102 protein-coding genes (2 of these 102 running past the window's edge) are annotated in these 115,343 nt (G+C 60.1%); 46 read left to right on the top strand and 56 right to left on the bottom strand.

Annotated elements, in window-relative coordinates; genetic code table 11:
* Both fghA and BLV61_RS22145 read right to left on the bottom strand, forming a co-directional pair.
* Positions 1–140 carry the beginning of an S-formylglutathione hydrolase gene (gene fghA / locus BLV61_RS22150; RefSeq protein ID WP_167361846.1) on the bottom strand. 712 nt of this gene lie to the left of the window's left edge, so 140 of the gene's 852 nt are visible here — the first part of the coding sequence; it begins with the start codon at positions 138–140; the stop codon falls past the left edge of the window.
* A gap of 85 nt (positions 141–225) precedes the next feature.
* On the bottom strand, positions 226–1,338 hold the full coding sequence (locus BLV61_RS22145) for an S-(hydroxymethyl)glutathione dehydrogenase/class III alcohol dehydrogenase (RefSeq protein ID WP_015093777.1): 1,113 nt from the start codon (positions 1,336–1,338) through the stop codon (positions 226–228).
* 107 nt (positions 1,339–1,445) lie between these two features.
* Here BLV61_RS22145 and BLV61_RS22140 point away from each other — a divergent pair, with 107 nt between their 5' ends.
* On the top strand, positions 1,446–2,342 hold the full coding sequence (locus BLV61_RS22140) for a LysR family transcriptional regulator (protein WP_047526339.1): 897 nt from the start codon (positions 1,446–1,448) through the stop codon (positions 2,340–2,342).
* A 7-nt stretch (positions 2,343–2,349) separates the two neighbouring features.
* Here BLV61_RS22140 and ispD read toward each other — a convergent pair whose 3' ends face one another.
* The 23 genes from ispD to rpsB form a co-directional block, all read right to left on the bottom strand.
* Positions 2,350–3,057, bottom strand: coding sequence for a 2-C-methyl-D-erythritol 4-phosphate cytidylyltransferase (ispD, locus tag BLV61_RS22135; protein ID WP_090467452.1), 708 nt, complete (start codon positions 3,055–3,057; stop codon positions 2,350–2,352).
* Complete coding sequence (gene ftsB / locus BLV61_RS22130; RefSeq protein WP_047526337.1) at positions 3,054–3,332, bottom strand: cell division protein FtsB; 279 nt, start codon at positions 3,330–3,332, stop codon at positions 3,054–3,056. The genes ispD and ftsB overlap by 4 nt, the downstream gene beginning before the upstream one ends.
* 169 nt (positions 3,333–3,501) lie before the next feature.
* Entirely contained in the window at positions 3,502–4,791 is a 1,290-nt protein-coding gene (gene eno, locus BLV61_RS22125; protein ID WP_090316970.1) for a phosphopyruvate hydratase, read from the bottom strand.
* 156 nt (positions 4,792–4,947) lie between these two features.
* A complete protein-coding gene (kdsA, locus tag BLV61_RS22120) occupies positions 4,948–5,793 on the bottom strand; it encodes a 3-deoxy-8-phosphooctulonate synthase (protein ID WP_084322286.1) in 846 nt (281 codons plus the stop codon).
* 5 nt (positions 5,794–5,798) lie between these two features.
* A complete protein-coding gene (locus tag BLV61_RS22115; RefSeq protein ID WP_047526333.1) occupies positions 5,799–7,430 on the bottom strand; it encodes a CTP synthase in 1,632 nt (543 codons plus the stop codon).
* 274 nt (positions 7,431–7,704) lie between these two features.
* Positions 7,705–9,033: a tRNA lysidine(34) synthetase TilS gene (tilS, locus tag BLV61_RS22110; protein ID WP_090467450.1), complete on the bottom strand. Its 1,329-nt coding sequence runs from the start codon at positions 9,031–9,033 to the stop codon at positions 7,705–7,707.
* Positions 9,034–9,170: 137 nt separating this feature from the next.
* Positions 9,171–10,118 carry an acetyl-CoA carboxylase carboxyltransferase subunit alpha gene (locus tag BLV61_RS22105; RefSeq protein ID WP_047526331.1) on the bottom strand — a complete coding sequence of 316 codons (948 nt, stop codon included), beginning with the start codon at positions 10,116–10,118 and terminating at the stop codon, positions 9,171–9,173.
* 139 nt (positions 10,119–10,257) lie between these two features.
* Positions 10,258–13,779 carry a DNA polymerase III subunit alpha gene (dnaE, locus tag BLV61_RS22100; protein ID WP_047526330.1) on the bottom strand — a complete coding sequence of 1,174 codons (3,522 nt, stop codon included), beginning with the start codon at positions 13,777–13,779 and terminating at the stop codon, positions 10,258–10,260.
* Between the two features lie 84 nt (positions 13,780–13,863).
* Positions 13,864–14,490 carry a ribonuclease HII gene (gene rnhB, locus BLV61_RS22095; protein WP_060541039.1) on the bottom strand — a complete coding sequence of 209 codons (627 nt, stop codon included), beginning with the start codon at positions 14,488–14,490 and terminating at the stop codon, positions 13,864–13,866.
* A gap of 11 nt (positions 14,491–14,501) precedes the next feature.
* Positions 14,502–15,632 (bottom strand): lipid-A-disaccharide synthase, encoded by a 1,131-nt coding sequence (lpxB, locus tag BLV61_RS22090; protein WP_090467448.1) that lies wholly within the window; start codon positions 15,630–15,632, stop codon positions 14,502–14,504.
* Between the two features lie 2 nt (positions 15,633–15,634).
* Complete coding sequence (lpxA, locus tag BLV61_RS22085; protein WP_047526326.1) at positions 15,635–16,411, bottom strand: acyl-ACP--UDP-N-acetylglucosamine O-acyltransferase; 777 nt, start codon at positions 16,409–16,411, stop codon at positions 15,635–15,637.
* Positions 16,408–16,848 carry a 3-hydroxyacyl-ACP dehydratase FabZ gene (fabZ, locus tag BLV61_RS22080; protein ID WP_007940511.1) on the bottom strand — a complete coding sequence of 147 codons (441 nt, stop codon included), beginning with the start codon at positions 16,846–16,848 and terminating at the stop codon, positions 16,408–16,410. The genes lpxA and fabZ overlap by 4 nt, the downstream gene beginning before the upstream one ends.
* 108 nt (positions 16,849–16,956) lie before the next feature.
* A complete protein-coding gene (lpxD, locus tag BLV61_RS22075) occupies positions 16,957–18,012 on the bottom strand; it encodes a UDP-3-O-(3-hydroxymyristoyl)glucosamine N-acyltransferase (RefSeq protein WP_047526320.1) in 1,056 nt (351 codons plus the stop codon).
* Between the two features lie 3 nt (positions 18,013–18,015).
* On the bottom strand, positions 18,016–18,519 hold the full coding sequence (locus BLV61_RS22070; RefSeq protein WP_007990260.1) for an OmpH/Skp family outer membrane protein: 504 nt from the start codon (positions 18,517–18,519) through the stop codon (positions 18,016–18,018).
* A gap of 45 nt (positions 18,520–18,564) precedes the next feature.
* The gene (gene bamA / locus BLV61_RS22065; protein ID WP_047526317.1) at positions 18,565–20,943 is read right to left on the bottom strand and encodes an outer membrane protein assembly factor BamA; all 2,379 of its coding nucleotides are present in this window, start codon (positions 20,941–20,943) and stop codon (positions 18,565–18,567) included.
* A 72-nt stretch (positions 20,944–21,015) separates the two neighbouring features.
* Positions 21,016–22,368 (bottom strand): sigma E protease regulator RseP, encoded by a 1,353-nt coding sequence (gene rseP / locus BLV61_RS22060; protein ID WP_047526316.1) that lies wholly within the window; start codon positions 22,366–22,368, stop codon positions 21,016–21,018.
* A gap of 52 nt (positions 22,369–22,420) precedes the next feature.
* A complete protein-coding gene (ispC, locus tag BLV61_RS22055) occupies positions 22,421–23,611 on the bottom strand; it encodes a 1-deoxy-D-xylulose-5-phosphate reductoisomerase (RefSeq protein ID WP_090467446.1) in 1,191 nt (396 codons plus the stop codon).
* Positions 23,608–24,414 (bottom strand): phosphatidate cytidylyltransferase, encoded by an 807-nt coding sequence (locus BLV61_RS22050; protein WP_047526313.1) that lies wholly within the window; start codon positions 24,412–24,414, stop codon positions 23,608–23,610. The genes ispC and BLV61_RS22050 overlap by 4 nt, the downstream gene beginning before the upstream one ends.
* Complete coding sequence (uppS, locus tag BLV61_RS22045) at positions 24,414–25,169, bottom strand: polyprenyl diphosphate synthase (RefSeq protein WP_047526310.1); 756 nt, start codon at positions 25,167–25,169, stop codon at positions 24,414–24,416. Before uppS ends, BLV61_RS22050 begins: the two co-directional genes overlap by 1 nt.
* Before the next feature lie 13 nt (positions 25,170–25,182).
* Entirely contained in the window at positions 25,183–25,740 is a 558-nt protein-coding gene (gene frr, locus BLV61_RS22040; protein ID WP_008000041.1) for a ribosome recycling factor, read from the bottom strand.
* The gene (pyrH, locus tag BLV61_RS22035) at positions 25,737–26,480 is read right to left on the bottom strand and encodes a UMP kinase (RefSeq protein WP_003222124.1); all 744 of its coding nucleotides are present in this window, start codon (positions 26,478–26,480) and stop codon (positions 25,737–25,739) included. Before pyrH ends, frr begins: the two co-directional genes overlap by 4 nt.
* Before the next feature lie 210 nt (positions 26,481–26,690).
* A complete protein-coding gene (gene tsf, locus BLV61_RS22030) occupies positions 26,691–27,557 on the bottom strand; it encodes a translation elongation factor Ts (RefSeq protein WP_047526300.1) in 867 nt (288 codons plus the stop codon).
* Between the two features lie 191 nt (positions 27,558–27,748).
* Positions 27,749–28,486 (bottom strand): 30S ribosomal protein S2, encoded by a 738-nt coding sequence (gene rpsB / locus BLV61_RS22025; protein WP_047526298.1) that lies wholly within the window; start codon positions 28,484–28,486, stop codon positions 27,749–27,751.
* Positions 28,487–28,857: 371 nt separating this feature from the next.
* On the opposite strand from rpsB, the gene map reads away from it, so the two are divergent.
* The 3 genes from map to dapC all read left to right on the top strand — a co-directional run bounded on the left by map (position 28,858) and on the right by dapC (position 33,755).
* Positions 28,858–29,640 (top strand): type I methionyl aminopeptidase, encoded by a 783-nt coding sequence (gene map, locus BLV61_RS22020; RefSeq protein ID WP_090467444.1) that lies wholly within the window; start codon positions 28,858–28,860, stop codon positions 29,638–29,640.
* Between the two features lie 45 nt (positions 29,641–29,685).
* Positions 29,686–32,388, top strand: coding sequence for a [protein-PII] uridylyltransferase (locus tag BLV61_RS22015; protein ID WP_090467442.1), 2,703 nt, complete (start codon positions 29,686–29,688; stop codon positions 32,386–32,388).
* Between the two features lie 167 nt (positions 32,389–32,555).
* Positions 32,556–33,755, top strand: coding sequence for a succinyldiaminopimelate transaminase (gene dapC, locus BLV61_RS22010; protein ID WP_047526295.1), 1,200 nt, complete (start codon positions 32,556–32,558; stop codon positions 33,753–33,755).
* 39 nt (positions 33,756–33,794) lie between these two features.
* Here the strand turns inward: dapC and BLV61_RS22005 are convergent, their stop codons facing one another.
* The gene (locus tag BLV61_RS22005) at positions 33,795–35,426 is read right to left on the bottom strand and encodes a Na+/H+ antiporter (protein WP_047526293.1); all 1,632 of its coding nucleotides are present in this window, start codon (positions 35,424–35,426) and stop codon (positions 33,795–33,797) included.
* Positions 35,427–35,730: 304 nt separating this feature from the next.
* On the opposite strand from BLV61_RS22005, the gene BLV61_RS22000 reads away from it, so the two are divergent.
* The 4 genes from BLV61_RS22000 (at position 35,731) to BLV61_RS21985 (ending at position 38,929) form a co-directional block, all read left to right on the top strand.
* Complete coding sequence (locus tag BLV61_RS22000; RefSeq protein WP_008057297.1) at positions 35,731–36,093, top strand: ArsC family reductase; 363 nt, start codon at positions 35,731–35,733, stop codon at positions 36,091–36,093.
* A 32-nt stretch (positions 36,094–36,125) separates the two neighbouring features.
* A complete protein-coding gene (dapD, locus tag BLV61_RS21995; RefSeq protein ID WP_047526289.1) occupies positions 36,126–37,160 on the top strand; it encodes a 2,3,4,5-tetrahydropyridine-2,6-dicarboxylate N-succinyltransferase in 1,035 nt (344 codons plus the stop codon).
* A 162-nt stretch (positions 37,161–37,322) separates the two neighbouring features.
* Positions 37,323–38,528, top strand: a complete 1,206-nt coding sequence (locus BLV61_RS21990; RefSeq protein WP_090467440.1) for an aminotransferase class V-fold PLP-dependent enzyme — start codon at positions 37,323–37,325, stop codon at positions 38,526–38,528.
* Entirely contained in the window at positions 38,525–38,929 is a 405-nt protein-coding gene (locus BLV61_RS21985; protein WP_090467438.1) for a SufE family protein, read from the top strand. Before BLV61_RS21990 ends, BLV61_RS21985 begins: the two co-directional genes overlap by 4 nt.
* 100 nt (positions 38,930–39,029) lie before the next feature.
* Here the strand turns inward: BLV61_RS21985 and tcdA are convergent, their stop codons facing one another.
* Positions 39,030–39,842, bottom strand: a complete 813-nt coding sequence (gene tcdA, locus BLV61_RS21980; protein ID WP_161793914.1) for a tRNA cyclic N6-threonylcarbamoyladenosine(37) synthase TcdA — start codon at positions 39,840–39,842, stop codon at positions 39,030–39,032.
* Positions 39,843–40,066: 224 nt separating this feature from the next.
* Here tcdA and BLV61_RS21975 point away from each other — a divergent pair, with 224 nt between their 5' ends.
* The 4 genes from BLV61_RS21975 to BLV61_RS21960 all read left to right on the top strand — a co-directional run bounded on the left by BLV61_RS21975 (position 40,067) and on the right by BLV61_RS21960 (position 45,301).
* On the top strand, positions 40,067–42,658 hold the full coding sequence (locus BLV61_RS21975) for a glycosyltransferase (protein ID WP_047526282.1): 2,592 nt from the start codon (positions 40,067–40,069) through the stop codon (positions 42,656–42,658).
* Between the two features lie 223 nt (positions 42,659–42,881).
* Positions 42,882–44,033 (top strand): succinyl-diaminopimelate desuccinylase, encoded by a 1,152-nt coding sequence (dapE, locus tag BLV61_RS21970; protein WP_090467437.1) that lies wholly within the window; start codon positions 42,882–42,884, stop codon positions 44,031–44,033.
* Positions 44,033–44,842 carry a putative RNA methyltransferase gene (locus BLV61_RS21965; protein WP_090467435.1) on the top strand — a complete coding sequence of 270 codons (810 nt, stop codon included), beginning with the start codon at positions 44,033–44,035 and terminating at the stop codon, positions 44,840–44,842. The genes dapE and BLV61_RS21965 overlap by 1 nt, the downstream gene beginning before the upstream one ends.
* Before the next feature lie 81 nt (positions 44,843–44,923).
* Positions 44,924–45,301 carry a hypothetical protein gene (locus tag BLV61_RS21960; RefSeq protein WP_047526277.1) on the top strand — a complete coding sequence of 126 codons (378 nt, stop codon included), beginning with the start codon at positions 44,924–44,926 and terminating at the stop codon, positions 45,299–45,301.
* A 144-nt stretch (positions 45,302–45,445) separates the two neighbouring features.
* Here BLV61_RS21960 and BLV61_RS21955 read toward each other — a convergent pair whose 3' ends face one another.
* Positions 45,446–45,655 carry a cold shock domain-containing protein gene (locus tag BLV61_RS21955; protein ID WP_019647794.1) on the bottom strand — a complete coding sequence of 70 codons (210 nt, stop codon included), beginning with the start codon at positions 45,653–45,655 and terminating at the stop codon, positions 45,446–45,448.
* A gap of 234 nt (positions 45,656–45,889) precedes the next feature.
* Here BLV61_RS21955 and plsB point away from each other — a divergent pair, with 234 nt between their 5' ends.
* The 3 genes from plsB to BLV61_RS21940 all read left to right on the top strand — a co-directional run bounded on the left by plsB (position 45,890) and on the right by BLV61_RS21940 (position 49,722).
* Positions 45,890–48,382: a glycerol-3-phosphate 1-O-acyltransferase PlsB gene (gene plsB, locus BLV61_RS21950; RefSeq protein ID WP_090467433.1), complete on the top strand. Its 2,493-nt coding sequence runs from the start codon at positions 45,890–45,892 to the stop codon at positions 48,380–48,382.
* 226 nt (positions 48,383–48,608) lie between these two features.
* Positions 48,609–49,007 carry a YbaY family lipoprotein gene (locus tag BLV61_RS21945; RefSeq protein WP_047526273.1) on the top strand — a complete coding sequence of 133 codons (399 nt, stop codon included), beginning with the start codon at positions 48,609–48,611 and terminating at the stop codon, positions 49,005–49,007.
* Positions 49,008–49,032: 25 nt separating this feature from the next.
* Positions 49,033–49,722 carry a DUF4197 domain-containing protein gene (locus BLV61_RS21940; protein ID WP_047526271.1) on the top strand — a complete coding sequence of 230 codons (690 nt, stop codon included), beginning with the start codon at positions 49,033–49,035 and terminating at the stop codon, positions 49,720–49,722.
* Between the two features lie 681 nt (positions 49,723–50,403).
* Here BLV61_RS21940 and BLV61_RS21930 read toward each other — a convergent pair.
* Both BLV61_RS21930 and BLV61_RS21925 read right to left on the bottom strand, forming a co-directional pair.
* Positions 50,404–53,469, bottom strand: a complete 3,066-nt coding sequence (locus BLV61_RS21930; RefSeq protein WP_090467431.1) for an efflux RND transporter permease subunit — start codon at positions 53,467–53,469, stop codon at positions 50,404–50,406.
* Positions 53,470–53,475: 6 nt separating this feature from the next.
* Positions 53,476–54,576: an efflux RND transporter periplasmic adaptor subunit gene (locus BLV61_RS21925; RefSeq protein WP_090467429.1), complete on the bottom strand. Its 1,101-nt coding sequence runs from the start codon at positions 54,574–54,576 to the stop codon at positions 53,476–53,478.
* A 93-nt stretch (positions 54,577–54,669) separates the two neighbouring features.
* On the opposite strand from BLV61_RS21925, the gene BLV61_RS21920 reads away from it, so the two are divergent.
* Positions 54,670–55,314: a TetR/AcrR family transcriptional regulator gene (locus BLV61_RS21920; protein ID WP_047526266.1), complete on the top strand. Its 645-nt coding sequence runs from the start codon at positions 54,670–54,672 to the stop codon at positions 55,312–55,314.
* 106 nt (positions 55,315–55,420) lie between these two features.
* Here the strand turns inward: BLV61_RS21920 and BLV61_RS21915 are convergent, their stop codons facing one another.
* A complete protein-coding gene (locus tag BLV61_RS21915; RefSeq protein ID WP_090467427.1) occupies positions 55,421–56,203 on the bottom strand; it encodes a class I SAM-dependent methyltransferase in 783 nt (260 codons plus the stop codon).
* A gap of 93 nt (positions 56,204–56,296) precedes the next feature.
* On the opposite strand from BLV61_RS21915, the gene BLV61_RS21910 reads away from it, so the two are divergent.
* A complete protein-coding gene (locus tag BLV61_RS21910) occupies positions 56,297–56,917 on the top strand; it encodes an energy transducer TonB (RefSeq protein WP_090467425.1) in 621 nt (206 codons plus the stop codon).
* 20 nt (positions 56,918–56,937) lie between these two features.
* Here BLV61_RS21910 and BLV61_RS21905 read toward each other — a convergent pair whose 3' ends face one another.
* The 6 genes from BLV61_RS21905 to ppc all read right to left on the bottom strand — a co-directional run bounded on the left by BLV61_RS21905 (position 56,938) and on the right by ppc (position 63,524).
* Positions 56,938–57,759 carry an isocitrate lyase/PEP mutase family protein gene (locus tag BLV61_RS21905; protein ID WP_090467423.1) on the bottom strand — a complete coding sequence of 274 codons (822 nt, stop codon included), beginning with the start codon at positions 57,757–57,759 and terminating at the stop codon, positions 56,938–56,940.
* Between the two features lie 33 nt (positions 57,760–57,792).
* Positions 57,793–58,653: a DUF72 domain-containing protein gene (locus tag BLV61_RS21900; protein ID WP_090467421.1), complete on the bottom strand. Its 861-nt coding sequence runs from the start codon at positions 58,651–58,653 to the stop codon at positions 57,793–57,795.
* Positions 58,653–58,958, bottom strand: coding sequence for a hypothetical protein (locus BLV61_RS21895; protein ID WP_090467419.1), 306 nt, complete (start codon positions 58,956–58,958; stop codon positions 58,653–58,655). Before BLV61_RS21895 ends, BLV61_RS21900 begins: the two co-directional genes overlap by 1 nt.
* A 259-nt stretch (positions 58,959–59,217) precedes the next feature.
* Positions 59,218–59,892, bottom strand: coding sequence for a tRNA (adenosine(37)-N6)-threonylcarbamoyltransferase complex dimerization subunit type 1 TsaB (gene tsaB / locus BLV61_RS21890; RefSeq protein WP_047526255.1), 675 nt, complete (start codon positions 59,890–59,892; stop codon positions 59,218–59,220).
* A 94-nt stretch (positions 59,893–59,986) separates the two neighbouring features.
* Positions 59,987–60,637 (bottom strand): adenylate kinase, encoded by a 651-nt coding sequence (gene adk, locus BLV61_RS21885; protein WP_047526252.1) that lies wholly within the window; start codon positions 60,635–60,637, stop codon positions 59,987–59,989.
* A 256-nt stretch (positions 60,638–60,893) separates the two neighbouring features.
* Positions 60,894–63,524, bottom strand: a complete 2,631-nt coding sequence (gene ppc, locus BLV61_RS21880; RefSeq protein WP_090467417.1) for a phosphoenolpyruvate carboxylase — start codon at positions 63,522–63,524, stop codon at positions 60,894–60,896.
* Positions 63,525–63,726: 202 nt separating this feature from the next.
* On the opposite strand from ppc, the gene BLV61_RS21875 reads away from it, so the two are divergent.
* From BLV61_RS21875 to lptF, 3 genes are all read left to right on the top strand, one after another.
* On the top strand, positions 63,727–64,071 hold the full coding sequence (locus BLV61_RS21875) for a hypothetical protein (RefSeq protein ID WP_047526249.1): 345 nt from the start codon (positions 63,727–63,729) through the stop codon (positions 64,069–64,071).
* A 286-nt stretch (positions 64,072–64,357) separates the two neighbouring features.
* The gene (locus tag BLV61_RS21870) at positions 64,358–64,771 is read left to right on the top strand and encodes a DUF4398 domain-containing protein (protein ID WP_090467415.1); all 414 of its coding nucleotides are present in this window, start codon (positions 64,358–64,360) and stop codon (positions 64,769–64,771) included.
* Positions 64,772–64,831: 60 nt separating this feature from the next.
* On the top strand, positions 64,832–65,623 hold the full coding sequence (lptF, locus tag BLV61_RS21865) for a lipotoxin F family OmpA-related lipoprotein LptF (protein ID WP_090469948.1): 792 nt from the start codon (positions 64,832–64,834) through the stop codon (positions 65,621–65,623).
* A gap of 109 nt (positions 65,624–65,732) precedes the next feature.
* Here lptF and BLV61_RS21860 read toward each other — a convergent pair whose 3' ends face one another.
* The 7 genes from BLV61_RS21860 to prfB all read right to left on the bottom strand — a co-directional run bounded on the left by BLV61_RS21860 (position 65,733) and on the right by prfB (position 72,678).
* Positions 65,733–66,062, bottom strand: coding sequence for a PA3694 family proteiin (locus tag BLV61_RS21860; protein ID WP_047526246.1), 330 nt, complete (start codon positions 66,060–66,062; stop codon positions 65,733–65,735).
* Entirely contained in the window at positions 66,059–66,973 is a 915-nt protein-coding gene (locus BLV61_RS21855; protein ID WP_090467413.1) for an alpha/beta hydrolase, read from the bottom strand. Before BLV61_RS21855 ends, BLV61_RS21860 begins: the two co-directional genes overlap by 4 nt.
* Before the next feature lie 149 nt (positions 66,974–67,122).
* A complete protein-coding gene (locus tag BLV61_RS21850; protein ID WP_090467411.1) occupies positions 67,123–68,400 on the bottom strand; it encodes a flavohemoglobin expression-modulating QEGLA motif protein in 1,278 nt (425 codons plus the stop codon).
* Between the two features lie 34 nt (positions 68,401–68,434).
* Positions 68,435–68,989 carry a lipoprotein gene (locus BLV61_RS21845; RefSeq protein WP_047526240.1) on the bottom strand — a complete coding sequence of 185 codons (555 nt, stop codon included), beginning with the start codon at positions 68,987–68,989 and terminating at the stop codon, positions 68,435–68,437.
* Between the two features lie 162 nt (positions 68,990–69,151).
* Positions 69,152–69,868, bottom strand: coding sequence for a TetR/AcrR family transcriptional regulator (locus BLV61_RS21840; protein WP_167361798.1), 717 nt, complete (start codon positions 69,866–69,868; stop codon positions 69,152–69,154).
* A gap of 99 nt (positions 69,869–69,967) precedes the next feature.
* Positions 69,968–71,470, bottom strand: a complete 1,503-nt coding sequence (gene lysS, locus BLV61_RS21835) for a lysine--tRNA ligase (RefSeq protein WP_047526236.1) — start codon at positions 71,468–71,470, stop codon at positions 69,968–69,970.
* Between the two features lie 112 nt (positions 71,471–71,582).
* A protein-coding gene (prfB, locus tag BLV61_RS21830; RefSeq protein ID WP_103403637.1) for a peptide chain release factor 2 occupies positions 71,583–72,678 on the bottom strand; the annotation gives its coding sequence in 2 pieces (ribosomal slippage) (positions 71,583–72,605 and positions 72,607–72,678; 1,095 coding nt in all).
* A gap of 393 nt (positions 72,679–73,071) precedes the next feature.
* Between prfB and BLV61_RS21825 the strand changes: the two genes are divergently transcribed.
* Positions 73,072–73,428, top strand: coding sequence for a hypothetical protein (locus BLV61_RS21825; protein ID WP_090467409.1), 357 nt, complete (start codon positions 73,072–73,074; stop codon positions 73,426–73,428).
* A gap of 88 nt (positions 73,429–73,516) precedes the next feature.
* On the opposite strand, the gene BLV61_RS21820 is transcribed toward BLV61_RS21825, so the two are convergent.
* From BLV61_RS21820 to BLV61_RS21785, 8 genes are all read right to left on the bottom strand, one after another.
* Entirely contained in the window at positions 73,517–74,518 is a 1,002-nt protein-coding gene (locus BLV61_RS21820) for a response regulator (RefSeq protein ID WP_090467407.1), read from the bottom strand.
* 48 nt (positions 74,519–74,566) lie between these two features.
* Positions 74,567–75,577 carry a chemotaxis response regulator protein-glutamate methylesterase gene (gene cheB, locus BLV61_RS21815; protein ID WP_047526231.1) on the bottom strand — a complete coding sequence of 337 codons (1,011 nt, stop codon included), beginning with the start codon at positions 75,575–75,577 and terminating at the stop codon, positions 74,567–74,569.
* A complete protein-coding gene (locus tag BLV61_RS21810) occupies positions 75,574–77,862 on the bottom strand; it encodes a hybrid sensor histidine kinase/response regulator (protein WP_090467405.1) in 2,289 nt (762 codons plus the stop codon). Before BLV61_RS21810 ends, cheB begins: the two co-directional genes overlap by 4 nt.
* Positions 77,859–78,542 carry a chemotaxis protein CheW gene (locus BLV61_RS21805; RefSeq protein WP_047526227.1) on the bottom strand — a complete coding sequence of 228 codons (684 nt, stop codon included), beginning with the start codon at positions 78,540–78,542 and terminating at the stop codon, positions 77,859–77,861. The genes BLV61_RS21810 and BLV61_RS21805 overlap by 4 nt, the downstream gene beginning before the upstream one ends.
* Complete coding sequence (locus BLV61_RS21800) at positions 78,539–79,834, bottom strand: CheR family methyltransferase (protein WP_090467403.1); 1,296 nt, start codon at positions 79,832–79,834, stop codon at positions 78,539–78,541. Before BLV61_RS21800 ends, BLV61_RS21805 begins: the two co-directional genes overlap by 4 nt.
* Complete coding sequence (locus tag BLV61_RS21795) at positions 79,831–80,367, bottom strand: chemotaxis protein CheW (protein ID WP_090467401.1); 537 nt, start codon at positions 80,365–80,367, stop codon at positions 79,831–79,833. The genes BLV61_RS21800 and BLV61_RS21795 overlap by 4 nt, the downstream gene beginning before the upstream one ends.
* Positions 80,367–81,989: a methyl-accepting chemotaxis protein gene (locus BLV61_RS21790; RefSeq protein WP_090467399.1), complete on the bottom strand. Its 1,623-nt coding sequence runs from the start codon at positions 81,987–81,989 to the stop codon at positions 80,367–80,369. Before BLV61_RS21790 ends, BLV61_RS21795 begins: the two co-directional genes overlap by 1 nt.
* Positions 81,990–82,273: 284 nt before the next feature.
* On the bottom strand, positions 82,274–82,954 hold the full coding sequence (locus tag BLV61_RS21785; RefSeq protein WP_090467397.1) for a tellurite resistance TerB family protein: 681 nt from the start codon (positions 82,952–82,954) through the stop codon (positions 82,274–82,276).
* A gap of 195 nt (positions 82,955–83,149) precedes the next feature.
* On the opposite strand from BLV61_RS21785, the gene BLV61_RS21780 reads away from it, so the two are divergent.
* From BLV61_RS21780 to BLV61_RS21740, 9 genes are all read left to right on the top strand, one after another.
* Positions 83,150–84,064: a LysR family transcriptional regulator gene (locus BLV61_RS21780; protein WP_047526220.1), complete on the top strand. Its 915-nt coding sequence runs from the start codon at positions 83,150–83,152 to the stop codon at positions 84,062–84,064.
* Positions 84,065–84,163: 99 nt separating this feature from the next.
* Entirely contained in the window at positions 84,164–85,651 is a 1,488-nt protein-coding gene (locus BLV61_RS21775; protein WP_081997818.1) for a gamma-aminobutyraldehyde dehydrogenase, read from the top strand.
* A 144-nt stretch (positions 85,652–85,795) separates the two neighbouring features.
* On the top strand, positions 85,796–86,947 hold the full coding sequence (ydcS, locus tag BLV61_RS21770; RefSeq protein WP_047526217.1) for a putative ABC transporter substrate-binding protein YdcS: 1,152 nt from the start codon (positions 85,796–85,798) through the stop codon (positions 86,945–86,947).
* A gap of 232 nt (positions 86,948–87,179) precedes the next feature.
* Entirely contained in the window at positions 87,180–88,217 is a 1,038-nt protein-coding gene (locus BLV61_RS21765; protein WP_090467395.1) for an ABC transporter ATP-binding protein, read from the top strand.
* Position 88,218: 1 nt separating this feature from the next.
* Positions 88,219–89,166, top strand: coding sequence for an ABC transporter permease (locus BLV61_RS21760; protein ID WP_090467393.1), 948 nt, complete (start codon positions 88,219–88,221; stop codon positions 89,164–89,166).
* Positions 89,156–89,965: an ABC transporter permease gene (locus BLV61_RS21755; protein WP_090467391.1), complete on the top strand. Its 810-nt coding sequence runs from the start codon at positions 89,156–89,158 to the stop codon at positions 89,963–89,965. Before BLV61_RS21760 ends, BLV61_RS21755 begins: the two co-directional genes overlap by 11 nt.
* Before the next feature lie 174 nt (positions 89,966–90,139).
* The gene (locus tag BLV61_RS21750) at positions 90,140–91,564 is read left to right on the top strand and encodes a gamma-aminobutyraldehyde dehydrogenase (RefSeq protein WP_090467389.1); all 1,425 of its coding nucleotides are present in this window, start codon (positions 90,140–90,142) and stop codon (positions 91,562–91,564) included.
* 226 nt (positions 91,565–91,790) lie between these two features.
* Positions 91,791–93,275 (top strand): APC family permease, encoded by a 1,485-nt coding sequence (locus tag BLV61_RS21745; protein WP_047538304.1) that lies wholly within the window; start codon positions 91,791–91,793, stop codon positions 93,273–93,275.
* Positions 93,276–93,782: 507 nt separating this feature from the next.
* Entirely contained in the window at positions 93,783–94,292 is a 510-nt protein-coding gene (locus BLV61_RS21740) for a BRO-N domain-containing protein (protein ID WP_047538302.1), read from the top strand.
* A 56-nt stretch (positions 94,293–94,348) separates the two neighbouring features.
* Here BLV61_RS21740 and BLV61_RS21735 read toward each other — a convergent pair whose 3' ends face one another.
* Positions 94,349–94,534, bottom strand: coding sequence for a hypothetical protein (locus tag BLV61_RS21735; RefSeq protein ID WP_047538299.1), 186 nt, complete (start codon positions 94,532–94,534; stop codon positions 94,349–94,351).
* Between the two features lie 413 nt (positions 94,535–94,947).
* Between BLV61_RS21735 and BLV61_RS21730 the strand changes: the two genes are divergently transcribed.
* The 10 genes from BLV61_RS21730 (at position 94,948) to BLV61_RS21685 (ending at position 104,780) form a co-directional block, all read left to right on the top strand.
* A complete protein-coding gene (locus BLV61_RS21730) occupies positions 94,948–96,573 on the top strand; it encodes a glucan biosynthesis protein D (protein ID WP_047538296.1) in 1,626 nt (541 codons plus the stop codon).
* Between the two features lie 275 nt (positions 96,574–96,848).
* Positions 96,849–97,763, top strand: a complete 915-nt coding sequence (locus BLV61_RS21725; protein ID WP_090469946.1) for a glutamate/aspartate ABC transporter substrate-binding protein — start codon at positions 96,849–96,851, stop codon at positions 97,761–97,763.
* A 210-nt stretch (positions 97,764–97,973) separates the two neighbouring features.
* Positions 97,974–98,720, top strand: a complete 747-nt coding sequence (locus tag BLV61_RS21720; protein WP_090467387.1) for an amino acid ABC transporter permease — start codon at positions 97,974–97,976, stop codon at positions 98,718–98,720.
* Complete coding sequence (locus tag BLV61_RS21715; RefSeq protein ID WP_047538287.1) at positions 98,720–99,391, top strand: amino acid ABC transporter permease; 672 nt, start codon at positions 98,720–98,722, stop codon at positions 99,389–99,391. The genes BLV61_RS21720 and BLV61_RS21715 overlap by 1 nt, the downstream gene beginning before the upstream one ends.
* Positions 99,388–100,122 carry an amino acid ABC transporter ATP-binding protein gene (locus BLV61_RS21710; RefSeq protein WP_008032183.1) on the top strand — a complete coding sequence of 245 codons (735 nt, stop codon included), beginning with the start codon at positions 99,388–99,390 and terminating at the stop codon, positions 100,120–100,122. Before BLV61_RS21715 ends, BLV61_RS21710 begins: the two co-directional genes overlap by 4 nt.
* A gap of 158 nt (positions 100,123–100,280) precedes the next feature.
* Positions 100,281–102,182, top strand: coding sequence for a two-component sensor histidine kinase AauS (aauS, locus tag BLV61_RS21705; protein WP_090467384.1), 1,902 nt, complete (start codon positions 100,281–100,283; stop codon positions 102,180–102,182).
* Positions 102,179–103,507: a two-component response regulator AauR gene (gene aauR, locus BLV61_RS21700; protein WP_090467381.1), complete on the top strand. Its 1,329-nt coding sequence runs from the start codon at positions 102,179–102,181 to the stop codon at positions 103,505–103,507. Before aauS ends, aauR begins: the two co-directional genes overlap by 4 nt.
* 8 nt (positions 103,508–103,515) lie before the next feature.
* Positions 103,516–103,845 carry a GlpM family protein gene (locus BLV61_RS21695; RefSeq protein ID WP_208604229.1) on the top strand — a complete coding sequence of 110 codons (330 nt, stop codon included), beginning with the start codon at positions 103,516–103,518 and terminating at the stop codon, positions 103,843–103,845.
* A 151-nt stretch (positions 103,846–103,996) separates the two neighbouring features.
* Positions 103,997–104,371 (top strand): DMT family transporter, encoded by a 375-nt coding sequence (locus BLV61_RS21690; protein WP_047538275.1) that lies wholly within the window; start codon positions 103,997–103,999, stop codon positions 104,369–104,371.
* A 10-nt stretch (positions 104,372–104,381) separates the two neighbouring features.
* On the top strand, positions 104,382–104,780 hold the full coding sequence (locus BLV61_RS21685) for a DMT family transporter (protein WP_047538272.1): 399 nt from the start codon (positions 104,382–104,384) through the stop codon (positions 104,778–104,780).
* Positions 104,781–104,830: 50 nt separating this feature from the next.
* On the opposite strand, the gene BLV61_RS21680 is transcribed toward BLV61_RS21685, so the two are convergent.
* A complete protein-coding gene (locus BLV61_RS21680; RefSeq protein WP_090467377.1) occupies positions 104,831–105,592 on the bottom strand; it encodes a MipA/OmpV family protein in 762 nt (253 codons plus the stop codon).
* 219 nt (positions 105,593–105,811) lie between these two features.
* Between BLV61_RS21680 and BLV61_RS21675 the strand changes: the two genes are divergently transcribed.
* The 5 genes from BLV61_RS21675 (at position 105,812) to BLV61_RS21655 (ending at position 112,064) form a co-directional block, all read left to right on the top strand.
* Positions 105,812–106,522 carry an HAD-IB family phosphatase gene (locus BLV61_RS21675; protein ID WP_090467374.1) on the top strand — a complete coding sequence of 237 codons (711 nt, stop codon included), beginning with the start codon at positions 105,812–105,814 and terminating at the stop codon, positions 106,520–106,522.
* Positions 106,515–107,909, top strand: a complete 1,395-nt coding sequence (locus BLV61_RS21670) for an aspartate aminotransferase family protein (protein WP_047538263.1) — start codon at positions 106,515–106,517, stop codon at positions 107,907–107,909. Before BLV61_RS21675 ends, BLV61_RS21670 begins: the two co-directional genes overlap by 8 nt.
* On the top strand, positions 107,906–108,796 hold the full coding sequence (locus BLV61_RS21665; RefSeq protein ID WP_047538260.1) for an alpha/beta hydrolase: 891 nt from the start codon (positions 107,906–107,908) through the stop codon (positions 108,794–108,796). Before BLV61_RS21670 ends, BLV61_RS21665 begins: the two co-directional genes overlap by 4 nt.
* 114 nt (positions 108,797–108,910) lie before the next feature.
* On the top strand, positions 108,911–110,683 hold the full coding sequence (locus tag BLV61_RS21660) for a sensor histidine kinase (RefSeq protein WP_090467371.1): 1,773 nt from the start codon (positions 108,911–108,913) through the stop codon (positions 110,681–110,683).
* Complete coding sequence (locus BLV61_RS21655) at positions 110,673–112,064, top strand: sigma-54-dependent transcriptional regulator (protein WP_090467369.1); 1,392 nt, start codon at positions 110,673–110,675, stop codon at positions 112,062–112,064. Before BLV61_RS21660 ends, BLV61_RS21655 begins: the two co-directional genes overlap by 11 nt.
* Positions 112,065–112,330: 266 nt before the next feature.
* On the opposite strand, the gene BLV61_RS21650 is transcribed toward BLV61_RS21655, so the two are convergent.
* Together BLV61_RS21650 and BLV61_RS21645 are read right to left on the bottom strand one after the other, a co-directional pair.
* On the bottom strand, positions 112,331–112,996 hold the full coding sequence (locus BLV61_RS21650; RefSeq protein ID WP_090467367.1) for a DsbA family oxidoreductase: 666 nt from the start codon (positions 112,994–112,996) through the stop codon (positions 112,331–112,333).
* 123 nt (positions 112,997–113,119) lie between these two features.
* A complete protein-coding gene (locus BLV61_RS21645; protein WP_090467365.1) occupies positions 113,120–114,151 on the bottom strand; it encodes an alpha/beta fold hydrolase in 1,032 nt (343 codons plus the stop codon).
* Positions 114,152–114,359: 208 nt separating this feature from the next.
* Between BLV61_RS21645 and BLV61_RS21640 the strand changes: the two genes are divergently transcribed.
* On the top strand, positions 114,360–115,343 hold the 5' portion of the coding sequence (locus BLV61_RS21640) for a dermonecrotic toxin domain-containing protein (RefSeq protein ID WP_090467363.1). Its footprint extends 4,233 nt past the window's final position; only the first 984 of its 5,217 coding nucleotides appear in the window; it begins with the start codon at positions 114,360–114,362; its stop codon lies beyond the right edge, outside the window.

Here is a 115,343-nt window from a genome sequence, read left to right as displayed (position 1 = left end):
TTGCCGCCCAGCTCCGCTTGTGGCGGCAGGTATACGGCGAACACCATGTCGCAGCCGAGCACCTCGGAACGATGCCGGTAGCGTTTGTGCCAACCGCCGAAGCTTTTCTGGCAGGAAATATTTTCCAAACTCATGGGAATCCTCCCAGCAGCAAGCCGCAAGCTTGTAGCTGCAAGTCGAGGCGCGCTCTCTTGCAGCTTATGGCTTGCAGCTTGCTGCCGCTTCTTAGAAATGGATGACGGAGCGGATGCTTTTTCCTTCATGCATCAGATCGAACGCCTTGTTGATATCTTCCAGACCCATGGTGTGGGTGATGAACGTATCCAGCGGAATTTCGCCGGTTTCGGCCATTTCCACGTAGCTTGGCAACTCGGTACGGCCGCGCACGCCACCAAACGCCGAACCGCGCCAGACGCGACCGGTGACCAGTTGGAACGGACGGGTGGAAATTTCCTGACCGGCACCGGCGACGCCGATGATCACCGACTCGCCCCACCCCTTGTGGCAGCACTCCAGTGCGGCACGCATCAATTGGACATTGCCGATGCATTCAAAGGAGAAGTCGACGCCACCATCGGTCATGTCGACAATGACCTCCTGGATCGGACGGTCGAAGTCTTTCGGGTTCACGCAGTCGGTTGCACCCAGCTGTTTGGCGATCTCGAATTTGGCCGGGTTGATGTCGATGGCGATGATACGAGCCGCCTTGGCTTTGACTGCGCCGATGACAGCCGACAGGCCGATGCCGCCAAGGCCGAAAATGGCCACGGTATCACCGGGTTTCACCTTGGCAGTGTTGAGGACTGCGCCGATGCCGGTGGTGACACCGCAACCCAGCAGGCAGACTTTTTCCAGTGGTGCTTCTTTAGCAATTTTGGCGACGGAGATTTCCGGCAGCACGGTGTACTCGGAGAAGGTCGAAGTGCCCATGTAGTGGAAAATCGTTTCGCCCTTGTAGGAAAAACGCGAAGTGCCATCCGGCATCAGGCCTTTGCCTTGGGTCGCGCGAATCGCCTGGCAGAGATTGGTTTTGCCCGACAGACAGAATTTGCACTGACGGCATTCCGGGGTGTACAGCGGGATCACATGGTCACCGACGGCAACGGAGGTCACGCCTTCGCCGATCGCTTCGACAATCGCACCACCTTCATGACCGAGGATCGACGGAAAGATACCTTCCGGGTCGGCACCGGACAGGGTGTAGGCATCGGTATGGCAAACACCGGACGCCACCACACGCAGCAGCACTTCACCGGCCTTGGGCATGGCGACATCGACTTCAACGATCTCCAGAGGTTTCTTGGCCTCGAAGGCAACGGCAGCGCGCGACTTGATCATGGTGATTCTCCAGTGAATAAAAACGAGCCAGGGAGTGTATTACAGCGCCTTACGGTGAATAATCCAGACAAAAGCAAAACATTATTGTCATACAGGGATAATCAGGGATGTCCGACAATCGCTGGGAAGGCATCGACGAATTTGTCGCGGTCGCCGAATGCAGTCAGTTCACCGCTGCCGCCGAACGCCTGGGGGTTTCTTCCTCCCACATCAGTCGACAAATTGTACGCCTGGAAGAACGCCTGCAAACCCGATTGCTTTATCGCAGTACGCGCCGGGTCGCACTGACCGAAGCCGGGCAAACTTTTTTGCAGCATTGCCAGCGTTTACAGGACGGTCGTGAGGAGGCGTTGCGCGCGGTCGGCGACTTGACCAGCGAACCCAAGGGCATGTTGCGCATGACCTGCGCCGTCGCCTACGGCGAACGCTTTATCGTGCCGCTGGTGACGCGATTCATGGGGCTCTATCCGCAACTGCGGATCGACATCGAACTGAGCAACCGGCAACTCGATCTGGTGCATGAAGGCCTGGACCTGGCCATCCGCCTGGGTCGCCTGCAGGACTCGCGACTGGTCGCCACCCGCCTCGCGCCACGGCGCATGTTTCTTTGTGCGTCGCCTTCCTACCTGGAACGTTATGGCCGGCCCCACAGTTTGTCGGAGTTGAGCCGTCACAATTGCCTGATCGGCAGTTCCGATCTCTGGCAACTCGAACAGAACGGGCGGGAATTTTCCCAACGAGTCCAGGGAAACTGGCGTTGCAACAGTGGGCAAGCGGTGCTGGATGCGGCACTTCAGGGCGTAGGGTTATGCCAGCTGCCGGATTATTACGTGCTGGAACATCTGAAAAGCGGTGCACTGATTTCGCTATTGGAGGCGCATCAGCCGCCGAATACGGCCGTGTGGGCGCTTTATCCACAGCAACGGCATCTGTCGCCCAAGGTGCGCAAACTCGTCGATTATCTGAAGGAAGGATTGGCGGAAAGACCCGAATACCGGGGTTAGGGATCGTCTAGCCTCGGTTAGCCCAGCGCTGACGCAACCATTCCAGATCTTCGGGGCGCGTGACCTTGAGGTTATCGGCGCGCCCTTCGATCAGGCGCGGCGCCATCCCCGCCCACTCCATGGCCGAAGCTTCGTCGGTGATGACGGCGTCGGCCACCAGGCTGTCCGCCAGCGCGCGATGCAATGCGCCAAGACGGAACATTTGCGGCGTATAGGCTTGCCAGATCACGCTGCGATCCACGGTTTCAACCACACGACCCTGCTTGTCGACCCGCTTTAAGGTATCCCGTGCCGGCACCGCCAGCAGTCCACCCACCGGATCATCCGCCAGATCGCCCAGCAACTTGTCCAGATCATCGCGACTCAGATTGGGCCGTGCGGCATCGTGCACCAACACCCAATCCTCGTCATCCGCACCCAACGCATGCAAATGCAACAGCGCATTGAGTACCGATCCGGAACGTTCAGCACCGCCATCAACGCGTTGAATGCGCCGATCGGAAGCACACGCCAGGTTCGGCCAATAAGGATCGTCAACCGCAAGACTGACCACCAATCCCTTAAGAGATGGGTGATCAAGGAAACAGCCGAGGCTGTGTTCGAGAATAGTGCGCCCGCCCAATTGCAAGTATTGCTTGGGACGGTCCGCAGCCATACGGGCACCGACGCCCGCGGCAGGAATCACGGCCCAGAAGGCCGGTAGAGACAAATTCATTGTGCCAACTGGTAAAGGGTTTCACCGTCCTTGACCATGCCCAGCTCATGGCGAGCCCGCTCTTCAACGGTCTCCATGCCCTTTTTCAACTCGCTGACTTCAGCGTCCATCACCCGATTGCGCTCCAGCAAAGACTCGTTCTCAGCGTGCTGATCCGCGATCTGCTGAGTCAGTTCGGCCACTTGCGCCAGGCTGCCATTACCCACCCACAGGCGGTACTGCAGGCCAGCCAGCAGCAGGAGCAAGACGAGGAACAACCAATTGGGACTGCGCATCGAATATCAGGTATCCAGTGAAAAAAGACAGCCATACCAAAACATGAAGCTACTGATAGCACGAAGCCTGGATGAACCAGGCTTGTGCTAATAAGGCATCAGATTAGTGCTAAAAACGTCGCCGTAGCGATTTTTCCGACACAATCCGGTGTCTTTTTTTGTGTAGCGATTAGCCGCGGAATTCGCTGCGGCCGTTGTACTTGGCTTTGCCGTTCAACTGCTCTTCGATACGCAGCAGTTGGTTGTACTTGGAAACGCGATCGGAACGGCACAGGGAGCCGGTCTTGATCTGGCCAGCCGAGGTGCCCACAGCCAGGTCGGCAATGGTCGAATCTTCAGTTTCGCCGGAACGGTGCGAGATCACCGCGGTGTAACCAGCGGCCTTGGCCATCTGGATGGCTTCCAGGGTTTCGGTCAGGGTGCCGATCTGGTTGAACTTGATCAGGATCGAGTTGGCGATCTTCTTGTCGATGCCTTCTTTCAGGATCTTGGTGTTGGTCACGAACAGATCGTCACCTACCAGTTGGGTCTTCTCGCCGATCTTGTCGGTGAGGATTTTCCAGCCAGCCCAGTCGGACTCGTCCAGGCCGTCTTCGATGGAGATGATTGGGTAACGCTCGGTCAGACCCTTGAGGTAATCAGCGAAACCTTCAGCGGTGAAGACCTGGCCTTCGCCGGACAGGTTGTATTTACCGTCTTCGTAGAATTCGCTGGCCGCGCAGTCCAGGGCCAGGGTCACGTCGGTGCCCAGCTTGTAACCGGCATTGGCCACGGCTTCGGAGATCACTTTCAAAGCGTCTTCGTTGGAAGCCAGGTTAGGCGCGAAACCACCTTCGTCACCGACCGCAGTGCTCAGGCCACGGGCTTTCAGCACGGCTTTGAGGTGATGGAAAATCTCGGTGCCCATGCGCAGACCTTCCGAGAAAGTCTTGGCGCCAACTGGCTGAACCATGAATTCCTGGATGTCGACGTTGTTGTCGGCGTGTTCGCCACCGTTGATGATGTTCATCATCGGGACCGGCATCGAGTAGACACCCGGGGTGCCGTTCAGGTTGGCGATGTGAGCGTACAGCGGCAGATCCTGGTCCTGTGCAGCTGCCTTGGCGGCGGCCAGGGAAACGGCGAGGATCGCGTTGGCGCCCAGGGTTGCCTTGTTTTCAGTACCGTCGAGCTTGATCATCGCCAGATCCAGCGCTTTCTGGTCGCTTGGGTCAGTGCCTTTCAACAGGTCACGGATCGGACCGTTGATGTTGGCAACGGCCTTGAGTACGCCCTTGCCCAGGTAACGGCTCTTGTCGCCATCACGCAGCTCGAGCGCTTCACGCGAGCCAGTGGAAGCACCGGACGGCGCGCAGGCGCTGCCGATGATGCCGTTGTCGAGAAGCACATCCGCTTCCACGGTGGGATTGCCACGGGAGTCGAGAACTTCACGACCTTTGATGTCGACGATTTTAGCCATTGTTGTAAACACTCCAAAGTTGACGAAAACGACGCAGCTGTAGGAAATCTTTGATCGTCGGCAAGCGATGTGCAGCGGGCAGACTTGCAGACGATAAAGCTCAGACCCGAGGGCCTGAGCGTTAAATCGTGCGGTACTTTACCGGAGAATTGAGGATTACGCGGTTTCTACCGTCGGAAAACTCTTCACCAATTCGTCCAGCGCCTTGAGCTGGGCCAGGAATGGCTCCAGTTTATCCAGACGCAGGGCGCAAGGGCCGTCGCACTTGGCGTTGTCCGGGTCCGGGTGGGCTTCCAGGAACAGGCCAGCCAGGGACTGACTCATGCCGGCCTTCGCCAGGTCGAGGACCTGAGCACGACGACCACCGGCGGAATCGGAGCGACCGCCCGGCATTTGCAGCGCATGGGTCACGTCGAAGAACACCGGGTACTCGAACTGCTTCATGATGCCGAAGCCGAGCATGTCGACGACCAGGTTGTTGTAGCCAAAACTCGAACCACGTTCGCAGAGGATCAACTGATCATTACCGGCCTCCACGCACTTGTTCAGGATGTGTTTCATTTCCTGAGGCGCGAGGAATTGAGCTTTCTTGATGTTGATCACGGCACCGGTCTTGGCCATCGCGACCACCAGGTCGGTCTGGCGCGACAGGAAGGCCGGCAGCTGAATGATGTCGCAAACTTCAGCAACGACCGCGGCCTGCTCCGGCTCATGAACGTCGGTGATGATCGGCACGCCGAAGGCTTGCTTGATGTCCTGGAAAATCCGCATGCCCTCTTCCAGGCCGGGGCCTCGGTAAGAGGTCACGGAGGAGCGGTTAGCCTTGTCGAAACTGGCCTTGAACACGTAAGGGATACCGAGTTTCTCGGTAACCTTCACGTATTCTTCGCAGACCTGCATCGCCATGTCGCGGCTTTCCAGCACGTTCATGCCACCGAACAGCACCATTGGCTTGTCGTTGGCAATCTCGATATCACCTACACGGATGATCTTCTGCGCCATAAGGTTCAAGCCTTCTTCTGGTGTTGAGCCAAGGCGGCCTTGACGAAACCACTGAACAACGGGTGACCGTCGCGAGGTGTCGAGGTGAACTCAGGGTGGAACTGGCAGGCGACGAACCACGGATGATCCGGTGCTTCAACCACCTCGACCAGCGCGCCATCACCGGAACGACCGGAGATTTTCAGGCCGGCTTCGATGATTTGCGGCAGCAGGTTGTTGTTCACTTCATAGCGGTGACGGTGACGCTCGACGATCACGTCCTTGCCGTAGCAATCGTGAACCAGGGAACCCGGTTCCAGCAGGCAGTCTTGCGCGCCGAGGCGCATGGTGCCGCCCAGATCGGACGCTTCGGTACGGATTTCGACGGCACCGGTGGCATCTTCCCACTCGGTGATCAGGCCCACGACCGGGTGACCGCTGGCGCGATCGAATTCGGTGGAGTTGGCGTCTTTCCAGCCCATGACGTTACGAGCGAACTCGATCACGGCCACCTGCATGCCCAGGCAGATACCCAGGTATGGCACTTTGTTTTCGCGAGCGTATTGAACGGCAGTGATCTTGCCTTCCACGCCACGCAGGCCGAAACCACCAGGCACCAGGATTGCGTCGACACCTTCGAGCAGCGCGGTGCCCTGGTTTTCGATGTCTTCGGAATCGATGTAGCGCAGGTTGACCTTGGTACGGTTGCTGATGCCGGCATGACTCATCGCTTCGATCAGCGACTTGTAGGCGTCCAGCAGCTCCATGTACTTGCCGACCATCGCGATGGTGACTTCGTGCTCCGGGTTCAGCTTGGCGTCAACCACGGCGTCCCACTCGGACAGATCGGCGCCGCCGCATTGCAGGCCGAAACGCTCGACGACGAAATCGTCCAGACCCTGGGAGTGCAGAATGCCCGGGATCTTGTAGATGGTGTCGGCGTCTTCCAGCGCGATCACCGCACGCTCTTCAACGTTGGTGAATTGCGCGATCTTGCGACGGGAAGACAGATCGATCGGATGATCGGAACGGCAAACCAGCACGTCAGGTTGCAGGCCGATGGAGCGCAGCTCCTTGACCGAGTGCTGGGTTGGCTTGGTTTTGGTTTCGCCGGCAGTGGCGATGTACGGCACCAGCGTCAGGTGCATCAGCATCGCGCGCTTGGCGCCGACTTCGAAACGCAACTGGCGGATGGCTTCGAGGAACGGTTGGGATTCGATGTCACCCACGGTGCCGCCAATCTCGACCATCGCCACGTCGGCATCGCCGGCGCCCTTGATGATGCGGCGCTTGATTTCGTCGGTGATGTGCGGGATGACCTGGATGGTCGCCCCCAGGTAGTCACCACGGCGCTCTTTGCGCAGCACGTGTTCGTAAACGCGTCCAGTGGTGAAGTTGTTATTCTGGGTCATGGTCGTGCGGATGAACCGCTCGTAATGGCCCAGGTCCAGGTCGGTCTCGGCGCCGTCGTGGGTGACGAACACCTCACCGTGCTGGAACGGGCTCATGGTGCCCGGGTCGACGTTGATGTACGGGTCCAGCTTCAGCATGGTGACCTTAAGTCCCCGCGCCTCCAGGATGGCCGCCAATGATGCCGATGCAATGCCTTTCCCCAATGAAGAAACAACACCGCCCGTGACGAATATGTAGCGCGTCATGAAAAACCCTAGAAGTCTGCGTTAAAGCGGTCCGAGCCGCCGGGGAAAGCGAAGGAAGGCCGAAGCCCCCGATCACCTGCATTAATCACAGTGCACCTTTCAAAAAAACCGCCGCGTTGGGACAGACCGGAAGATGAAACACCGGTACGTTGCTCGCTACACATTTTTTGGAATCGCCCAGCAAAGACTGCTTGGTAATCGGCAACTCCTGCAATTCAGGCGAATCCACAGAAGTTGTATCAAGAAGGGAGCGTAGTCTACCGGAAAGCCCCTTTCATCTCAAACCTTGATCCTCGTCAGGCGGCTGCCAATGTAAATTCCAGCTTCCCGCCGCAGCGCCATCGAGCCCCGGCAGGTTCGCTACCGCCAGCAATTGCTGACCTTTGAACAGCAGCGGCAATCTGCCGCGCACGAACAACGGTACAGCGCATTCGTTAAGCAAACGCTTCAGATCGCGATGCCCTCGACCTGGCAAATCCATCACTTCTCCGCCTTCACGATAGCGGATATGCAGCGGACCCTCCGGGATTGCCCCGGTGATTTTCAGCACCCCATTTTCGGGCAAGGCCAGAGGAGACGCTGGGTCCAGCCATGCCCCGACAGCGGGGCAAGCGCGCAACCAGTGGCCGGTCAGCCACCAGATGCGGCCGCCAGACCGATGCAATTCGCCATCGGCCAACCGCCAGACCGGACGGGCATCACCCGCCGCATCGCGTAAATCTTGCCAACCCGACCAATGGTCGGTGTCCGGTAGCCCTGTCAGCGACTCGAGCCAATGGCCAAGCGCATTGCGTTGACGCGCGGCGGAGAGTTTCTGCAGTGCTGCCAACTCCAGCGATGGCAACTTGAGCCACTCGAAAGGACTGTCCGTGCTGGCGTCGAGCAGATCCATTTGTGCCAGGTCGTCGAGCAATCCCTGCGCCTCGCTCAGATGCGCAGCGCTGCGGGCCATGGTCGCGGCGGCCTGCGGCCACCGCGCGGTCAATGCGGGGAACACTTGATGACGCAGGTAATTGCGCGAGAAATGTCGATCCTGGTTGGAAGGATCCTCGATCCAGCTCAATTGATGCTTGGCCGCATAGGCTTCCAGATCGGCGCGAGTCGCCTCCAGCAGGGGCCGCAACAGATAGCCGTTACCCAGCCGACGCTGGCGAGGCATTCCCGACAGACCTCGCACCCCGGCCCCACGCAACAAACGGAAAAGCAGGGTTTCGGCCTGATCATCACGATGCTGACCGGTCAACAGAACGTCGTTGACCCCGGTAACCTCGACGAACGCGCCATAACGGGCATCCCGGGCCGCACGCTCAAGACTGGCGCCGGGCTGCACTTGCACACGGACAACCCGCAACGGTACGCCCAGCGCCGCGCACAACGACCGACAATGGTCCGGCCAGGCTTCAGCCACAGCCTGAAGACCATGATGAACATGAATGGCACTTAATGGCGGCAGGGATTCGGTTTTCGCGAGTGTTGCGAGAAGGTGCAGCAGGACAGTGGAGTCAAGCCCCCCGGAGAAGGCGATGCGCCAGGTTTTGGCGTTGCGCCAGGGCGCGAGATTCAGGAGAAGTCTGGTTGGCAGATCACTATTGGCCTGGCTCATATCCTTCATTCACACAAATCAAATGTGGGAGCGAGCTTGCTCGCGATAGCGGTATAACAGGCGACGGATTGGTCGAATGTTAAGCCCCATCGCGAGCTGGCTCGCCCCCACAGGGTAGAGCGAACAGCGCGGTCAGATCAGAGACCGTAGCTCATCAGACGCTCGTAACGACGGGCCAGCAGCGCCTTGTGGTCGAGCTTCTTCAGCATCCCCAGTTGCGAGCTCAGCTCGGCACGGATATTTGCAGCTGCCGCCGCTGGATCACGGTGCGCACCGCCCAAAGGCTCGCTGATCACTTTGTCCACGATGCCCAGGCCTTTCAGGCGCTCGGCGGTGATACCCATGGCTTCAGCGGCGTCCGGTGCTTTCTCGGCGGTTTTCCACAGAATCGAAGCGCAACCTTCCGGAGAGATCACCGCATAGGTCGAGTACTGCAGCATGTTCAAATGATCGCAAACGCCGATCGCCAAAGCACCACCGGAACCACCTTCACCGATCACGGTGGCGATGATTGGGGTTTTCAGGCGAGCCATGACCCGCAGGTTCCAGGCAATGGCTTCGCTCTGGTTGCGCTCTTCAGCGTCGATGCCAGGGTAAGCGCCCGGCGTGTCGATGAAGGTCAGGATCGGCATCTTGAAACGTTCGGCCATTTCCATCAGGCGGCAGGCCTTGCGGTAGCCTTCCGGACGCGGCATGCCGAAGTTGCGGCGAACCTTTTCGCGCACTTCGCGGCCTTTCTGGTGACCGATCACCATCACTGGCTGGTCATCCAGGCGGGCGATACCGCCTACGATGGCGGCGTCGTCGGAGAAGTGGCGGTCACCGTGCAACTCATCGAACTCGGTGAAGATGTGTTCGATGTAGTCCAGGGTGTAAGGGCGACGCGGGTGACGCGCCAGACGCGCGATCTGCCAGCTGGTCAGCTTGCCGAAGATATCTTCGGTCAGCGTGCTGCTTTTGTCCTGCAGGCGGGAGATCTCATCGCCGATATTCAGCGAATTGTCATTACCGACCAAGCGCAACTCTTCGATCTTGGCTTGCAGGTCGGCGATCGGCTGTTCGAAATCTAGAAAATTCGGGTTCATAGGCGTCCGTCTTGGGTCGACGTCCAAGAGAGCTTGGGCCGGCCGGTTGTATATTCGCGCCCTACCTTAAGGGACAGGCGCGTTCAGGTCGAGATTAAAAATTCAGGTCAAGGCCAGGGCCATCCAACAGCACTGACCGTCAACGGTATTGGAGGAAGACGTTGTCTCGCCCGAACTGGTCACGCAGGGCTTGAATCAACGCATCCGCCGGATCGATTCGCCAGCCTTCACCGAACTGCAGCAAGGCTTTCGCATCGGGACTGGTGTAGTCCATGGTGATCGGGCACGCACCACGGTGGCGCTTGAGCAGCTCACCCAGCCAGCGTAGCTGATCACCTTTCAAATCTTTGGCGTGCAACTTCAGGCGCAGGCTCTCAGCCAGGTTGGTACGCGCATCTTCCATGCTCATCACCCGCTTCACCCGCAACCTCAGGCCGCCGGAGAAATCATCGTTGCTGACTTCGCCTTCGACTACCACCATTGCATCAGTCTGCAACAGCGATTGCGCGGAATGGAACGCATCGGCAAACAACGATGCCTCGATCCGCCCGGAACGGTCATCAAGGGTGATGAACCCCATTTTGTCGCCCTTTTTGTTCTTCATCACCCGTAGGGCGATGATCATGCCGGCGACCGTCTGGGTATCGCGCGCAGGCTTGAGATCGATGATGCGCTGACGGGCGAAACGGCGTATTTCACCTTCGTATTCGTCGATCGGGTGACCGGTCAGGTACAGGCCCAGGGTATCTTTTTCCCCTTTCAACCGCTCCTTGAGGGTCAGCTCCTTGGCTCTGCGATGGTTGGCGTAAACATCGGCATCTTCTTCGACGAACAGACCGCCAAACAGGTCGGCATGGCCACTGTCGTGGGTACGGGCAGTCTGCTCGGCAGCCTTGATCGCCTCTTCCATCGCGGTCAGCAGGACGGCACGGTTACGGTCGATATTGGCTTGATAAGCCTTCGGCTCATCGTGGAAGTACGGGCCAAGACGATCCAGCGCTCCGCTGCGGATCAAGCCGTCGAGGGTGCGTTTGTTGATGCGCTTGAGGTCGACCCGGGCGCAGAAATCGAACAGATCCTTGAACGGCCCCTCCAGGCGCGCTTCGGTGATCGCTTCGACCGGCCCCTCGCCCACGCCCTTGATCGCGCCCAATCCGTAAATGATCCGGCCTTCGTCGTTCACCGTGAACTTGAACTCTGAAGTGTTCACATCCGGTGCGTCGAGGCGCAGCTTCATCGTGCGCACTTCCTCGATCAAGGTCACGACCTTGTCGGTGTTGTGCATATCCGCCGAAAGCACCGCCGCCATGAACGGCGCCGGGTAGTGCGTTTTGAGCCATGCCGTCTGGTACGAGACCAGACCATAAGCCGCGGAGTGGGATTTGTTGAAGCCGTAACCGGCGAATTTTTCCACCAGGTCGAAGATGTTACCGGCCAGGTCGGCATCGATATTGTTGGTGGCGCAACCTTCAATGAAGCCGCCACGCTGCTTGGCCATTTCTTCGGGCTTTTTCTTACCCATCGCCCGACGCAGCATGTCTGCACCGCCGAGGGTGTAGCCGGCCATGACCTGGGCAATCTGCATCACCTGTTCCTGATACAGGATGATGCCGTAAGTCGGCGCCAACACGGGCTTGAGGCCTTCGTACTGGTAATCCGAGTGCGGGTATGCCAGTTCGGCACGACCGTGTTTACGGTTGATGAAGTCGTCCACCATGCCCGATTGCAGCGGGCCAGGACGGAACAGCGCCACCAGTGCGATCAAGTCTTCCAGGCAGTCGGGCTTGAGCTTCTTGATCAGCTCTTTCATGCCACGGGATTCGAGCTGGAACACCGCCGTGGTTTCGGCTTTTTGCAGCAGCGTGTAGGTCGGCTTGTCGTCCAGCGGGATAAACGCGATATCCAGCGGCGGCTCGTTGACCTTCGCGCGGTCGCGGTTGATGGTTTTCAGGGCCCAGTCGATGATCGTCAAGGTCCGCAGGCCAAGGAAGTCGAACTTCACCAGCCCGGCGGCTTCAACGTCGTCCTTGTCGAACTGGGTCACCAGGCCATCGCCCGCTTCATCGCAATAGATCGGCGAGAAATCGGTCAATTTGGTCGGAGCGATCACCACACCACCGGCGTGCTTGCCGACGTTACGCACAACGCCTTCGAGCTTGCGGGCCATCTCCCAGATTTCAGCGGCTTCTTCATCGACCTTGATGAAGTCACGCAGAATTTCTTCCTGTTCGTAGGCCTTTTCCAGGGTCATGCCGACTTCGAACGGAATCATCTTCGACAGACGATCCGCCAGGCCATAAGACTTGCCCTGCACCCGCGCCACGTCACGCACCACCGCCTTTGCCGCCATCGAACCGAAGGTGATGATCTGGCTTACCGCGTTGCGGCCGTATTTTTCGGCCACATAGTCGATCACCCGATCGCGCCCGTCCATGCAGAAGTCGACGTCGAAGTCGGGCATGGAGACCCGTTCCGGGTTAAGGAAACGTTCGAACAGCAGGTCATATTCCAGCGGGTCGAGGTCGGTGATCTTCTGTACATAAGCCACCAGCGATCCGGCACCCGATCCACGGCCTGGCCCCACCGGTACGCCGTTGTTCTTGGCCCACTGGATAAAGTCCATCACGATCAGGAAGTAACCCGGGAATCCCATCTGGATGATGATATCCAGCTCGAAATTCAGTCGATCGACATAGACCTGACGCTTGGCCTCGTAGTCTTCAGTGGTGTCCTTGGGCAGCAGGACCGCGAGACGCTCCTCAAGGCCATCGAACGAGACTTTGCGGAAATACTCGTCGATGGTCATGCCATCGGGAATCGGGAAGTTGGGCAGGAAGTGCGTGCCCAGTTTGACTTCGATGTTGCAGCGTTTGGCGATCTCGACCGTGTTTTCCAGCGCTTCGGGAATATCGCTGAACAGCTCGGCCATTTCCTCGGCGCTTTTGAGGTACTGCTGATCGCTGTAATTCTTCGAACGCCGCGGATCGTCAAGCGCGCGGCCCTCACCGATGCAAACGCGAGTTTCGTGGGCGGCGAAGTCTTCCTGCTTGATGAAGCGCACATCGTTGGTCGCCACCAGCGGCGCACCGATTTTCTCGGCCAGCGCCACGGCACCGTGCAGTTGCTCTTCGTCATTGGGGCGATTGGTACGCTGGATTTCCAGATAGAAGCGGTCCGGGAACACCTCCATCCATTCGCGCGCCAAGGTTTCGGCTTCGTCCGGGTTGCCACTGAGCATCGCCTGGCCGATCTCGCCTTCTTTCGCCGCCGACAGCATGATCAAGCCTGCGCTGGCTTCAGCGACCCACTCGCGCTCGATGATGATCGAACCGTTGCGCTGGCCGTCGATAAAGCCGCGGGAAATCAGCTCGGTGAGGTTGCGATAACCTTCGGCGTTCATCACCAGCAGGCTGATCCGGCTCAGCGGATTGTCCGGATCCTTGTTCGACAACCACAGGTCGGCGCCACAGATCGGCTTGATTCCCGCGCCCATGGCGGCTTTATAGAATTTGACCAGGGAACACATGTTGTTCTGATCGGTGACCGCAACGGCAGGCATGTTCATGCCGACCAGGGTCTTGACCAGCGGCTTGATCCGCACCAGACCGTCGACCAGGGAATATTCAGTGTGCAGGCGTAGATGAACGAATGAAGCCGGCATAGTGATCCTGTCTAGAAACTAGAAACGTGAAGACAACAAGGCCCGGATTGTACCGGGCCTTGGCAAAAAAAATCAGCCTTGCTGCTAACTCTCGATCAGGCTTTCCCGCGCCTCATACGCCAAGCGCACCGGGGCAAACGAGCGCCGATGGATCGGGGTCGGCCCCAGACGAGCGAGCGCTTCAAGATGGACTGGCGTCGGGTAACCTTTATGCCCGCCAATGCCGTAGCCGGGATAAATCAATTCGAACGCAGCCATTTCACGGTCACGACTGACCTTGGCCAGAATCGATGCAGCCGCGATGGCTGGCACCTTGCCATCACCCTGCACCACCGCTTCGGCGCGCATCGGCAATTTCGGGCAACGATTACCGTCGATCATCGCGAGTTTCGGCTGTATATGCAGCCCTGCTACCGCGCGCTGCATGGCCAGCATGGTGGCATGGAGTATGTTCAGCTCGTCGATCTCTTCGACTTCCGCGCGGGCGATGCACCAGCTCAGGGCTTTCTCGCAGATTTCATCGTAGAGTTTTTCCCGGCGAGCTTCGGTGAGCTTCTTCGAGTCATTCAAGCCGAGAATCGGACGGTTCGGATCGAGGATCACAGCCGCAGTCACCACGGCGCCACAGAGCGGGCCGCGACCGACCTCGTCGACGCCGGCAACCAACTCTTCCACTTCAGCGACCAAGGTGAAATCCAGCCCCATCTGCATGCTTGTTTTACTCATTGTGCTTGGCCGATCAAATTCAGCACCGCATCCGCCGCCTGATTAGAGGCATCCAGACGCAAGGTACGGTGGATTTCGTCAAAACCGCGAGTTTGCTCTTCCCCACCCTCGATCAGCGGCGACAGGGTCTGGGCCAGCGCTTCGACCGTCGCATCGTCTTGCAGCAACTCGGGCACCAGCAGTCGCTGGGCCAGCAGGTTCGGCAAGGAGACGTAGGGGCTTTTCACCATCCGCTTGAGAATCCAGAACGTCAGCGGCGCCAAGCGATAAGCGACCACCATTGGGCGTTTGTACAACAGGGCTTCAAGCGTTGCCGTTCCGGACGCGATCAGCACTGCGTTACACGCGGCCAAGGCCAGGTGGGACTTGCCATCGAGCAAGGTCAGCGGCAGATCGCGGCCGACCAACAGCTCTTCAAGCTGCGCGCGACGCTGCGGGTTGGCACACGGCAAGACAAACCGCACGCCAGGACGCAGTGCCCGCAGGCGTTGGGCCGTGTCGAGAAACAATGCACCCAGACGGCCCACTTCGCCGCCGCGACTGCCGGGCATCAGCGCGACCAACGGCCCGTCAGGCAATCCAAGCTCGGCCCGCGCTGCGGCACGGTCGGCCTCGAGCGGAATAGCATCGGCCAGGGTGTGCCCGACAAACCGCACTGGCACGCCCTTCTCTTCATAGAACTTTGCTTCAAACGGAAACAGCGTCAGCATCAGGTCGCAACCTTCACGAATCTTCAGCACACGCTTCTGTCGCCAAGCCCAGACCGACGGACTGACGTAATGCACGGTCTTGATCCCGGCCTGACGCAGTTTGAGTTCGATATTGAGATTGAAATCCGGGGCATCGATTCCGATGAACACGTCCGGCTTTGCGGCAATCAGGTCTGCGACCAGTTTCTTGCGACGTGCCAGCAATTCGCGCAATCGGCCAAGGACCTCCACCAGGCCCATGACCGACAGGCGCTCCATCGGGAAGTATGAAGTCAAACCTTCAGCCTGCATCAGCGGGCCACCGACACCGATGAATTCGATTGCCGGGTGTTGAGCCTTGAGCGCACGCATCAGCCCCGCGCCCAGAATGTCACCGGAAGCCTCACCCGCCACCAGCGCAATACGCAGATTGGCCATGATTAGCGGGTGATGCCGCGCGTCGAAGACTGGATGGAGTCACGGAACACCGCAACTTCCGGGAATTGCTCCGAAGGTTCGGCCAGTTCGGCGAGTGCTTGCTCAACTGTCAGGCCCTGGCGATAGACCACCTTGTAGGCACGACGCAGGGCGTGGATCGCATCTTCGCTGAAACCGCGACGGCGCATGCCTTCGAAGTTCATGCTACGGGCTTCGGCCGGATTGCCGAACACCGTAACGAACGCGGGAACGTCCTTGCCGATGGCGGTACCCATGCCGGAAAAGCTGTGGGCACCAATGTGGCAATACTGGTGAACCAGGGTAAACCCGGACAGGATCGCCCAGTCTTCAACGTGCACATGACCGGCAAGTGCGGTGTTGTTGACCAGAATGCAGTGGTTTCCGATGACGCTGTCGTGACCGATGTGGGCATAGGCCATGATCAGGTTGTGATCGCCCAGGGTGGTTTCCGAACGATCCTGAATGGTTCCACGGTGAATGGTCACGCCTTCGCGAATGACATTGTGGTCACCGATCACCAGGCGAGTTTCTTCGCCCTTGTACTTCAGATCAGGCGTGTCTTCACCTACCGAGGAGAACTGATAGATGCGGTTGTGCTTACCGATTCGGGTTGGGCCCTTAAGAATCACATGCGGCCCGATAACCGTCCCCTCGCCGATCTCCACACCTGCGCCGATGATCGACCACGGCCCGACCTCGACACCGTCAGCCAGGACGGCCGTCGGATCGATGATTGCGCGAGGGTCAATCAAACTCATAGTTTACGTTCCGCGCAGATGATTTCAGCTGAGCAGACTGGCTTGCCGTCGACCGAAGCCTGGCACTCGAACTTCCAGATCTGACGCTTGCAGCTGATGAACTTGGCTTCAAGAATCAACTGATCACCCGGCAACACCGGCTGGCGGAAGCGTAGCTTGTCGGAACCGACGAAGTAATAAAGGGTGCCATCGGCCGGTTTCACGTCGAGCATCTTGAAACCAAGGATCCCGGCAGCCTGAGCCATCGCTTCGATGATCAGTACGCCCGGCATGATCGGATGCGCCGGAAAGTGACCATTGAAGAAAGGTTCGTTGATGCTGACATTCTTGTAGGCGCGAATGCGCTTGCCTTCCACATCCAGATCCACGACCCGGTCCACCAGCAGGAACGGGTAACGGTGAGGCAGGTATTCGCGAATCTCGTTGATGTCCATCATTTCGGGGGGAAGCCTATGTAAAGATTGGGAGCGCGCGACTTACGCGCACTCCTCTAGCAAATCAAGGACACAGTCTAGCGGCTGCGCACATTTGATATGGAAATGGTATCAGCCATCTGAAGAAGCATTACCGTCAGGGGTCACTTCCCCTACTTGCTTTTCCAGCTGTCGCAAACGCCGTGCGATGTCATCGAGCTGACGGATACGGGCCGCGCTTTTGCGCCACTCGGCCGCTGGCTGCATTGCCGTACCGGAAGAATAGGAACCTGACTCGGTGATCGAGTGAGTCACCATGGTCATCCCGGTAATGAAAACGTTGTCGCAAATATCGATATGTCCCACCAGACCTACGCCACCGGCGAGCATGCAATGCTTGCCGATTTTGGTGCTGCCGGAAATTCCCACGCACGCGGCCATGGCCGTGTGATCACCAATCTGGACGTTGTGGGCGATCTGAATCTGGTTGTCGAGCTTAACGCCATTACCGATGATGGTATCGGCGAGCGCGCCGCGGTCGATGGCAGTATTCACGCCAATTTCCACGTCGTCACCGACCAGAACGCCACCGATCTGGGCAATTTTCTGCCAGATACCCTTTTCGTTGGCAAAACCAAAGCCTTCGCCACCGAGTACGGCACCCGACTGGATGACCACTCGTTTGCCGATGCGAACGTCGTGATACAGCGTGACACGGGGAGCGAGCCAGCCACCTTCGCCAATGACGCTACGAGCACCGATGAAACAGTGCGCGCCAACGGTTGTCCCCGCGGCAACTTGCGCACCGCTCTCGATGACTACAAACGCTCCGATACTCGCCGCCGGATCGACCACCGCGTCCGCCGCAATGACTGCGGTCGGATGAATACCGGCCGCCGCCTTGGGCTTGGGATCGAACAGGTGAGAAATGCGCGCGTAGGCAGCGTATGGATCAGGCACCACCAACACATTACCGACAAACCCCTCAGCATCAGAGGCTTTCAGCAACAAGGCTGCAGCCTGGCTGCCTGCCAGGTATTTACGGTATTGGGGATTTGCGAGAAAGCTCAACTGAGTTGGGCCAGCCTCCTGCAAGGTGGCTAGCCCAGTAATTGCCTTCTCCGCGTCGCCACGTAATGTGGCACCGAGGAACTCGGCCAGTTGGCCGAGTTTGATAGTCGCAGTCATGGATTACTTCAGCTGATTCATGCGCTCGATAACCTGGCGCGTGATGTCGTACTGAGGCTTGACATCAATCACTGCGCCACGCTCGAAGACCAGGTCAAAAGCACCTTTCTTGATGACTTCTTCCACAGCGCTGTCCAGTTTCGGCTTGAGCTGTTTCAGCATTTCACGGTCGGCAACGGCTTTGGCTTCGTTCAGTTCCTTGGACTGGAACTGGAAGTCACGAGCCTTTTGCTTGAATTCAAGCTCCAGACGCTCACGCTCGCCTTGCTGCATTTTGTCGCCACCGGCCATCAGACGATCCTGAATACCCTTGGCACTGCTTTCCAGTGTCTTGAGCTTGGTCAGTTGAGGACCGAATTTTTTCTCGGCATCCACGGCGTACTTCTTGGCCGCATCGGATTCCAATAGGGCCATCTGATAGTTCAGAACGGCGATTTTCATGTCGGCAAAAGCCGGGCCTGCTACCAGTACGGAAGCCAGGAGAACCAATTGAGTCAACTTACGCACGATGCACTCCTACAAAATCCATTGTCGTTATCTTGGGTCAGACGCTTAGAACGTCTGGCCGAGGGAGAATTGGAACACTTGAGTCTCGGCATTGCTGTCCGGCTTTTTAACTGGCATCGCTAACGCGAAGCTCAACGGACCAAGGGCGGTCACCCAAGTCACACCAACACCCACAGAACTGGCCATATTGCTCAGGCTGACGTCGTTACATTGAGTGTTGGACTTCGAGCCATCGGCATTGGTGCTCTGCTTGCAGGTCGAATCGAACACGTTACCCACATCCCAGAATACCGAGGTGCGCAACGAACGCTGGTCTTTCACGAACGGCAACGGGAACAGAAGTTCTACACCACCCTGAATCAGGACGTTACCACCAAACGGCAATGGATCCTGGTCTGGATCGACTGCTGTTCCCGGGTTCACGCCCCGGCTCGGGGTACTGCGAGGCCCCAAAGTGCTGTCCTTGAAGCCACGAACCGAGTTGAAACCACCAGCATAGTAGTTTTCATAGAACGGCAAGCCATCAGTGGAACCATAACCATCGCCATAACCCAGTTCGGTGTGCAGGCGCATGGTGTAGTTTTCAGACAACGGCTGGAACAATTGACCGCGGTAATCCAGTTTAAAGAACGACAAATCGCTGCCCGGGGTTGTCGCTTCCGCAGTCAGGCTTTGGGAATGACCACGGGTCGCCAGTACGCCTTTGTTCAATGTGGACTCGGACCAACCGGCCGAGGCCTTGAAGTTCAGATACTGATCACCTTGCTGGTTAACGAAGTCGAAAATTTCGTCGACGGTGTAAAGACCCGTCTTGATCTTGTCTTGTTGCGCAGTCAATCCGAAGGTCAGACGCGACGTCTCGCTGATTGGATAACCGACGCTGACGCCCGCTCCCAGGCTGTCAACGGCGTAGCTGGCTACGTTGACATCAAGGTCTTTGTAGTCGGTGGTGCGATAGAAGGCGTTGTAACCCAGGCTCACACCATCAGCGGTCCAGTACGGGTCGACATAACCGAAGTTATAGCGACTTTGATATTGGCTGCGAGTCAAGCCGATGCTGACCTTGTTACCCGTACCCAGGAAGTTGTTCTGGGTAATCGAACCACCAAGGATCAAACCGGCACTCTGGGCAAAACCGACGCTGGCGGTAATCGAACCGGACGCTTGTTCTTCAACGCTGTAGTTCACATCCACCTGGTCATCGACGCCAGGTACGGCCGGCGTCTCAACGTTGACTTCCTTGAAGAAGCCCAGTCGCTCCAGACGTGTCTTGGATTGGTCGATCAGGTAAGTCGACGCCCAACCGCCTTCCATCTGGCGCATTTCACGGCGCAGCACTTCGTCCTCGGACTTGGTGTTGCCACGGAAGTTGATGCGGTTGACGTAAGCACGCTTGCCCGGATCGACAGCGAAGGTGATGTCTACGGTGTGGTCTTCATCATGAGGCTGCGGTACGCCGTTGACGTTGGCGAAGGTGTAACCCTCGTTACCCAGACGACGGGTGATCAGCTCGGACGTCGTGGTCATCAGCTTGCGCGAGAACACCTGGCCTTTCTGCACCAGGAGCAGGGACTTGACCTGATCCTCTGGAACCTTCAGGTCACCGCTCAACTTGACGTCACGAACGGTGTACTTGTCGCCTTCGTTGATGTTGACGGTGATATAGACGTGCTTTTTGTCCGGAGTGATGGACACCTGGGTCGAAGCGATATCCATGTTGATATAGCCACGGTCCAGGTAGTAGGAACGCAGACGCTCCAGGTCACCGGACAGTTTTTCACGAGCATACTTGTCGTCGTTCTTGAAGAACGACAACCAGTTGGTTGTCTTGAGTTCGAACAGGTCGATCAGGTCTTCATCCGGGAAGACCGTGTTGCCCACCACGTTGATGTGCTGGATAGCCGCCACGGTGCCTTCGTTGATGTTGACCTTCAAACCGACGCGGTTGCGCGGTTGAGGTACCACTTCGGTGTCGACGGTGGCGGAGTAGCGACCCTGAGCGACGTACTGGCGCTGCAGCTCGTTACGTACACCTTCAAGGGTCGCACGCTGGAAGATCTCGCCTTCGGCCAGACCGGACTGCTTGAGGCCCTTCATCAGGTCCTCTGTGGAAATCGCCTTGTTACCTTCGATCTCGATACTGGCGACCGACGGACGCTCGACTACAGTAATAACCAGGACGTTGCCATCGCGGCCCAGCTGGATATCTTGAAAGAAACCGGTTTTGAACAACGCACGAGTGGATTCCACCAGGCGATGATCATCCGCCTGTTCACCGACGTTCAACGGCAAAGCACCAAAGACGCTACCCGCGGAGACCCGCTGGAGGCCATTGACGCGAATATCAGAGATAGTGAAGGACTCGGCGTGAACTTCGGCGATCATCAATACGGTGAGAACCGCAGTTAGCAGCAGACGTTTCATGAAGTCCTTTCTTATTCCAACTGGCAATAAACAAACTGCCGCAAAATGCGGCAGATTCGCAATTCAGCGACGTTACAGACGACCCAGATCATTGACCAGAGCAAGCAACATCACTCCGACCACCAAACTGATACCGATCTGTATCCCCCAACCTTGCACCCGATCCGACAAGGGACGACCACGCGCCCACTCAATCAGATAAAACAACAAATGCCCCCCATCCAGCACAGGAATGGGCAGCAAATTCAGAACTCCCAGGCTAATACTCAGATAAGCAAGGAAATTCAGGAAATCAGCAACACCCGACTGGGCCGAAGCGCCCGCCACTTTAGCAATGGTTATCGGTCCACTCAAGTTTTTTACCGAGAGCTCGCCGAACAACATTTTCTTCAGCGAATCCAGGGTCAGCAGGCTCATGGTCCAAGTACGCCGCGCCCCCTCCCCAATCGCGGCCACCGGACCGTAACTGACCTCCCGAATCATCTCCGGCGGCCAGTCGACAGGCTTGACCCCAGCCCCCAGGTAACCGCTCGGTGCCTTCCTGTCGCCACGCGCAGCCAGTGTCACAGGGACGTCGATTTGAGCACCCTCGCGCTCGACCCGCAGCATGATTTTGGTATCAGGATGCATACGGACGGTGTCGACCACTTGCTGCCAGTCATCCAGTGCCTTGCTGTCCAGCGCCAGCAGTCGGTCACCGGTTTTCAGGCCAGCAGCCTGCGCCGGGCCCTTTGGATCAAGTTCAGCCAGGACCGGCGGCAACGCCGGACGCCAGGGACGGATACCCAGCGATCGAATCGGATCCGGCTCATCAGCCCCCTTGAGCCATTTATCAAGAGCCAGCTCACGCGGAGAATCGACCGTGGAGCCTTGTTCACGAACCAACACTTGCAGGGAACCGCTTTCCCCGAGTCGACGGACCAACTGCAAATTCACCGCCGCCCAACCGGAAGTCGGCTCACCGTCGATGGAAACAATTTCCTGACCCGGGTTCAAACCGGCCTTGGCGGCGATACTGCCAGACTCTACAGCCCCGATGACCGGGCGCACCTGCTCGCTGCCGAGCATGGCCAGCACCCAGAAAAACACCAGGGCCAACAGGAAGTTGGCAATCGGCCCAGCCGCTACGATGGCAATACGCTGACGGACGGATTTTCGATTGAAGGATTGGTCGAGTTGATCGACAGGTACTTCGCCTTCACGCTCGTCAAGCATCTTGACGTAGCCACCCAGCGGGATGGCAGCCAAAACGAACTCAGTGCCTTTTTTGTCGTGCCAGCGCAGCAGTGGCATTCCGAAGCCAACGGAGAAGCGCAGCACTTTGACCCCACAGCGACGCGCGACCCAGAAATGGCCGAACTCGTGGAAGGTAACCAGCACGCCCAAAGCTACCAGGGTGCCGACAATCATATAGAGCGCGCTCATCTATTTTCTCCGCATTCCTATCCGCTGCTGCATGGGCCAACGCATTGCACACTTATCGTCCGTGACGACTCAACCATCGTTCGGCCAGCACACGCGCCTTCGCGTCTGCCGTGAACACTGCCGCGAGATCATCCACTGCTACCACAGGCTCGAGATTCAAGGTTTCCTCGATGATACTCGCGATTTCCGGGTAGCGAACCCGTCCGTCGAGAAAGGCCGCAACCGCGACCTCATTGGCCGCATTCAACATGGCCGGTGCACTGTTGCCTGCCTCGGCCGCCAGACGGGCCAGGCGCAGGCAAGGAAAACGCTCCTCATCGGGCGCCTGGAAGTCCAGACGCGCGATGGCAAACAGATCGAGCGGCGCCACACCCGAATCGATCCGTTCCGGCCAGGCAAGCGCATGGGCGATTGGCGTGCGCATGTCAGGATTACCCAATTGAGCCAACACTGAGCCATCGATATAGTCGACTAGCGAATGAATGACGCTCTGCGGGTGAATCACCACTTCGACCTGGGAAGGCTTGGCATCGAACAGCCAGCAGGCCTCGATCAGTTCGAGCCCTTTATTCATCATGCTGGCCGAGTCGACCGAAATCTTGCGCCCCATGGACCAATTCGGATGAGCACAGGCCTGCTCGGGGGTAACATGTGCCAGCTCAGCCATGGGTGTCTGCCGGAACGGGCCACCCGATGCCGTCAGCAGAATCCGACGCACACCGACCGCCCCCAGACCTCGGGCAAAATCCTGCGGCATGCACTGGAAAATCGCGTTGTGCTCACTATCGATCGGCAGTAACACCGAGCCACTTTTGCGCACAGCCTGCATGAACAACGCACCGGACATTACCAGTGCTTCCTTGTTGGCCAGGAGGATTTTTTTGCCAGCCTCGACTGCAGCCAAGGTCGGACGCAAACCCGCCGCGCCGACAATGGCCGCCATCACCGCATCGACTTCCGGGTCGGCGGCGACCTGACACAGACCGTCCTCCCCCACCAAAACCCGGGTCGAAAGACCTGCCGCACGCAGATCATCCTGCAACACTCGAGCAGCCGCCGCTTCAGGCACTACAGCGAATCGCGGAGTATGACGCACGCACAGTGCCAGCAGCTCACTCAATCGTGTGAAGCCGCTCAAGGCGTAAGCTTGATAGCGCGCAGGATGGCGAGCGATGACATCAAGGGTGCTCAGACCGATCGAACCCGTCGCCCCCAACACGGTAATCTGCTGTGGGCGGCTCACGGTGCAGCCATCCACAACAGTACGGCAAATACAGGGATCGCGGCGGTCAGACTGTCGATCCGATCCAGTACGCCGCCGTGTCCCGGCAGTAGATTACTGCTGTCCTTGATCCCTGACTGGCGCTTGAACATGCTTTCGGTAAGGTCGCCCACGACTGAAATAAACACGATCAACGCCGCGCCGATCAGACCCTTGAACAGCTCCGCAACCGTCCAGTCACGGAAAAACCCGACCAGAACAGTGATGATCAGGCTCAGCGCCAAACCACCATAAACGCCTTCCCAACTTTTGCCCGGGCTGACTAGCGGAGCCAGCTTGCGCTTGCCGAACGCCCGACCGGAAAAATACGCGCCGATATCAGCCCCCCAGACCAGCACCATCACCGCCATGATCAACCAGTTCCCCAGGGGCTCCTGCTTGATAAGGACCAGGCCTTGCCAGGCCGGCAGCAGAATCAGCAGTCCGATCACCAGCTTGCAGGCCGCACTGGCCCAGTGATCGCTGGAGCGTGGATACGTCAGCACCAGATAGGTCGCAATGCCCCACCAGAGCACCGAAGCCCCCAGTATCCAGGGCGCGAGCCCCGGCAACAGGTGCATGACAAACAGCATCAGCGCGACGGCTGCGGCATAAGCAACGCGCATCGACTGCTCATTGAAACCCGCCAGGCGAGCCCACTCCCAGCCCCCCAGGGTCACTACCAATCCGATGAACAGCGCGAAGGCAGACCCCTCGAGAAGGAAGAAACCGCACAGGGCAATCGGCAGCAGGATCAGCGCGGTGATGATTCGTTGTTTGAGCATTAAACCCGGGCTCCAGCCTCGACCTGCTCGCTCGTTTTACCGAAGCGACGCTGGCGAGATGCGAAATCGGCCAGCGCGTTACGCATGGCGTCGTGTTTGAAGTCCGGCCAGAACAGGTCGGAGAAGTACAATTCGGCATAGGCCAGCTGCCACAGCAAAAAATTGCTGATGCGGTGTTCGCCACCGGTACGGATGCACAAGTCCGGTAACGGCAGATCACCGGTAGCCAAACAGGTTTGCAGTAATTCCGGGGTGATGTCTTCGGGTCGCAGGTGCCCCGCCTGAACTTCCCGAGCCAGGCGCTGCGCCGCCTGCGCGATATCCCACTGACCGCCGTAATTGGCGGCGATCTGCAGAACGAAGCGATTGGCGCCTGCGGTCATGTTCTCGGCTTCACGCATCGCAGCCTGAAGCTCCGGGTGGAAACGCGAACGGTCGCCAATGATGCGCAAGCTGATGTTGTTGTCGTTGAGGCGCTTGGCCTCACGACGCAATGCCTTGAAGAACAGATCCATCAAGGCACTGACCTCATCGGCCGGGCGCTGCCAGTTCTCACTGGAAAACGCGAACAAGGTCAGTACTTCGACCCCCGCCTCGGCGCACACCTCGATGACCGCACGAACCGCATCCACACCCGCTTTATGCCCGGCGATACCCGGCATAAAGCGTTTTTTCGCCCAGCGATTATTACCATCCATGATGATCGCGACATGGCGCGGCACCGCAGGCGGTGCAATCTGCTTGGTCTTTTCCATGAAAACGTGACCCTTATACGGCCATCAGGTCTTTTTCTTTCTGCGCCAAATCCGCATCGATTTTAGCCACGAACTTTTTGGTCAGATCGTCGATTTCGCCAGTGGCGCGACGCTCTTCGTCTTCACTGATTTCCTTTTCCTTGACCAGATCCTTGAGCTGGCTGTTCGCGTCACGACGGATGTTGCGCACCGCAACACGGGCGTCTTCAGCAACATCGCGAGCCTGTTTGGTGAAGCCCTTACGGGTTTCCTCAGTCAGGGCAGGCATGGAAATCAGCAGCAACTCACCGAGGTTGGTCGGATTGAGGTTCAGACCAGCGCTACCGATCGCCTTGTCCACTGCACCCAGCATATTGCGCTCGAAGGCAACGACTTGCAGGGTGCGAGCGTCTTTGACAGTGATGTTCGCAACTTGCTTGATCGGCGTGTCGGAGCCGTAATACGGCACCATGACACCTTCCAGAATGCTTGGATGCGCCTGGCCGGTACGAATACGACCGAAGTTGTGCGCCAGCGATTCCACGGATTTCTGCATGCGCTCTTGAGCGTCTTTCTTGATTTCGTTGATCATTGTTGGCCTTCCTCGATCAGGGTCCCTTCAGCGCCACCGTGCACGATGTTCAGCAGGGCGCCGGGCTTGTTCATGTTAAATACGCGCAACGGCATCTTGTGGTCGCGGCACAGGCAAATGGCCGTCAGATCCATCACGCCCAGCTTGCGATCCAGTACTTCATCGTAGGTCAGATGATCGAACTTCTCGGCATGCGGGTCTTTGAATGGGTCAGCGGTGTAGACGCCATCGACCTTGGTCGCCTTAAGCACGACATCGGCATCGATTTCGATTGCACGCAGGCAGGCTGCCGAATCCGTGGTAAAGAACGGGTTGCCGGTACCGGCTGCGAAAATCACGACATCCTTGGAGTTCAGGTGACGCATGGCCTTGCGGCGATCATAGTGATCGGTCACGCCAACCATGGAAATGGCCGACATCACAATGGCCGAGATATTGGCACGTTCGAGCGCATCGCGCATCGCCAAGGCGTTCATCACAGTGGCCAGCATGCCCATGTGGTCGCCAGTGACCCGATCCATCCCAGCCTTGCTCAGCGCTTCGCCACGGAACAGGTTACCGCCGCCGATCACCAGACCGACCTGAACACCGATGCCGACCAGTTGGCCAACTTCCAGCGCCATGCGATCCAGAACTTTCGGATCGATCCCGAACTCTTCCGAGCCCATCAGGGCCTCGCCGCTAAGCTTGAGTAGAATGCGTTTATAGCGAGCCTGATAACCACTGCCCTGCTGAGCCATTGCGAATCTCTCCTGCGGCGTATTTTAAAAATTCTTTGCGAGCTGTTTTCAGCTGGCGTTCACTCTAGCTTGGCGCTGCTTCAGCGCCATCGGAACATGGCTTTGTAAGTCAGTTCCAAAAGGAAACCAATTAAAAATTGGTGCCCCATCTGAAAAGAGGCTGCGCGCGTGAGCGGGCAGCCTCTTCAGGGCGACAGTTAAAAAACCGTCTTATTGCTTGGAAGCAGCCGCAACCTGAGCAGCAACTTCTTCAGCGAAGTTGTCAACTGGCTTCTCGATGCCTTCGCCGACCTTGAAGTAGGTGAAGGAAACGATTTCTGCGCCAGCTTTCTTGGCCAGGGCACCAACGGTGATTTCCGGGTTCATGACGAAAGCTTGCTCGACCAGGCTGGCTTCGGCCAGGAACTTGGTGATACGGCCAGCGATCATCTTCTCGACGATTTCTGCTGGTTTGCCTTTCATCTTGTCTTCGTTCAGGGTCATGAAAACACCCTTCTCGCGCTCGATGGCCTCTGGCGAAACCTGCGATGGCAGCAGGAACTCAGGGTTGCTTGCCGCCACGTGCATGGCGATCTCTTTGGCCAGCTGTACATCGCCGCCCTTGAGAACAACAGCAACACCGATCTTGTTACCGTGCAGGTAGGTGCCGACAACGTCACCCTCTACGCGTACCAGACGACGGATGTTGACGTTTTCGCCAACTTTGGCAACCAGGGCTTCACGAGCCAATTCCTGAGCGGCGATCAGCGGAGCTGCGTCGGTCAGTTTTTCGTCGAAAGCTTTTTCTACGCTGGCAGCAACGAAGTTCTTGAAGTCGTCTTGCAGGGCCAGGAAGTCGGTCTGCGAGTTAACTTCCAGCAGAACGGCGGACTTGTCGTCAGCCTTGATGGCGATTGCGCCTTCAGCGGCAACGTTGCCAGCTTTTTTGGCAGCCTTGATGGCGCCCGAAGCACGCATGTCATCAATGGCTTTTTCGATGTCGCCGCCAGCCTTGGTCAAGGCCTTTTTGCAGTCCATCATGCCTTCGCCAGTACGCTCGCGCAGTTCTTTGACCAACGCTGCAGTAATCTCTGCCATTTCAAAATTCCTCTTGGATAGGTTATCAACCATTCCACCCGATCGAACGGGCGTTCAATTCTTCCCGAACCACCCTTGTTAGCTGCCGCACGTTACAGATGAAGCAGAGGGCGCCAACAAATGGTTTCCGAGGTGGCAAAAAGGGGGCCAAGCCCCCTTTTTGCTTACTGAGTCAACGCCAGGGGCGTTAATTACTCAGCTGCAGCTACCGGAGCTTCTTCAACGAAAACTTCGGTGCCGCCAGAAACGTTGTTGCGACCACGGATAACAGCGTCAGCCATCGAACCCATGTACAGCTGGATAGCGCGGATTGCGTCATCGTTGCCTGGGATGATGTAGTCAACGCCTTCCGGGCTGCTGTTGGTATCGACTACGCCGATAACCGGGATGCCCAGCTTGTTGGCTTCGGTGATCGCGATGCGCTCGTGATCAACGTCGATAACGAACAGAGCGTCTGGCAGACCGCCCATGTCCTTGATACCACCCAGGGAACGATCCAGCTTTTCCAGGTCACGGGAGCGCATCAGCGCTTCTTTCTTGGTCAGCTTGGCGAAAGTACCGTCTTCGGCTTGTACTTCAAGGTCACGCAGACGCTTGATGGAAGCACGGATGGTTTTGAAGTTGGTCAGCATGCCGCCCAACCAGCGGTGATCGACGTACGGCGAACCGCAACGTGCTGCTTCTTCAGCAACGATCTTGCCAGCGGAACGCTTGGTGCCGACGAACAGAATCTTGTTTTTGCCCTGGGCCAGGCGCTCTACGAAAGTCAGAGCTTCGTTGAACATTGGCAGGGTTTTTTCAAGGTTGATGATGTGGATCTTGTTACGCGCGCCGAAAATGTATTTACCCATTTTCGGGTTCCAGTAACGGGTCTGGTGACCGAAGTGCACACCGGCCTTCAGCATATCGCGCATGTTGACTTGGGACATGATAGTTCCTTAATAAGTCGGGTTTGGCCTCCACGTATCCCAATGACCAACCAGCAGCATCAGCTGAAGGCACCCAGGTCATCGTGTCGACACGTGTGTGGATTTAGGCTTTTCGGGGCATCCCCGGAAAGCGGCGCATTTTATATCACAAGGGAGGAAAAAACGAAACCCGGATTCTGAAATCCTGGCGACCACACAGTTCCCGCCCTTGGAATCGGCCCACAATGCACCATTGTATGGAGAGAAGCGATTCACAGAGCGGCGGATTTGCCCCGATCGTCTGTTAGAATTGCGTTTTTCAGGGCTGCGAAGTTCGATTGCGCAACGCCCTTTTCGTTGAGAAAGCGCCATCGAGCGCAGAGAGAGCCTGTATGACCGTCACCCTCAAAACCCCCGAGGACATCGCAAAAATGCGCGTCGCCGGCAAACTGGCCGCCGATGTGCTGGAAATGATTGCCGAATACGTCAAGCCGGGTGTGACCACCGATCAACTGAACCAGATCTGCCACGACTATATTGTCAACGAGCAGAAAGCCATCCCTGCCCCGCTCAACTACAAGGGGTACCCGAAGTCGATTTGCACATCGATCAACCATGTGGTCTGCCACGGCATCCCGAACGACAAGCCGCTGAAGGATGGCGACACCCTGAACATCGACGTCACCGTTATCAAGGACGGCTACCACGGCGATACCAGCCGCATGTTCCACGTCGGCACCGTGCCGGTCTGGGCCGAGCGTCTGTCGCAAGTGACCCAGGAATGCATGTACAAGGCGATTGAAATCGTCAAACCCGGTTGCCGCCTCGGCGACATCGGTGAAATCATCCAGAGACACGCTGAAAAGAACGGTTTCTCGGTGGTTCGCGAATTCTGTGGTCACGGCATCGGTAAAGTTTTCCACGAAGAGCCACAGATCCTGCACTACGGCCGCGCGGGCACCGGCATGGAACTGCAAGCCGGCATGACCTTCACCATCGAGCCGATGATCAACCAGGGCAAGGCTGACACCAAGGTCCTAGGCGACGGCTGGACCGCGATCACCAAGGATCGCAAGCTGTCGGCACAGTGGGAACACACGCTGCTGGTGACCGAGACCGGTTACGAGATCTTTACCTTGCGCAGCGATGACACCATCCCGCGCGTTTCGGCCTGATCCGCCCCGCTCCATTCCCAGCCTTACAGAAAGGAAAGCCAATCGATGCCGCAGGTGGATCCAGAACTCTTCGATCGCGGCCAGTTCCAGGCTGAACTGGCCCTGAAGGCAAGCCCGATCGCGGCTTTCAAGAAGGCGATCCGCCAGGCCCGCGAGGTGCTCGACGGGCGCTTTCGCAGCGGCCGGGACATTCGCCGGTTGATCGAGGATCGCGCCTGGTTCGTCGATAACATCCTGCAAAAGGCCTGGGAACAGTTCGACTGGAGTGAAGACGCCGACATCGCGCTGGTTGCAGTCGGCGGCTATGGTCGGGGCGAATTGCACCCCTACTCCGACATCGATCTGCTGATCCTGCTGGACAGCGCCGATCATGAAATTTTCCGTGACTCCATCGAGCGTTTTCTGACGCTGCTGTGGGACATCGGCCTGGAAGTCGGTCAGAGCGTTCGCTCGGTCGACGAATGTGCCCAGGAGGCCCGCGCCGACCTGACGATCATCACCAACCTGATGGAAAGCCGCACCATCGCCGGCCCCGAGCGCTTGCGCCAACGCATGCTCGACGTCACCAGCACCGCACACATGTGGCCGAGCAAGGATTTCTTCCTGGCCAAGCGGGCCGAACAGAAGGCCCGTCACCACAAGTACAACGACACCGAATACAACCTGGAACCCAACGTCAAAGGCTCGCCGGGCGGACTGCGGGATATTCAGACGATTCTATGGGTGGCTCGTCGCGAGTACGGCACCCTGAACCTGCGCGCACTGGCCGGCGAAGGCTTCCTGGTAGAGAGCGAAAACGCCCTGCTGGCGTCTTCCCAGGAATTCCTGTGGAAAGTGCGTTACGCCCTGCACATGCTCGCCGGCCGCTCGGAAGACCGCCTGCTGTTCGATCACCAGCGCACCATTGCCAAGCTGCTGGGGTTCGAAGGCGACGATGCCAAGCAAGCCATCGAAAACTTCATGCAGCAGTATTACCGGGTGGTGATGAGCATTGCCCAGCTCAGCGACCTGATCATCCAGCACTTCGAAGAGGTCATCCTCGCACCGGATGATCAAGCGCCGCCGCAGCCGATCAACTCGCGATTCCAGCTCCACGATGGCTACATCGAGGCGCGCAACGACAACGTGTTCCGTCGCACCCCGTTTGCCATGCTGGAGATCTTCGTGCTGATGGCCCAGCAGCCGGAAATCAAGGGCGTGCGCGCCGACACCATTCGTCTGCTGCGCGAAAACCGTCACCTGATCGACGACGATTTCCGCAACGACATTCGCAACACCAGCCTGTTCATCGAGTTGTTCAAGTGCAAGATCGGCATCCATCGCAACCTGCGACGGATGAACCGTTACGGCATCCTCGGGCGTTATCTGCCGGAATTCGGCTTCATCGTCGGGCAGATGCAACACGACCTGTTTCATATCTATACGGTCGACGCCCACACGTTGAACCTGATCAAACACCTGCGTAAGTTGCAATACACGCAAGTGTCGGAAAAATTCCCGCTGGCCAGCAAGCTCATGGGCAAACTGCCCAAACCCGAGCTGATCTACCTGGCCGGGCTGTACCACGACATCGGCAAGGGCCGGCATGGCGACCACTCGGATATCGGCGCCGTGGATGCCGAAGCTTTTTGCCAGCGCCACCAACTCCCCCTGTGGGACAGTCGCCTGATCGTCTGGCTGGTGCAGAATCATCTGGTGATGTCGACCACCGCCCAGCGCAAGGACTTGTCCGACCCGCAGGTGATCCACGATTTCGCACAGATCGTCGGTGACGAAACCCGCCTCGACTACCTGTACGTGCTGACCGTCGCCGACATCAACGCCACCAACCCGACGCTGTGGAACTCCTGGCGCGCCAGCCTCTTGCGCCAGCTTTACACGGAAACCAAGCGCGCCCTTCGTCGCGGCCTGGAAAACCCGGTCGATCGCGAGGAGCAGATCCGCCAGACCCAGAGCGCCGCCCTGGATATTCTGGTGCGCGGCGGCACCGATCCGGACGACGTCGAGCAATTGTGGGCGCAATTAGGCGATGACTATTTCCTGCGCCACACCGCTGGCGACGTGGCCTGGCACAGCGATGCGATCCTCCAGCAGCCAGCCGATGGCGGGCCACTGGTGCTGATCAAGGAGACCACTCAGCGCGAGTTCGAGGGTGGCACGCAAATCTTCATCTACGCACCCGACCAGCACGACTTCTTCGCCGTGACCGTGGCCGCGATGGACCAGCTCAACCTGAACATCCACGACGCCCGGGTCATCACCTCCAGCAGCCAGTTCACCCTCGACACCTACATTGTGCTCGACGCGGATGGCGACTCGATCGGCGATAATCCGGCACGGGTCAAGGAGATCCGCGAAGGCCTGACCGAAGCCCTGCGAAACCCGGCCGACTACCCGACCATCATCCAGCGCCGGGTACCGCGCCAGCTCAAGCATTTTGCCTTCGCGCCGCAGGTCACGATCCATAACGATGCACAGCGCCCGGTCACCGTACTTGAACTGACCGCGCCCGACCGCCCCGGCCTGCTGGCGCGAATCGGTACGATCTTCCTGGAGTTCGACCTGTCGCTGCAAAACGCCAAGATTGCGACCCTGGGCGAACGGGTGGAAGACGTCTTCTTCATCACCGATGCCAACAACCAGCCTTTATCCGACCCGCAGTTGTGCAGCCGGTTACAAGATGCAATCGTCGAGCAGTTGAGCGTCAATCAGGAACCCGATATCAAACTGTCGCGTATCAGCATTTGAATAACAAATTTCCCGAATGGAGCCCGCCCCTGTAGGAGCTGGCTTGCCAGCGATGGACAAAAGGCGCCGCGTTTATCCTGTAGAAACGCGTCATCGTTAACGCCCATCGCTGGCAAGCCAGCGCCTGCAAAGGGTCGGCCAGCCGCCACACCGAACGAGATCTACCGATGAACAACGCTCTGACCCAGCTCCAGCCCTACCCTTTCGAAAAGCTCCGCGCCCTGCTCGGCAGCGTCACGCCAAACCCGGAAAAGCGCGCGATCGCGCTGTCCATCGGCGAGCCGAAACACCGCTCGCCAAGCTTTGTCGCCGAAGCGCTGGCAAGCAATCTGGATCAGATGGCCGTGTACCCGACCACCCTCGGCATCCCGGCCCTGCGCGAAGCCATTGCGGCATGGTGCGAACGTCGCTTCAACGTCCCGAACGGTTGGCTCGACCCGGCGCGCAACGTGCTGCCGGTCAATGGCACCCGTGAAGCGCTGTTCGCCTTCACCCAGACCGTGGTCAACCGTGGCGACGATGCGCTGGTGGTCAGCCCGAACCCGTTCTATCAGATCTACGAAGGCGCAGCGTTCCTCGCCGGTGCCAAGCCGCATTACCTGCCATGCCTGGATGAAAACGGTTTCAACCCGGACTTCGATGCCGTTTCACCGGACATCTGGAAACGCTGCCAGATCCTGTTCCTGTGCTCGCCAGGCAACCCGACCGGCGCGCTGATCCCGGTCGACACCCTGAAAAAGCTGATCGCCCTGGCCGATGAATACGACTTCGTGATCGCTGCCGACGAGTGCTACAGCGAACTGTACTTCGACGAACAAACCCCGCCGGCCGGCCTGCTCAGTGCCTGCGTGGAACTGGGCCGCAAGGACTTCAAGCGTTGCGTGGTATTCCACAGCCTGTCCAAGCGCTCGAACCTGCCAGGCCTGCGTTCGGGTTTTGTCGCCGGAGATGCGGACATCCTCAAAGGCTTCCTGCTGTATCGCACCTACCACGGCTGCGCGATGCCAGTGCAAACCCAACTGGCCAGCGTCGCTGCGTGGAACGACGAAGTGCACGTGCGCGCCAACCGTGCCCTGTACCGCGAGAAGTATGACGCAGTGCTGGAAATCCTCAGCCCGGTCATGGACGTGCAGCGCCCGGATGGCGGTTTTTACCTGTGGCCGAATGTAGCCGGTGACGACGCTGCCTTCTGCCGCGACCTGTTCGAACAGGAGCACGTGACCGTGGTGCCGGGTTCTTACCTGTCGCGGGATGTCGATGGCGTCAACCCGGGCGCAGGCCGTGTGCGCATGGCACTGGTCGCACCACTGGCCGAATGCGTCGAAGCCGCGGAACGTATCCGTGACTTCGTCCAGCGTCGTAAATAGCACGCGTCCTTTGTAGGGGCGAGCTTGCTCCTACAAGGGTTACTTGACCTGTCCGAGTTTCGCTTCACTCAGGTCCAGCTCACTCAACACCTCACGCAAGACGTCATCACCAATCTGGTGATGACGGCTGAGGCTATACAACTCCAGGCGTTGCGCCCGCAGCGCCTTCAACCGCAGACGCCGCTCCAGCAAATCCATCTGAAACGCCAGCGCCTGGGCTTCAGCCGAATCGTTGTATACCTCCAGTTGATGCCGATATTCGGACATGATCCGCGCCTTGAGCTCTGCCGATAAGGCGGATTCAGCGGCGTCATGAGGGTTGACCTCTTCGACTTCGAGCGCATGAATAGCCGCCTCGGCGGTTTTGCGCCAGGCATCGCGCACTTCATTTCGACGCTTGTCGTCAGGGCTTTTTTCGATCCCGCGCAGCAGCAACGGCAAGGCAATGCAGGCCGCGATCAGCGACAACAGAATGACCCCGGCCGCGATGAAGATCAGCAGGTCACGCTCAGGGAACTCGCTGCGGCCCATGAGCATCGGCACCGACAGCACACCCGCCAATGTCACCGCGCCGCGAACGCCACCGACGGTCAGCAACCAACAGGAACGCGCGCTGGGCACCCGGGTGATCTGATCCGCGCCGCGCCAGCGCCGCAGCAAAATGGACAGGCGCCAGATGCTCTGCACCCAGACAAACCGCAACACCAGCAGCACCAGGAAAATCGCCAGGACATCCAGACAACGGTAAAGCAACGTTGGCCACAGTGATGTTTCGTGGCTGGCCACGGCTTTGATGATGTCCGGTAACTGCAGACCCAACAGCAGGAAGATCAAGCCGTTGAAGGCAAACTCCAGCAAGGACCAGACGCTGCGATTGAGCAAGCGGGTATTGGTCTGGCGCGGAAGCAGGTCAAGCCAGCTCTGCATCATCCCCGCCGCTACCGCCGACAGAATGCCCGACACCCCCACCCGCTCGGCCAGCACGTAGGCGGCAAACGGCAACAGCAACATGAAAACCACATGCGTGGCCGGATCATCCCAACCGCGGGCGACCATCCATGAGCGCAAGCGCCCCACCAGCCAGCTCAATGCCACGCCCGTGGCCAGGCCTCCAATTGCCACCAGCACGAAAGTGACACTGGCATTGGCCAGCGAGAACACGCCTGTCACGGCGGCCACCAAGGCAAACTTGAAGGTCACCAGACCCGACGCATCGTTCATCAGCGCCTCGCCCTGCAGCATGTGCATCAATGGCGTCGGCAAGCGGTTCTGGGAGATCGCCGATACCGCCACGGCATCGGTCGGCGATAGCACCGCCGCCAGTGCAAACGCCACGGCCAGCGGAATGCTCGGCAACAACCAATGAATGAAATACCCCGCACCGACCACCGTGAACAACACCAGGCCCACCGCCAGCGTCAAAATCGGCCCACGCAAGCGCCAGAACTCACGCTTGGGCATGCGCCAGCCATCGGAAAACAACAGCGGTGGCAGGAACAGAAACAGAAACAGCTCAGGATCAAGGGTGACGTGCAGCCCGAGTGTCGGCCAGGCAAGCAAGGCACCGGCGCCAATCTGCACCAATGGCAACGGCAACGGGATCACCCGTCCGATCAGGCGTGAAACGCCGACCAACATCAGCATGATCAGGACGGTGTAGGCGGTTTGCATAACGCAGGGTTCCCGGACAAACGACAGCATTGAAGTGCCATATTAGCCGCTTAGACTGTGCACTGACCTTTGCACCAATGTCGCACGCGGTTCCGCAGGAACGAGCTCGCTCGCGAAGGTCGCCAACAATGGCGCTACCAAACTGACACCCCGTGGTGTTCTCGAGTTCATCGCGAGCGGGCTCGCTCCTACAGGGTTTCATGCAGGTGATAAAGACAAACCCGACCACAGCCGACGCGAAACCGTCCGGTCATGGCATAATCCCGAACCTTTTATTTCCGGCACCTGTAAAGGGGGCGATTCCTTGACCGTTTCAAGTAAAACGTTGCACCTTTTCGGCATCAAAGCCTGCGACACCATGAAAAAGGCGCGCACCTGGCTTGATGAACACGCTGTCAGCTATGACTTCCATGATTACAAGGCGGTCGGTATCGACCGTGAACACCTGACCCAATGGTGCAACGAGCACGGCTGGGAAGTGGTGTTGAACCGTGCAGGCACGACCTTTCGCAAGCTCGACGACGAACGCAAAGCCGATCTCGACCAGTCGAAAGCCATCGAGCTGATGCTCGCACAACCTTCGATGATCAAGCGCCCGGTGCTCGATCTCGGTGACCGAACCCTGATTGGCTTCAAGCCAGATATCTACGCGGCAGCACTCAAGTAGGCAGCCCGTTCCAATTTGCTAGAGGTATCAACATGTCCACTACCCCGTTCAGCCTGGCCTTTGGTGTCGGCACTCAAAACCGTCAAGGCGCATGGCTGGAAGTGTTTTACGCGCAGCCATTGCTTAATCCGTCCGCCGAACTGATCGCTGCCATCGCCCCGGTTCTGGGCTACACCGAAGGCAACCAGGCCATCGCCTTCACCACCGCACAGGCTTCGCAACTGGCTGAAGCGGTCAAAGGCGTCGACGCTGCCCAGGCCGCCCTGCTGACCCGTCTGGCCGAGAGCCACAAGCCGCTGGTCGCGACCATCCTGGCCGAAGACGCCCAACTGACTTCCACGCCTGAGGCTTACCTCAAGCTGCACCTGCTGTCCCATCGCCTGGTCAAGCCCCACGGCCTGAACCTGGCCGGTGTGTTCCCGCTGCTGCCAAACGTGGCGTGGACCAGCCAGGGTGCGATCGACCTGGCCGAACTGGCCGAGCATCAACTCGAAGCCCGCCTGCGCGGTGAGTTGCTCGAAGTGTTCTCGGTGGACAAGTTCCCGAAAATGACTGACTACGTCGTACCGGCCGGCGTGCGTATCGCTGACGCGGCGCGTCTGCGCCTGGGCGCTTACGTTGGCGAAGGCACTACCGTGATGCACGAAGGTTTCGTCAACTTCAACGCCGGCACCGAAGGTCCGGGCATGATCGAAGGCCGTGTTTCGGCTGGTGTATTCGTCGGCAAAGGCTCTGACCTGGGCGGCGGCTGCTCGACCATGGGCACCCTGTCCGGCGGCGGCAACATCGTGATCAAGGTGGGCGAAGGCTGCCTGATCGGCGCCAACGCCGGTATCGGTATCCCGTTGGGCGACCGCAACACCGTTGAATCGGGCCTGTACGTGACCGCTGGCACCAAAGTGGCGCTGCTGGACGAGAAAAACCAGCTGGTCAAAGTGGTCAAGGCCCGCGAACTGGCGGGTCAGCCTGACCTGCTGTTCCGTCGCAATTCGGAAACCGGTGCCGTGGAGTGCAAAACCCACAAATCGGCGATCGAACTGAACGAAGCGCTGCACGCTCACAACTAAGCGTCATACAAATTCACCTGTAGGAGCGAGCCTGCTCGCGATGGACGTCAACGATAACGCGGGGCATCAGATAGCCCGTGTCGTCCACGCGATCATCGCGAGCAGGCTCGCTCCTACAGGAGTCTGGCGTACACCCGCCCAAGTTCACCAGGGCTCAAAAGCATGATGATTCCCTCTCCCTGGCGCGCCGACTTTCCGGCCATCGCCGCGCTGCAACGGCAAGACCAGACCTATCTGGACAGCGCCGCCACCACGCAAAAACCTCAAGCCCTGCTCGATGCCCTCACGCATTACTACGCCAACGGCGCGGCCAACGTGCATCGGGCGCAACACCTGCCGGGCGCCCACGCCACCCAGGCCTTCGAGGACAGCCGCAGCAAAGTCGCCCAGTGGCTCAACGCCGGGGACCGCGGGCAAATTATCTTCACCCACGGCGCGACGTCTGCGCTGAATCTCCTGGCTTATGGCCTGGAACACCTATTCAATCCGGGCGATGAAATGGTCATCAGCGCCCTGGAGCATCACGCCAACCTGTTGCCATGGCAGCAACTGGCCAAGCGTCGCGCATTGAAACTGGTGATCCTGCCGCTGAACGCCGACGGTCTGATCGACCTCGAAGCCGCGGCGCAATTGATCGGCCCGCGCACTCGCCTGATGGCGGTCAGCCAGTTGTCCAACGTGCTCGGCGCCTGGCAACCGTTGCCCGCACTGCTGGCAATGGCCAAGGCGCACAACGCCCTGACCGTGATCGACGGTGCCCAAGGCGTGGTCCATGGTCGACATGACGTCCAGGCACTGGGTTGCGACTTCTATGTGTTTTCCAGCCACAAGCTCTATGGCCCTGATGGCCTGGGCGTGCTGTTCGGGCGCAATGAAGCCCTGCAACAGCTTCAGCCCTGGCAGTTCGGCGGCGAGATGGTGCTGGACGCCAACTACCACGACGCACGCTTTCGCCCTGCGCCGCTGGGATTTGAGGCGGGCACACCGCCGATTGCCAGTGTGATCGGCCTGGGCGCGACCCTGGATTATCTCGCCGGGCTCGATCAGGACGCCGTATCCGCCCATGAAGCGGCACTGCATGACTATCTGCTCAAAGGCCTTGAGGCGCGTAACGGCATTCACCTGCTGGGCAAGCCGCAAGTGGCATTGGCCAGTTTCACCGTCCAGGGTGTGCATAACGCCGATCTGGCCCATTTGCTGACCGAGCAAGGCATCGCCGTTCGCGCCGGTCATCATTGCGCCATGCCGTTGCTCAAAAGCCTTCAACTGGCCGGGGCGATTCGGGTGTCGCTGGGACTGTACAACGACTCCGAAGATCTGGAGCGGTTCTTTGAAGCGCTGGATCAGGCACTGGAGTTGCTGCGATGAGTTTGCCTGCCGATGCCGCGACCGCCCTGCACGCCTTTCAGAATGCGCCCGGCTGGGAACAACGGGCACGCCTGTTGATGCAATGGGGCGAACGCCTGCCGGCGTTGAGCGATGCGGATAAAGTCGACGCCAACCGCGTGCACGGCTGTGAAAGCCAGGTATGGCTGGTGGGCGTGTTGCACGATGGTCATTGGCAGTTCAGTGCCAACAGCGATGCGCGGTTGATTCGCGGATTGGTGGCGCTGCTGCTGGCACGGGTCAACGGCTTGTCGGCGGTTGAATTGCAACAGGTGGACTTGCCGGACTGGTTCAATCAGCTGGGGCTCGGTCGCCAGTTGTCCCCGTCCCGTAGCAATGGTTTGAACGCTGTTTTACAGCGGATGCGTGACTTGGCAGGTTAATAGCCATCGCGAGCAGGCTCGCTCCCACCGGGGATTTGTATTCGACGCCTATCCAATGTGGGAGCGAGCCTGCTCGCGATGAGGCCATCAGCAACAACCATCAAACCTCAGGTTTGACCCGATCCGCCGGCCGCCGCACGCCCGCCACAATCTTGTCCACAGCCTTGGTCGCGGCGACCATGCCGAACGTCGCCGTCACCATCATCACTGCGCCAAACCCGCCGGCACAGTCGAGCTTCACGCCGTCGCCGACAAAACTCTTCTGCAGGCAGATGCTGCCGTCCGGTTTCGGGTAGCGCAGCTGCTCGGTGGAAAACACGCAGGGGACGCTGTAATGGCGGGTCACGGTGCGCGAGAAGCCATAGTCGCGGCGCAGGGTTGAGCGCACTTTCGAAGCCAATGGGTCATTGAAGGTGCGGTTCAGGTCACAGACCTGGATCAGTGTCGGATCAATCTGCCCGCCCGCGCCGCCGGTGGTGATGATCTGGATCTTGCGGCGCTTGCACCAGGCGATCAGCGCCGCCTTCGCATTGACGCTGTCGATGCAGTCGATCACGCAGTCGATGTTCGGCGTGATGTACTCGGCCATGGTCTCGCGGGTCACGAAATCCGCCACCGCGTGCACGGTGCAGTCCGGGTTGATCCCGCGCAGGCGCTCGGCCATCACTTCGACCTTGGGCTTGCCGACGGTGCTGTCCAGCGCATGCAACTGACGGTTGGCATTGCTGACGCAGACGTCATCCAGGTCAAACAGCGAAATCTCGCCCACGCCGCAGCGCGCCATGGCTTCCGCCGCCCAGGAACCTACGCCACCGACGCCGACGATCGCCACATGGGCCGCGCGCAGGCGCTCAAGGCCCTCGATGCCATACAAACGGGCAATACCAGCAAACCGCGGATCTTCTGTACTCATGACCATTACCCCAAAAACCGGCGCGCATTATAGAGGGTGTCCGGCCTTCTAATAAGATTTAACTTTCAAGCTACAAGTGTAAGAACTTATGTGAAAGCACATTGCCCAATGTCGGGCATTTCCCTGTCCGATGTACGTTCAGCGATCTGCCGGTGTAGGATGCGCGCCCCTTGGCGGTAGCCAACCGTTCCTTCGTTCCACAGCCTTTGGAACCCGAAATAGCTATGTCATCGCGTAAATTTGGACTCAATCTGGTGGTGGTGCTCGCCATCGCTGCCTTGTTTACCGGCTTCTGGGCGCTGATCAATCGCCCGGTCACCGCTCCCAACTGGCCTGAACAGATTTCCGGCTTCTCCTATTCGCCGTTCCAGCAGGGCCAATTCCCACAGAAGGACCAGTACCCCACTGACGACCAAATGCGGCGTGATCTGGAGATCATGAGCAAGCTGACGGACAACATCCGTATTTACTCGGTCGACGGCACGCTGGAGGACATCCCCAAGCTCGCGGAAGAATTCGGCCTGCGGGTGACCCTGGGGATCTGGATCAGCCCGGACCAGGAGCGCAACGAGCGAGAAATCGCCCGGGCCATCGAACTGGCCAACACCTCGCGCAGCGTCGTACGCGTGGTTGTAGGCAACGAGGCGATTTTCCGTAAGGAAATTACCGCACAGGAACTCAGCGTAATGCTGGACCGCGTTCGCGCCGCCGTGAAGGTGCCGGTCACCACGTCCGAGCAGTGGCACGTCTGGGAAGAACACCCCGAACTGGCCAAGCACGTCGACCTGATCGCCGCCCACGTTCTTCCTTATTGGGAATTTATCCCGGTGGACAAGGCCCAGCAGTTCGTTCTGGACCGCGCCCGCGACCTGAAAAAGCTGTTCCCGAAAAAGCCGCTGCTGCTGTCTGAAGTGGGCTGGCCGAGCAACGGCCGCATGCGCGGCGGCGCCGACGCGTCGCCGGCAGACCAGGCGATCTACTTGCGTAACCTGGTCAACAAACTCAACCGCCAAGGCTTTAACTACTTCGTGATCGAGGCCTTTGACCAGCCTTGGAAGGCCAGCGACGAAGGTTCGGTGGGAGCGTATTGGGGCGTGTTCAACGCCGCGCGCCAGCAGAAATTCAACTTCGAAGGCCCGGTCGTCGCCATTCCGCAATGGCGCGTATTGGCCATCGGCTCGGTGGTGCTGGCACTGCTGTCGCTGACCCTGCTGATGATCGACGGCTCGGCCCTGCGCCAACGCGGCCGTACCTTCCTGACGTTCATCGCGTTCCTCTGCGGTTCGGTGCTGGTGTGGATCGGTTATGACTACAGCCAGCAATACAGCACCTGGTTCAGCCTGACGGTGGGCTTCCTGCTCGCCCTCGGTGCGCTCGGGGTGTTCATCGTGCTGCTCACCGAGGCCCATGAACTGGCCGAGGCGGTGTGGATTCACAAGCGCCGCCGGGAATTCCTGCCGGTGGTCGGCGATTCGAACTACCGCCCCAAAGTGTCGATTCACGTGCCGTGCTACAACGAGCCGCCCGAGATGGTCAAACAGACCCTCGATGCCCTGGCCAACCTCGATTATCCGGACTTCGAAGTCCTGATCATCGACAACAACACCAAGGACCCGGCGGTCTGGGAACCGGTGCGCGACTACTGCGAAACCCTCGGCCCGCGCTTCAAGTTCTTCCACGTCGCGCCATTGGCCGGTTTCAAGGGCGGCGCGCTGAATTACCTGATTCCGCATACCGCCAAGGACGCCGAAGTCATCGCGGTCATCGACTCCGACTACTGCGTGCACCCGAACTGGCTCAAGCACATGGTGCCGCACTTCGCCGATCCGAAAATCGCCGTGGTGCAATCGCCGCAGGACTATCGCGACCAGAACGAAAGCACCTTCAAGAAGCTCTGCTACGCGGAATACAAAGGCTTCTTCCACATCGGTATGGTCACCCGCAACGACCGTGACGCGATCATCCAGCACGGCACCATGACCATGACTCGTCGCTCGGTGCTCGAAGAACTGGGCTGGGCCGACTGGTGCATCTGTGAGGACGCCGAGCTGGGTCTGCGGGTGTTCGAAAAAGGTTTGTCGGCGGCGTACTACCACGACAGTTACGGCAAGGGCCTGATGCCCGATACCTTTATCGACTTCAAGAAACAGCGGTTCCGCTGGGCCTACGGTGCCATTCAGATCATCAAGCGCCACACCGCCAGCCTGCTGCGCGGCAAGGACACCGAACTGACCCGTGGCCAGCGTTACCACTTCCTCGCGGGCTGGTTGCCGTGGGTGGCGGACGGCATGAACATCTTCTTCACCGTCGGTGCACTGCTGTGGTCGGCGGCGATGATCATCGTGCCGCAACGGGTCGATCCGCCACTGCTGATCTTTGCAATCCCGCCTCTGGCACTGTTCGTGTTCAAGGTTGGCAAGATCATCTTCCTCTACCGCCGTGCGGTGGGCGTGAACCTGAAAGACGCGTTCTGCGCGGCCCTGGCCGGGCTGGCGTTGTCGCACACCATCGCTAAAGCGGTGCTGTACGGCTTCTTCACCAGCAGCATTCCGTTCTTCCGCACCCCGAAGAATGCCGATAACCACGGTTTCTGGGTGGCGATTTCGGAGGCTCGCGAAGAGGTGTTCATCATGCTCTTGCTATGGGGCGCGGCGCTGGGGATCTTCCTGGTCAACGGCATGCCGAGCAATGACATGCGCTTCTGGGTCACCATGTTGCTGGTTCAATCGCTGCCCTACCTGGCGGCGCTGATCATGGCGTTCCTGTCGTCACTGCCCAAACCCGTGGCCGAGACGGCAACGGCACCTGCGGTCTAAATCTTCGCGGATGCACTAAACGGCGGCCTATGGTCGCCGTTTTGCTTTAAGATAACCGCCATTTTGCAGGGCTTGGCTGAAGGGCCAGACCCAATACCTGTAGGAGCGAGCCTGCTCGCGAGAAACGCAAGGGCAACGCGGTCATTCAGATCGCACGCGTTACCGTTATCGTCCATCGCGAGCAAGCTCGCTCCTACACATTTACAGAATCCGGAGTTTTCACATGACGGCCCACGCCGACCTTTCGCCGACCCTTCAACTCGCCATCGACCTGATCCGCCGTCCCTCCGTGACGCCGGTCGACGCCGATTGCCAGAAGCAGATGATGCAGCGCCTGGGCGATGCCGGTTTTGCGCTCGAGCCGATGCGCATCGAGGATGTGGATAACTTCTGGGCCACCCACGGTCAACACGACGGTCCCGTACTGTGCTTCGCCGGTCACACCGACGTCGTACCGACCGGCCCGGTGACCGCCTGGCAGATCGAACCGTTCAACGCAGTGATCGACGAACACGGCATGCTCTGCGGCCGTGGCGCGGCGGACATGAAGGGCAGCCTCGCCGCCATGACCGTGGCCGCCGAACGCTTTGTCGCCGACTACCCGGATCACAAGGGCAAGGTCGCGTTCCTGATCACCAGCGACGAAGAAGGCCCGGCGCACCACGGCACCAAAGCCGTGGTCGAGCGCCTGGCGGCGCGCAAGGAGCGTCTGGACTGGTGCATCGTCGGCGAGCCGTCGAGCACCACCCTGGTCGGTGACGTGGTCAAGAACGGCCGTCGTGGCTCCCTCGGCGCCAAGCTGACCGTCCGCGGCCTGCAGGGCCACGTCGCCTATCCGCATCTGGCGAAGAACCCGATCCACCTCGCTGCCCCGGCCCTGGCCGAACTGGCCGCCGAGCACTGGGACCACGGCAACGACTTCTTCCCGCCGACCAGTTTCCAGATTTCCAACGTCAACTCCGGCACCGGTGCGACCAACGTCATCCCGGGCGATCTGGTCGCGGTGTTCAACTTCCGCTTCTCCACCGAATCCACCGTCGAAGGCCTGCAGAAGCGCGTTGCCGACATCCTCGACAAACACGGCCTGGACTGGCACATCGACTGGGCGCTGTCCGGTTTGCCATTCCTCACCGAACCGGGCGCGCTGCTCGACGCCGTTTCGTCCAGCATCAAGGACATCACCGGTCGCGAGACCAAGGCGTCCACCAGCGGCGGCACCTCCGACGGGCGCTTCATCGCCACCATGGGCACGCAAGTGGTTGAGCTGGGGCCGGTCAACGCGACCATCCACCAGGTCAACGAGCGGGTGCTGGCGGCTGATCTCGACGTGCTGACCGAAATCTATTACCAGACCCTGATCAAGTTGCTCGCCTGATGCTGGCCTGCCCGATTTGCAGCGAACCGCTCAACGCGGTGGACAACGGCGTGGCCTGCCCCGCCGGGCATCGTTTTGACCGTGCACGCCAGGGTTACTTGAACCTGCTGCCGGTGCAGCACAAGAACAGCCGCGATCCTGGGGATAACCAGGCAATGGTTGAAGCCCGCCGCGACTTTCTGAACGCTGGCCACTACGCCCCCGTGGCCAGGCGCCTGGCGGAGCTGGCGGCCGGTTATGCGCCGCAGCGCTGGCTGGACATCGGTTGCGGCGAGGGTTACTACACCGCGCAAATCGCCGATGCCTTGCCGGACGCCGACGGTTACGCGCTGGACATTTCCCGGGAAGCGGTCAAACGCGCCTGCAAACGCAATCCGCAGCTGACCTGGTTGATCGCCAGCATGGCCCGCGTGCCCCTGGCGTCCGGCAGTTGCCAGTTTCTGGCCAGTGTCTTCAGCCCGCTGGACTGGCAGGAAGCCAAACGCCTGCTCAGCCCTGGTGGTGGACTGATGAAAGTCGGACCGACCAGCGGCCACCTGATGGAATTGCGTGAGCGGCTGTATGACGAAGTCCGCGAATACATTGACGACAAGCATCTGGACCTGGTGCCTGAAGGCATGGCGCTGGCGCACAGTGAAACCCTGGAGTTCCGGCTGACGCTAACCAGCGGCCAGGACCGCGCGAACCTGCTGGCCATGACGCCCCATGGTTGGCGCGCCAGCGCTGAACGTCGGGCCGCGGTCATCGAACAGGCCGAGCCGTTCGAGGTCACCGTGTCGATGCGCTACGATTATTTCGTTGTTCAATAACCCACCCTTTTTTGTCTGGGGCAACGGCCCCGGACCGGCTAAATCCGCGAATGGATTTTTCAGACCGCAGTGAGGACATCCATGCGCCAACCCGATATCGAGATTTACCTGAAAGACGCCGACGTCGACCACAAGGCCATCTCCGCCTGGCTCGGCGCGGCATTAGGCCCGTGCAGCGACTGGGTTCAGAAAGGCCAGACCTACAAGTGCAAGGCCGGCAATGTGCCGGTGACCTGGTTGCCGAAAGCCGTAGGAAAATGGAACAGCCTGTACCTGGAAAGCGACCAGACCCCATGGGAAGACGACATTGCCTGCGCACGCGCCGCATTTGCCGCGCTGAACGTTGAAGTGCGTTGCGCACCGGGGAGCTGGGTCGAGGAGGAAGGCGAGGAGACGGCCGATCGCTGGATTCGCATCAGCGCCGACGGTGAAGAAGAGATCACCTGGAAGACCGCTTAAAGCCTGAACACCGCACCTGTAGGAGCGAGCTTGCTCGCGATGGTCGTCAACGATAACGCGCCATTTCCAGAAAGCGCGGCGTCCTTGAGATCTTCGCGAGCAAGCTCGCTCCTACGGTGGTTTTGAGATGAGCTGAAGTTGGGGTTACAACCCCACCACATCCTCAGCCTGCAACCCCTTCTGCCCTTCCACCACCGCGTATTCAACCTGCTGGCCTTCGGTCAGCGAACGATGCCCTTCGCCACGAATGGCCCGGTAGTGCACGAATACGTCCACCCCGTCCGCGCGCTGGATAAAACCGTAGCCCTTGGCGTCGTTGAACCACTTCACGTTGCCGGTTTCACGTGTTGCCATCTGTTCATACTCCTTTTTTATTATGGATCGGGCTTTTCGCAGGAAAGCCTCGGGAACATTGCTAGCACTGGTCGTGCCATTGTCTGGCCAGCGCGGGCTCGCCGAGTATATGACAGCCGTAAAAACTCTCAACTCACTTTACTTAGCCGCTTTTTTGCCGATTTTCAGCGAATACGGCACACTATCGACCGCCCGAGCATTTGCTTGGTTTTTATTCACTCACGCAGAAGCCGTATGACCCGTTCCCCGTTCCGCCGTCTTGTGTTTGGCACCCTGCGCCGACTTTTGTACCTCTGGGTTCGCTCGGAGACGATCAACCAGTCGTCGTTCACCCTTGACCTGGACCGCAGTCGCCCGGTGTTCTACGTGCTGCAAAATCCTTCGCTGACCGACCTCGCCGTGGTCGACACCGAATGCACCAAGGCCGGCCTGCCGCGCCCGGTACTGCCAGTCTCGGTGGGCAACCTGCTGGAACCCGCTGCGTTCTTCTACCTGACACCGGACCCCGACTGGCTCGGCCGCCAGGACAAGCGCGGCGCGCCACCCACCTTGACTCGCCTGGTCAGCGCCCTGAGCCAGAATGCGGCCGAAGACGCACAAATCATTCCGGTCAGCGTGTTCTGGGGCCAGTCGCCGGACAGCGAATCCAGTCCGTGGAAACTCTTGTTCGCCGACAGCTGGGCCGTCACCGGGCGCCTGCGTCGCTTGCTCAGCATCATCGTGCTGGGGCGCAAGACCCGCGTGCAGTTCTCCGCACCGATCCACCTGCGCGAACTGATCGACCATAACAAGGGTCACGAGCGCACGGTACGCATGGCCCAGCGCATCCTGCGGGTGCACTTCCGCAACTTGAAAGCCGCCGTGATCGGCCCGGACATTTCCCACCGCCGGAATCTGGTCAAAGGCTTGCTCAACCAACCCCTGGTCAAACAGGCGATCATCGAAGAGGCCGAGCGCGAAAACATCTCCCTGGAAAAAGCCAAGGCCCAGGCCCTGCGTTATGGCAACGAAATCGCCTCGGACTACACCTACACCGCGATCCGCTTCCTGGAAGTGGTACTGAGCTGGTTCTGGAACAAGATCTACGACGGCATCAAGGTCAATCACATCGAAGGTGTGCAAAAAGTCGCCCAGGGCCACGAAGTGATCTATGTGCCGTGCCACCGCAGCCACATCGACTACCTGCTGCTCTCCTATCTGCTGTTTCGCAACGGCCTGACCCCGCCGCACATCGCCGCCGGGATCAACCTCAACATGCCGGTCATCGGCGGCCTGCTGCGACGTGGCGGCGCGTTTTTCATGCGCCGTACCTTCAAAGGCAACCCGCTCTACACCTCGGTGTTCAACGAATACCTGCACACCCTGTTCACCAAGGGTTTCCCGGTGGAGTACTTCGTCGAAGGCGGGCGCTCACGCACCGGTCGCATGCTGCAACCGAAAACCGGAATGCTCGCGATCACCTTGCGTAGTTTCCTGCGATCGTCGCGCATGCCCATCGTGTTCATACCGGTGTACATCGGCTACGAACGTGTACTGGAAGGCCGGACCTACCTCGGAGAATTGCGCGGCGCGAGCAAGAAGAAAGAATCGATCTTCGATATTTTCAAAGTCATCGGCGCGCTCAAGCAGCGCTTCGGTCAGGTGGCGGTGAACTTCGGCGAACCGATCAAACTGGCGCAATTCCTCGACAGCGAACAGCCGGGCTGGCGCAAGCAGGAACTCGGCCCTCAGTTCAAACCCGCCTGGCTCAACGAAACCACCAACCGCCTCGGCGAGAAAGTTGCGCAACATCTGAACGAAGCCGCCGCGATCAATCCGGTCAACCTGGTCGCTCTGGCGCTGCTGTCCACCAGCCGCCTGGCGCTGGACGATCGCGCCATGGCACGGGTGCTCGACCTGTATCTGGCGCTGCTGCGCAAGGTTCCTTACTCCCCGCACACCACGCTGCCGGACGGCGACGGCCGGGCCTTGATCGAGCATGTAAAGGACATGGATCTGCTCTCGGAGCAGAGCGATGCCTTGGGCAAGATCCTGTATCTGGACGAGCAGAACGCTGTCCTGATGACCTATTACCGCAACAACGTGCTGCACATCTTCGCGCTGCCGGCCCTGCTGGCAAGCTTCTTCCAGAGCGCCTCGCGCATGAGTCGCGAACAGATCCTGCGCTACACCCGCGCGCTGTACCCGTACCCGCAGGCGGAGCTGTTCATTCGCTGGTCGCTGGACGAACTGGACGCGGTGATCGATCAATGGCTCGAGGCGTTCGTCGAGCAAGGGCTGCTGCGTTTCGAAAACGACGTGTACTTGCGTCCGGCACCGAGTTCGCGGCATTTCGTGCTGCTGACACTGCTGTCCAAGAGCATCGCCCAGACCTTGCAGCGCTTCTACATGACCGTGTCCCTGCTGCTCAACAGCGGCCAGAACAGTATCAGCGCCGAAGAACTGGAAGACCTGTGCACGGTCATGGCCCAGCGCCTGTCGATCCTGCATGGCCTGAACGCCCCGGAGTTCTTCGACAAAAGCCTGTTCCGCCACTTCATCCAGACCCTGCTCAACCTCGACGTGCTCAAGCGCGACGCAGCCGGCAAGCTGGGCTATCACGAACTGCTCGGCGAACTGGCCGAAGGCGCAGCCAAGCGGGTGTTGCCGGCGGAGATTCGTTTGTCGATTCGTCAGGTGGCCTTGCATCGAAGTGAAGATGCGGAGGAGTTGGCTACGCCGCTCTGATCCAGATCGCAGAAGCAAGGACGCTTCTCATCTACCGCCTGTTGAATCGCTGGTCCACCTCGTTCAACGGTGAGCCACCGTAGCAATACTCCGTACACCTGAGCGTCAACGCCAGACACTCCGTCAAATGTCTGTAACACCTTGCCGGGCGATATTGCCGGAAGTTTCCGCTAAATTGTCGCTGGCGCCGAGCTTCTTCGGGCGTCAACGACATTGGATTCCACTCATGAAAAAACTTTCGCTCCTGGGGCTGACGGCTCTGCTTGGAGCTTGCCAATCGATACAACCTGCCGCCAAGACCAGCCTGGACGGTGAAGTCTTCTACTTGCAACGCATCGCCCTGCCCCCTGACGCCACCTTGAGCGTGAGCTTGCAGGACGTGTCGCTGGCCGATGCGCCGGCTGCAGTCCTCGACGAACAGAAAGGCCAAATCAAAGGTCAGGTGCCTCTCCCCTTTCATCTGAGTTACGATCCGGCGCAGGTTAAACCGGGTCATCGCTATTCAGTCAGTGCGCGCATCGAAGTCGATGGCAAGTTACTGTTCATCACCACCGAAAATCATGCCGTGCAGCTCGATGGCAGCGATCCACAACCTTTGAAAATCCGCGTCAACGCCGTCCGCTAACTCCCATTTTTGAAAGGAAGCTGCCATGCTCCGCCCCACTCTCCGCTTCGCCGGCCTGTGCGCTGGCTTGATGATCTGCGCCAACGCCATGGCACTGTCCCTCAGCGACCTGTCGCAAAAAGACGCCACCGGCGGCCTCAAGGATGCGCTGACCCAAGGCGCGCAACTGGCCGTGAAACAACTGGGCACACCAGGGGGTTTCAGTAACAACCCGGACGTGAAAATCGAACTGCCAGGCAAACTGGGCAAGGTCGCCAGCAAAATGAAGCAGTTCGGCATGGGTGATCAGGTCGATCAACTGGAGGCCAGCATGAATAAAGCGGCGGAAACCGCCGTGGTCCAGGCCCAACCGATCCTCGTGGATGCGGTGAAGAAAATGACCGTGGAAGACGCCAAGGGCATTCTCAGTGGCGGCAACGACTCGGCCACCCAGTACCTGAACAAAACCAGCCGCGAACAGATCCGCGCCAAGTTCCTGCCAATCGTCAAGCAAGCCACCGACCATGTCGGCCTGGCCCAACAGTACAACTCGTTCGCCGGCCAGGCCGCGACCATGGGCGTGATCGACACCAAGAACGCCAACATCGAAAGCTATGTCACCGAACAGGCATTGAACGGCCTTTTCGAAATGATCGGCAAACAGGAAGAAACCATCCGCCAGAACCCGGCAGCCGCGGCGACCAGCCTGGCGAAGAAGGTGTTTGGTACGCTCTGAGCCGAAACAAAAATGCTGTGGGGGGAGGTACATCCAAGGGAAATTGGTCGGCTGGCAGGCCGCCACCGCACTATATCGAAGTGCGGAGGGCCGGGGTCTACATCGGCAACGACGATACCGGCAAGATCTACTCCATTCACCAGAGCCCCTGTAGGAGCGAGCCTGCTCCGGGCGGCGTTCCGACGATGGTCGTCAACGATGACGCGGGCTTCCTGAATACCCGCGTTGCCCTGACGTTCATCGCGAGCAGGCTCGCTCCTACAGAGAGCACAGCGGCGTACACCCATCGCTCCTCACCACTCATCAGGCCGAGCGTTAGCTCGCCTGCAGCTTTTGATCTTGATCCACCCGCCCCCTCGGGAGGCTGAGTGGAGGTGTGCATCCGGGGAGTGGCGCGCAGCGCCGTTCGACGCAGTCGAACACGCTGCATGTAGGTCGTCGCGAAGCAGACCGGAGGGCAGTGTCCCCGGATGGATACCGCAACGAAGGAACGCCGAGCCCCAGCGAGGGGCCGGACGCTCGGGGCGAGCCTTTTTTTGCTTATCTTTTTTTTGGCGTTTCCGGTTTGAAAAAAAGTAAGTCGCCGTAAGGGTGAAACCGTCAGCCGCCGTTACCGCAGCAACGGATATGTACTCAATCAACCAAGAGCCTGGTCGGCCCAAAGGCCGCCAAGCCCAAAGATCAAGCCGGCTCTTTCCTGACCCGGAACCAAGCCGCATACAACGCTGGCAAAAACAGTAACGTCAGCGCCGTCGCCACGATCAACCCGCCCATGATCGCCACCGCCATTGGTCCGAAGAACACACTTCGTGACAGCGGAATCATCGCCAGCACCGCCGCCAGCGCGGTCAATACAATCGGCCGGAACCGCCGCACCGTCGCCTCGATAATCGCCTGCCATGGCTTGAGACCGGCAGCGATGTCCTGCTCGATCTGATCCACCAGAATCACCGAGTTACGCATGATCATTCCTGACAACGCGATCGTCCCGAGCATCGCGACAAAACCAAATGGCTGACGGAACACCATCAGGAACAGGGTCACCCCGATCAAACCCAACGGCGCCGTCAGAAACACCATCGCCGTGCGGGAGAAACTGCGCAGTTGCAGCATCAGCAACGTCAGTACGACCACAATGAACAACGGTACGCCAGCCTTCACCGAGTTCTGCCCGCGTGCCGAGTCCTCCACCGTGCCCCCGACATCCAGCAAGTACCCGTCCGGCAACTCGGCGCGGATCGGTTCCAGGGTCGGCAAGATCTGCTGCACCAGGGTCGCCGGTTGTTCCTTGCCATAAATGTCGGCGCGAACCGTCACGTTGGGCAAGCGGTTACGGTGCCAGATCACGCCTTCCTCAAAGCCGTACTCCAACGTTGCGATCTGCGACAGCGCCACGCTACGACCGTTATCGGTCGGCACCGCCAGGCTTGGCAGCAGCGACAGTTCGCTGCGTTCTCGCAAGGTGCCGCGCAGCAGGATTTCGATCAACTCGTTGTCTTCACGGTACTGGCTGACGCTGGAGCCGGTCAGCGAACTTTGCAGGAACTTCGACAGGTTCGCCGTGCTCACGCCCAGTGCCCGCGCGCGGTCCTGATCGACGTTCAGGTACACGACTTTGCTCGGTTCTTCCCAGTCCAGGTGGACGTTGGCCACGTGCGGGTTTTCGCGAACCTTGGCCGCGACCTTGCGGGCCAGTGCGCGAACTTCCTCGATGTGCTCGCCCGTCACCCGGAACTGCACCGGATAACCGACCGGCGGGCCATTTTCCAGGCGCGTGACCCGCGAGCGCAGGGCCGGAAATTGTTCGTTGAGGGTTTCGATCAGCCAGGTGCGCAGCGCTTCACGCTCCTCGATGGTCTTGGCCAGGACCACGAACTGGGCGAAGCTCGCCGCGGGAAGTTGCTGATCCAGCGGCAGGTAAAAACGCGGCGAGCCGGTGCCGATGTAGGCCACGTAGTTATCGATTCCGGCTTTGTCCTTGAGCAGCGCCTCCAGGCGCTTGACCTCCTTGGCCGTGTTGCTCAGGGAAGCGCCTTCAGCCAGTTTCAGGTCGACCATCAACTCCAGTCGGCCGGAGGCTGGAAAGAACTGCTGAGGCACAAAGCGGAACAGCACAATCGAGGCAATGAACAACAGCACGGTCAAGGCGATAACGGTTTTGCGCCAGCGCACACACCACTCCACCAGACGCCTGACGCGCTGATAGAACGGTGTGCCATAAGGGTCGGGCTGGCCTGCGCCGTGTTTGGCCGCGTGAATTTTCGCCAGGTCCGGCAGGAGTTTTTCCCCGAGATAAGGCACGAACACCACAGCAGCCACCCAGGAGGCGAGCAGTGCGATCGTCACCACCTGGAAGATCGAGCGGGTGTATTCGCCCGTGCCCGATTGCGCGGTGGCAATCGGCAGGAACCCGGCGGCGGTGATCAGCGTTCCGGTCAGCATCGGGAATGCGGTACTGGTCCAGGCATAGCTGGCGGCTTTTATGCGATCGAAGCCCTGCTCCATTTTGATCGCCATCATTTCCACGGCGATGATCGCGTCGTCCACCAGTAACCCCAGGGCCAGCACCAGCGCGCCGAGGGAAATCTTGTGCAGGCCGATGCCCAAGTAATACATGCAGGCGAAGGTCATTGCCAACACCAGCGGGATCGCCAGGGCGACCACCATGCCCGTGCGCACACCGAGGGAGAAAAAGCTCACCAGCAGCACAATCGCCAACGCTTCCACCAGCACCTGGATGAACTCGCCGACGCCGGTTTTCACTGCCGCAGGCTGGTCGGACACCTTGCGCAGTTGCATGCCAACCGGGAGGTTTTTCTGAATGCGGGCGAACTCGACTTCCAAGGCCTTGCCCAGCACCAGAATGTCGCCGCCATCCTTCATGGCCACGGCCAGACCAAGGGCATCCTGCGCCATGAAGCGCATGCGCGGTGCGGGAGGATCGTTGAAGCCACGGCGTACGTCAGCCACATCGGAGATGCGGAAGGTGCGATCACCGACGCGAATCGGAAAGTTTTTTATCTCATCGACTGTCTGAAAATTCCCCGACACCCGTAGCTGCAATCGTTCGCTGCTGGTTTCAAAGAATCCGGCGGTGGATACCGCGTTCTGTTCTTCAAGCGCCTGTTGCACCGCCGCCAACGGCAAGCCAAGGGTGGCGAGTTTGACGTTGGAAAGCTCAATCCAGATTTTTTCGTCCTGCAACCCGAGCAGGTCGACCTTGCCCACATCCTTGACCCGCTGCAGCTGGATTTGAATACGGTCGGCGTAATCCTTGAGCACGGCGTAGTCGAAACCCTCGCCGGTCAGTGCATAGATATTGCCGAAGGTGGTACCGAACTCATCGTTGAAGAAGGGCCCCTGGATGCCCGGTGGCAGAGTGTGGCGGATGTCGCTGACCTTCTTGCGTACCTGATACCAGAGGTCCGGGATTTCCACCGAGTGCATGGAATCACGCGCGATGAACGTCACCTGGGATTCACCCGGCCGGGAGAACGACACGATGCGTTCGTACTCGCCGGTTTCCATCAATTTCTTTTCGATGCGCTCGGTCACCTGGCGCGAGACTTCCTGCGCCGTTGCCCCCGGCCAGTTGGTGCGGATCACCATGGCCTTGAAGGTAAACGGCGGGTCTTCGCTTTGCCCCAGCTTGGTGTAGGAAAGAGCACCAACGACTGCCAGCAACAGCATCAGGAACAGTACGATCTGGCGGTTACGCAACGCCCATTCAGAAAGATTGAAGCCCATCGGGGATTACTCCTTGTCCGCCAGATTGACTACGCGGTTGGAGTGATCCACCGGGCGTACGTGCTGCCCGTCGAGAAGCACATGAACGCCAGCGGCCACGACCCAGTCGCTGGCATTGAGACCTTCGAGCACCGGCACGGTTTTCTCACCGAAGGCGCCGACCCGCACCGGGGTCTTCTTCAACGTACTGTTGGCGCTGACCACCCAGACGTAGGTCACGCCGTTTTCCGCAGTCAACGCCGAAAGCGGCACGGACAGTGGAATCACCTCGGCGGTCTGCACGAACACCCTGGCGCTCTGGCCCAGTTCAGCGGGGACCTTGCCGCCCGTGAAAGCAATGCGAGCGGCAAAGGTGCGGGATTTTGGATCGGCGGCCGGCGACAGTTCGCGGATGTGCCCGGCAAAGCGTTGATCCGGCTGCGTCCACAGCTCCACCGAAACCGGTTGCCCCACCTTAAAGCGGCCGAAGCTCTGCTCCGGCAGGCTGATCAACACTTCACGCTCGCCATCGGTGGCCAGGGTAAACACCGTTTGCCCGGCGGCCACTACCTGCCCGACTTCGACGGCACGCTTGGCCACCACGCCGTCCTGCGGTGCTCGCAACACGGCATAGCTGGCCTGATTGGTCGAAACGTTGAACTCGGCTTTGATCTGCTTGAGGCGTGCTTCGCCGGATCGATAGAGGTTTTCGGCGTTGTCGTACTGCGAACGACTGACCAACTGACGGTCCATCAGGGTCTTGTAGCGATCGCGTTCGGAACGTACCAGGTTGAGGTTGGCTTCGGCGGCGGCGACCTGGGCGCGCGTGGCCTCCAGTTGCAGGCGAACGTCCTGGGGATCGAGCTCCGCCAGCGCTTGATCGGCCTTGACGCGCTGCCCCTCTTCGACCAGTCGTCGGCTGACTTTGCCGCCAATCCGGAACGCCAGGTCGGGCTCATAGCGGGCGCGGACTTCACCGGGATAGCTTTCCATCGCCTGGGCCGAAGGCTCTGGCTGAACCACCATGGCCGGCCGAATGCTGACTTGAGGCGCCTCTTCGTGACCGCACGCAGACAATAAAAACGCCAGACTGACTGGCAACGCGAGGGGCAAGACATAGCGGAACATGGTGAAGGACCTTTCGCTAATGGTGCTTGGAATAATTATACTGACCGGTATGTTATTAATAGCAAACTGACCAGTCCAGTAATAAAAGCGAATATGCCGAACAATCTTTCAGCACCCAACGGCCCAGGCCGCCCCAAGGATCTGGCCAAACGCCGGGCGATCCTCGATGCCGCAAAAACGCTGTTTTTGAGCAAGGGCTACGCCAGCACCAGCATGGACGCCGTGGCAACGGAGGCCGGTGTGTCGAAGCTGACGGTCTACAGCCACTTCAACGACAAGGAGACACTGTTCTCCGCCGCCGTGATGGCCAAGTGCGAGGAGCAACTGCCTCCGCTGTTCTTTGAGTTGCCGGAAGGCGTGGCGGTGGAAACAGTGCTGCTGAATATCGCACGCGGGTTTCATCAGCTGATCAACAGCGACGAGTCGGTGAACCTGCACCGATTGATGATGGCCCTGGGCAGCCAGGACCCGAAGCTCTCGCAGATTTTCTTCGAGGCCGGGCCACAACGCATGCTGCAGGGCATGGAGCGGTTGCTCAGCCGGATCAACGAGAGTGGCGTGCTGAGCATCGACAAACCGCACAATGCGGCCGAGCACTTTTTCTGCCTGCTCAAGGGTGCGGGTAATTTTCGTTTGCTGTATGGCTGCGGTGAACCGCCGGTTGGCGAGGCGGCAGAGAGCCATGTGCGGGAAGTGGTAGGGTTGTTTATGCGGGCTTATCGGCCTGACCCGGCCTGAAGGATTTGTCGTGTCATGGCCGACGCCATCGCGAGCAGGCTCGCTCCCACAGAGTTAGTGAAGAACCTGTGGGAGCGAGCCTGCTCGCGATGGGGGCAACTCGGTCTTAAGGCTTGAGCGCCTTCTTCGGATAGATGTCATACCGACTGGATTTGCCATCCAGCGCATGACTGGGCTTGGGCCCTTCAATGCACGGCGCCTTGCGCGGTCGCTTGACCACCACCCGATGGCTGGCCAGCGCCAACGCCGCCTCAAGCAGTGCCGGCGCGTCCGGGTCATCGCCCACCAGCGGCCGGAACAGGCGCATTTCCTTCTTCACCAACGCCGTTTTCTCACGATGCGGGAACATCGGGTCGAGGTAGATCACCTGCGGCGGCTCGCCCTCCCAGTTGCGCATCACCTCGATCGAGTTGCCCTTGAGCAAACGCATGCGCGCCACGATCGGCGCCACGTCGAAATCTTCCGCGCCGCGGGCCAGGCCATCTTCAAGCAAGGCACCGATCAGCGGTTGACGCTCGATCAGGCTCATCTCGCACCCCAGGCTGGCCAGTACGAACGCATCCTTGCCCAACCCTGCCGTGGCATCCAATACACGGGGACGCACGCCCTGAGCGATGCCAACGGCCTTGGCGATCATTTGCCCGCTGCCACCACCGAATAACCGACGATGGGCCGCGCCGCCCTCGACAAAGTCAACGCGCACCGGCCCCGGCGCATCCGGTCCCAATTGTTGCAGCTGCAAACCCTGCTCGCCCACCTGCAAGGCAAACTCACCGTCGGCCATCTGCAATGGCAGGCCCAGGCGCTCGGCCCACTGCTCGGCTTGCGGCTCGAACACCGCGTCCAGGGCCTCGACATGGATGCGGCAGGCCGCAGGTTGATCATTCATCAGAAAACACGCTCAAAAAATTAATGATCGGCAAAAACTGCCGATAACAAAACTATCGAGCATTTTGCCAGAGCTGAGCGTCGACCGAGAGAAATGTCAGACATTCAATCCACAATCACAGGTTTTATCTCGCCTTACGGCAATTACAACCTGCGAAATACCCAGGCACTGAGCGGTGTCAGTCACATCTGGCAGGATTTCTTTGCCCGTGCGCTGGCCGATCAGTCGGGTGATGCGCTGCCGCAATCTCTCAACTTTCCACCGGTCGATCTCGAAAGCCCGGTTGAGCCTACCGTTGGCAGCGACCTGCTGGCACACATCGTTTCCCAGCGCGAATGTGATGTGAAGGACAACGAAGTTCGTCCGCCAGAGCCGCTGTTCCTGCCGATCGCCGAATTCGAAATGGACCTGGCCGACAAGCCGTTCCCACCGTTCCCGCCGGAAGAAATCGCCGCCCAGCAGAAACAACAGGACTTCGAAAGCGGCTGGGTACGCCCGATCGTGCTGACTGCCGGTCAACCTGAGCCCGAAGCCGGCCCGGCGCCGCAGCCGCGTCCACTGCACCTGCCAATCGCCGAGTTCGAACTCGATCTGCTGGACAAGCCTTTCCCGCCCTTCTCCCCCGAAGAACTGATCGAACAGCAGAAGCAACTCGACTTCGATAACGGCTGGGCACGCCCGATCATCCTGCAGAACCTGCGTCTGGCCGCCTGACCCTCAGCTCACTGCGCGGCTCAGTCCTTGAACAATGAATTGGCCTGCTGGAATGGCATGGAGCGCGATGTGAAGCTGAACGTGCCTGCATCGCGGATCTCCTGGGCGGCGCGGAAGAACTCGCCATAGGCTGCCAATGCCAGCGCCGAACCGACGCTGATGCGTTTGACGCCCATCTCACTCAACTGCTCGACCGTTAGCTTCAGGCCACCGGACATCAACACGTTGACCGGTTTCGGCGCCACGGCGCGGACCACCGCCAATACGTCTTCAGCGCTGCGCAGGCCCGGCGCATAGAGCACGTCGGCACCGGCCTCGGCAAACGCCTGCAAGCGGCGAATGGTATCGGCCAGATCCGGATTGCCGTGCAGAAAGTTCTCGGCCCGCGCGGTCAGCGTGAACGGATAAGGCAAACCGCGTGCGGCGGCGACGGCCGCTTCGATGCGCGCCACGGCATGTTCGAAGCAGTAGATCGGGCCTTCTTCACGCCCGGTGGCGTCTTCAATCGAACCACCGACCGCCCCCACTTGCGCCGCCCGCACAATGCTCTTCGCGCATTCGGCCGGGCTGTCGGCAAAGCCGTTTTCCAGATCGACCGCCACCGGCAAATCGCTGGCCGCGACAATCGCCTGAACGTTCAACAGGGTTTCGTCGAGGGTCAGCCCGCCATCGGGACGCGCCCTGGAAAAGGCATAACCGGCGCTGGTGGTCGCCAACGCCTCGAAACCCAGGCTGGCGAGCATTTTCGCCGAACCGGCGTCCCACGGATTGGGAATCACAAAGGCGCCTTTGCGCTCGTGCAGGGCTTTGAAGGCTTGGGCTCGAAGGGTTTGCGCGTCCATTGGCAGGCTCCTGAAAAGGCGAACGAATCCGCTTCAGAGCAAGCCTAGTTGCTCGGCGGCGGGCTCTCTGTATAGCTCAGGCAGCGGCGGCAAGCCAGGCAGACGCAGCATCAATCTGGCGTGGAAGCGCTGCGCCAGTTTCGCCGCCAGCACGTTGTCGGCGGTGTGCAGGAAGATGTAAGGCGTGCGCCCCTCTTCGATCCACAGGGCGATTTTCTCCACCCAGGGCAGCAGAAACGGATCGTTGGCTTCCAGCTGTGGATGGCCGATGAAACGCACCTGAGGACATTGCGTGAATGCCGCCGGACGCGGTGGAACCCGCGGCTTCTTCGATTGGGCGTGGAGCACCGAAGGGTCGGTCGAGGTGCAGCTGAACAGCGCGCGCGGATCGAGACAAATGCGCTCGACGCCGCGATCCAGCAACAGGCGATTGAGCTCACGTTCGCTATCCCCCTTGGCGAAGAATTCGTCATGCCGCACTTCCACCGCCAACGGCCGCTCAAGGGCATCGATAAATCCGGCCAACTCGGGCAAGCGTTGTGGCGTAAAGCTTTTCGATAGCTGCAACCACAGTGGCGACACTCGGGCGCCGAGCGGGCTGAGCAATTGCGTGAAGGTTTCGGCGGCGGTCAGTTGCTCACGCAGGTCACCGCCGTGACTGATGTCACCGGGGAACTTGGCGGTGAAACGAAAGTGTTCGGGCAGGGTTTCGGCCCAGCGCTGTACGGTGGTGACAGCCGGGCTTGCGTAGAAGGTCGTGTTGCCTTCCACGGCGTTGAACACTTGGGAATAAAGACTCAGAAATTCGGCGGGTTTGGCGTCTGGCGGGTACAAATACTCGCGCCAGGCGTTTTCACTCCAGGACGGGCAACCCAAGTAGTAAGGCAGCACCATCAGATGTACAGGTCGAGACCCAGTACTTCGCCATCCCAATCGACGAAACCGGCGGTGCTCAGGTAGCTGGCCAGGGCCATCGCCACACTTTTGCTCATGGCACGGTGGTAAATCATGTCCTGCTGACGGGCGGGGAGATTGCTCAATTTTTGCGCCGAGGCTTTGGCGGATCGGGCGGCCATCTGCTCTTCGGACGGAAACTCCAGCTCGCCGTCGATATCGACGGACTCGTCTTCCACCACAGGGCCTTTGCGAGGCTTGCGCTTGATGGGGTAGGACTGAGAAGAAAGGCCGTCTATACGCATAATTGTATGCTCGGTATCAGTGATGGCAGTTTAGTGGCGCATCGCCCACTTCGCAAACCGCCGAGTGATAACTAGAACACATAAAGAGCAAAAGGTTTAAAAGCGGGGGTTAGAAACTGACGATTGGCTGTGTTCCTGAAATCGCCATCGCGAGCAGGCTCGCTCCTACAAGGATTGATGTTGCTCACAAAGTGTATGAGCGAGACTGACTCCTGTGGGAGCGAGCCTGCTCGCGATGGGACCACCTCGATCCAGCCAGTTACCGCGCCTTGGGCGTCGCCACCTTGTCGCGCAGATAAACCGGCTGCGCCTCATCGGCCACTATTGCCTCGCCACGCGCCCAGGCAAACCGCGCCAGCGTCAGCAAGTCTTCGGCGTGGGGCAGCATGCCGGCGTCCTGACCGCTCAGGTGGACGCCGATGCGCTCGGCATAGCCCCAACCGGTGCCCGCGCCGAACCATTCGCCACTGGCGTCAGCCGGCAACGCTGCCGCTTCCGGGGCCAATACCGCCTCAGCCCCGACCAGTCGCATCTCCCCCGCCGTTTCGCGGTAGCAGCCCCAATACACCTCATCCATCCGCGCATCGATGGCCGCCGCGACCTGGCTGACGCCCTGTTCGCGATACGCACGCTGGGCCAGTACGGCCAGGTTCGACACTGGCAACACCGGGCGATCCAGCGCGAACGCCAGGCCCTGCACCACACCGATGGCAATACGCACGCCGGTGAATGCGCCCGGTCCGCGACCGAAAGCGATGGCGTCGACCGCTTGCAGCGTGGTCCCGGCATCGGCCAGCAACTGCTGGATCATGGGCAACAGCTTCTGCGCATGCAGGCGCGGGATCACCTCGTAATGACTCGTGACTTTGCCGTCGTGCAGCAAGGCAACGGAGCAAGCTTCAGTCGCGGTGTCCAGGGCCAGCAAGGTGCTCATCGATGTATCCGTAAGAGAGGTCAGAAAAAAGTGCGTCAGTATAAACAACTACGGCCCGCAAGCGGGCCGTAGAAGATGAAGCCGATCAGACTTTTCAGCTCAGCGCTTCAAGCACCTTGCCGGTGATCGCTTCTACCGAGCCAACGCCAGCGATGTGGCTGTACTTCGGCTTGCCATTGGTTTTGGCGGACAGCTGCTGGTAGAAGTCCACCAGTGGCTTGGTCTGCGAGTGATAGACCGACAGGCGATGACGCACGGTTTCTTCGGTGTCGTCCTTGCGCTGCACCAGTGGCTCACCGGTGACGTCGTCCTTGTCGGCGACTTTCGGCGGGTTGTAGACGGTGTGGTACACACGGCCGCTGGCCTCGTGCACACGACGACCGGCAATACGCTGAACGATCTCTTCGTCGTCGACAGCGATTTCAACCACGTGATCCAGCTCCACGCCGGCTTCCACCAGAGCTTCAGCCTGGGGAATGGTGCGCGGGAAACCGTCGAACAGGAAACCGTTGACGCAGTCGGACTGGGCAATGCGGTCCTTGACCAGTGCGATGATCAGGTCATCGGACACCAGGCCGCCAGCATCCATGATGCTCTTGGCTTTGATGCCCAGCTCGGTGCCGGCCTTGACCGCGGCGCGCAGCATGTCGCCGGTGGAGATTTGCGGAATACCGAATTTCTCGGTGATGAACTTAGCCTGAGTACCTTTACCGGCCCCGGGAGCTCCCAGCAGAATGACGCGCATCGATGTGCTCCTCAATTTTTTATATGGATAACGTCAGATTCGCCTCATGGGGCCAATCTCAAAAACAGGGTCGTGACCGCCCAAACGGTCAAAGGCTGCTCAAGATACACAGCAGGCTGCGCCCACACAAGCCGCCAAAAGTCGGAGAAACCGCTGTCTCCTGCGACCTTTTGGCGCGGTTCCCCTAGTCGCAACCCCATCATTAACTGTCGCCTGGCCGCACTTTCGCGCCTGCCCGACTCCACGGCAAAAAATCTTAGCCTGTATTACGCAAACCGGCGGCAATCCCTGCCACGGACACCAGCAATGCCTGTTCTACCGGGCTGCCCTGCGCCACATCCTGTTGTCGCGAGCGTGCCAACAACTCCGCCTGCAATAGATGAAGCGGGTCAAGGTAGGTATTGCGCAAACGGATGAATTCAAGGGTGTCAGGGCTATGTGCCAGTAGCTGCGACTGTCCCGTCAGCCCCAGGACGATCGCGCATGCCTGCGACAATAGGTCGCGCAAGTGCGCACCCAATGGCAGCAATTGAGGCTCCACCAGACGCTCATCGTAGGACCGGGCGATGTCTGCGTCGGCCTTGGCCAGGACCATTTCCAGCATATCGATGCGCGTACGGAAGAACGGCCACTGCTCGCGCATTTGCCCCAGCAGTTCACCTTCACCGCGCTCCAGTGCCTTGCTCAATGCCGCTTCCCAACCCAGCCAGGCCGGCAGCATCAGGCGCGTCTGGGTCCAGCCGAAGATCCACGGGATCGCCCGCAGGCTCTCGATACCGCCGGCCCGACGCTTGGCTGGACGGCTGCCCAACGGCAAGCGTCCGAGCTCCTGTTCCGGAGTGGACTGGCGGAAATACTCGACAAACTGCGGGTTTTCCCGCACCACGGCGCGATAAGCGCTGACACCGTCCGCCGCCAATTCGTCCATTAAATGCCGCCACTCGGGCGTCGGTGGCGGTGGCGGCAACAAGGTCGCCTCGAGCACCGCCGCCAGGTACAGATTGAGGTTTTGTTCGGCGATGTCCGGCAGGCCGAATTTGAATCGAATCATTTCCCCCTGCTCGGTGGTGCGGAAACGCCCCGCGACCGAACCCGGTGGCTGCGACAGAATGGCCGCGTGCGCCGGGCCGCCACCACGGCCCACGGTGCCGCCGCGACCGTGGAACAAGAGCAACTCCACTTGCTGCTCGCGGCAGATATCCACCAACCGCTCCTGCGCCCGATATTGCGCCCATGCCGCCGCCGTGGTGCCAGCGTCCTTGGCTGAGTCGGAATAGCCGATCATCACTTCCTGCGGCCCTTGCAGGCGCGAGCGATAGCCCGGCAGCAGCAGAAGTTTCTCGATCACCGGCCCGGCGTTGTCCAGGTCAGCGAGGGTTTCGAACAACGGCACCACGCGCATCGGCCTCAATACGCCAGACTCTTTGAGCAGCAGTTGCACGGCGAGCACATCGGATGCGGCACCGGCCATGGAGATCACGTACGAGCCGAGGGATGCCCCTGGCGCCGCGGCGATTTCGCGACAGGTCGCCAGCACTTCGGCGGTGTCGGCGGACGGTTTGTAGTGAGGCGGCAGCAAGGGCCGACGGTTGTTCAGTTCACGCATCAGGAAGGCAATGCGTTCTTCTTCGCTCCAGTCTTCGTAGCGCCCCAGGCCCAGGTAATCGGTGATTTCGGTCATGGCGGCACTGTGGCGCGACGAGTCCTGGCGCACATCGAGACGCACCAGGAACAGGCCGAAGGTGACCGCCCGGCGCAAGCAATCGAGCAACGGACCGTCGGCGATCACACCCATGCCGCATTGATGCAGCGAGTGGTAGCACAGCTCCAGCGGATCGAGCAGTTCCCGATTGTTCTGCAGAACGTCGGCCGGTGCGGGCACAGGGGTCGTCAACGCGGTGTGAGCCCAGTTACGCGTCGCACGCAGGCGATCGCGCAATTGCTTGAGTACCGCGCGATAGGGTTCCGCACTGTCGCCGGCCTTGGCTTTCAACTCATCACTGGCCTGCTGCATCGAAAGCTCGGCGGCGAGCTGATCAACGTCGCGCAGGTACAAATCCGCTGCCATCCAGCGCGCCAACAGCAACACTTCGCGAGTGACGGTGGCCGTCACGTTCGGATTGCCGTCGCGGTCGCCGCCCATCCACGAGGCAAAGCGAATCGGCGCGGCTTCCAGAGGCAAACGCAGGCCCGTGGCGGCATGCAGGGCCTGATCGGCCTTGCGCAAGTAATTGGGGATGGCTTGCCACAGCGAATGCTCGATCACCGCGAAGCCCCACTTGGCTTCATCGACCGGTGTCGGGCGTGTACGGCGGATCTCTTCGGTGTGCCACGCCTCGGCGATCAGGCGTTGCAATGTCGACTTGATCTGCTCGCGCTCGGCGCCGGTCAGGTCGCGATGGTCCAGGGCCGCCAGTTGCGCGGCGATGGCATCATACTTCTGGATCAGTGTGCGACGCGCGACCTCGGTCGGGTGTGCCGTGAGGACAAGCTCGATTTCCAGCCGGCCCAATTGCCGGGCCAGGGACTCGGCGCCATGACCTTCGGCACGCAGGCGGGCAAGCAGTTCCGGCAGCACACGCGCTTCGAACGGTGCCGGCCTGGATTCTTCGCGACGGTGAATCAGCTGATATTGCTCGGCGATGTTGGCCAGGTTGAGGAACTGATTGAACGCCCGCGCCACCGGCAGCAACTCGTCCTCGGTCAGTTGGTTGAGGCTGGCGCTCAGCTCGGCGTCCATGGAACCGCGGCGATCGGCCTTGGCCCCCTTGCGGATCTGCTCGATCTTGTCGAGGAAGCCGTCCCCGTATTGGTCACGAATGGTGTTGCCCAACAGCTCACCCAACAGGTGAACATCCTCGCGCAAGCGTGCATCAATATCGGTCATCAGCAGTTCTCCAGCGAACAATCCGGGCGGCCATGAGCTTAAAGAGTGCCGCTCCAGAGCGCTTCTTACAAGCAAGACGACGAAGGGACTTTAAACCTTGAGCGTTAAAGCTAGTCTGAATGATGAGCCGTACTGCGGCTGTCACCGGCCAAAGCCGGACACTCACCCGGCCTGCCACGAGCAGGAGCGCAATGAGGTCATTATGAAAATCCGCGAACTGGCCCAGCATTGGGAAGAAAATGCCAAGGGTCGCCTGACCCAGACGGGCTACACGATTCATCTGGACGTGGAAGCCGCCGCACGCCTGGCGGCAATTACCGAGATGTACCCCAAACGGCAGCCCGAGGAGCTGCTCGGTGAACTGATCGGCGCCGCTTTGGAAGAACTGGAAAAGAGCTTTCCCTATGTGAAGGGCTCGACCGTGGTGGCCACTGATGAAGAAGGTGATCCACTGTACGAGGACGTCGGCCCGACCCCTCGTTTTCTCGCCTTGTCCCGTCGTCATTTGCATGACTTGTCAGCAGGCAACGACAAGCAAAAACACTGATTCTGCCTACGAATGATCCCCCTGTAGGAGCGAGCCTGCTCGCGATGGTCGTCAACGAAACGCGTGATACCTGACGTCGAAGTCCATCGTCGGAACGCCGCCCGGAGCAGGCTCGCTCCTGCAAACGCGAGCCCCCCGCCCCTGATTAATTTCTCTGAACTTTTGAAAAGCGCCTCGGGTCAACCCTGTAACCACGCCTGGGACGGCCGTATCAAATCCCCTCGAAACCGAAGCTCGCGGCTCCTTTGCCCAGGATGGATTTTTTAGTTGTTCAGGAGTTAGCCCAATGGAGTTGAAGATCATGAAAACCGCTAGTGGCAAATCATCATCCACCCCTCTGCATGGCCTGAAAATGGCAGCCCTCGCCCTCGGCGGCAGTCTCGTACTGACCGGTTGCGCCGGTAACCCTCCCACCGAGCAATTCGCCGTCACCGAGTCAGCGGTCAATAACGCTGTCAGCGCGGGCGGCACTGAATTCGCCGCAGTGGAAATGAAGTCTGCGCAAGACAAGCTCAAACAAGCCGAAATCGCCATGCACGACAAGCAATACGAGCAGGCGAAAACCCTGGCCGAGCAAGCCGAATGGGACGCTCGCGTGGCGGAACGCAAGGCGCAGGCGATGAAAGCCGAACAAGCGGTGAAGGACTCGCGCCAAGGGGTTCAGGAACTGCGTCAGGAAAGCCAGCGCACCGTTCAGTAACGGCGCGGCATGACGTATTTCTTACTCGACTAAAAGGACGAAACCATGATTTCCAAGTGCATGAATGCCAAACAATTGATGATCCCTGCCCTGCTGGCCGCCAGTGTTGCCCTGGCGGCGTGCTCCACACCGCCCAACGCCAACCTTGAACAGGCCCGCACCAACTATTCCGGCCTGCAAGCCAACCCGCAGGCGAGCAAAGTCGCGGCGCTGGAAACCAAGGATGCCAGTGATTATCTGGACAAGGCCGACAAGGCCTATCTGGACAAGGAAGACCCGGCCAAAGTCGATCAACTGGCCTATCTGACCAACCAGCGTGTGGAAGTGGCAAAACAGACCATCGCCCTGCGTACTGCGGAAGCCAACCTTAAAAACGCTTCTGCGCAACGTGCCCAGGCCCGCCTGGATGCGCGTGACCAGCAGATCAAGCAATTGCAGGACAGCCTCAACGCCCGGCAAACCGATCGCGGCACACTGGTGACCTTCGGTGACGTGCTGTTTGCCACCGACAAGGCCGAGCTGAAATCCAATGGCCTGATGAACATCAACAAACTGGCGCAATACCTCCAGGAAAACCCCGACCGCAAAGTGATCGTCGAGGGCTACACCGACAGCACCGGTACGGCAACGCACAACCAGTCACTGTCGGAACGACGCGCGAACTCCGTGCGCATGGCGCTGGTGAAAATGGGCGTCGACCCGACCCGCGTCGTCGCCCAGGGTTATGGCAAGGAATACCCGGTCGCGGATAACACCAGCGTGTCGGGACGGGCACAGAATCGTCGGGTGGAAGTGACGATTTCCAACGATAACCAACCGGTGATTCCGCGCTCGGCGGTGAGTGCCAAGTAACACCCCCTGTGGGAGCCAGCCTGCTGGCGATAGCGGTGTATCAGTCAACCGGAGTGTTGAATGTTCCATCGCGATCGCCAGCAGACTGACTCCCACATTTGATTTCCATTCAGGGTTGCAGCTTCTGCGGCGTTTCCTGGCCCATGCAACGCACGGCTTTTTTCTTGCTGTCGATCAGCACCCCGGTCAGGCCTTTCTGCTCGGTGTCGAACAGCACCAGCACGCCATCGATGCACTGCGCCACCTGGGCGGCCGGTTCCAGAGAGACTTTGTAGTCCTCACCCGGCACGGTCTTGAGCATGGTGAATTCGTTGAGCAGCAACGCATCCTCAGGCTTGGCGAAGTGCAGGTAGCCGTACCACCACAGGGCACCGACAGTGCCGAGGATGCTGCAAATACCGGTGATGATCAGCGGGATGGCGTTACGTTCTTCACTCATTGCGGACTCTCTGGTGGTTCATCTTCAGAATGTTCGGGCGCCGGGTAATTGGGGATTTCACCCAGGCGGCGCAAACCGTTGAAATGCTGTGGATCGTCAAGATAACGCAGCATGACTTTGCGCCAGACCGGGTCGGCGAACGTCTGCACATGACCGCCACGGGTCAGTTGCAGCACCCGCGGCGGCGGCGCAGCTTGATACAGACGGATGCCGTTGGAAAGAGGCACGATCGGATCGTCGATGCTGTGGTAGATCAATTTCGGCACGCCATTGAGCTGCGCCATGGAGCTGATCGCGCTGTCACCGTCCGGTACAAGCCAGGACAGCGGCACCTGAAAGGCCCAGGTCAGCCATGAGTGGCTCAGGGCAAACTGACCGACACTGCGATAACTGGCGGGCACACCATCGAGCACAAACGCCTTGAGTTGTTTCTGCCGCTCGGGGTGTTGCACGAGGTAATGGACCGCCATCGAACCGCCGAGGCTCTGACCGAGGAGGATCAATGGCTTGCCCTTGACCTCCGGGGCCTGGTCAAGCCATTTGAATGCGGCGTCGATGTCCTGGTAGATCGCCGGCAGGCTCGGCTCGCCTTCGGACAGGCCATAACCGCGATAGTCCACCAGCAACACTTGGTAACCATGCTCCGGCAACCAATAGCTGCCGCCCAGATGCATGGGCAGGTTTCCACCATTGCCGTGCAGGTGCAGCACCGTACCCTTGACCTCGACGCCCTGCTTGGCCGGCAACCACCAGGCATGCAGGCGCAGGCCGTCGGCAGTGGTCAGGGTGACGTCACGGTATTCGAGCCCGGCTTTTTCCGGGGTGAACATCTGGCCGGGTTCAGGGTAGAACAGCAGCGAACTGCAACCGCTCAAGGCCAGGAGAAGGCAGATGACGCCGAGGATTCTCATCCGTTGAAACCTCGCAAAAAATGCTGTTGATGCGCTTAACCCTGTGGGAGCGAGATTGCTCGCGATGGCGGTGCATCAGGCAACATTAATGTTGAATGTAAAACCGCTATCGCGAGCAGCTCGCTCCCACAATGGTCCATGGCTTACCGCTACAGGATGTTGGAGTAATCCGCCTCGATCCGGTCCAGGCTCAGGTGATTGAGGAAGTTGGAGAAGCACATCCACGCCGACAACGCATTCATGTCACGGAACTGCTCTGGCAAGTACTTGGGCGGTACCACCAGCCCTTCATCCACCAACTGCCGCAGGGTGCGCATGTCTTCCAGCGTGGTCTTGCCGCAAAACAGCAACGGGATCTGCTCCAGTTTGCCTTTGCGCACGGCCAACTGAATGTAGTTGTAAATCATGATGAAGCCCTTGAGGTAGGACAAGTCTTTGGTAAATGGCAGACCTGTCGGCACCGAGCCTCGGAAAACGCGACTGGTGTTGCTGTAGCTTTCCGCCATTTCGAAACCCTGCTCGCGGAAGAACTCGAACACCTGCAGGAAGTCGGCACCCTCCTCCACCATATGAATGGCGCGGGTACGGTTGGTCAGTTTTCGCAGGCGACTCGGATAGGACGCGAAGGTGATGATTTCCATCAGGATCGCCAGGCCTTCCTGGGTCACCGTCGACGAGGGCGGGCCCTTGGCCAGGAAAGTGCAGATCGGCTGGTTCAGGCCATTGAGCGTGGTGCCGACGTGCACCAGCCCTTCATGGACTTCCAGGGCCCGCACATCACGCTGGTTGAACATCGCGTCGGTGCGGATCTTGATGTAGTCGGCGCCGGCCGCCGCATCGGCGACGATCCCGTCGGACTCGAACACCCGAATGGTCTCCTCGGCCTCACCGAACACCTTGTTCAAGCGATGCTGCAGCATTTCCACCGCATCCTTGGCCGTCAGCGTCTTCGGTTCATCCTTGAGGTCGCCACGGCCGTCGATGTTGTTCAGGTAATCGGAGAGCATCAGCCCCAGATCGGCCAGCGTCGGGTCGCCGGCGTGGAACGCGTCGGACGCGGCACCGTACAACTCCTGGGAAATCAGGCCGAAATCCTCGGTGCCGCGCGCTTCGAGCATGCGCACCACCATCCGGTACTCCTTGCACATGCGCCGCATGATCTGGCCGACCGGGTTGAACTGGCCGAGCTGGCGGGTGATGTCGCGCTCGATGTTCTGGAACTCCAGCTTCACTTTGCTGGAGTCGAAGGACAGCGGCCGATTCAGGTAATAGTCGCGGTCCACCTCTGGCAATTCCTTGCCCTTGGCCTTGAGGAAACGCTGGCGGATGTTGTCGTCCCACTTGACCGCATCGAGGACGCGGATCGGCGTCTGCGCCAGCACAATGCGATCGGACAAAATGCGTATCGACTGCTGGTAATCGTCCACCCGAAACTCCTGTTGAATGCGTTGTGTGCTGGGTTTATTTGGCCTTGGCCTGACGCTGATAACGCACCACTTCGACGAACACATCGGAGTTGGCCGGGTCGTCGAGGTAAGCGGACACCTGGCCCATGTTGCTGTTGATCAACACGCCATCGCCTTCGATCGTTTGAAAGCCATCGCCGCTCAGGGCCTTTTGCTGCAATGCCTGGTTGATCTGCTCGAGGTCGAGGTTGTAGACCACCAGTTCATGTTTGTCGGTCAGTTCGAAGCCGGCAATCGTGAAATGCCCGCCGAACTGCGCGGGCACTTTCGCCGACAGATACCAGCGATTGCCATGTCGCGACACCGTGAAAGGATAGGCTTCGCGCTCCTTGGGCTTGGCGCGAAAGTAGCTGACCGCCTGATACTGATTTTCACCGACGCGCGTCAACTCCAGATTCAGCGGCTCACCCCAGGCGTTGGTGCTGGTCCATTTGCCGAGCAATCCTTTGGGCGCGGGCTCGTTCGTGGGCAGCGGCTCCTTGAAGGTCACCAGGCAGCCACTGAGCAGCAGGAACGACAAGGCGATCACGACGACACGCCAGTCTTTCATTCGACACTCCCTATGAACACACCGCCGGCCTCAAGTGGACACCGGACCTTATGGCAGCGAGCTTGCTCGCGATGAAGGCGTGTCAGGCAACACAGGTGCTGAATGTTAAGCCGACATCACGAGCAAGCTCGCTCCCACAGGGTCAAAAAGCATCAACAGGATCTACGCCGACGCCAACACCAGATGCATATAACGCGTCAGGATGCCGAGCATTTCCTCTTCGGCCACCGGCTCGGCGTCGTTGAGCAGGCCCTGATATTCCATCCGTCCGATTATAGCCGTCAACACTTTGGCATCCTGTTGCGGCTCACGGGAACCCAATACCTGAAACAGCTGGCAGGAGCCCTGCAGGAGAATCTGTTGGTGCGAGCGCACCAACTCGGCCAGGCGCGGGTTCAGCAGCGCCTCCTGGCGGAACGCCTGCTCGGCCATCAGATGTTCGCGACGGGTGACCAGTTGCCGGTGCACATAATCCGCCATCAGCCGTGCGATATCGTCCGCCAGCCTGGAACGGGCCTGCGGGCTGCCATCGCCGCTGTCGACCATTTCGCGCAGCAGGCCTTCGTTATTTACCCACAACTTGGCCATGTAGGCCGCGCTGCGCTCCACGTATTGGGCGAAGGTATCGGTGAGCAGGTCATCGATATCCTTGAAGTAGTAAGTGGTCGCCGACAACGGCACATTGGCCTCGGCGGCCACAGCGCGGTGGCGCACGGCCCGCACGCCATCGCGCACGACAATGCGCATCGCCGCATCGAGAATGTCCTGTCGACGCTGCTCGCTGCCCTGCCGGCTGGCCTTGCGGCCCTGGTACTGAACACTTTCAGCGACCGCAGTGGCGATACCCGCTGCACCTTCTTGAGCCATTGCACGATTCACGACAGGTCTTTCCTCTCAGATGAAAGCAACAAACTGATACGTTTGTACCAGACAGGCAATAAAAAACCGCCTGAAGAGGCGGTTTTTTAGTTAAAACACTTACGCTTGCGGCCGCATGTGCGGGAACAGGATCACGTCGCGGATCGACGGGGAGTTGGTCAGCAGCATCACCAGACGGTCGATGCCGATACCTTCACCCGCCGTCGGCGGCATGCCATATTCCAGCGCGCGAACGAAGTCAGCGTCGAAATGCATGGCTTCATCGTCGCCGGCGTCCTTGTCGGCCACCTGGGCCATGAAGCGTTCGGCCTGGTCTTCCGCGTCGTTCAACTCGGAGTAGGCGTTGGCGATTTCACGGCCGCCAATGAACAGCTCGAAACGGTCGGTGACGTTCGGGTTCTCGTCGTTACGACGCGCCAGCGGCGACACTTCGAACGGGTACTGGGTGATGAAGTGCGGCTGTTCCAGCTTGTGCTCGACCAGCTCTTCGAAAATCATCACCTGCAGCTTGCCCAGACCTTCGAAGCCCAGCACCTTGGCGCCAGCCTTCTTGGCGATGTCGCGGGCCTTGTCGATGTCGTTCAGGTCGTCAGCGGTCAGCTCAGGGTTGTACTTGAGGATCGAGTCGAACACCGACAGACGCACGAACGGCTCGCCGAAGTGGAACACCTTGTCGCCGTACGGCACGTCGGTGCTGCCCAGGACCAGCTGCGCCAGTTCACGGAACAGTTCTTCGGTCAGGTCCATGTTGTCTTCGTAGTCGGCGTAGGCCTGGTAGAACTCCAACATGGTGAATTCAGGGTTGTGACGAGTCGAAACGCCTTCGTTGCGGAAGTTGCGGTTGATCTCGAACACTTTTTCAAAACCACCGACCACCAGACGCTTGAGGTACAGCTCAGGCGCGATACGCAGGAACATTTCCATGTCCAGCGCGTTGTGGTGGGTTTCGAACGGCTTGGCTGCCGCGCCGCCCGGAATGGTTTGCAGCATCGGCGTTTCCACTTCCAGGAAGTCACGCTTCATCAGGAAGCTGCGGATGTGGGCGATGACTTGCGAACGCACGCGGAAGGTCTGGCGCACGTCTTCGTTGACGATCAGGTCAACGTAACGCTGACGGTAGCGTTGCTCGGTGTCGGTCAGGCCGTGGTGCTTGTCCGGCAGCGGGCGCAGGGATTTGGTCAGCAGGCGCACGCTGGTCATTTCGACGTACAGGTCGCCCTTGCCGGAACGAGCCAGGGTGCCTTCGGCGGCAATGATGTCGCCCATGTCCCAGGTTTTCACCGCGGCCAGGGTTTCTTCGGACAGGGTCTTGCGGTTGACGTAGACCTGGATGCGACCGGTCATGTCCTGGATCACCATGAACGAGCCACGGTTGAGCATGATGCGACCGGCAACCTTGACCGGGATCGCAGCCTCTGCCAGCTCTTCCTTGGTCTTGTCCGCGTACTGTTTCTGCAAGTCATTGCAGTAGTTTTCGCGGCGGAAGTCGTTCGGGAAGGCATTGCCCTTGGCGCGCTCGGCAGCCAGCTTTTCCTTGCGCAGGGCGATCAGGGAGTTTTCTTCCTGTTGCAGGGCTTGCGGGTCGAGTTCTAGGTCGCTCATGTCTTTAGATATTCCATCACGGGTTCGTTGCCCCCGGCCTGCGGCCGGGGATCGCCAGCAGGCTGGCTCCTACAGGGATCGCGTTGAGTCAACCGATCCTGTGTTACGTCTTTTACAGCCCGGATTTCAGGCTGGCTTCCAGGTATTCGTCGATGTCGCCATCGAGCACCTTGTCGCAGTCGCTGCGTTCGATGTTGGTGCGCAGATCCTTGATCCGCGAGGCATCCAGCACATACGAACGAATCTGGTGACCCCAGCCGATATCGGACTTGGTGTCTTCCAGGGCCTGGGAGGCCGCGTTGCGTTTCTGCATTTCCTGCTCGTACAACTTGGCCCGCAGCATTTTCATGGCGGTGTCCTTGTTGGCGTGCTGGGAACGTTCGTTCTGGCAGCTGACCACGGTGTTGGTCGGTACGTGGGTGATACGTACGGCCGAGTCGGTGGTGTTTACGTGCTGACCACCGGCACCGGAGGAACGATAGGTATCGATCCGCAGGTCCGCCGGGTTGATCTCGATTTCCACCTTGTCATCGATCTCGGGGGAAACGAACACCGCAGAGAACGATGTGTGACGACGGTTGCCGGAGTCGAACGGGCTCTTGCGCACCAGGCGGTGTACGCCGATCTCGGTACGCAGCCAGCCAAAGGCGTATTCGCCCTTGATGTGCACGGTAGCGCCCTTGATCCCGGCGACTTCACCGGCGGACAACTCCATGATGGTCGCGTCGAAACCGCGTTTGTCGGCCCAGCGCAGGTACATGCGCAACAGGATGTTGGCCCAGTCCTGGGCTTCGGTTCCGCCGGAGCCGGCCTGGATGTCCAGGTAGGCGTTGTTCGGGTCCATTTCGTGGCTGAACATGCGGCGGAATTCAAGCTTGGCGAGGTTTTCCTCGAGACGGGCCAGTTCGGCGACAACATCGCCGACCGCGCCTTCGTCGTTTTCTTCGACGGCCATGTCCAGCAGGTCGCGGCAATCGGCCAGACCGGCGTTCAGTTCGTCCAGGGTTTCGACGATCTGAGCCAGCGCAGAGCGCTCGCGGCCCAGCTCCTGGGCGTATTCAGGTTTGTTCCAGACATTCGGATCTTCAAGCTCGCGATTGACCTCGGTCAGACGCTCATGCTTTTGATCGTAGTCAAAGATACCCCCGAATGGTTTCGGAGCGCTCGGACAGGTCCTTGATGGTGTTCAGGATCGGGTTGATTTCCATGGCGGGCAGCACTCGTTGGCGAACTTTTGAAAGCCGGCGAGTATAACGGCAAACGGCTGGAAACGGCAGTCCGCTTGGCGGCCGAGTAGCAAAATCAGATGAATTCAGAACACGCCTGGCCCAGCGCGCATAGCCTGGCTTGAACCTCTGAACACGGGGCCGGACAAAAACCTATTGGGGTAACGTCCGCTCCCACCGCGACATTTTTCCCCAAGCGACATCACCTCGACAAATACCGTAGGAAGTATCTGCAAAAAAAACCGGAACTTTCCTACCAAGTAATCAATTGCCTGCCACCTTCCCGACACCTATAAATACAGTAGGAAAAATAGCCCAATCCGCGAAGGCAGTTCTTTCACGAAATGCTTACTCCATCAACAACATAAATTAATCATGAAAACCCACTACTACCTGATATCGTCTTTAGCACTTATGATCTTCGGAGAGATCTTGACGATCTACAGTGAAGTCCATGCTTCAAAGCTGCCTGGGCACCCAATCGATACGCCGATGATGTTTCTCAAACCTATTGTGCTCATCAGCATTGCAGGTGTAAGCCTAATTTTTGCCTATTGGCTTGGATATCAAGGCACCGGAAATATATGGGTGGTGACAGTCGTATCCCTGACGCTACTCCTTATATTAGAACCCATCGTCATTTATGTGATGTTAAAGGAACTGCCTGGCCGTGGTGCGACCATAGGTTTTTTACTTGGAGCAGCCGGATTAATTTCGACGGTAGCGCTATGATTAATTTTTGTTGAAAAACTGATAGGTTTATCTTTTTCCATAAAAACAAACTTATCAGTGCTCCAGAGCGATCTTAATATTCGCGCTATTACCCGATCCCCACCTGATTACGCCCATTGTTCTTCGCCTGGTACAGCCCCTTGTCCGCCGCCGAAATCAATTCGCGGCAATTGCTGCCTGCTGTCGGGGTGATGGTCGACAGGCCGATGCTGATGGTCAGGCTTGAGCCTTCGGTTGGGGAAATGTGCGGGATCTTCAGGGCTTGCACGGTCATGCGCAGTTTTTCCGCCACCAGCCGTGCACCGCCCGGGGAGGTGTTGGGCAGGACCAGGGCGAATTCTTCGCCGCCGTAACGGGCCGGCAGGTCCGAAGGTCGGGCACTGGCATCGCGGATCGCCGTGGCGACCTTGCGCAAGGCTTCGTCGCCTTCCAGGTGGCCGAAGGTGTCATTGAAGGTCTTGAAGTAATCCACGTCGATCATCAGCAGTGACATTTGGCTCTGCTCGCGCAGGGAGCGGCGCCATTCAAGCTCTATGTATTCATCGAAATGCCGACGGTTCGACAGACCGGTCAGGCCGTCGGAGTTCATCAAGCGTTGCAGCACCATGTTGGTGTCGAGCAACTGCTGCTGACTGACGCGCAGGGCACGATAGGCCGCGTCCCGCTGCAACAGGGTCATGTAGGAACGCGAGTGATAGCGAATGCGCGCGACCAGCTCGATGTTGTCCGGCAGCTTGACCAGGTAATCGTTGGCCCCGGCCGCGAACGCGGCGCTCTTGATCAACGGGTCCTCCTTGGTCGACAGGACGATGATCGGGATGTCCTTGGTCGCCGGATGACTGCGGTATTCGCGCACCAGACTCAGGCCGTCCAGCCCGGGCATGACCAAGTCCTGAAGGATCACGGTCGGCTTGATGCGAACCGCATGGGCAACGGCCTGATGCGGGTCGGCGCAGAAATGGAAGTCGATGTTGTCTTCATTCGACAACCCGCGCCGCACCGCCTCGCCGATCATTGCCTGGTCATCCACCAACAACACCATGGCGGCGTTTTCGTCAGTCTTGAAGTCGTCGAGCTGTAAGTCATTCATCTGCGTTCACCTGAATACTGCTTGGGCCAGGATTGCTGTGAAAAGTTGTCATTTGGGGAAAATCTCCAGCAATCGTGGCGCTATCTTTTCCAGCGGACGGATTTCCACAGCGGCGTCGATGGCCGCGGCCGCCTTCGGCATGCCATACACCGCGCTGCTTTGTTGGTCCTGAGCGATGGTCAAGTAGCCCCGTTGCCGCATGAGTTTAAGTCCCTGTGCACCATCACGCCCCATGCCGGTGAGCAACACCCCCACCGCATCGCCATTCCAGTAGTTGGCCACACTCTCGAAAAACACATCGATTGAAGGCCGATAGATTTCATTGACCGGCTCGGCGGTGTAAGCCAGCGTGCCGTTCTTCAACAAACGAATATGGTGATTGGTGCCAGCCAGCAGAACCGTGCCGCTTTGCGGCGTATCGCCTTCCATGGCCAGGCGCACCTTGAGCCCACTGGCGCTGCCGAGCCATTCGGCCATGCCGGCGGCGAACACCTGGTCGACGTGTTGCACCAGCACGATGGCGGCGGAAAAATCCTTCGGCAGGCCTTTGAGCAAGACTTCCAGCGCCGCCGGTCCGCCCGCTGAAGAGCCGATGGCGATCAGGCGCTTGGTCGAGGCAGAACTGCGCGCCGGACTCGGCGCCGGACGTTCCCGAGCGCGTTTATCGCCGATCAGCCAGCCGATGTTCATGATCTTGCGCAGCAAGGGCGCCGCCGCTTCCTGGGCGTTGCCGGCACCGAGGGTCGGAGTATCGACCACATCCAGCGCCCCATGTCCCATGGCTTCGAACACCCGGTGCACGTTCTGCTGGCGATCCACGGTCACGATGACAATGGCACAGGGCGTCTCGGCCATGATCCGGCGGGTGGCTTCCACCCCGTCCATCACTGGCATGATCAGGTCCATCAAAATCAAATCCGGTGTCTGCCCGGCAGCCTTTTGCACGGCTTCCTCGCCGTTGGCGGCCACCCAGATCACCTGATGCGCCGGCTCGAAGGCCAGCGCCCGGCGCAGCGCTTCCACGGCCATGGGCATGTCGTTGACGATGGCGATTTTCATGCCCGCGCTCCTCCTATGAGCTCAACCACTGCATCGAGCAGGGCGTCGTCATGAAAACTGGCTTTGGCTAGATAATAGTCGGCTCCAGCATCCAGTCCACGGCGACGATCCTCTTCACGATCCTTGTAGGACACCACCATCACCGGCAGCGATTGCAATCGATTGTCCCGGCGCAACAAAGTCACCAGTTCGATGCCGTCCATGCGCGGCATATCAATGTCGGTAATCAGCAGATCGAAATCCTCTGAACGCAGCGCATTCCAGCCGTCCATGCCGTCGACCGCCACGGCCACGTCATAGCCCCGATTAAGCAACAGCTTGCGCTGCAGCTCACGCACGGTCAGGGAGTCGTCGACCACCAGAATCCGCTTGCGGGCCACCTCGACTGCCTGGTCGCCCTGTCGGGCAATGCGCTCCAGGCGCCCGGTATTGAGCAGTTTGTCCACCGAGCGCAGCATGTCTTCGACATCGACGATCAGTACCACCGATCCGTCGTCGAGCAAAGCCCCGGCAGAAATGTCCTGGACCTTGCCCAGACGTTCATCCAGCGGCAACACCACCAGGGTCCGCTCGCCGATAAAGCGCTCGACCGCCACGCCGTAGATCGTATCGCGCTCGCGGATCACCACCACTTTCAGGGTCGGCTGGTGGCCTTGATTGACCGGGCGCTGCAACAGCTGACTGGCCGCCACCAGGCCGACATGCCGGCCCTCGTACCAAAAATGCTGACGCCCCTCGACCTGCACAATGTCAGCCGCCTCCAGATCGCACATGCGTTCGATGTGGGCCAGGGGAAAGGCATAGGCCTCGCCGCCCACTTCCACCACCAGGCTGCGCACCACCGACAGGGTCAGCGGCACTTCGAGATGGAAGCGACTGCCCTCGCCCGCCGTCTGCTCCAGCACCACGGCGCCACGCAACTGGCGCACCATGTGCTGCACTGCATCCAGACCCACCCCGCGTCCGGAGACTTCAGTGACCGTGTCGCGCAGGCTGAAACCCGGCAGGAACAGGAAGGTCAGCAGTTCCTCTTCGCTGAGTTGGGCAGCGGTTTGCGCCGTGGACAACTGGCGCTCGATGATACTGCTGCGGACCTTCTCAAGGTCGACGCCGTTGCCGTCATCGCTCAGTTCCAGCACCAGCAAGCCCGCCTGATGGGACGCGCGCAACCGGATCAGGCCCTCCGCCGGCTTGCCCGCCAACAGCCGTTGCTCAGGGGTTTCAATACCGTGATCGACCGCATTGCGCAGCAGGTGCGTCAGCGGCGCTTCGAGTTTTTCCAACACGTCGCGGTCAACCTGGGTCTTCTCACCCTCGATTTCCAGGCGCACCTGTTTTCCGAGACTGCGACCGAGGTCGCGGACCATCCGCACCTGACCATTCAAGACATCGGCGAACGGACGCATGCGACAGGCCAGCGCGGTGTCGTACAACACCTGCGCGCGTTGACTGGCCTGCCAGACGAACTCATCCAGCTCGGCGTTTTTTTCCACCAGCAATTGCTGGGACTCCGCCAACAGTCGCCGTGCATCTTCGAGGGCTTCCTGGGCCTCGAGGCTCAGGGCGTGCTCCTTGAGGTGGACGTTGAGGTTTTCCAGAGCGCGCAGGCCATTGTTCTGCGTGCGTTTGAGACGCTGCATGGTGGCCAGGTGCGGTTTGAGGCGCAGGGTTTCCACCAGGGATTTGCTCGACAGGTCGAGCAGGCTGTTCAGGCGTTCGGCCGTGACCCGCAGCACGCGCTCACCGTTCTCGGTGGTGCGCCTGGTCTTTTTCGGCGCTTCGGGCAGCGGCTCGACGACAGGTGCCGGCTCTTCGAGCCAGGTCAGCGGCGGTTCGAGCTGGAGTTCCGCCATCAACGGCGAGGCGGGGGCCGAGACCGGAACGGCGGCAGCCGCAGCCGGATCGAGCAGGACCCCCATCAAGGCGACATAGGCCTCGATATCTTCCGGCGCCGGAGCATTGTTAGGCGTCGCGATGCGCATCAGCAAATCGGTGCCTTGCAGCAACGCGTCGATGTGTTCGGGTCGCAGCAGCAGGCGGCCTTCCTGGGCGCTGACCAGGCAATCTTCCATGACGTGGGCAACGCTGACGCCTGCATCCACGCCGACGATACGTGCCGCCCCCTTGAGCGAGTGCGCCGCGCGCATGCAAGACTCGAGTTGATCGGCCTGGGTGGGATTGCGCTCCAGGGCCAGCAGCCCCGCATTCAGCACTTGGGTCTGGGCCTCGGCTTCCAGGCTGAACAGTTCCAGCAACGAGGTGTCGCGCATCTGCTCGGGGGTCATGTGAGGCTCCGGGTCACGGCGGACAATAGCTGCTCTTCATCCAGCCAACGCAGGCTGCGACCTTTGAATTGCAACACGCCGCGAGTGTATTTGGCACTGGCCTGAGTGCCGGAGCGCGAGGCGGCATCGAGGATCTGCTCGTCGATGGCATGAATGCCGTCCACTTCATCCACCGGCACCACCACGGGCCCGCCATGGGCGGCGATGATCAACATGCGCGGCATGACCCGTGTGCCGGAGGCGACATTGCTGATGCCATCGAGCCCCAACAATTCGACCAGCGAGAGGCATGCCACCAGCGCACCGCGCACGTTCGCCACGCCGAGCAAGGCGCCGGAGCGCTGGTGCGGCAACGAGTGAATCGCTTGCGACGGCGCGACTTCCACCAAACAGCGGGTGGCCAGGCCCAACCATTCTTCGCCGAGGCGGAACATCAATAGCGAGCGGGTTTTCACCTCACTCTCCACGGTGTTGGACACCTGCACGCGGTCATCCTGCTGCAGCGCATAACGATCCAGCAGGCGCGTGGCGGCGGTCGAATACACCGCGCAATTGCGGCAATGAATATGTTCGCTCAGCAGCGGGCAGGACTTGTCGCCATGGATACCGATGCGGTTCCAGCAATCATCGATGGCCTGGGCATCTTCATGGGTGACGCTAAAGGTGTCGGAGGCGATCATCGTTTACGCTCACGGTCAGCGGTGCGCTCGCTGCGGGCGGCGCGCTCCTGCAATCGTCTGGCCCCCACGGTGTCGCCCTGGGATTGCAGCAAGGCTGCCAGCTGCAACAACGCGGCGGGATGTTGCGGTTCGAGGTACAACGCCTTGCGATAAAAGCCCTGGGCTTCCAGGACATTGCCCGCCACATCGCTGAGCAACCCGAGCCAGTAAAACACCTGGGCCACCGGCTCATGACTGCGCAGGTAACTTTCGCACGCGGCACGGGCTTCGGCACTCTTGCCTTCGTTGGCCAGCGAGGCGATGTTCGCCAACAGCGTGGCCACCTCGACGCCGGCTTTTTTGGCCACAGGGGTTTCTGGCGCTACAGGCGCGAACGGGCGCCTGTTCATGGGCGCAGGCACCACGTTGCGCACCGGACGCGGCACGGGCAATGGCGCAGGCAATGGCGCAGGCAATGATGCTGGAACAAAGGCCAGCGCCGGTTCAGGTTCCAAAGCCTTGTGACGACTGAAGGCAAAGGACTGTGGAATGCCGATGGAGCGCATGCCGAAACGCCCCAGCAGGCTACCTTCGGCCGGGCCGATAAACAGCACACCGTCGACGTGGGTCAGACGCTTGAGGACTTCGAACACCTGCTGTTGCGTTGCCTGATCGAAATAGATCAACAGGTTGCGGCAGAACACGAAGTCGTAAGGAGGCTCGTTGGCGAGCAACGCCGGATCGAGCACGTTGCCGACCTGCAGGCGAACCTGGTCCAGCACCCGGTCACTGAGGCGAAAACCGTCGTTCTGCGCCGTGAAATGCCGGTCGCGGAAGGCGATATCCTGACCGCGAAACGAATTCTTGCCATACAGCGCACGCCGGGCCTTTTCCACCGACAGCGGGCTGACGTCCATGCCTTCGACCTTGAACTGATGCGGCTGGAACCCGGCGTCCAGCAGCGCCATGGCAATCGAGTACGGCTCTTCACCGGTTGAGCATGGCAGGCTGAGAATCCGCAGTGCCCGCAGATTGTTGATCTCGGCCAGACGTTTGCTCGCCAGTTTCGCCAGGGTGGCAAAGGATTCCGGGTAACGGAAAAACCAGGTTTCAGGAACGATCACCGCTTCGATCAGCGCCTGCTGTTCATCTCGTGAACCCTGCAGGATTCGCCAGTATTCGTCGGCGGTGAACGCATTGGACACGGTGCTGCGCTGGCGAACGGCACGCTCGATGATGGCGGGCCCCACGGAGGTCACATCGAGGCCGATGCGCTCCTTGAGGAAATCGAAAAACCGCGGGTCGCCGCTCATGGCCGCTCCTCAAGCAGCGCCAGGTCCAGCGGTGGCGACGGGAACAGCAGCGCGCGCACCTGATCGTCCAGCAAGTCGGCGACCCGCACCCATTGCAGTAGACCCTGCGCATCTTCGCGCACAGGTCCCAGGTAGCGGGCCTGGCGATTGTCGAGGCCGTAGGGCTGAAAATCCGTCGGGTTATATCGCACGGTGTCGGTGGCCTGCTCCAGAATCAAGCCGAGCAATTTCGTCTCTGCGCCGTCATTCGCGCGGTAATGAACCAGCACCAGCCGAGTGCTGGTTCGAGCCTGGGCAGGCGTGCCAAACGTCAGGGCGCACAGGTCGATCACCGGCACCACCGCGCCACGATAGGCGAAAACCCCGGCGACCCAGTGCGGCGCGTGGGCAATCGGTTTCAAGGGCTGGCGCGCCAGCACCTCCGCGACTTCGGTGGCTTGCAAGGCATAGCGCTCGCTGCCGATGCGGAATACCAGAAACAACGCATGCAACGCCTGCTTCACGGCAGTGCGTTTGGCCGTGAGTTCGCTCATCAGACTTTGAATCGCGAGACGCCGCTACGCAGCCCTACGGCCACCTGACTCAGCTCGTCGATGGCAAAACTGGCCTGGCGCAGGGATTCAACGGTCTGACTGCTGGCGTCGCCCAATTGCACCAGGGCGTGGTTGATCTGCTCGGCGCCGGTGGCCTGGGCCTGCATGCCCTCATTGACCATCAACACGCGCGGAGCCAGTGCCTGAACCTGATGGATAATTTGCGACAGCTGCTCGCCGACCTGCTGCACCTCGGACATGCCGCGGCGCACTTCCTCGGAGAACTTGTCCATGCCCATCACACCGGCCGATACCGCCGACTGAATCTCGCGCACCATCTGCTCGATGTCATAGGTGGCGACAGCGGTCTGGTCCGCCAGACGCCGTACCTCGGTGGCCACCACGGCGAAACCGCGCCCGTATTCCCCGGCCTTCTCGGCTTCGATCGCCGCGTTGAGCGACAGCAGGTTGGTCTGGTCGGCGACCTTGACGATGGTGACCACCACCTGATTGATGTTGCCGGCCTTCTCGTTGAGGATCGCCAGTTTGGCGTTGACCAGATCGGCCGCGCCCATCACCGAATGCATGGTTTCCTCCATGCGCGCCAGCCCCTGCTGCCCGGAACCGGCGGCCACCGAGGCCTGATCGGCAGCGCTGGAGACCTCGGTCATGGTGCGCACCAGGTCACGGGACGTGGCGGCGATTTCACGGGAGGTCGCGCCGATTTCGGTGGTGGTGGCAGCGGTTTCGGTGGCGGTGGCCTGCTGTTGCCTGGACGTGGCGGCGATCTCGGTGACTGACGTGGTGACCTGCACCGACGAGCGCTGGGCCTGGGACACCAGCGAAGTCAGTTCGCTCATCATGTCGTTGAAGCCGGTTTCCACCGCGCCAAATTCGTCCTTGCGCTCCAGGTTCAGGCGATTGCTGAGGTCACCGGTGCGCATCACTTCAAGGATGCTGACGATGCGGTTCATCGGCGCCATGATCGCGCGCATCAACAGCAGACCGCAGAGGCCGGCCGCCAGTATGGCGACCAGCAGAGAGATGCCCATGCTGATTTTTGCCGTGACCACCGCGTCATCGATGGCCGCCATGTCCTTGTCCGCCACCGCCTTGTTTTCGACGATGATGTCATTGAGCTTCATGCGGCCTGCCGTCCAGGCCGGGGTCAACTGCTCGTTGAGCAACTTGATGGCTTCGGCTTTCTGGTTGCGCTTGTACAACTCAAGAACGGCGGCATGAATTCTTTTGAACTCTTCGTGCCTCTGTTCGAAGGCCGCGAACTCGATCTTGTCTTCATCCGTGGTGATGGTGGTGCGATAGTTGGCCATCTGCTCCAGCAGGCGAGTTTCGAAAACCTTGAAGTTGGCGGCATCTTCGGCGCTGATGCCCTGTGCATCTTTCAATCCGAACATTTCCACGGTCTGAAGGTAGGTGTCCACCCAGGCGCTGCGAATCATCGAACTGAAATAGACCCCGGGCAAGGCATCGTCGCGCCCGCTGGCTTCGCTTTCCTCGATCTTCAACAACCGTGAATAAGAGACGACGACCATCAACAGCATGATGGCGATAATTACTGCAAAACTCGCCAAAATGCGTTGGCGCAACGTCCAGTTCTTCACAATCAGTCCTCAGGGGCCATTTTCAAATGCTGGGGGAGTATAGCCGAGGGCGGTGTTTCATTTATAAGACGCTTGTGCGCCACCTCTCATCTCGCCATAAAAGGCAGGACAGGCTCTGGAACAGGACTTTCCGCATTGTTCAGGATACTGGCCAGTGGCGTTTCGGAAGAAAGGGGCCGTGATTCGGCCATGAGCGACGTCATCGCCGCTGGAACGGCGTCGCCAGCATGCCCGCGCCTACAGGTCCGGGGACGCTGGCTTGCCGGCGAATACCTGTGGAAGGTCTACATCGAAGCCTGGCGAACCTGTTTCTCCAATTCCGCCTTCAACCCCGGCTCAAGCTTGAGCTGACGCGCCAGTTCGTCCAGGTAGGACTTCTCCATGAAGCTCTCCTCATCCACCAGCATCACACTGGCGATGTACATCTCGGCGGCCATTTCCGGGGTGCTGGCGGCGCGGGCGACATCCGCCGGGTCCAGGGGTTTGTTGAGTTCGGCGTGCAACCAGTGCGCAAGCGCCTGATCGTTGTCCAGCCGGGTGAACTCGCCCTCGATCAACTCGCGTTCGCGCTCGTCGATATGACCGTCGGCCTTGGCCGCCGCTACCAGGGCCTTGAGAATCGCCTGGCTGTGCTGCTCGACTTGCGCCGCCGGTAAACGGTCGAGGGTTTGCGGTTCACGTTTCGGTGCCGTGCCCTGCCCAGCCTGCCAGTTGCCATATGCCTTATAAGCCAGTACCCCCAGCGCCGCGAGACCACCGTACACAGCCACCTTGCCTCCGACTTTGCGGGCTTTCTTGCTACCCAGCAGCAACCCCATGGCGCCTGCGGCCAGCGCACCGCCGCCAGCGCCCGAAAGCAACCCGCCCAAGCCACCGGAAGCCTTGTTCTGCGCGCCGCCTGCCTTGTTCTGCAACAAGTCCTGGCCAGATTTGAGTAGCTGATCGAGCAATCCACGGGTATTCATTTTCCGCCTCCAAAAAAGGTGTAACCGGATTTTGAGGCCCCAGCCTAGTTCGAAAGTGCCCGACGGCTGCCAGGGAGAGTGCTTCCAGATGTTGCCTTGCTGCTGTCACTGAAGCTTGAAGCATGCAGTAAGTTTCGGTTTTTTAGATATACACTCGGACAAATCGATAAAAACCGCTCACCGGGTACGTTTCCCATGATGACCTTGCGTCAGATCCGCCATTTCATCGCCGTGGCCGAGACCGGCTCGATCTCCGCCGCCGCACAAGCCGCCTTCATCTCCCAGTCCACCCTGACCCTGGCCATCCAGCAGTTGGAGGAGGAAATCGGCGTCAGCCTGTTCAGCCGTCACGCCAAAGGCATGACCCTGACCCACCAGGGCCATCAATTCCTGCGCCAGGCGCACCTGATCCTTGCCACCGTGGACAACGCCAAACGCAGCCTGCAACAAAGCACCGACCAGGTCGCCGGGCAGTTGATCATCGGGGTGACCAGCCTGGTGGCCGGTTATTACCTGGCGGACTTGCTCACCCGCTTCCAGCGCGCCTACCCCAACGTCGAAATCCGCGTGATGGAAGACGAACGCCCGTACATCGAACATTTGCTGGTCAGCGGCGAGATCGATGTCGGCGTACTGATTCTTTCCAACCTCGAAGACCGCCACGCCCTGCAAACCGAGGTGCTGACCCATTCGCCCCATCGGCTCTGGCTACCGGCCCAGCATCCGCTGCTGGAGCACGACAGCATCAACCTGGCCGATGTCGCCCGCGAACCCTTGATTCAACTGAACGTCGATGAAATGGACCACAACGCCCAACGCATGTGGTCGGCAGCCTCGCTGCAACCGCGCATCACCTTGCGCAGCGCCTCGACCGAAGCCGTACGAAGCCTGGTAGCCGCGGGCCTGGGCGTATCCATTCAGCCAGACATGACCTACCGCCCATGGTCGCTGGAAGGCGACATCATCGAAGCGCGGCCGATTGCCGACCTCAGCCAGACCCTCGACGTCGGCCTCGCGTGGCGACGGGGTACGGCGCGCCCGGCGCTGGTGGACCCGTTCCTGACCGTCGCCCGCGAGCAACCCCACGGCGGACGCAAGCCATCTATTTAATCGAACGCCACCTTCAGTATTTAGTATTTGTCGACCTCGGGTCTGCGCACTAGTCTTGCTTCATCTATAAGACGGCCGGCCCCAGTCACAGGGAGCAGCATGGCCACACAAGAAAAGAGAATCCGAAAAATGGCTGGCGCGCAGACCCCGTTGTTTACCGCCTTGTTGATCGATGGCGAATTGGTCGCGGGCCAGGGCGTTGCCGAGCCGATTCTCAACCCGGCCACAGGCGAAGTCCTGACACAGATCGCCGAAGCCAGCACCGAACAAGTCGAAGCCGCCATCCTCGCCGCCCACCGTGCCTTCGCCAGTTGGTCGCGGACCACTCCGCAGCAGCGCTCGAACCTGTTGCTGGACATCGCCAACGCCATTGAAAAAAACGCCGACCTGCTCGCCCGCCTCGAATCCCTGAACTGCGGCAAACCGTTGCACCTGGCCCGCCAGGATGACTTGAGCGCGACGGTCGACGTGTTCCGTTTCTTCGCCGGCGCCGTGCGCTGCCAGACCGGACAACTCAGCGGCGAATACCTGCCGGGCTACACCAGCATGGTGCGGCGCGATCCCATCGGGGTCGTGGCGTCCATTGCGCCGTGGAACTACCCGATCATGATGGCCGCCTGGAAAATCGCCCCCGCCCTGGCCGCCGGTAACACGCTGGTGTTCAAACCGTCCGAACACACGCCGCTGTCGATCCTGGCCCTGGCGCCAGCGCTGGCCGAGATTCTGCCGCGCGGCGTGATCAACATCATCTGCGGTGGCGGTGAAGGCGTCGGCAGCCATTTAGTCAGCCACCCGAAAGTGCGCATGGTGTCGCTGACCGGCGATATCGTCACCGGGCAAAAAATCCTCCAGGCCGCAGCAAAAACCCTCAAGCGTACCCACCTCGAACTCGGTGGCAAGGCCCCGGTGATCGTTTGCAACGATGCCGACATTCAGGCGGTGGTCGACGGTGTGCGCGCCTACGGCTACTACAACGCCGGCCAGGACTGCACCGCCGCCTGCCGGATTTACGCGCAGAAGGGGATTCACGATCGCTTGGTGGCCGAACTCGGCGCGGCGGTCAGCAGCCTGCGCTTTGCCGGCAAACGCGATGCCGACAACGAACTCGGCCCGCTGATCAGTACTCGCCAACGCGACCGCGTGGCCAGTTTCGTCGAACGCGCCCTCGGTCAACCGCACATCGAACGGGTGACCGGTGCCGCTGTGCATTCCGGCGCCGGCTTCTATTACCAGCCGACCCTGCTGGCCGGTTGCAAACAGGGCGACGAAATCGTTCAGCGCGAAGTGTTCGGGCCGGTGGTCACCGTGACCCGCTTCGATGAGCTGGAGCAAGCGGTGGACTGGGCCAACGATTCGGAATACGGCCTGGCGTCGTCGGTCTGGACCCAGAACCTCGACAAGGCGATGCAAGTCGCCGCGCGATTGCAGTACGGCTGCACCTGGATCAACAGCCATTTCATGCTGGTCAGCGAGATGCCCCATGGTGGCCTGAAGCGTTCCGGCTACGGCAAGGACCTGTCCAGTGATTCGCTCCAGGACTACAGCGTGGTGCGGCACATCATGGCCCGACATGGCCGGGAGTTTTGAGCCGCACGCTGCACCTCAGGTGCAGACCTGCGTTTTTCTTGCGGCTTGACGCTTGAAACTTGCAGCTACGCTAACAACAACAATTAGCAGTACGCATTACCGAACCCACTGCCCCGACCATAATTTGAAAAAGAGGGATTTCCCATGTTCGTGCACAAGACCGCACTGCTCAGTGCAATCACCACCGCGCTGCTGGCCAGTGCCAGTGTCCAGGCCGCAGAGCCGCTGAAAGCTGTCGGGGCCGGCGAAGGCCAATTGGATATCGTGGCCTGGCCTGGCTACATCGAACGTGGCGAAAGTGACAAGGCCTACGACTGGGTGACGGGTTTCGAGAAGGAAACCGGCTGCAAGGTCAACGTGAAGACCGCCGCGACGTCCGACGAGATGGTCAGCCTGATGGCCAAGGGCGGTTACGACCTGGTCACCGCGTCCGGCGACGCCTCGCTGCGCCTGATCGTCGGCAAGCGTGTTCAGCCGATCAACACCTCGTTGATCCCGAACTGGAAGAACATCGACCCGCGCCTGAAAGATGCGCCGTGGTACGTGGTCAACAAGCAGACCTACGGCACCCCGTATCAATGGGGTCCGAACGTGCTGATGTACAACACCAACGTATTCAAGACCGCCCCCGACAGCTGGGGCGTGGTGTTCAATGCGCAAAACCTGCCGGACGGCAAACCGAACAAGGGCCGCGTGCAGGCCTATGACGGCCCGATCTACATCGCCGACGCGGCGCTGTACCTCAAAAGCACCCAACCGGAACTGGGCATCCAGAACCCCTATGAACTGACCGAGGCGCAATACAAGGCGGTGCTCGATCTGTTGCGCGCCCAGCAGCCGCTGATTCACCGCTACTGGCACGACACCACCGTACAAATGAGCGACTTCAAAAACGAAGGCGTGGTCGCGTCCGGTGCCTGGCCGTATCAAGTCAACGGTCTGGTGAACGAGAAACAACCGATCGCGTCGACCATCCCTAAAGAAGGCGCCACCGGTTGGGCCGACACCACCATGATGCATACCGAGGCCAAACACCCGAACTGCGCCTACAAGTGGATGGACTGGTCGCTGCAACCAAAAGTCCAGGGTGACGTGGCGGCATGGTTCGGTTCGTTGCCAGCGGTGCCTGCGGCGTGCAAGGAGAGCGAACTGCTCGGCGCCGAAGGCTGCAAAACCAACGGTTTCGACCAGTTCGACAAGATCGCCTTCTGGAAAACCCCGCAGGCTGAAGGTGGCAAATTCGTGCCGTACAGCCGCTGGACCCAGGACTACATCGCGATCATGGGCGGCCGCTAATTCTTGAAGTGAAGTAGATCCCTGTGGGAGCGGGCTTGCCCGCGATGGCGGAGCGTCAGGCAACACCCTATTGACTGTGCTGGCGCCATCGCTGGCAAGCCAGCTCCCACAGTTGATTACCTCTGTTGCCACTGCCGAGCAAGGCAGCCGGCTGTAGTTGACCGTTACTCGTTTTTTCAGAAGTCCAGGCAGGGCCGCTGCGACGGCCCGCGCCTTTTTGGAGCACCGCACCATGACGCTTGCAGTCCAGTTCACCAACGTTTCCCGTCAGTTCGGCGAAGTGAAAGCCGTTGACCGGGTTTCCATCGACATCCAGGACGGCGAGTTCTTCTCCATGCTGGGGCCTTCCGGCTCGGGCAAAACCACCTGTCTGCGCCTGATCGCCGGTTTCGAACAACCGAGCGCGGGCTCTATCCGTATTCATGGCGAAGAAGCCGCCGGGCTCCCGCCGTACCAGCGTGACGTGAACACCGTGTTCCAGGATTACGCGCTGTTCCCGCACATGAACGTTCGCGACAACGTCGCCTACGGCTTGAAGGTCAAAGCCGTCGGCAAGGACGAACGCCTCAAACGCGCCGAAGAAGCCCTCGACATGGTCGCCCTCGGCGGCTATGGCGAGCGCAAACCGGTGCAGCTCTCCGGTGGCCAGCGCCAGCGCGTAGCCCTGGCCCGCGCCCTGGTCAACCGTCCGCGCGTGCTGCTGCTCGACGAACCCCTCGGCGCGCTGGACTTGAAACTGCGCGAGCAAATGCAAGGCGAACTGAAGAAGCTGCAACGCCAGCTCGGCATCACCTTCATCTTCGTCACCCACGACCAGACCGAAGCGCTGTCCATGTCCGATCGCGTCGCTGTGTTCAACAAGGGCCGCATCGAACAAGTCGACAGCCCGCGCAATCTCTACATGAAACCGGCGACCACGTTCGTCGCCGAATTCGTCGGCACCTCCAACGTGATTCGCGGCGACCTGGCAAAACAGTTGAGCGGCAATCCCCAGCCGTTTTCGATTCGCCCGGAACACGTGCGTTTCGCCGAAGGGCCGCTGGCCGCACACGAGATCGAAGTCAGCGGCTTGCTGCACGACATCCAGTACCAGGGCAGCGCCACCCGCTATGAACTGAAGCTGGAAAACGGTCAGACCCTGAATATCAGCCAGGCCAACAATCAGTGGCTGGACGTCAGCGCCCAGCACCAGACCGGGCAACGCATCAGCGCACGCTGGGCACGCGAAGCCATGGTCCCGCTGTCCGATACCGTTGCAGGCGGGGTGTGACATGAACACCTTGGCCCTCTCTCAAAACCCGTCGGGCGGCTCGCCGTTGCGCAGGTTTTCCAACCTGCTGTATCGCCGCCCCAACCTGTACCTGTCGCTGCTGCTGGTGCCGCCGCTGCTGTGGTTCGGCGCGATCTACCTGGGCTCGTTGCTGACACTGCTGTGGCAGGGTTTCTACACCTTCGATGACTTCACCATGGCGGTCACGCCGGAGCTGACCCTGGCGAACTTCGCCGCGCTGTTCCAGCCATCGAACTTCGACATCATCCTGCGCACCCTGAGCATGGCCATCGTGGTGTCGATCGCCAGTGCCATCGTTGCATTTCCGATCGCCTACTACATGGCGCGCTACACCACCGGCAAGACCAAGGCGTTTTTCTACATCGCGGTGATGATGCCGATGTGGGCCAGCTACATCGTCAAGGCCTATGCCTGGACGTTGCTGCTGGCCAAGGGCGGCGTGGCGCAGTGGTTCGTGCAGCACCTGGGCCTGGAACCGGTGCTGCAGTTCGTGCTGGGCATTCCCGGCGTAGGCGGCAGCACCTTGTCGACCTCGCACCTGGGGCGCTTCATGGTGTTCGTCTATATCTGGTTGCCGTTCATGATCCTGCCGATCCAGGCGTCGCTGGAACGCCTGCCGCCGTCGCTGCTGCAAGCGTCCGCCGACCTCGGCGCCAAGCCGCGCCAGACCTTCATGCAAGTGATTCTGCCGCTGTCGATTCCGGGCATCGCCGCCGGCTCCATCTTCACCTTCTCGCTGACCCTCGGTGACTTCATCGTGCCGCAACTGGTCGGCCCGCCGGGCTACTTCGTCGGCAGCATGGTGTACGCGCAACAAGGCGCGATCGGCAACATGCCGATGGCGGCGGCCTTCACCCTGGTGCCGATCGTGCTGATCGCCATTTACCTGTCCATCGTCAAACGTCTGGGGGCCTTCGATGCACTCTGAAAAGGCTTCAATCGGTCTGAAAATCGCGGCCTGGGGCGGGTTGGTGTTCTTGCACTTCCCGATCCTGATCATCTTCCTGTACGCCTTCAACACCGAAGACGCGGCGTTCAGCTTTCCGCCCAAGGGCTTCACCCTGAAGTGGATAGGCGTGGCGTTCTCACGCCCTGACGTACTGGAGGCCATCAAGCTGTCGCTGCAGATCGCCTCGATTGCCACGCTGATCGCCATGGTCCTCGGCACGCTGGCGTCGGCGGCGCTGTACCGCCGGGACTTCTTCGGCAAGCAAGGCATCTCGCTGATGCTGATCCTGCCGATCGCCCTGCCCGGGATCATCACCGGTATCGCGCTGCTGGCGACCTTCAAGACGCTGGGCATCGAACCGGGGATGTTCACCATCATCGTCGGTCACGCGACCTTCTGTGTGGTGATCGTCTACAACAACGTCATCGCCCGCTTGCGTCGCACCTCGCACAGCTTGATCGAGGCCTCGATGGACCTCGGTGCCGACGGCTGGCAGACCTTCCGCTACATCGTCCTGCCGAACCTCGGCTCGGCGTTGCTGGCCGGCGGCATGCTCGCCTTCGCGCTGTCGTTCGACGAAATCATCGTCACCACCTTCACCGCCGGCCATGAACGCACCCTGCCGCTGTGGCTGCTCAACCAGCTCAGCCGCCCTCGGGACGTACCGGTGACCAACGTCGTCGCGATGCTGGTGATGATAGTGACCATGCTGCCGATCCTCGGTGCCTATTACCTGACCCGTGGCGGTGAAAGCGTTGCGGGCAGTGGCGGCAAATAACCGAATCACCAGAGGAACCCGGCCCCTGTAGGAGCGAGCTTGCTCGCGATGATCTCAAACACACCGCGCGCAACCAGACTGAACGCGTCATCGTTCACGTCCATCGCGAGCAAGCTCGCTCCTACAGGGCCCGGTTCAGACAGAAAAACAAACAGTTTCGAAGAGGAGAAGAACATGCAAACCCAACTCTTGATCAACGGCCAGCTCGTCAATGGCGAAGGCCCTGCCCAACCCGTGTTCAACCCGTCGCTGGGCCGCGTGCTGGTGGAAATCAACGAAGCCAGCGAAGCCCAGGTCGATGCCGCCGTGCGCGCCGCCGATGCCGCGTTTGACAGCTGGTCGCAAACCCCGCCGAAAGAGCGCTCGCTGCTGCTGCTCAAACTGGCTGACGCCATCGAAGCCCACGGCGAAGAGCTGGCCAAACTGGAATCGGACAACTGCGGCAAGCCTTATAACGCTGCGTTGAACGACGAGATTCCGGCGATTGCCGACGTGTTCCGTTTCTTCGCCGGTGCCAGCCGCTGCATGAGCGGTTCGGCCGGGGGCGAATACCTGCCGGGCCACACCTCGATGATCCGCCGCGACCCGGTGGGCGTGATCGCCTCCATCGCGCCGTGGAACTACCCGCTGATGATGGTCGCCTGGAAAATCGCCCCGGCCCTCGCCGCCGGTAACACCGTGGTGCTCAAGCCATCGGAACAAACGCCGCTGACCGCATTGCGCCTGGCGCAACTGGCGTCGGAAATTTTCCCGGCTGGCGTACTCAACCTGGTATTCGGTCGCGGTCCTACGGTCGGTAGCCCACTGGTCACCCACCCGAAAGTGCGCATGGTGTCGCTGACCGGCTCGATCGCCACCGGCTCGAACATCATTTCCAGCACCGCCGACAGCGTCAAACGCATGCACATGGAACTGGGCGGCAAGGCCCCGGTGATCATTTTCGACGACGCCGATATCGACGCCGCCGTGGAAGGCATTCGCACCTTCGGCTTCTACAACGCCGGGCAAGACTGCACCGCGGCCTGCCGCATCTATGCGCAGGAAGGCATCTACGACAAATTCGTCGAGAAGCTCGGCGCGGCCGTCAGCAGCATCAAGTACGGCCTGCAGGACGACCCGTCGACCGAGCTCGGTCCATTGATCACCCCGCAGCACCGCGACCGCGTGGCCGGGTTCGTCGAGCGCGCCGTGGCGCAACCGCACATCCGCTTGATCACGGGTGGCAAAGCCGTGGACGGCAACGGTTTCTTCTTCGAACCGACGGTGCTGGCCGATGCCCGGCAGGACGACGAAATCGTCCGTCGCGAAGTGTTCGGGCCGGTGGTATCGGTGACCAAATTCACCGATGAAGCGCAGGTATTGGGTTGGGCCAACGATTCGGACTACGGCCTGGCATCGTCGGTGTGGACCGCCGACGTCGGTCGCGCCCATCGCCTGTCGGCGCGCCTGCAGTACGGCTGCACCTGGGTCAACACCCACTTCATGCTGGTCAGCGAAATGCCGCACGGCGGTCAGAAACTGTCCGGCTACGGCAAGGACATGTCCATGTATGGCCTTGAGGATTACACCGTCGTGCGCCATGTGATGTTCAAGCACTAAAAGCATCGCCAGCAGGCTGGCTCCCACCGTTTGGAATGCGTTTCCCTGTGGGAGCCAGCCTGCTGGCGATTGTGTCACTCCGGCTTCAAGGTAGAAACCGGCACTAAGCACCACCAGGCTCCACACCAAAGAAGTCAAAACAATAACCACCGATCCGGGCTGAGCCACCACGGCCCCGCCACGGCTTCGGACATCCGAAATCTGCCGATTTTCCGGAGCAAACACTATGAGTAAATCACCCGAACTCTCTGCCGGCGTTGTCGATAGCGACGCCGAGCAGCTACGTAAACTGGGTTATACGTCCAACTTCAATCGCAGCATGAGCCTGTGGGAAAACTTCGCCCTGGGCTTCACTTATCTTTCCCCGGTCGTCGGGGTTTATACCCTCTTCGGCCTGTGCCTCGCCGCGGGTGGCCCACCGATGTTCTGGGCCTACCTGCTGGTCGGTTGCGGCCAGTTACTGGTGTGCCTGATCTTCGGTGAAGTGGTGTCGCAGTTCCCGATTTCCGGTGGCGTGTACCCCTGGGCCCGTCGTTTGGTGGGCAAGCGCTGGGCGTGGATGGTCGGCTGGATCTACTCCATCGCCCTGTGCGTGACCATCGCTGCCGTTGCCGTGGGTGCCGGTCCCTACCTGGCCGCCATGATGGGCTTTGAACCGAACAACAACACCAACATCGTCATTGCCCTGTTCCTGACGCTGTTCGCCACGCTGGTCAACCTCAGCGGCACCAAAACGCTGGCGCGCATTGCCATGTTCGGCTTCCTCTGCGAACTGATCGGCGCGGTGATCGTCGGTGTCTACCTGTTGGTTTTCGAACGCCATCAGTCGCTCAGCGTATTGTTCAACACCTTCGACATCAGCATCGATGGCTCGTACCTGCCCGCCTTCCTCACCGCGTCGCTGGCGGGGATGTTCCTGTACTACGGCTTCGAGGCCTGCGGCGACGTCGCCGAAGAAACGCCGAACCCGAGCAAGAAAATCCCGGTGGCCATGCGCATGACCATCTACATCGGTGGCATCGCCGCGATGTTCGCCTGCCTGGCGCTGATCCTCGCCGTGCCAGACATGCAAGCCGTGATCAACGGCACCGACAAGGACCCGGTCACCACCATCCTCAACAACGCCTTCGGCCCCGTGGGTTCGAAAGTGGTGATGGGCGTGGTCATGATTTCCTTCATCTCCTGCGTCATCAGCCTGCAAGCGGCGGCGAGCCGTCTGCTGTATTCCTATGCCCGTGACGAGATGGTGATCGGCAGCCGATTGCTTAAAAAGATTTCTCCTACGACCCAGGTTCCGGTTGCCGCACTGTTCGTGTCCGGTGTCCTGCCGGCCCTGATCATCATCCTCGGCTTCTTCCTGCAGGACGCCGTCGCCACCATCGTCAGCTTCGCCGCCATCGGCATCTACCTGGCGTTCCAGATGATCGTGCTCGCCGCGCTTTATGCACGCCTCAAAGGCTGGAAACCGAGCGGCAAATTCACCCTCGGTGCCTGGGGCTGGCTGGTGAACATCGGCGCACTGACCTACGGCATCGGCGCCATCGTCAACATGGCCTGGCCACGTACCCCGGATGCGGCGTGGTACATCAACTACGCCATGGTCCTGAGCACCGCCATCGTCATTGGCCTGGGCCTGCTGTACATGTGGATCGCCAAGCCGTATGACCACGGTACGGCGCCTGCCGGGGATGCCTGGAAGGTGAGCCGCTAACGGTATTTGCCCGTTGAACGAACACCCTGCCTGCTGTGATGCGGGCAGGGTCAGGCGGCTGAATCGCTTGCGGCTTGACGAGCCGTTCGACGCACATAAAAACCGCCCCTGAAGGCGGTTTTGCTTTTTAAGACATGTACTTTTTGCAGAGGCAAAAGCAGAAAAAAACTACAGATTCGACCTTCATGAAAAACCCGCGATTCCTACATCACGCGTCGCCAGAGTAGACTTGGCGCCGCGAGCGCCTGACCGATAGGCTTTGTCCCGTCGCTGCACAACCAGCGACCCGGAGTCGAAGCCGGAACATATCAACATGGCGCATCCGCGCCCCCATACGAGCTGGGGCATTTTTTTGCCTTTCAGCTTCGCGTTATGGCGGGCCTTGTGGCGCGGGCCTCTCGGCTTCCATGTTGATCGAGAATGTTCCGACTTCGAACGCCGCACGGTCCGCCACCCCAATCTGTCGAAGGATCAGTGGCGGCTCCTTTTTCAACATGGAGTCGAACAATGCACAAGCACGCGTCAAATCCGTCTGACACTTATCCCTGCTTCACCCCTACCGTCTTCACGCGCCACAACCGTTTCCTCCACGCCTTCATCCAGGACCACCAAGCCTGGTTCTGCGTTCAGGACCTTGGCCGCCTGATGGGTCAACCATTGAACGAACGCCTCATCCAGAAGCTCGACCCCGATCAGCGTCGCAGCGTTTGCTTGCTCAAGGACGGCAAGATCGTCGATGCGTTGATGGTCAGCGAATCAGGCATGTACGCGCTGCTGGTTCACCACTTCATCCCGGAAAACCGCCATCTGAGGCAATGGTTGAGCAACGAAGTCGTGCCCATGTTGCGCAATGCACAGGCATCGTCGTCGGAAAACCTGCCCAGCCTGAGCGCCTTGAATTGGGCCGGAGTTTCGGTGCCTCTGCTGCATTACCAACATCACGCCTGGGTAAAGTGGCGGGACATGCCTGAGTTGATGCAAGTACAACGACCGTTCCCTATAGCCGGAACCCGCTGAATCGATTCGATTGGCAAAAGGGCGAACTTCATAGTCCGCCCCTTTGAATTTCTTCCCTAAAACCTCGAAACACTGCGCATCGCATCCACCAGATACCTCATCGCAATCCGGTCGCTTTCCGACAATTCGCGATAGCGCTCCACCAGTTTCATCTCTTCGGAATTGAGCCGGCGCCTTCGCCGCCCGCTGCCCAGGCACGGAAAGATTCCCAGCAGTTCGGTGATGCCTTGTACTTTCGACATGGACGATGTCCTTCTCTACGTCAAAGAAAACTTCAGAAACCGCATCGCCCTACCCTTTTCAGCAGCCTTCTCGTGCCGACTGAATCGCACCGGTCCGAAGGGCATAAACCGGTCATGCCCACAGAATAGAAATAATCCGGACGCTGAAAAGCGGTTTTTAGAGTAATTAGTCGAAAAAAGCAGAAATGCCCTATAAATCAGACGCCACTGTCGGAAATGTTTCCCGACATGTCTTGTTTCATTGCCGCGCTAGCGTCGTGCCATCAATCAATTTTGCTCCGCCATCGAACGGTTTAAGCTATTCGGCATCTGTTTAAAGTCCCTTGTGTTTGGCCGAAGGCATGTCCGAACCCTTATTTCTGATCCAGCACGTGCCAGGAACGGCGCGGGATTGTTCACGACAGGTTGTATTTATGCACCGCAGGAATTTGCTCAAAGCCTCCATGGCCATCGCTGCCTACACCGGTTTGTCCGCCACCGGCCTGCTTGCCGCCCGCGCTTGGGCCGCCACCGGGGCTGCCGATGGGGAAGCCCAGGCCTTCGATTTCGAGTCGCTGAAAGTGCAGGCCAAACAACTGGCCAGCAATCGCTATCAGGACACCAAGCAAGTGCTGCCACCGACCCTGGCGACCATGACCCCGCAGAACTTCAACGCGATCCGCTACGACGGCAATCATTCGCTGTGGAATGAATTGAACGGTCAGCTGGATGTGCAGTTTTTCCACGTCGGCATGGGTTTCAAGCAGCCGGTGCGCATGTACAGCGTCGATCCCAAGACCCGCATGGCCCGTGAAGTGCATTTCCGCCCGTCGCTGTTCAACTACGAGAACACCACGGTCGATACCAAGCAATTGACCGGCGACCTGGGTTTCTCCGGCTTCAAGCTGTTCAAGGCACCGGAGCTGGACAAACATGACGTGGTGTCGTTCCTGGGCGCCAGTTACTTCCGCGCGGTGGACGCCACGGGCCAGTACGGCTTGTCGGCCCGCGGCCTGGCGATCGATACCTACGCCAAAAAGCGTGAAGAATTCCCCGACTTCACCAAGTTCTGGTTCGAGACGCCGGACAAGGACAGCACCCGCTTCGTGGTCTATGCCCTGCTCGACTCGCCGAGCGCCACCGGCGCCTACCGCTTTGATATCGATTGCCAGGCCGAGCGCGTGGTGATGGAAGTCGATGCCAACGTCAATGCACGGACCGCCATCGAACAACTGGGCATTGCACCGATGACCAGCATGTTCAGCTGCGGCACCCACGAACGCCGCATGTGCGACACCATTCACCCGCAGATCCACGACTCCGATCGCCTGGCGATGTGGCGCGGCAACGGCGAGTGGATCTGCCGCCCGTTGAACAACCCGGCCACGCTGCAATTCAACGCCTTCGCCGACAAGGACCCGAAGGGTTTCGGCCTGGTGCAGACCGATCACGAGTTCGCCAGTTATCAGGACACCGTCGACTGGTACAGCCGCCGGCCGAGCCTGTGGGTCGAACCGACCACCGCGTGGGGTGAAGGCTCCATCGATCTGCTGGAAATTCCTACGACCGGTGAGACGCTCGACAACATCGTTGCGTTCTGGACCCCGAAAAAACCGGTGGCGCCCGGTGATTCGCTGAACTACGGCTACAAGCTCTACTGGAGCGCCCTGCCGCCGGTGGGCACACCACTGGCGCGGGTCAACGCAACGCGTTCGGGCATGGGTGGTTTCACCGAGGGCTGGGCACCGGGCGAGCATTACCCGCAAGTCTGGGCCCGACGCTTCGCGGTGGACTTCACCGGTGGCGGCCTGGACCGCTTGCCGGAAGGCGCGGGCATCGAGCCGGTGGTGACCTGCTCGAATGGCCAGGTCAAGGACTTCAACGTGCTGGTGCTCGATGACATCAAGGGCTACCGCATCACGTTCGACTGGTACCCGACCAACGACAGCGTGGAGCCCGTGGAACTGCGCCTGTTCATTCGCACCCATGACCGCACGTTGAGTGAAACCTGGTTATACCAGTACTTCCCGCCAGCGCCGGACAAGCGCAAATACACCTGATAACGGGTTGCGCCCTCTCACCATTCGGTTTTCCGAACGCGACCTGCCGGTCAGTTCGGTTAACCGGACTATTCAGCACTGCAAAACGCGTCAAATAAATTTAATCTCCTTATAAATCAATGATTTGATTGATTCGTCCTGGTCTGGCATGAGTCATGCTCTACACTTCTTCGACGAATGCCTGCGGTGCCAACACTTCAGCAACTCAGGCATCCGCAGCACAAAAAGGGCCGATCAACTGGCTCCATAAAAAAAACAATGTCGAGGAAAATTTGATGCGCATCGTTCCCCACATCCTGGGCGCAGCCATTGCTGCCGCTCTGATCAGCACGCCAGTTTTCGCCGCCGAACTCACCGGCACCCTGAAGAAGATCAAAGAGTCCGGTGTCATCACCCTCGGGCATCGCGACGCTTCCATTCCGTTTTCCTACATTGCGGACGCTTCCGGCAAACCGGTTGGCTACTCCCACGATATTCAACTGAAAGTCGTCGAAGCCATCAAAAAAGACCTGGACCTGCCTAACCTGCAAGTCAAATACAACCTGGTCACTTCGCAAACCCGTATCCCGCTGGTACAGAACGGCACCGTGGACCTGGAGTGCGGTTCCACCACCAACAACGTCGAGCGTCAGCAGCAAGTTGACTTCTCCGTTGGCATCTTCGAAATCGGTACTCGCCTGCTGTCCAAGAAAGGCTCGGCGTACAAGGACTTCGATGACCTCAAAGGCAAGAACGTCGTGACCACCGCCGGTACCACGTCCGAGCGCATCCTCAAGTCGATGAACGCCGACAAGCAAATGGGCATGAACGTCATCTCCGCCAAAGACCACGGCGAATCCTTCCAGATGCTGGAATCGGGCCGGGCCGTCGCGTTCATGATGGACGACGCGCTGCTGGCCGGTGAGGCCGCCAAGGCCAAGAAGGCGGACGACTGGGCCGTGACCGGCACTCCACAGTCCTACGAGATCTACGGCTGCATGGTGCGCAAGGGCGACGAGCCGTTCAAGAAGGCCGTGGATGACGCCATCAAGGCCACCTACGCTTCGGGCGAGATCAACAAGATCTACGACAAATGGTTCATGCAGCCAATCCCGCCTAAAGGCCTGAACCTGAACTTCCCGATGAGCGACGAGCTCAAGGCCCTGATCGCCCATCCGACCGACAAAGCGGCTGACGACAAGAAATCCTGATTTCTGACTAACCTTATCTCCTGAGAGGGCCTCGGCCCTTTCGGGAGGTTGTCATTCCCTGCTGGCATTTTTGGAAACACTCGAACCGGTGGCTGTCGAGCCGATCGTGTGTGCCTGATCGAACTGACCTGAGTGTCACCCGATCGGGCGGGAACGGAGCTTTCCCCAGGCGGGTACTTGTACATCGATCGAATCCGAGGGGAGACCCTAATGAATTACAACTGGGACTGGGGCGTGTTCTTCAAGTCCACCGGCGTGGGCAGCGAGACCTATCTCGACTGGTACATCACCGGTTTGGGCTGGACCATTGCCATCGCCATCGTGGCCTGGATCATCGCCCTGACACTGGGCTCGATCCTGGGTGTCATGCGTACCGTGCCGAATCGCATCGTATCGGGCATCGCCACCTGCTACGTCGAGATCTTCCGTAACGTGCCGCTGCTGGTTCAGCTGTTCATCTGGTACTTCCTGGTGCCCGACCTGCTGCCGCAGAACCTGCAAGACTGGTACAAGCAGGACCTGAACCCGACGACCTCGGCCTTCCTCAGCGTCGTTGTCTGCCTGGGCCTGTTCACCACCGCTCGCGTCTGCGAACAAGTGCGTACCGGCATCCAGGCCCTGCCCAAAGGCCAGGAATCCGCGGCTCGCGCCATGGGTTTCAAGCTGCCACAGATCTACTGGAACGTGCTGCTGCCGCAGGCTTACCGGATCATCATTCCGCCGCTCACCTCGGAATTCCTGAACGTCTTCAAGAACACCTCCGTGGCCTCGTTGATCGGCCTGATGGAGCTGCTGGCGCAGACCAAACAGACCGCCGAATTCTCCGCCAACCTGTTCGAAGCCTTCACCCTGGCAACGCTCATTTACTTCACGCTGAACATGAGCCTGATGTTGCTGATGCGTCTGGTCGAGAAGAAAGTCGCCGTACCGGGCCTGATCTCCGTGGGGGGTAAATAATGGAACTCGACTTCTCGGGCATCATCCCGTCCCTGCCGGGCTTGTGGAACGGCATGCTCATGACCCTGCAACTGATGGCGCTGGGCGTCGTCGGCGGGATCATCCTCGGCACCATCCTGGCGCTGTGCCGTCTGTCCCACAGCAAATTGCTGTCGAACCTGGCCGGTGCCTACGTCAACTACTTCCGTTCGATTCCGCTGCTGCTGGTGATCACCTGGTTCTACCTGGCGGTGCCGTTCGTGCTGCGCTGGATCACCGGCGAAGACACCCCGATCGGCGCGTTCGCCTCGTGCATCGTGGCCTTCATGATGTTCGAAGCGGCGTACTTCTGCGAAATCGTCCGGGCCGGCGTGCAGTCGATTCCCAAGGGCCAGATGGGCGCTGCCCAGGCGTTGGGCATGACCTATGGCCAGATGATGCGCCTGATCATCCTGCCGCAGGCGTTCCGCAAGATGACCCCGCTGTTACTGCAGCAGAGCATCATCCTGTTCCAGGACACGTCGCTGGTGTACGCGGTGGGCCTGGTGGACTTCCTCAATGCCTCGCGCGCCAGTGGCGACATCATTGGCCGTTCCAATGAGTTCCTGATCTTCGCAGGTCTCGTGTACTTCATCATCAGCTTTGCCGCCTCGCAGCTGGTCAAGCGTCTGCAAAAAAGGTTTGCCGTATGATCTCTATCAAGAATGTCAACAAGTGGTATGGCGACTTCCAGGTACTGACTGACTGCAGCACCGAGGTCAAAAAAGGTGAAGTGATCGTGGTATGCGGGCCGTCCGGCTCGGGCAAATCGACCCTGATCAAATGTGTCAACGCCCTGGAACCGTTCCAGAAAGGTGACATCGTGGTCGATGGCACGTCCATAGCCGACCCGAAGACCAACCTGCCGAAACTGCGTTCCCGCGTGGGCATGGTGTTCCAGCATTTCGAGCTGTTCCCGCACCTGACCATCACCGAAAACCTGACCATTGCGCAGATCAAGGTATTGGGTCGCAGCAAGGAAGAAGCCACCAAGAAAGGCCTGCAACTGCTTGAGCGCGTCGGTCTCTCGGCCCACGCCCACAAGCATCCGGGCCAGTTGTCCGGTGGTCAGCAGCAGCGCGTGGCGATTGCCCGGGCACTGGCGATGGACCCGATCGTCATGCTGTTCGACGAGCCGACCTCGGCGCTGGACCCGGAAATGGTCAACGAAGTGCTCGACGTGATGGTGCAACTGGCCCACGAAGGCATGACCATGATGTGCGTGACCCACGAAATGGGTTTCGCCCGCAAGGTCGCTGACCGGGTGATCTTCATGGACGCCGGCAAGATCATCGAAGACTGCAAGAAAGAAGAGTTCTTCGGCGACATCAGCCACCGTGCCGAGCGTACGCAGCACTTCCTGAACAAGATTCTGCAGCACTAAAGCCCACGCTCGCCCCTCCCTGTGGGAGCGAGCCTGCTCGCGATGAGTTCAAAGACACCGCGTACATTCAGAATGAACGCGCCATCGTTGACGACCCTCGCGAGCAGGATCGCTCCTGCAAGGATCAGGCAAGCGCTGGTTGACCCAAGGCATCTGTGATGAAATGCGACCCCACCCCCTATCGCGCCCCGCCGCCATCACTCGCCGTGAAACCCCGTCTGATTCGTCATTTGTTCCTGCCGCCACTGATCATCGCGCTGATGATCGGATTGGGCTACGTCGGCTTCTGGATCAGTGAGCACTACGGCATTCGCAGCCTGGGCGAGAACGGCCAGCGTCAGCTGGAGTTGCATGCCCGCGCCGTCGAGAGCGAAATCAGCAAATACACCTACCTGCCCAGCCTGCTGGAACTCGAATCCAGTGTCTCGCAGTTGCTGGCCGACCCGACCCCGGAACACCGGCAAACGGTCAATGATTACCTTGAAGGCCTGAACCGGCGCAGCCGCAGTCGGGCCATCTATGTGATGGACACCACCGGTCGCGTCCTGGCCACCAGCAACTGGCGCGATGTCGACAGTTACCTGGGCGAAGACCTGTCCTTCCGCGCCTATTTCCAGAATGCCGTACGCGGCCAGCCAGGGCGGTTCTACGGCATCGGCAGCACCAACGGCGAACCCGGTTACTACCTGGCCCATGGTCTGGAAGAACACGGCAAGATCATTGGCGTCGCCGTGGTCAAGGTTCGCCTCGAAGCCATGGAAGAACGCTGGCAACGGGCGCGCCTGGAAGCCTTCGTCAGCGACGAGAACGGCATCATCATCCTGTCCAGCGACCCGGCGCGACGGCTCAAATCCGTGGTGCCGCTGAGCGACGAGACCAAGGAAAAACTGGCCCGCAGCCTGCAGTACTACTGGTTCCCGTTGAACGAACTGCAGCCCCTGGCTCGGGAAACCCTGTCCGAAGGCGTGGAAAAACTGACCTTCCCCGCCAACAGCGAGCTGGACTCCGATGAAGAAAACATCAGCTATCTGGCGCAAACCCGGCCGTTAAGCGATACCCCATGGAATTTCACCTTGCTCACGCCGCTGCAGGATTTGCGCCGCGAAGCGATCAATCAGGGCATTCTGGTGGCGGTGGCCTTCGCCCTCGTGGCGTTCCTGCTGATCGCCTGGAATGAGCGCCGCAAGGTGATTTCCACACGCCTCGCCGCCCGCGAAGCCTTGCAGGAAGCCAACAGTCAACTGGAGCGTCGGATTACCGAACGCACCGTCGACCTGCGTGCCAGCAACGAACGACTCAAGGGGCAGATCCGCGAACGGCGTCACGCCGAAGAGACCTTGCGCCGCGCCCAGGATGAACTGGTGCAGGCCGGGAAGCTCGCCGCCATCGGCCAGATGTCCACCAGCATCGCCCACGAATTGAACCAACCGCTGGCGGCACTGCGCACCCTGTCCGGCAACACCGTACGCTTTCTGGAGCGCGGTCAGCTGGATGTGGCCAGCACCAACCTCAAGACCATCAATGAACTGATCGACCGCATGGGGCGGATCACCGCGAGCCTGCGCGCCTTCGCCCGACGCGGTGACGACAAGGGCCAGGCGTGCCTCGGCAAAGCCGTGGAGGCCGCCTTGCAGTTGCTCGGCAGTCGCGTGGAAAACGCCCATCTGCAACTGCACCGCCATTTCGACGATGTACAACTGCAGATCGACCAGACCCGCCTTGAACAGATCCTGGTCAACCTGATCGGCAACGCCCTCGATGCCATGCAGGCGCAACCGCAACCCGAGTTGTGGCTCGAGGGTGAAGTGTTCGAAGGCAAGTATCGACTGCGCGTCAGGGACAACGGCCATGGCATCGACGCCGAAGCGCGCAAGCACTTGTTCGAACCCTTCTTCACCACCAAACCCGGCGAACAGGGCCTGGGCCTGGGCCTGACCCTTTCCGCAAGCCTGGCTGCCGCCACCGGCGGCCACCTGGGCGTCGAACACCCCGCCAGCGGTGGTACCGCTTTCGTCCTCAGTTTACCGTTGGTAAGCCCCACTCCTGCCGAGCCAATATGAACAACGACCTTAGTGTGCTGATCGTCGAAGACGACCCCCATGTGCTGCTCGGCTGCCAGCAGGCGCTGAACCTGGAAGACATTCCCTGTATCGGTGTAGGCAGCGCCGAAGAAGCCCTGGAACGGGTCGGCGACAACTTTGCCGGCATCGTCATCAGCGACATTCGCCTGCCGGGCATCGATGGCCTGGAACTGTTGAACCGGCTCAAGGCCCGCGACCGCAGCCTGCCGGTGGTGCTGATCACCGGTCACGGCGATATCTCGATGGCTGTCGGCGCGATGCAGAAAGGCGCCTACGACTTCATGGAAAAACCCTTTTCCCCGGAGCGCCTGGTGGACGTGGCCCGCCGCGCCCTGGAACAACGCAGCCTGGCGCGGGAGGTCACGTCGTTGCGCCGGCAACTGGCCGAACGCGATTCCCTCGAAGGCCGGATCATCGGTCGCTCGCCGGCCATGCAGAATCTGCGCGAGTTGATCGCCAACGTCGCCGACACCTCGGCCAACGTGCTGATCGAAGGCGAAACCGGCACCGGCAAGGAACTGGTTGCCCGTTGCCTGCATGATTTCAGCCGCCGACACAGCAAACAGTTCGTCGCCCTGAACTGCGGCGGCCTGCCGGAAAACCTGTTCGAAAGTGAAATCTTCGGCCACGAAGCCAACGCCTTCACCGGCGCGGGCAAGCGGCGCATCGGCAAGATCGAGCACGCCGACGGCGGCACGCTGTTCCTCGACGAAGTGGAAAGCATGCCCCTGCCCTTGCAGATCAAACTGCTGCGGGTGTTGCAGGAGCGCACCCTCGAACGGCTCGGTTCGAACCAGAGCGTGGCGGTCGATTGCCGGGTGATCGCCGCGACCAAGTCGGACCTCGTCGAGTCGAGCAAGGCCGGCGAATTCCGCAGCGACCTGTATTACCGCCTCAACGTGGTCACCCTGGAACTGCCACCGCTGCGCGAACGTCGCGAAGACATCCTGCAATTGTTCGAGCATTTCCTTCAGCAGTCGTCCCTGCGCTTTGACCGTACCGCGCCGGAACTGGATAACCAGACCTTGTCGAACCTGATGAGCCACGACTGGCCGGGCAACGTGCGCGAACTGCGCAACGTCGCCGAACGCTTTGCCCTGGGTCTGCCTGCCTTCAAGAAACCCGGCGCCAGCGCCGGCAATCAGGGCCTGGCCTTTGCCGAAGCGGTGGAAGCCTTCGAACGCAACCTGCTCAGCGATGCCTTGCAACGCAGCGGCGGCAACCTGACCCAGGCCAGCCAGGAACTGGGCATGGCCAAGACCACCTTGTTCGATAAAGTGAAGAAGTACGGGTTGAGCCACTGATGGACTTGATACTCAAGGCGACCCTGGGCGCGGCGGTGGTGGTCATCCTCGCTGCGCTGGCCAAGACCAGAAACTATTACATCGCCGGTCTGGTGCCGCTGTTTCCCACTTTTGCCCTGATCGCCCATTACATCGTCGGCAAGGGCCGTTCTGTGGAAGACCTGAAGACCACCATCCTGTTTGGCATGTGGTCGATCATTCCGTATTTCGTCTACCTGGCCACGCTCTACGTGATGGTGGACCGGATGCGCCTGGAAGCTTCGCTGGCGGTGGCGGCAGTGGCCTGGTTGATGGCTGCGACCGTGCTTGTCTCGGTCTGGGTTCGCCTGCACACCTGACACCCCGCTTGTGGGCTTGGCCCATCCCTTGCATTTACCCTCAAAAGCCCTCTCGGCCGGCCTTCAGGCTGGATGAACCTGCGGGGGCGACCGCCAAAGGGTAAATCCTGACTGTGAACATCGTTATTGCAAACCGAAAGGCGCCACACCCATGACCTTCACCGTGATCGTGCTGGTGGCGTGTTCCATTGTGATGGACGTCATTGGCCAGCTCTGCTTCAAGCTCGGCCTGGATCGATTGCCGGAGCTCGAAGGCGGGTTTCGCCTGAATGCGTTCTGGGGCCAGGTGTTCAACGCGCCGCTGCTGTGGTGCGGGATCGGCGCCTTTGTGGTCGAGTTTCTGGTCTGGCTCGAAGCCCTGTCCCGGGCACCGCTGAGCCTGCTGTTTCCGGCGGCGGCGCTGGCCTACTGCGGCGTGGTGCTGGCGAGCAAAGTGATCCTCGGTGAAACCGTCAGTCGCCGTCGCTGGGCGGGTACGCTGGTGATCTCGGCGGGCGTGATGCTCGTGTGTGTCGCTCATGGATGAGGGTCAATCGATGATCGACAGCAAGACGGGCTGGCTGCACGAACGGCTCGGCACCCTCGTTCTCTGGGCCTTGCTGATCGGCTTCGAAAGCGCTGGCCAGATCGCCAGCAAAGTCGGCGGCGATCAACTCGGGCAGATGGACTTCACCCTGCACTGGCTGTTGGCCGTGGCCGACAATCCCGGGGTGTGGGTGGCGATCGCCTGCTACATCGGCGCGTTCTTCGTCTGGATGCTGATCCTGCGACGCAGCAGCCTGTCCCTGGCGTTCCCCCTCAGTTCACTGGTGTTTGTCGGGGTATTGCTGGGGTCATGGCTGGGGCTGGGAGAGCAGATCAGCGTGCTGCACTGGGTGGGGGTGGCGGTGATCATGGGCGGGGTCGCGTTGCTGGCCGAGGGTGAGCAAACCTGAAGCTACCGCGACGTTTGTGGCGAGGGCGCTGACTCCCTCGCCACACCCTCTCATTTGAACGTGTAGGCAATCGCCACCTGCGCTTCACCCTGGTTGGTATCGCCAACGGCTTTGACAATGCTGCTGTCCGCCGCCGAACCCGTCAGGTGGATCCAGCTCGCGCTGGTCAGCAGCGACCAATGGGGCGCCAACGGGAACTCGAAACTCTGGGTCAGCGCCACGTTCTGCAACCCGCCGCCGGCGTTGTAGCGACGAATCCCCGAGGCCTGTGACTCGTCACTGCTGACGCCGAAGTAGGTCTGGGTTTGTCGGGCATCGGCGAAATGCGCCGTCAGGTTCGTGCTGCCGATCACCCCGCCACCCAGCGGATAACCCACCTCGCTACCGACCCTTCCCAGCACCCCACCCTGCCCGCTGCCGCCGCCCACTGCCTGGCCGACCGAGACAAACACCCGCCAGAAATCGGCCGGTGCGTACTGCACGAACCCGCCCACCTCGGCCATATCCGGCACATCGCGCAAGCCGCGCAATGACCCGTTCGCGGTTCGGCCCGGCAGGTAGTTCGCAAAAGGCCCGGTGCTGAAGCCGTTGGCCTTGAAGGCACTCCAGGTCAGCCCGTCGTCAGTGCTGAGACTGACATCGCCCCAGTCCAGATCGAGGTACGGCACGGGTCGGGTTTCGTATCGACTGCCGGTCGGATCATGGGGTTCATAGCTCAGGCCCAGCCCGGCTTCGCCGGTGAGGCCATCGGCGTTGGCGTTGATGGAAAGACAGGTCAGCGCGGTAAAGAGCGCAACGGTAATCCTCGACATGAGGCAATTCCTTGAACGGGACATGCGCGCATCAATCGCCGATTTGCCCCCGTCAGGCAAGCACTCATGTTGTTTGTAGCGACCTACAAAAATTGTAGCTTCATCAACGCAAACACAGGCCAGAACCCCAGCCCTGCTGGGCTTGACGTGATTGGCACAGTCCCTGCTCTACCCCGTTGGCAAGCGCAAACAGCGCGAAACGCTCAATAGGTACAACAGATGATTGACTGGCATATCGTGTGTGATTTCGACGGGACCATCACCCGCACCGACGTGATCGACAGCATCCTCCAACGCTTCGCCGACCCCAGCTGGGAAACGATCGAAGAGGAATGGCTGGCAGGCGACATCGGTTCCCGTGAATGCCTCAGTCGCCAGCTCGCACTGGTCAAGGCCACCCCGACCGAACTGCTCGGGTTCTTCGACGGCATCGATATCGACCCGGACTTCCCTGACTTCGTCGACCACGTCATCGGCCTCGGCGCGTCCCTTGAAGTGGTCAGCGACGGCATCGAACAAGGCATCGCGCGCATCCTGGCGCGCCACTACGTCAGCCTCCTGCCGATCCTTGCCAACCGCTTGCGTCAGGTCGATCACGACAGCTGGCGCATCGACTTCCCGTACGCCAACGATGCCTGCCGCGCCGCCGCCGGCAACTGCAAATGCAAATCCACGCCCAAGGCCAAACGCGTGCTGGTGATCGGTGACGGCCAGTCCGACATGTGCGTGGCCGCCACCGCCGATTTCGTGTTCGCCAAGGATCGCCTGGCCGAGCACTGCGAGCGCAACGGCATTGCCTTTGCGCGCTTCGACAGCTTCGCCGAACTGCCGGCCCTGTTGGCGCTGCTACGCCATACCAACGTTGGGGCAAACGCCGCCAACGCCACCTCTTTCAACGCAGAAACACAGGAACTTTTCCACCATGTCTGATATTCGAATCGCTACCGCCGAAGACCAAATCCTGCTGGAAAAGGAAGCCAAATACTGCTCCTACGGCGACACCGTTCACTACATCGAGCCGCCGCGCATTTTCAGTCGCTGCGAAGGCTCGTATGTCTGGGACACCAGTGACCAGGCTTATCTCGACCTGCAAATGTGGTACTCGGCGGTCAACTTCGGTTACGCCAACCCGCGCCTGAACAACGCGCTGAAACAGCAGATCGACACCCTGCCGCAGATCGCCAGCCAATACCTGCACAAAGGCAAGATCGAGCTCTCGGAAATGATCGCCGTGGACGCGAAGAAGAAGTTCGGCCTCGACGGTCGCGTGCACTTCAACGTCGGCGGCTCGCAGTCCATCGAGGACTCGCTGAAAGTCGTGCGCAACGCCACCAACGGCAAGAGCCTGATGTTCGCCTTCGAAGGCGGTTATCACGGCCGTACCCTCGGCGCCTCGTCGATCACCTCCAGCTACCGCTATCGCCGCCGTTACGGCCACTTCGGCGAGCGCGCCAATTTCATCCCGTTCCCGTACCACTTCCGTGGCCCCAAGGGCATGACCAAGGAAGAGTACGGCAGCCACTGCGTGCAGCAATTCGCCCGCTTGTTCGAGACCGAATACAACGGCGTCTGGGACCCGAAAGTCGGCCAGAGCGAGTACGCCGCGTTCTACGTCGAGCCGATCCAGGGCACCGGCGGCTATGTGATCCCGCCGATGAACTTCTACAGCGAACTCAAGCACGTGCTTGACCAGCACGGCATTTTGATGGTGGTCGACGAAATCCAGATGGGCTTCTACCGTACCGGCAAGTTGTGGTCGATCGAGCACTTCGACGTCAAACCGGACGTGATCGTCTTCGGCAAGGCCTTGACCAACGGTCTCAATCCGCTGGGCGGCATCTGGGCCAGGGAAGAGTTGATCAACCCTAAAGTCTTCCCGCCGGGCTCCACCCACTCGACCTTTGCCTCCAACCCCCTGGGCACGGCGGTGGGTCTGGAAATGTTCAAGATGACCAGCGAAGTCGACTACGGCGCGATGGTCATGAACAAGGGCAAGTACTTCCTCGAAGGCCTGAAAGACTTGCAGAAACGCTACCCGATCATCGGCGACGTCGATGGCCTGGGCTTGGCCCTGCGCTGCGAAATCTGTGGCCCGGACGGCTTCACGCCGGACAAGGCGACCCTAGATTTCATGGTCGAAGAAGGCATGAAGGGCGACATCGAAATCGACGGCAAACGCCTGGGCCTGATCCTCGACGTCGGCGGTTACTACAAAAACGTGATCACCCTGGCCCCATCGCTGGAAATCAGCTACCCGGAAATCGACCTCGGCATCGCCCTGCTCGATCGCCTGCTGCACCGAGCGATGAAACGATGAACGCGACGGTTTCACCGGATGCGATTGACATGGGCGAAGGCCGCGCCGGGTTTGTCCTCGGCAGCGGCGAGGTCGCGGTGTTGTTGATCCACGGCCTCACCGGCACCCCGACGGAACTGCGTCGGGTGGCCATGGGCCTGGCGAAAGCCGGGCACACGGTCTATGTGCCGACCCTGGCCGGCCACTGCGGGGGCAACGCCGACCTGCAAGCCACCGGCTGGCGTGACTGGTATGAAAGCGCCCGCAACACCTTCGTCGGTATACGGCGCAAGCATGAGCGCGTGTTCGTCGGCGGCTTGTCGATGGGCGCGGTACTGTCGATGTACCTGGCCGCCGAACACCCCGGGCAAATCGAAGGCTTGATGCTGTACTCCACCACCCTGCGCTACGACGGCTGGAGCATCAACAAACTGGCGTTCCTCACGCCGCTGCTGATGAGAATCCCGTTCGGCGTGCACCTGTGCAGCTTCGAAGAAAAACCGCCCTATGGCATCAAGAATGAACGCCTGCGAGCGATCGTCGAGCGCCAGATGAAAGAAGGCGAAAGCAGCCAGGCCGGTTTGCTGACCATGGAAGGCGTGACCGTGCGCGAACTGCACCGACTCAACGCCGTGGTGAAAAAGCGCATGCCGTCGATCACCACACCCACGTTGGTTCTGCACTCCCTGGAGGACGACATCACCAGCCGCTGGAACGCCGACTATGTCGAACGCAAGCTCGGCGGGCCGGTGGTCAAGGTCATGCTGGACGACTGCTATCACATGATCACCGTCGACCTGCAATACCACCGGGTGATTGAACTGAGCGTCGACTTCATCCAGCGGCGCTTCATCCAGCAAATCTCCGAGCCACAGCCCCTGCCACAGGACCATCGGCAACTGGCCTGACCCCCCTGGCGACCCCGGCAGCAGACGGGTCGCCACAGACGGGGCAATGTCGGCTACTGTATTGCACCAGGACTCACGATTTATCCCGCCAAGGCTTTCGACAAGCGAAACCCGATGACCAGACACCGCCCCTCCAACGCCCGCCCCTTTGCCCTCTCCGGCTGGAGCCTGCAACGCAAACTGGTGCTGGCCTTCTGGCTGGTCAGCGTGATCCCGACCATGATCGCCGCCGAACTCGCGGCCACTACCCTGTCGCAGATTTTCGACAGCAACGTACGGATCTGGCTGCAGGAATCGACCAAGATCGTCGAAGACGAAATCGGCGAAATCCTGCGTGACAATGCCCGGGCCGCACAGCTGTTCCTGCGTTACAGGCGCCCACCCATCGATCAACTGTCGGGCCAGAACGACAAGTTGACCGCCGACATCGCCGACGCCATCGGCATCGACGTGGTGGCGCTGGTGCGCAACAGCGATCACAAAGTGCTGTTCAGCACCGCCTCCGACGACATCGTCCGGCAGATCAGCCTCGCCCCCAAGGCCGTTCTGCAAACCCTGCAAGTCGGCGGTATCGCCACCGGCACGGTGGTCTCGACCTTCGAGACAGAGCAGGCCGGCGTCGAGTACAAATTGCTGGTGGCCACTTACCTGGACAGAAATTTCCTCACCAGCGTGGCCGAGGTGCATTCCCTGGACCTGCGGTTGTACCTGGCCAAGGCCAATGACTTCGCGGAAGTGTTCTCCTCCCAGCGCTTCGAAGATCACCCGTCGGCCGTACCGGAAAAAATCGAACAGATCCTGCGCGCCACCCGGGAACCGACCGAGCAGTTCACCAATCGCTACAGCGGCATCTACCGCCCGATCTTCAATGAAGAAGGTGAGCTGCAAGGCGTGATTTTCAGCGGCCTGCTACGCCACAGCAGCCTGTTGGGACTGGTCAATCAAAGCAACCTGTTCATCCTGATTTTCCTGCTCAGCTCGGCGGCGTCCCTGACGGTCGGCTGGCTGGTCTCGCAGCGCCTGACCAAACCCTTGCGCGGGCTCTCCAACGGCGTTCAAGCCGTGATCGCCGGGGACTACCGCCAACGCTTGCCGGTGACCGGCGGTGACGAACTGGCGGAACTGAGCAGCACCTTCAACCACATGAGTGAGCGCCTCGGCGAGTTGCAGCATCTCGAATCGCAGCTGCGTCGCCGCGATCGCTTGCATGCCCTGGGCGAAGTCGCGATGGGCCTGGCCCATGAAATCCGCAATCCACTGGGCATCATCAAAACCGCCACGCAACTGCTACATCGGCGCGCCGACCTGCCCGAAAGCGACAAGCGGCATCTGGAATACGTGGTCAGCGAAGTCAGCCGGATCAATGACCTGATCACCGACTTCCTCGATTTTGCCAAGCCCAGCGCACCGATGCGTTCGACCCAATCGGCGCGACCGCTGGTGGATGAACTGGCCGGGTTCTGCGCGCCGGAACTGGCCAGCCACCACATCGACGTGCGCATCGACGATCAGGCCCCCGGCGCCACGGTTTACGCCGACGCGCGGCAATTGAAGCAGGCCGGCCTGAACCTGATCGTCAACGCCATCGACGCCATGCCCGACGGCGGACACCTGACGCTGGGCATCAGCCGCGATGGCCCCTACACCGTGATCAGCATCAGCGACACTGGCGAGGGCATCGAACCGGACATGCTCGAACGCATCTTCACACCGTTCGTCACCACCAAGGCCTCTGGCACCGGGCTGGGTCTGGCGAAGGTCTTCTCGATCATGGAAAGTCATGACGGACGCATCGAATGCGCCAGCGAAAAACAGGCCGGGGCCACGTTCAGCCTGTACATTCCGGCCAATGGTGCCGACTTCGACGAGGGCAGCGATGACACATAACGTACTGGTGGTCGATGACGAGCCCAAGCTCTGCGACCTGCTCGCCTCGGCGTTGAGCCAGAACGGCATCAGCGTCTTCACTGCCGGCAACGGCCTGCACGCGCTCAAGGTGCTGGAGGTCGAAGACATCGACCTGGTCATCAGCGACTGGCGCATGCCCGGCATGGACGGCCCTCAATTGCTGGCGGAAATCAAAAGCCGTTTCCCGCAACTGCCGGTGATCGTTATGACCGCCTACAGCACGGTGAAAAACGCCGTGCAGTCGATGCGCAACGGCGCCTTCGACTACATCGCCAAACCGTTCGACATCGATGAACTGGACATCACCGTCAGCAAGGCCCTGCAATTTCGCGACATTCTCAAAGACAACCAGCGCATGCGCGCCGAACTCGATGAACACCAGCAGATCGACAGCCTGATCGGCGACAGCCCGAGCTTTCGCCGGGTGCTGCAGGCGATCGATTCAGTGCGCGAAAGCAACGCGACGATCCTGCTGACCGGGGAAAGCGGCACCGGCAAGGAAATGGTCGCCCGGGCGATCCACAAGCACGGCAATCGCGCCGACAAACCCTTCGTTGCGGTGAACTGCGCGGCCATCCCCGAAGGCTTGCTGGAAAGCGAAATGTTCGGCCACCGCAAAGGGGCCTTCACCGGCGCCGTGACCGACCGGATCGGACGGTTCCAGCAGGCCGACAAGGGCACGCTGTTTCTCGATGAAATCGGCGAGATGCCTTTGGCGTTGCAGGCGAAAATCCTTCGGGCCTTGCAAGAGCGGGTGATCGAACCGGTGGGCGATCCCCGCGAGCGCAAGGTCGATGTGCGGGTCATCGCCGCCACCAATAAAAACCTGCTGGAAGCGGTGGCCAACAAGGAGTTTCGCGAAGACCTCTACTATCGGCTCAACGTGTTCCCGATTCCCCTGCCGGCCCTGCGCGAACGCGTCGAAGACATCGCCCCGCTGGCCCGGCATTTCGCCCATTCGCTGGGCGCTGCCGCCGGCAAGCGCATCACCGGTTTCAGCCCGCAAGCGTTACAGGCCATGGCCCATTATTCATGGCCGGGGAATATCCGCGAACTGCAAAACTGTGTGGAGCGCGCCACCATCGTCGCCTCGGGGGCGGTGATTGAAGACGATGATCTGCCGGCGTACCTGTTTGCTTCGTCGCCGGCCGGCAGCGGCGCCATTCTCAACGAGGGCGCCAGCGTGCCGCCGGATCTGGACGCCGCGTTGGCGGAAGTCGAAAAGGCCTACATTCTGGCGGCGCTGGCACAGAGCAACGGCGTACAGGCCGCCGCCGCGCAGTTGATCGGAATCTCCGAGCGCAGCTTCTGGTACAGGCTGAAAAAACTCGGGATTCATGTGGACAAGATCGTGCGCTGAACCAGGACACACACCGCCCTCTGTGGGGGCGAGCTCGCTCGCGATAGCGGTAGACCGGTCAAGCATGAAGTTGAGGCCGATGCCCCCTTCGCGAGCAGGCTCGCTCCCACAGGGGAATTTCAGTGAGCGAAGGTTTCGTGCACGACCGCCATCAACGGTGGGAGCTGGCCTGCCAGCGATGGCGGACTATCAGACACATCCATGGTGAATGTGCCGCCGCCATCGCGGGCAGGCTCGCTCCTACAGTGTCCGTGTATGCCACAGGATCAGCTGACGGTTCCGCCCTTCGCTTCACTCATGATCTGCCGGATCGCCCCGACGAAGGTTTCCACCGGTTGCCCGCCCGTGACCGCGTACTGGCCGTTGAAAACCACCGTCGGTACCGAGTTCACCCCGCGTGACAGCCATCGCTGTTCCTCTTCGCGAACCGCGTTGGCGAATTCATCCGACGCCAGAATCGCCTCGGCCCGTTGCCGGTCCAGGCCGACGCTTTGCGCAATCTGCGCCAATTGAACGGGGTCGGACGGGTTACCGCCATCGCTGAAATACGCCTTGAACAAGGCCTCTTTCAGCGGCAACTGCAAGCCTTCCAGAGCCGCCCAATGCAGCAGGCGGTGCGCATCGAAGGTGTTGTAGATCCGGCTGTTGGCGTCCGTGCGAAAGGCAAACCCGAGCTCGGCACCGCGCGCGCGGATCATCTCGCGATTTTTCTGCGACTGCTCGGGTGTCGAACCGTACTTCTCGGTGATGTGCTCGGTGATGTTCTGCCCTTCGGGGCCCATCTTCGGGTTCAGTTCGAACGGCTGGAAACTGATCTCGGCCCGGACCTCGTCGCGCAGGATCTCCAGGGCGCGGGTCAGGCCGTACAGACCGACGACGCACCATGGGCAGGACACGTCGCTGACGAAATCGATTTTCAAGGGGCTGCTCATCACACACCTCGCTGGCGGGAAACACGTCGTAAAGCTCGAACGATACACCTGAAGCCCACGCTGCAGGAGCCGGCTTGCCGCCATTGCTGGCAGGCCAGCGCCTTCAGAGAGATCGGGGGGGAATTACAGGAGATTGTGTTCGGCCACCGGCTCGATCTGCGCCCAATGCGAGGTGTCTTCGCGATGAGCCCGCAAGTACGGCAACACCGCCGCCAGCAACGGCGCCTTGAACGCCTCCTGGAAACGATGGGCCAGCCCCGGTATCAAGATCAACTCACTGCCACGCAAATGCGCGGCCAGGTGCACGCCATGCATCACCGGCAACAACGGATCGGCCGTGCCATGCACCACCAGCGCCGGAACGCGTAACTGGTTGAGCAACGCCACCCGACTCGGCTCAGCGAGAATGGCCATGATCTGGCGTTTCACCCCTTCGGGATTGAATGCCCGGTCATAAGACACGGCTGCCTGATGCAACAGGGCCTGGCGATCATCCGTCACCATCGGGCTGCCCAGGGCCGCCAGCAAGTCGGCCTGTTGCTCCAGGGCGACTTCCCGATTGGGCGCGCCACGGCGCGCGAGCAACTGCACCAACGCCGCACTCGGCGCCGGCAAGCCTTCGGCCCCGGAGCTGGTCATGATCAGGGTCAGGCTCTCGACCCGCTGCGGCGCCATGGCGGCCATGTGCTGGGCGATCATGCCGCCCATGCTGGCGCCCAGCACGTGGAATTGCTCGATGTGCAAGGCATCCATCAGCCCCAGGCCATCCTCGGCCATGTCGGTCAGCGAGTACGGCGACGACACCGGCAATCCGAGTTTGTAGCGCAGCACTTCGAAGGTCAGGTTGGCCTCGACCGGCGGTTGCCGCCAGGTGGACAGGCCGACATCGCGATTGTCATAACGGATCACCCGGAAGCCCTGCTGGCACAGCGCGACCACCACCTCGTCCGGCCAGTGAATCAACTGCCCGCCCAGGCCCATCACCAGCAGCAACGCCGGATCGGAGGCGCGGCCGATGCTCTGGTAGGCCAGGCTCACCTGCGCCAGGTCTGCCCGTTCGGTCGGGACATTGACATCGCAACGAGACGCCGCCCATGACGGCAGGCCCAACAACGCGGCCATAAAAAAGACTGTTGATAAAAACAAAGGACGCATGAAGAAACACCGAAACGCAGAACCCCAGTAGAGCGCGAGTCTGATGAAGTTTGTTCAAGCGCGCTGCCACAGTTCGATGACAGTTTGATGAAGAGTGCCGGGCGGTCATCAGGGCACGTTCAGCGCCACACAATAACTATGTACCGCCATGCCGCTTTCCGACCGACCTCTAATGGCTCCGATTTTTCACCCATCGGAGTTTTTCTTCATGTTCGAATCAACGAACGCACCGCTGGCCGACTTCGGCCTCGTCCCCCCCTTGGCCCAAGGCACGGACGACAACCTGCACCTGAGCGCCTCGGTACGCTGGAACGACTGCCGCGAACAGTGGCTGGCCCTCATGGCGCAGAACCCGCAAGCCCCCCTGACCGCGAACTGGTGGCAGGCACGCGCACGCGGCACCGACCTTTCACGCAAGGCACAGGCCATTCGCTTGTATCGCCAGCATTTCGAAGCATCGTGCCAGTTGGCATTTGCCCAGGGCACCTTGAATGCCGAGCAGCTCAACGTGCTGCTGGACCTCGTCGCCCCGGCAGTGCAAACGACCTCCCCCGAGATCCTGGTTTACGTCGAGACCCTGTCGCTCAGGGGCGACAGCGGTCTGACTGACGAACTTCGAGGTGCCCTGGCCATTACCCGCAATACCGATCAACCGGTCACCCAGTTGCTGTATCTGCCGTCTCGGCAAGTGCCCTGGATGATCTTTGAAAATCGCAACAGTCTGGAACGCTGGTTAATCCAGCAGCAACCTGACCCCGAGACCCGCCACGTCACGGTCGATTACACCGTATTGGACACCCCGCAGCTGACGAAAAGTGCTGAGTCCTTGTTGGCGCGACTGGCCACGGCGCCTGCCGAGCGGCAACACAACGACCGTGTCTTTGCCTCGCCCCCCGACCTGCCCATGCCGGAGGCAAACCACGATATCGCCCCGTTCGGGCAACTGAGCCCCGATATTCCCATTGACCTTCGCCACAACGCCGTAGTGCAACAGCAAACGGCACTGCAGAACCTGCTGGGGCTGGACTTTGCAGGCACCGCCGACGACCCGCGCATGCAGCGGCTGCAACAGCAATTCGACGCCCTGCGCGCCGCCCAACAGGCCAGCAGCGAGGCCGCAAATGCCCTGTTAAGCGCCGACAATGCGCCGCAACTGCTGGAACTGCGCCACTCGTCGCCCTCCCACTACAAG

It is taken from the genome of Pseudomonas mohnii, from assembly GCF_900105115.1.
Classification (GTDB): Bacteria; Pseudomonadota; Gammaproteobacteria; order Pseudomonadales; family Pseudomonadaceae; genus Aquipseudomonas; species Aquipseudomonas mohnii.
This window is presented reverse-complemented; position numbering and strand designations above follow the sequence as displayed.

Excerpts from the sequence above, each read along its gene's own strand:
- dapC (WP_047526295.1), top strand. The coding sequence starts at position 32,556 with ATGAACAACGCTCTGACCCAGCTCCAGCCCTACCCTTTCGAAAAGCTC.
- uppS (WP_047526310.1), bottom strand. The coding sequence starts at position 25,169 with ATGGAAAAGACCAAGCAGATTGCACCGCCTGCGGTGCCGCGCCATGTC.
- lpxD (WP_047526320.1), bottom strand. The coding sequence starts at position 18,012 with ATGACTGCGACTATCAAACTCGGCCAACTGGCCGAGTTCCTCGGTGCC.
- BLV61_RS21735 (WP_047538299.1), bottom strand. The coding sequence starts at position 94,534 with ATGTCGAAAGTACAAGGCATCACCGAACTGCTGGGAATCTTTCCGTGC.
- tcdA (WP_161793914.1), bottom strand. The coding sequence starts at position 39,842 with ATGAGTACAGAAGATCCGCGGTTTGCTGGTATTGCCCGTTTGTATGGC.
- BLV61_RS21775 (WP_081997818.1), top strand. The coding sequence starts at position 84,164 with ATGGCCACACAAGAAAAGAGAATCCGAAAAATGGCTGGCGCGCAGACC.
- plsB (WP_090467433.1), top strand. The coding sequence starts at position 45,890 with ATGACCCGTTCCCCGTTCCGCCGTCTTGTGTTTGGCACCCTGCGCCGA.
- lysS (WP_047526236.1), bottom strand. The coding sequence starts at position 71,470 with ATGAGCGACCTAGAACTCGACCCGCAAGCCCTGCAACAGGAAGAAAAC.
- BLV61_RS22140 (WP_047526339.1), top strand. The coding sequence starts at position 1,446 with ATGTCCGACAATCGCTGGGAAGGCATCGACGAATTTGTCGCGGTCGCC.
- rseP (WP_047526316.1), bottom strand. The coding sequence starts at position 22,368 with ATGAGCGCGCTCTATATGATTGTCGGCACCCTGGTAGCTTTGGGCGTG.
- BLV61_RS21905 (WP_090467423.1), bottom strand. The coding sequence starts at position 57,759 with ATGGACGCGCAAACCCTTCGAGCCCAAGCCTTCAAAGCCCTGCACGAG.
- BLV61_RS21665 (WP_047538260.1), top strand. The coding sequence starts at position 107,906 with ATGAACGCGACGGTTTCACCGGATGCGATTGACATGGGCGAAGGCCGC.
- BLV61_RS21685 (WP_047538272.1), top strand. The coding sequence starts at position 104,382 with ATGATCGACAGCAAGACGGGCTGGCTGCACGAACGGCTCGGCACCCTC.
- frr (WP_008000041.1), bottom strand. The coding sequence starts at position 25,740 with ATGATCAACGAAATCAAGAAAGACGCTCAAGAGCGCATGCAGAAATCC.
- BLV61_RS21655 (WP_090467369.1), top strand. The coding sequence starts at position 110,673 with ATGACACATAACGTACTGGTGGTCGATGACGAGCCCAAGCTCTGCGAC.
- BLV61_RS21855 (WP_090467413.1), bottom strand. The coding sequence starts at position 66,973 with ATGAGAATCCTCGGCGTCATCTGCCTTCTCCTGGCCTTGAGCGGTTGC.
- BLV61_RS21990 (WP_090467440.1), top strand. The coding sequence starts at position 37,323 with ATGATGATTCCCTCTCCCTGGCGCGCCGACTTTCCGGCCATCGCCGCG.
- BLV61_RS21755 (WP_090467391.1), top strand. The coding sequence starts at position 89,156 with ATGCACTCTGAAAAGGCTTCAATCGGTCTGAAAATCGCGGCCTGGGGC.
- BLV61_RS22105 (WP_047526331.1), bottom strand. The coding sequence starts at position 10,118 with ATGAACCCGAATTTTCTAGATTTCGAACAGCCGATCGCCGACCTGCAA.
- BLV61_RS22115 (WP_047526333.1), bottom strand. The coding sequence starts at position 7,430 with ATGACGCGCTACATATTCGTCACGGGCGGTGTTGTTTCTTCATTGGGG.
- BLV61_RS21740 (WP_047538302.1), top strand. The coding sequence starts at position 93,783 with ATGCACAAGCACGCGTCAAATCCGTCTGACACTTATCCCTGCTTCACC.
- BLV61_RS22050 (WP_047526313.1), bottom strand. The coding sequence starts at position 24,414 with ATGCTCAAACAACGAATCATCACCGCGCTGATCCTGCTGCCGATTGCC.
- BLV61_RS21720 (WP_090467387.1), top strand. The coding sequence starts at position 97,974 with ATGAATTACAACTGGGACTGGGGCGTGTTCTTCAAGTCCACCGGCGTG.
- BLV61_RS21710 (WP_008032183.1), top strand. The coding sequence starts at position 99,388 with ATGATCTCTATCAAGAATGTCAACAAGTGGTATGGCGACTTCCAGGTA.
- dapD (WP_047526289.1), top strand. The coding sequence starts at position 36,126 with ATGTCCACTACCCCGTTCAGCCTGGCCTTTGGTGTCGGCACTCAAAAC.
- BLV61_RS21780 (WP_047526220.1), top strand. The coding sequence starts at position 83,150 with ATGATGACCTTGCGTCAGATCCGCCATTTCATCGCCGTGGCCGAGACC.
- BLV61_RS21965 (WP_090467435.1), top strand. The coding sequence starts at position 44,033 with ATGCTGGCCTGCCCGATTTGCAGCGAACCGCTCAACGCGGTGGACAAC.
- aauS (WP_090467384.1), top strand. The coding sequence starts at position 100,281 with ATGAAATGCGACCCCACCCCCTATCGCGCCCCGCCGCCATCACTCGCC.
- pyrH (WP_003222124.1), bottom strand. The coding sequence starts at position 26,480 with ATGGCTCAGCAGGGCAGTGGTTATCAGGCTCGCTATAAACGCATTCTA.
- BLV61_RS21750 (WP_090467389.1), top strand. The coding sequence starts at position 90,140 with ATGCAAACCCAACTCTTGATCAACGGCCAGCTCGTCAATGGCGAAGGC.
- BLV61_RS21810 (WP_090467405.1), bottom strand. The coding sequence starts at position 77,862 with ATGACCCCCGAGCAGATGCGCGACACCTCGTTGCTGGAACTGTTCAGC.
- BLV61_RS21650 (WP_090467367.1), bottom strand. The coding sequence starts at position 112,996 with ATGAGCAGCCCCTTGAAAATCGATTTCGTCAGCGACGTGTCCTGCCCA.
- BLV61_RS21675 (WP_090467374.1), top strand. The coding sequence starts at position 105,812 with ATGATTGACTGGCATATCGTGTGTGATTTCGACGGGACCATCACCCGC.
- BLV61_RS21670 (WP_047538263.1), top strand. The coding sequence starts at position 106,515 with ATGTCTGATATTCGAATCGCTACCGCCGAAGACCAAATCCTGCTGGAA.
- tsf (WP_047526300.1), bottom strand. The coding sequence starts at position 27,557 with ATGGCAGAGATTACTGCAGCGTTGGTCAAAGAACTGCGCGAGCGTACT.
- BLV61_RS21860 (WP_047526246.1), bottom strand. The coding sequence starts at position 66,062 with ATGAGTGAAGAACGTAACGCCATCCCGCTGATCATCACCGGTATTTGC.
- BLV61_RS21820 (WP_090467407.1), bottom strand. The coding sequence starts at position 74,518 with ATGAATGACTTACAGCTCGACGACTTCAAGACTGACGAAAACGCCGCC.
- BLV61_RS21870 (WP_090467415.1), top strand. The coding sequence starts at position 64,358 with ATGGAGTTGAAGATCATGAAAACCGCTAGTGGCAAATCATCATCCACC.
- BLV61_RS21765 (WP_090467395.1), top strand. The coding sequence starts at position 87,180 with ATGACGCTTGCAGTCCAGTTCACCAACGTTTCCCGTCAGTTCGGCGAA.
- BLV61_RS21940 (WP_047526271.1), top strand. The coding sequence starts at position 49,033 with ATGCTCCGCCCCACTCTCCGCTTCGCCGGCCTGTGCGCTGGCTTGATG.
- adk (WP_047526252.1), bottom strand. The coding sequence starts at position 60,637 with ATGCGCGTCATTCTGCTGGGAGCTCCCGGGGCCGGTAAAGGTACTCAG.
- BLV61_RS21825 (WP_090467409.1), top strand. The coding sequence starts at position 73,072 with ATGAAAACCCACTACTACCTGATATCGTCTTTAGCACTTATGATCTTC.
- fabZ (WP_007940511.1), bottom strand. The coding sequence starts at position 16,848 with ATGATGGACATCAACGAGATTCGCGAATACCTGCCTCACCGTTACCCG.
- cheB (WP_047526231.1), bottom strand. The coding sequence starts at position 75,577 with ATGAAAATCGCCATCGTCAACGACATGCCCATGGCCGTGGAAGCGCTG.
- BLV61_RS21925 (WP_090467429.1), bottom strand. The coding sequence starts at position 54,576 with ATGTTCCGCTATGTCTTGCCCCTCGCGTTGCCAGTCAGTCTGGCGTTT.
- BLV61_RS22015 (WP_090467442.1), top strand. The coding sequence starts at position 29,686 with ATGCCGCAGGTGGATCCAGAACTCTTCGATCGCGGCCAGTTCCAGGCT.
- BLV61_RS21960 (WP_047526277.1), top strand. The coding sequence starts at position 44,924 with ATGCGCCAACCCGATATCGAGATTTACCTGAAAGACGCCGACGTCGAC.
- aauR (WP_090467381.1), top strand. The coding sequence starts at position 102,179 with ATGAACAACGACCTTAGTGTGCTGATCGTCGAAGACGACCCCCATGTG.
- BLV61_RS21845 (WP_047526240.1), bottom strand. The coding sequence starts at position 68,989 with ATGAAAGACTGGCGTGTCGTCGTGATCGCCTTGTCGTTCCTGCTGCTC.
- rnhB (WP_060541039.1), bottom strand. The coding sequence starts at position 14,490 with ATGCAGATGGGGCTGGATTTCACCTTGGTCGCTGAAGTGGAAGAGTTG.
- BLV61_RS21660 (WP_090467371.1), top strand. The coding sequence starts at position 108,911 with ATGACCAGACACCGCCCCTCCAACGCCCGCCCCTTTGCCCTCTCCGGC.
- BLV61_RS21985 (WP_090467438.1), top strand. The coding sequence starts at position 38,525 with ATGAGTTTGCCTGCCGATGCCGCGACCGCCCTGCACGCCTTTCAGAAT.
- ftsB (WP_047526337.1), bottom strand. The coding sequence starts at position 3,332 with ATGCGCAGTCCCAATTGGTTGTTCCTCGTCTTGCTCCTGCTGCTGGCT.
- lpxB (WP_090467448.1), bottom strand. The coding sequence starts at position 15,632 with ATGGCCAATCTGCGTATTGCGCTGGTGGCGGGTGAGGCTTCCGGTGAC.
- BLV61_RS21760 (WP_090467393.1), top strand. The coding sequence starts at position 88,219 with ATGAACACCTTGGCCCTCTCTCAAAACCCGTCGGGCGGCTCGCCGTTG.
- tsaB (WP_047526255.1), bottom strand. The coding sequence starts at position 59,892 with ATGAGCACCTTGCTGGCCCTGGACACCGCGACTGAAGCTTGCTCCGTT.
- BLV61_RS21920 (WP_047526266.1), top strand. The coding sequence starts at position 54,670 with ATGCCGAACAATCTTTCAGCACCCAACGGCCCAGGCCGCCCCAAGGAT.
- BLV61_RS21930 (WP_090467431.1), bottom strand. The coding sequence starts at position 53,469 with ATGGGCTTCAATCTTTCTGAATGGGCGTTGCGTAACCGCCAGATCGTA.
- BLV61_RS21895 (WP_090467419.1), bottom strand. The coding sequence starts at position 58,958 with ATGCGTATAGACGGCCTTTCTTCTCAGTCCTACCCCATCAAGCGCAAG.
- dapE (WP_090467437.1), top strand. The coding sequence starts at position 42,882 with ATGACGGCCCACGCCGACCTTTCGCCGACCCTTCAACTCGCCATCGAC.
- BLV61_RS22145 (WP_015093777.1), bottom strand. The coding sequence starts at position 1,338 with ATGATCAAGTCGCGCGCTGCCGTTGCCTTCGAGGCCAAGAAACCTCTG.
- tilS (WP_090467450.1), bottom strand. The coding sequence starts at position 9,033 with ATGAGCCAGGCCAATAGTGATCTGCCAACCAGACTTCTCCTGAATCTC.
- BLV61_RS21910 (WP_090467425.1), top strand. The coding sequence starts at position 56,297 with ATGTCAGACATTCAATCCACAATCACAGGTTTTATCTCGCCTTACGGC.
- BLV61_RS21645 (WP_090467365.1), bottom strand. The coding sequence starts at position 114,151 with ATGCGTCCTTTGTTTTTATCAACAGTCTTTTTTATGGCCGCGTTGTTG.
- BLV61_RS21945 (WP_047526273.1), top strand. The coding sequence starts at position 48,609 with ATGAAAAAACTTTCGCTCCTGGGGCTGACGGCTCTGCTTGGAGCTTGC.
- dnaE (WP_047526330.1), bottom strand. The coding sequence starts at position 13,779 with ATGCCGGCTTCATTCGTTCATCTACGCCTGCACACTGAATATTCCCTG.
- BLV61_RS21730 (WP_047538296.1), top strand. The coding sequence starts at position 94,948 with ATGCACCGCAGGAATTTGCTCAAAGCCTCCATGGCCATCGCTGCCTAC.
- BLV61_RS22005 (WP_047526293.1), bottom strand. The coding sequence starts at position 35,426 with ATGCAAACCGCCTACACCGTCCTGATCATGCTGATGTTGGTCGGCGTT.
- lpxA (WP_047526326.1), bottom strand. The coding sequence starts at position 16,411 with ATGAGTTTGATTGACCCTCGCGCAATCATCGATCCGACGGCCGTCCTG.
- BLV61_RS21680 (WP_090467377.1), bottom strand. The coding sequence starts at position 105,592 with ATGTCGAGGATTACCGTTGCGCTCTTTACCGCGCTGACCTGTCTTTCC.
- kdsA (WP_084322286.1), bottom strand. The coding sequence starts at position 5,793 with ATGGCGCAGAAGATCATCCGTGTAGGTGATATCGAGATTGCCAACGAC.
- BLV61_RS21805 (WP_047526227.1), bottom strand. The coding sequence starts at position 78,542 with ATGATCGCCTCCGACACCTTTAGCGTCACCCATGAAGATGCCCAGGCC.
- bamA (WP_047526317.1), bottom strand. The coding sequence starts at position 20,943 with ATGAAACGTCTGCTGCTAACTGCGGTTCTCACCGTATTGATGATCGCC.
- BLV61_RS21915 (WP_090467427.1), bottom strand. The coding sequence starts at position 56,203 with ATGAATGATCAACCTGCGGCCTGCCGCATCCATGTCGAGGCCCTGGAC.
- ydcS (WP_047526217.1), top strand. The coding sequence starts at position 85,796 with ATGTTCGTGCACAAGACCGCACTGCTCAGTGCAATCACCACCGCGCTG.
- ispD (WP_090467452.1), bottom strand. The coding sequence starts at position 3,057 with ATGAATTTGTCTCTACCGGCCTTCTGGGCCGTGATTCCTGCCGCGGGC.
- BLV61_RS21715 (WP_047538287.1), top strand. The coding sequence starts at position 98,720 with ATGGAACTCGACTTCTCGGGCATCATCCCGTCCCTGCCGGGCTTGTGG.
- BLV61_RS21745 (WP_047538304.1), top strand. The coding sequence starts at position 91,791 with ATGAGTAAATCACCCGAACTCTCTGCCGGCGTTGTCGATAGCGACGCC.
- BLV61_RS21955 (WP_019647794.1), bottom strand. The coding sequence starts at position 45,655 with ATGGCAACACGTGAAACCGGCAACGTGAAGTGGTTCAACGACGCCAAG.
- BLV61_RS21875 (WP_047526249.1), top strand. The coding sequence starts at position 63,727 with ATGAAAATCCGCGAACTGGCCCAGCATTGGGAAGAAAATGCCAAGGGT.
- BLV61_RS21900 (WP_090467421.1), bottom strand. The coding sequence starts at position 58,653 with ATGGTGCTGCCTTACTACTTGGGTTGCCCGTCCTGGAGTGAAAACGCC.
- ppc (WP_090467417.1), bottom strand. The coding sequence starts at position 63,524 with ATGACCGATATTGATGCACGCTTGCGCGAGGATGTTCACCTGTTGGGT.
- eno (WP_090316970.1), bottom strand. The coding sequence starts at position 4,791 with ATGGCTAAAATCGTCGACATCAAAGGTCGTGAAGTTCTCGACTCCCGT.
- BLV61_RS21690 (WP_047538275.1), top strand. The coding sequence starts at position 103,997 with ATGACCTTCACCGTGATCGTGCTGGTGGCGTGTTCCATTGTGATGGAC.
- BLV61_RS21725 (WP_090469946.1), top strand. The coding sequence starts at position 96,849 with ATGCGCATCGTTCCCCACATCCTGGGCGCAGCCATTGCTGCCGCTCTG.
- lptF (WP_090469948.1), top strand. The coding sequence starts at position 64,832 with ATGAATGCCAAACAATTGATGATCCCTGCCCTGCTGGCCGCCAGTGTT.
- rpsB (WP_047526298.1), bottom strand. The coding sequence starts at position 28,486 with ATGTCCCAAGTCAACATGCGCGATATGCTGAAGGCCGGTGTGCACTTC.
- map (WP_090467444.1), top strand. The coding sequence starts at position 28,858 with ATGACCGTCACCCTCAAAACCCCCGAGGACATCGCAAAAATGCGCGTC.
- BLV61_RS21800 (WP_090467403.1), bottom strand. The coding sequence starts at position 79,834 with ATGAGCGGCGACCCGCGGTTTTTCGATTTCCTCAAGGAGCGCATCGGC.
- BLV61_RS21975 (WP_047526282.1), top strand. The coding sequence starts at position 40,067 with ATGTCATCGCGTAAATTTGGACTCAATCTGGTGGTGGTGCTCGCCATC.
- BLV61_RS21795 (WP_090467401.1), bottom strand. The coding sequence starts at position 80,367 with ATGAGCGAACTCACGGCCAAACGCACTGCCGTGAAGCAGGCGTTGCAT.
- BLV61_RS21785 (WP_090467397.1), bottom strand. The coding sequence starts at position 82,954 with ATGAATACCCGTGGATTGCTCGATCAGCTACTCAAATCTGGCCAGGAC.